The sequence below is a fragment of the Propionivibrio sp. genome (genome assembly GCF_041441355.1).
Classification (GTDB): domain Bacteria; phylum Pseudomonadota; class Gammaproteobacteria; order Burkholderiales; family Rhodocyclaceae; genus Propionivibrio.
In genome coordinates this window covers 1-110,172 of the sequence record NZ_JASDTF010000011.1, presented here as the reverse complement: position 1 = coordinate 110,172, position 110,172 = coordinate 1, and the positions used below count along the sequence as shown (strand labels likewise).

The 110,172-nt window shown below is 66.4% G+C and carries 102 protein-coding genes, 1 tRNA gene, 1 pseudogene and 1 riboswitch (1 of these 105 only partly in view); of the genes and pseudogenes, 46 read left to right on the top strand and 58 right to left on the bottom strand.

The window, feature by feature from the left end; genetic code table 11:
- The 9 genes from QMB55_RS03650 to QMB55_RS03610 form a co-directional block, all read left to right on the top strand.
- Positions 1-551 carry the end of a tyrosine phenol-lyase gene (locus tag QMB55_RS03650; protein ID WP_497587305.1) on the top strand. It extends 874 nt beyond the left edge of the window, so the window shows 551 of its 1,425 coding nt (coding positions 875-1,425); its start codon lies beyond the left edge, outside the window; its stop codon occupies positions 549-551.
- 374 nt (positions 552-925) lie between these two features.
- Entirely contained in the window at positions 926-1,366 is a 441-nt protein-coding gene (locus tag QMB55_RS03645) for a hypothetical protein (RefSeq protein ID WP_497587304.1), read from the top strand.
- A 215-nt stretch (positions 1,367-1,581) separates the two neighbouring features.
- A complete protein-coding gene (locus QMB55_RS03640; RefSeq protein ID WP_497587303.1) occupies positions 1,582-3,081 on the top strand; it encodes a M14 family zinc carboxypeptidase in 1,500 nt (499 codons plus the stop codon).
- 319 nt (positions 3,082-3,400) lie between these two features.
- Entirely contained in the window at positions 3,401-5,368 is a 1,968-nt protein-coding gene (gene acs / locus QMB55_RS03635) for an acetate--CoA ligase (RefSeq protein WP_497587302.1), read from the top strand.
- Between the two features lie 134 nt (positions 5,369-5,502).
- Entirely contained in the window at positions 5,503-7,422 is a 1,920-nt protein-coding gene (locus tag QMB55_RS03630; protein ID WP_497587301.1) for a DUF294 nucleotidyltransferase-like domain-containing protein, read from the top strand.
- A gap of 12 nt (positions 7,423-7,434) precedes the next feature.
- Positions 7,435-8,151, top strand: a complete 717-nt coding sequence (locus QMB55_RS03625; protein ID WP_497587300.1) for a 3'-5' exonuclease — start codon at positions 7,435-7,437, stop codon at positions 8,149-8,151.
- A gap of 155 nt (positions 8,152-8,306) precedes the next feature.
- A complete protein-coding gene (locus tag QMB55_RS03620) occupies positions 8,307-10,352 on the top strand; it encodes a sodium:solute symporter family protein (protein ID WP_497587299.1) in 2,046 nt (681 codons plus the stop codon).
- Between the two features lie 333 nt (positions 10,353-10,685).
- Positions 10,686-10,949 carry a DUF4212 domain-containing protein gene (locus tag QMB55_RS03615; protein WP_497587298.1) on the top strand — a complete coding sequence of 88 codons (264 nt, stop codon included), beginning with the start codon at positions 10,686-10,688 and terminating at the stop codon, positions 10,947-10,949.
- Positions 10,949-13,048: a sodium:solute symporter family protein gene (locus QMB55_RS03610; protein WP_497587297.1), complete on the top strand. Its 2,100-nt coding sequence runs from the start codon at positions 10,949-10,951 to the stop codon at positions 13,046-13,048. The genes QMB55_RS03615 and QMB55_RS03610 overlap by 1 nt, the downstream gene beginning before the upstream one ends.
- A 61-nt stretch (positions 13,049-13,109) precedes the next feature.
- On the opposite strand, the gene QMB55_RS03605 is transcribed toward QMB55_RS03610, so the two are convergent.
- Positions 13,110-13,697 (bottom strand): tetratricopeptide repeat protein, encoded by a 588-nt coding sequence (locus QMB55_RS03605; protein ID WP_497587296.1) that lies wholly within the window; start codon positions 13,695-13,697, stop codon positions 13,110-13,112.
- A gap of 169 nt (positions 13,698-13,866) precedes the next feature.
- On the opposite strand from QMB55_RS03605, the gene QMB55_RS03600 reads away from it, so the two are divergent.
- A complete protein-coding gene (locus QMB55_RS03600) occupies positions 13,867-14,163 on the top strand; it encodes a hypothetical protein (RefSeq protein WP_497587295.1) in 297 nt (98 codons plus the stop codon).
- Between the two features lie 86 nt (positions 14,164-14,249).
- Positions 14,250-14,340: transfer RNA gene (locus QMB55_RS03595), tRNA-Ser, on the top strand.
- 121 nt (positions 14,341-14,461) lie between these two features.
- Here the strand turns inward: QMB55_RS03595 and QMB55_RS03590 are convergent.
- Positions 14,462-15,535, bottom strand: a complete 1,074-nt coding sequence (locus tag QMB55_RS03590) for a tartrate dehydrogenase (protein WP_497587294.1) — start codon at positions 15,533-15,535, stop codon at positions 14,462-14,464.
- 212 nt (positions 15,536-15,747) lie between these two features.
- Between QMB55_RS03590 and QMB55_RS03585 the strand changes: the two genes are divergently transcribed.
- Genes QMB55_RS03585 through QMB55_RS03575 form a run of 3 tightly spaced genes read left to right on the top strand, consistent with a single transcriptional unit; the run spans position 15,748 to position 17,705 of the window.
- Positions 15,748-16,635: a DMT family transporter gene (locus tag QMB55_RS03585; RefSeq protein WP_497587293.1), complete on the top strand. Its 888-nt coding sequence runs from the start codon at positions 15,748-15,750 to the stop codon at positions 16,633-16,635.
- A 45-nt stretch (positions 16,636-16,680) separates the two neighbouring features.
- Positions 16,681-17,319, top strand: a complete 639-nt coding sequence (locus QMB55_RS03580; protein WP_497587292.1) for an MBL fold metallo-hydrolase — start codon at positions 16,681-16,683, stop codon at positions 17,317-17,319.
- A gap of 23 nt (positions 17,320-17,342) precedes the next feature.
- On the top strand, positions 17,343-17,705 hold the full coding sequence (locus QMB55_RS03575; RefSeq protein WP_497587291.1) for a GIY-YIG nuclease family protein: 363 nt from the start codon (positions 17,343-17,345) through the stop codon (positions 17,703-17,705).
- Between the two features lie 6 nt (positions 17,706-17,711).
- Here the strand turns inward: QMB55_RS03575 and QMB55_RS03570 are convergent, their stop codons facing one another.
- Positions 17,712-18,929: an EAL and HDOD domain-containing protein gene (locus QMB55_RS03570; protein ID WP_497587290.1), complete on the bottom strand. Its 1,218-nt coding sequence runs from the start codon at positions 18,927-18,929 to the stop codon at positions 17,712-17,714.
- 268 nt (positions 18,930-19,197) lie between these two features.
- Between QMB55_RS03570 and QMB55_RS03565 the strand changes: the two genes are divergently transcribed.
- Positions 19,198-20,412 (top strand): aminotransferase-like domain-containing protein, encoded by a 1,215-nt coding sequence (locus QMB55_RS03565; protein WP_497587289.1) that lies wholly within the window; start codon positions 19,198-19,200, stop codon positions 20,410-20,412.
- Positions 20,413-20,518: 106 nt separating this feature from the next.
- Here QMB55_RS03565 and QMB55_RS03560 read toward each other — a convergent pair whose 3' ends face one another.
- Positions 20,519-22,213 (bottom strand): AMP-binding protein, encoded by a 1,695-nt coding sequence (locus QMB55_RS03560; RefSeq protein WP_497587288.1) that lies wholly within the window; start codon positions 22,211-22,213, stop codon positions 20,519-20,521.
- 295 nt (positions 22,214-22,508) lie between these two features.
- Between QMB55_RS03560 and QMB55_RS03555 the strand changes: the two genes are divergently transcribed.
- Positions 22,509-23,126 carry a DNA-3-methyladenine glycosylase family protein gene (locus tag QMB55_RS03555; protein WP_497587287.1) on the top strand — a complete coding sequence of 206 codons (618 nt, stop codon included), beginning with the start codon at positions 22,509-22,511 and terminating at the stop codon, positions 23,124-23,126.
- Positions 23,127-23,135: 9 nt separating this feature from the next.
- On the opposite strand, the gene QMB55_RS03550 is transcribed toward QMB55_RS03555, so the two are convergent.
- Entirely contained in the window at positions 23,136-23,750 is a 615-nt protein-coding gene (locus tag QMB55_RS03550; RefSeq protein ID WP_497587286.1) for a trimeric intracellular cation channel family protein, read from the bottom strand.
- Between the two features lie 263 nt (positions 23,751-24,013).
- Here QMB55_RS03550 and accA point away from each other — a divergent pair, with 263 nt between their 5' ends.
- Positions 24,014-24,988 carry an acetyl-CoA carboxylase carboxyl transferase subunit alpha gene (gene accA, locus QMB55_RS03545; RefSeq protein ID WP_497587285.1) on the top strand — a complete coding sequence of 325 codons (975 nt, stop codon included), beginning with the start codon at positions 24,014-24,016 and terminating at the stop codon, positions 24,986-24,988.
- Positions 24,951-26,345: a tRNA lysidine(34) synthetase TilS gene (tilS, locus tag QMB55_RS03540; protein ID WP_497587284.1), complete on the top strand. Its 1,395-nt coding sequence runs from the start codon at positions 24,951-24,953 to the stop codon at positions 26,343-26,345. Before accA ends, tilS begins: the two co-directional genes overlap by 38 nt.
- Positions 26,346-26,522: 177 nt before the next feature.
- Here the strand turns inward: tilS and QMB55_RS03535 are convergent, their stop codons facing one another.
- The 8 genes from QMB55_RS03535 to QMB55_RS03500 all read right to left on the bottom strand — a co-directional run bounded on the left by QMB55_RS03535 (position 26,523) and on the right by QMB55_RS03500 (position 31,327).
- Positions 26,523-26,762 carry a hypothetical protein gene (locus QMB55_RS03535; protein WP_497587283.1) on the bottom strand — a complete coding sequence of 80 codons (240 nt, stop codon included), beginning with the start codon at positions 26,760-26,762 and terminating at the stop codon, positions 26,523-26,525.
- A 22-nt stretch (positions 26,763-26,784) separates the two neighbouring features.
- The gene (locus QMB55_RS03530; protein ID WP_497587282.1) at positions 26,785-27,108 is read right to left on the bottom strand and encodes an H-NS histone family protein; all 324 of its coding nucleotides are present in this window, start codon (positions 27,106-27,108) and stop codon (positions 26,785-26,787) included.
- A 234-nt stretch (positions 27,109-27,342) separates the two neighbouring features.
- Positions 27,343-28,437 (bottom strand): succinylglutamate desuccinylase/aspartoacylase family protein, encoded by a 1,095-nt coding sequence (locus tag QMB55_RS03525; protein ID WP_497587281.1) that lies wholly within the window; start codon positions 28,435-28,437, stop codon positions 27,343-27,345.
- 84 nt (positions 28,438-28,521) lie between these two features.
- A complete protein-coding gene (locus QMB55_RS03520) occupies positions 28,522-29,289 on the bottom strand; it encodes a pseudouridine synthase (protein WP_497587280.1) in 768 nt (255 codons plus the stop codon).
- A 3-nt stretch (positions 29,290-29,292) separates the two neighbouring features.
- The gene (locus QMB55_RS03515) at positions 29,293-29,718 is read right to left on the bottom strand and encodes a YchJ family protein (protein WP_497587279.1); all 426 of its coding nucleotides are present in this window, start codon (positions 29,716-29,718) and stop codon (positions 29,293-29,295) included.
- Entirely contained in the window at positions 29,702-30,187 is a 486-nt protein-coding gene (locus QMB55_RS03510; protein ID WP_497587278.1) for a copper chaperone PCu(A)C, read from the bottom strand. Before QMB55_RS03510 ends, QMB55_RS03515 begins: the two co-directional genes overlap by 17 nt.
- Positions 30,188-30,219: 32 nt before the next feature.
- On the bottom strand, positions 30,220-30,843 hold the full coding sequence (locus QMB55_RS03505) for an SCO family protein (RefSeq protein ID WP_497587391.1): 624 nt from the start codon (positions 30,841-30,843) through the stop codon (positions 30,220-30,222).
- Positions 30,844-30,856: 13 nt separating this feature from the next.
- Entirely contained in the window at positions 30,857-31,327 is a 471-nt protein-coding gene (locus tag QMB55_RS03500; protein ID WP_497587277.1) for a hypothetical protein, read from the bottom strand.
- Positions 31,328-31,448: 121 nt separating this feature from the next.
- On the opposite strand from QMB55_RS03500, the gene QMB55_RS03495 reads away from it, so the two are divergent.
- Entirely contained in the window at positions 31,449-32,435 is a 987-nt protein-coding gene (locus QMB55_RS03495; protein ID WP_497587276.1) for an Lrp/AsnC family transcriptional regulator, read from the top strand.
- A 354-nt stretch (positions 32,436-32,789) separates the two neighbouring features.
- Here the strand turns inward: QMB55_RS03495 and cphA are convergent, their stop codons facing one another.
- From cphA to QMB55_RS03475, 4 genes are all read right to left on the bottom strand, one after another.
- Complete coding sequence (gene cphA / locus QMB55_RS03490; RefSeq protein ID WP_497587275.1) at positions 32,790-35,372, bottom strand: cyanophycin synthetase; 2,583 nt, start codon at positions 35,370-35,372, stop codon at positions 32,790-32,792.
- 51 nt (positions 35,373-35,423) lie between these two features.
- The gene (locus QMB55_RS03485) at positions 35,424-37,595 is read right to left on the bottom strand and encodes a cyanophycin synthetase (protein ID WP_497587274.1); all 2,172 of its coding nucleotides are present in this window, start codon (positions 37,593-37,595) and stop codon (positions 35,424-35,426) included.
- Positions 37,596-37,686: 91 nt separating this feature from the next.
- Complete coding sequence (locus QMB55_RS03480) at positions 37,687-38,163, bottom strand: cyanophycin metabolism-associated DUF1854 family protein (RefSeq protein ID WP_497587273.1); 477 nt, start codon at positions 38,161-38,163, stop codon at positions 37,687-37,689.
- Entirely contained in the window at positions 38,160-40,481 is a 2,322-nt protein-coding gene (locus tag QMB55_RS03475) for a cyanophycin metabolism-associated ABC transporter (RefSeq protein WP_497587272.1), read from the bottom strand. The genes QMB55_RS03480 and QMB55_RS03475 overlap by 4 nt, the downstream gene beginning before the upstream one ends.
- A 250-nt stretch (positions 40,482-40,731) precedes the next feature.
- Between QMB55_RS03475 and QMB55_RS03470 the strand changes: the two genes are divergently transcribed.
- The 3 genes from QMB55_RS03470 to feoB are packed head-to-tail and all read left to right on the top strand — an operon-like array spanning position 40,732 to position 43,702.
- The gene (locus QMB55_RS03470) at positions 40,732-41,514 is read left to right on the top strand and encodes a transporter (RefSeq protein ID WP_497587271.1); all 783 of its coding nucleotides are present in this window, start codon (positions 40,732-40,734) and stop codon (positions 41,512-41,514) included.
- A gap of 14 nt (positions 41,515-41,528) precedes the next feature.
- The gene (locus QMB55_RS03465; protein WP_497587270.1) at positions 41,529-41,828 is read left to right on the top strand and encodes a FeoA family protein; all 300 of its coding nucleotides are present in this window, start codon (positions 41,529-41,531) and stop codon (positions 41,826-41,828) included.
- Positions 41,825-43,702 (top strand): ferrous iron transporter B, encoded by a 1,878-nt coding sequence (gene feoB / locus QMB55_RS03460; protein WP_497587269.1) that lies wholly within the window; start codon positions 41,825-41,827, stop codon positions 43,700-43,702. Before QMB55_RS03465 ends, feoB begins: the two co-directional genes overlap by 4 nt.
- Before the next feature lie 63 nt (positions 43,703-43,765).
- Here feoB and QMB55_RS03455 read toward each other — a convergent pair whose 3' ends face one another.
- From QMB55_RS03455 to QMB55_RS03425, 7 genes and pseudogenes are all read right to left on the bottom strand, one after another.
- Positions 43,766-44,410, bottom strand: coding sequence for an FMN-binding negative transcriptional regulator (locus tag QMB55_RS03455; RefSeq protein ID WP_497587268.1), 645 nt, complete (start codon positions 44,408-44,410; stop codon positions 43,766-43,768).
- Positions 44,411-44,432: 22 nt separating this feature from the next.
- Positions 44,433-45,986, bottom strand: coding sequence for a PhnE/PtxC family ABC transporter permease (locus QMB55_RS03450; protein WP_497587267.1), 1,554 nt, complete (start codon positions 45,984-45,986; stop codon positions 44,433-44,435).
- A 108-nt stretch (positions 45,987-46,094) separates the two neighbouring features.
- Positions 46,095-48,737: an ATP-binding protein gene (locus QMB55_RS03445; RefSeq protein ID WP_497587266.1), complete on the bottom strand. Its 2,643-nt coding sequence runs from the start codon at positions 48,735-48,737 to the stop codon at positions 46,095-46,097.
- Positions 48,738-48,914: 177 nt separating this feature from the next.
- Positions 48,915-49,238: a branched-chain amino acid transporter permease gene (locus QMB55_RS03440; protein ID WP_497587265.1), complete on the bottom strand. Its 324-nt coding sequence runs from the start codon at positions 49,236-49,238 to the stop codon at positions 48,915-48,917.
- Positions 49,231-49,956 carry an AzlC family ABC transporter permease gene (locus QMB55_RS03435; protein WP_497587264.1) on the bottom strand — a complete coding sequence of 242 codons (726 nt, stop codon included), beginning with the start codon at positions 49,954-49,956 and terminating at the stop codon, positions 49,231-49,233. The genes QMB55_RS03440 and QMB55_RS03435 overlap by 8 nt, the downstream gene beginning before the upstream one ends.
- A gap of 83 nt (positions 49,957-50,039) precedes the next feature.
- Positions 50,040-50,714 (bottom strand): annotated as a pseudogene (locus QMB55_RS03430) (cupin domain-containing protein); the annotation flags it as partial.
- A 5-nt stretch (positions 50,715-50,719) separates the two neighbouring features.
- Positions 50,720-50,971, bottom strand: coding sequence for a hypothetical protein (locus QMB55_RS03425; RefSeq protein ID WP_497587263.1), 252 nt, complete (start codon positions 50,969-50,971; stop codon positions 50,720-50,722).
- 102 nt (positions 50,972-51,073) lie between these two features.
- Between QMB55_RS03425 and QMB55_RS03420 the strand changes: the two genes are divergently transcribed.
- Entirely contained in the window at positions 51,074-51,622 is a 549-nt protein-coding gene (locus tag QMB55_RS03420; protein WP_497587262.1) for a peroxiredoxin-like family protein, read from the top strand.
- Between the two features lie 64 nt (positions 51,623-51,686).
- On the opposite strand, the gene QMB55_RS03415 is transcribed toward QMB55_RS03420, so the two are convergent.
- From QMB55_RS03415 to phnD (QMB55_RS03380), 8 genes are all read right to left on the bottom strand, one after another.
- Positions 51,687-52,151, bottom strand: a complete 465-nt coding sequence (locus tag QMB55_RS03415; protein ID WP_497587261.1) for a hypothetical protein — start codon at positions 52,149-52,151, stop codon at positions 51,687-51,689.
- Positions 52,152-52,186: 35 nt separating this feature from the next.
- Entirely contained in the window at positions 52,187-53,032 is an 846-nt protein-coding gene (locus tag QMB55_RS03410; RefSeq protein WP_497587260.1) for a phosphonate ABC transporter ATP-binding protein, read from the bottom strand.
- 4 nt (positions 53,033-53,036) lie between these two features.
- Positions 53,037-53,906 carry a putative selenate ABC transporter substrate-binding protein gene (locus tag QMB55_RS03405; RefSeq protein ID WP_497587259.1) on the bottom strand — a complete coding sequence of 290 codons (870 nt, stop codon included), beginning with the start codon at positions 53,904-53,906 and terminating at the stop codon, positions 53,037-53,039.
- A gap of 121 nt (positions 53,907-54,027) precedes the next feature.
- Positions 54,028-54,828, bottom strand: coding sequence for a phosphonate ABC transporter, permease protein PhnE (gene phnE / locus QMB55_RS03400; RefSeq protein ID WP_497587258.1), 801 nt, complete (start codon positions 54,826-54,828; stop codon positions 54,028-54,030).
- A 28-nt stretch (positions 54,829-54,856) separates the two neighbouring features.
- Entirely contained in the window at positions 54,857-55,663 is an 807-nt protein-coding gene (phnE, locus tag QMB55_RS03395; protein WP_497587257.1) for a phosphonate ABC transporter, permease protein PhnE, read from the bottom strand.
- Complete coding sequence (phnC, locus tag QMB55_RS03390) at positions 55,660-56,436, bottom strand: phosphonate ABC transporter ATP-binding protein (RefSeq protein WP_497587256.1); 777 nt, start codon at positions 56,434-56,436, stop codon at positions 55,660-55,662. Before phnC ends, phnE (QMB55_RS03395) begins: the two co-directional genes overlap by 4 nt.
- Positions 56,437-56,536: 100 nt before the next feature.
- Positions 56,537-57,568, bottom strand: a complete 1,032-nt coding sequence (gene phnD / locus QMB55_RS03385; protein ID WP_497587255.1) for a phosphate/phosphite/phosphonate ABC transporter substrate-binding protein — start codon at positions 57,566-57,568, stop codon at positions 56,537-56,539.
- Positions 57,569-57,703: 135 nt separating this feature from the next.
- Entirely contained in the window at positions 57,704-58,756 is a 1,053-nt protein-coding gene (gene phnD / locus QMB55_RS03380) for a phosphate/phosphite/phosphonate ABC transporter substrate-binding protein (RefSeq protein ID WP_497587254.1), read from the bottom strand.
- Positions 58,757-59,093: 337 nt separating this feature from the next.
- On the opposite strand from phnD (QMB55_RS03380), the gene QMB55_RS03375 reads away from it, so the two are divergent.
- Positions 59,094-59,822 carry a response regulator gene (locus QMB55_RS03375; RefSeq protein ID WP_497587253.1) on the top strand — a complete coding sequence of 243 codons (729 nt, stop codon included), beginning with the start codon at positions 59,094-59,096 and terminating at the stop codon, positions 59,820-59,822.
- A 3-nt stretch (positions 59,823-59,825) separates the two neighbouring features.
- Positions 59,826-61,220, top strand: a complete 1,395-nt coding sequence (locus QMB55_RS03370) for a sensor histidine kinase (protein ID WP_497587252.1) — start codon at positions 59,826-59,828, stop codon at positions 61,218-61,220.
- Between the two features lie 228 nt (positions 61,221-61,448).
- On the opposite strand, the gene QMB55_RS03365 is transcribed toward QMB55_RS03370, so the two are convergent.
- Genes QMB55_RS03365 through QMB55_RS03355 form a run of 3 tightly spaced genes read right to left on the bottom strand, consistent with a single transcriptional unit; the run spans position 61,449 to position 66,456 of the window.
- Complete coding sequence (locus tag QMB55_RS03365) at positions 61,449-63,425, bottom strand: DUF2357 domain-containing protein (protein WP_497587251.1); 1,977 nt, start codon at positions 63,423-63,425, stop codon at positions 61,449-61,451.
- Complete coding sequence (locus QMB55_RS03360) at positions 63,425-65,434, bottom strand: McrB family protein (RefSeq protein WP_497587250.1); 2,010 nt, start codon at positions 65,432-65,434, stop codon at positions 63,425-63,427. Before QMB55_RS03360 ends, QMB55_RS03365 begins: the two co-directional genes overlap by 1 nt.
- Before the next feature lie 23 nt (positions 65,435-65,457).
- Complete coding sequence (locus tag QMB55_RS03355) at positions 65,458-66,456, bottom strand: DNA-methyltransferase (RefSeq protein ID WP_497587249.1); 999 nt, start codon at positions 66,454-66,456, stop codon at positions 65,458-65,460.
- A gap of 437 nt (positions 66,457-66,893) precedes the next feature.
- Between QMB55_RS03355 and mnmC2 the strand changes: the two genes are divergently transcribed.
- Together mnmC2 and rlmD are read left to right on the top strand one after the other, a co-directional pair.
- Complete coding sequence (gene mnmC2 / locus QMB55_RS03350) at positions 66,894-67,667, top strand: tRNA (5-methylaminomethyl-2-thiouridine)(34)-methyltransferase MnmC2 (protein WP_497587248.1); 774 nt, start codon at positions 66,894-66,896, stop codon at positions 67,665-67,667.
- A 32-nt stretch (positions 67,668-67,699) separates the two neighbouring features.
- Entirely contained in the window at positions 67,700-69,001 is a 1,302-nt protein-coding gene (gene rlmD, locus QMB55_RS03345) for a 23S rRNA (uracil(1939)-C(5))-methyltransferase RlmD (RefSeq protein WP_497587247.1), read from the top strand.
- A gap of 22 nt (positions 69,002-69,023) precedes the next feature.
- Here rlmD and QMB55_RS03340 read toward each other — a convergent pair whose 3' ends face one another.
- From QMB55_RS03340 to QMB55_RS03330, 3 genes are all read right to left on the bottom strand, one after another.
- Entirely contained in the window at positions 69,024-70,190 is a 1,167-nt protein-coding gene (locus tag QMB55_RS03340; RefSeq protein WP_497587246.1) for an alpha-hydroxy acid oxidase, read from the bottom strand.
- Positions 70,191-70,281: 91 nt separating this feature from the next.
- Positions 70,282-72,303, bottom strand: a complete 2,022-nt coding sequence (locus QMB55_RS03335) for a 7TM diverse intracellular signaling domain-containing protein (protein WP_497587245.1) — start codon at positions 72,301-72,303, stop codon at positions 70,282-70,284.
- Positions 72,304-72,477: 174 nt separating this feature from the next.
- Entirely contained in the window at positions 72,478-73,110 is a 633-nt protein-coding gene (locus QMB55_RS03330; RefSeq protein WP_497587244.1) for a LysE family translocator, read from the bottom strand.
- Between the two features lie 77 nt (positions 73,111-73,187).
- On the opposite strand from QMB55_RS03330, the gene QMB55_RS03325 reads away from it, so the two are divergent.
- The 3 genes from QMB55_RS03325 to QMB55_RS03315 are packed head-to-tail and all read left to right on the top strand — an operon-like array spanning position 73,188 to position 74,243.
- A complete protein-coding gene (locus tag QMB55_RS03325; protein ID WP_497587243.1) occupies positions 73,188-73,541 on the top strand; it encodes a hypothetical protein in 354 nt (117 codons plus the stop codon).
- Positions 73,538-73,870, top strand: coding sequence for an SMR family transporter (locus tag QMB55_RS03320; RefSeq protein WP_497587242.1), 333 nt, complete (start codon positions 73,538-73,540; stop codon positions 73,868-73,870). The genes QMB55_RS03325 and QMB55_RS03320 overlap by 4 nt, the downstream gene beginning before the upstream one ends.
- A 43-nt stretch (positions 73,871-73,913) precedes the next feature.
- Positions 73,914-74,243, top strand: coding sequence for a DHCW motif cupin fold protein (locus QMB55_RS03315; protein WP_497587241.1), 330 nt, complete (start codon positions 73,914-73,916; stop codon positions 74,241-74,243).
- A gap of 9 nt (positions 74,244-74,252) precedes the next feature.
- On the opposite strand, the gene QMB55_RS03310 is transcribed toward QMB55_RS03315, so the two are convergent.
- A complete protein-coding gene (locus QMB55_RS03310) occupies positions 74,253-75,278 on the bottom strand; it encodes a DUF697 domain-containing protein (RefSeq protein ID WP_497587240.1) in 1,026 nt (341 codons plus the stop codon).
- A gap of 146 nt (positions 75,279-75,424) precedes the next feature.
- Here QMB55_RS03310 and QMB55_RS03305 point away from each other — a divergent pair, with 146 nt between their 5' ends.
- On the top strand, positions 75,425-76,183 hold the full coding sequence (locus QMB55_RS03305) for a GNAT family N-acetyltransferase (protein WP_497587238.1): 759 nt from the start codon (positions 75,425-75,427) through the stop codon (positions 76,181-76,183).
- A 55-nt stretch (positions 76,184-76,238) separates the two neighbouring features.
- Here the strand turns inward: QMB55_RS03305 and putP are convergent, their stop codons facing one another.
- Positions 76,239-77,729 carry a sodium/proline symporter PutP gene (putP, locus tag QMB55_RS03300; protein WP_497587237.1) on the bottom strand — a complete coding sequence of 497 codons (1,491 nt, stop codon included), beginning with the start codon at positions 77,727-77,729 and terminating at the stop codon, positions 76,239-76,241.
- 223 nt (positions 77,730-77,952) lie between these two features.
- On the opposite strand from putP, the gene QMB55_RS03295 reads away from it, so the two are divergent.
- The 3 genes from QMB55_RS03295 to QMB55_RS03285 all read left to right on the top strand — a co-directional run bounded on the left by QMB55_RS03295 (position 77,953) and on the right by QMB55_RS03285 (position 81,503).
- The gene (locus QMB55_RS03295; RefSeq protein WP_497587236.1) at positions 77,953-78,531 is read left to right on the top strand and encodes a hypothetical protein; all 579 of its coding nucleotides are present in this window, start codon (positions 77,953-77,955) and stop codon (positions 78,529-78,531) included.
- A gap of 7 nt (positions 78,532-78,538) precedes the next feature.
- Positions 78,539-78,874, top strand: a complete 336-nt coding sequence (locus QMB55_RS03290) for a cupin domain-containing protein (RefSeq protein WP_497587235.1) — start codon at positions 78,539-78,541, stop codon at positions 78,872-78,874.
- A gap of 61 nt (positions 78,875-78,935) precedes the next feature.
- Positions 78,936-79,026: riboswitch (glycine riboswitch) on the top strand.
- Positions 79,027-79,313: 287 nt separating this feature from the next.
- Positions 79,314-81,503: a S46 family peptidase gene (locus QMB55_RS03285; protein WP_497587234.1), complete on the top strand. Its 2,190-nt coding sequence runs from the start codon at positions 79,314-79,316 to the stop codon at positions 81,501-81,503.
- 78 nt (positions 81,504-81,581) lie between these two features.
- Here the strand turns inward: QMB55_RS03285 and bfr (QMB55_RS03280) are convergent, their stop codons facing one another.
- The 5 genes from bfr (QMB55_RS03280) to QMB55_RS03260 all read right to left on the bottom strand — a co-directional run bounded on the left by bfr (QMB55_RS03280) (position 81,582) and on the right by QMB55_RS03260 (position 85,607).
- Positions 81,582-82,064 (bottom strand): bacterioferritin, encoded by a 483-nt coding sequence (bfr, locus tag QMB55_RS03280; RefSeq protein ID WP_497587233.1) that lies wholly within the window; start codon positions 82,062-82,064, stop codon positions 81,582-81,584.
- 15 nt (positions 82,065-82,079) lie between these two features.
- Positions 82,080-82,565 (bottom strand): bacterioferritin, encoded by a 486-nt coding sequence (gene bfr, locus QMB55_RS03275; RefSeq protein ID WP_497587232.1) that lies wholly within the window; start codon positions 82,563-82,565, stop codon positions 82,080-82,082.
- Positions 82,566-82,768: 203 nt separating this feature from the next.
- Positions 82,769-84,121 carry a DUF2325 domain-containing protein gene (locus QMB55_RS03270; RefSeq protein WP_497587231.1) on the bottom strand — a complete coding sequence of 451 codons (1,353 nt, stop codon included), beginning with the start codon at positions 84,119-84,121 and terminating at the stop codon, positions 82,769-82,771.
- The gene (locus QMB55_RS03265) at positions 84,118-84,339 is read right to left on the bottom strand and encodes a hypothetical protein (protein WP_497587230.1); all 222 of its coding nucleotides are present in this window, start codon (positions 84,337-84,339) and stop codon (positions 84,118-84,120) included. Before QMB55_RS03265 ends, QMB55_RS03270 begins: the two co-directional genes overlap by 4 nt.
- Positions 84,340-84,431: 92 nt before the next feature.
- A complete protein-coding gene (locus tag QMB55_RS03260) occupies positions 84,432-85,607 on the bottom strand; it encodes an ABC transporter substrate-binding protein (protein WP_497587229.1) in 1,176 nt (391 codons plus the stop codon).
- Between the two features lie 118 nt (positions 85,608-85,725).
- On the opposite strand from QMB55_RS03260, the gene QMB55_RS03255 reads away from it, so the two are divergent.
- The 7 genes from QMB55_RS03255 (at position 85,726) to rpoS (ending at position 92,937) form a co-directional block, all read left to right on the top strand.
- Complete coding sequence (locus tag QMB55_RS03255; RefSeq protein ID WP_497587228.1) at positions 85,726-86,415, top strand: response regulator; 690 nt, start codon at positions 85,726-85,728, stop codon at positions 86,413-86,415.
- Complete coding sequence (locus QMB55_RS03250) at positions 86,399-87,811, top strand: sensor histidine kinase (RefSeq protein WP_497587227.1); 1,413 nt, start codon at positions 86,399-86,401, stop codon at positions 87,809-87,811. Before QMB55_RS03255 ends, QMB55_RS03250 begins: the two co-directional genes overlap by 17 nt.
- Positions 87,812-88,132: 321 nt before the next feature.
- Positions 88,133-89,395, top strand: a complete 1,263-nt coding sequence (gene dcuC / locus QMB55_RS03245) for a C4-dicarboxylate transporter DcuC (RefSeq protein ID WP_497587226.1) — start codon at positions 88,133-88,135, stop codon at positions 89,393-89,395.
- A gap of 203 nt (positions 89,396-89,598) precedes the next feature.
- A complete protein-coding gene (gene surE, locus QMB55_RS03240) occupies positions 89,599-90,342 on the top strand; it encodes a 5'/3'-nucleotidase SurE (RefSeq protein ID WP_497587225.1) in 744 nt (247 codons plus the stop codon).
- Positions 90,339-90,995 carry a protein-L-isoaspartate(D-aspartate) O-methyltransferase gene (locus QMB55_RS03235; RefSeq protein WP_497587224.1) on the top strand — a complete coding sequence of 219 codons (657 nt, stop codon included), beginning with the start codon at positions 90,339-90,341 and terminating at the stop codon, positions 90,993-90,995. Before surE ends, QMB55_RS03235 begins: the two co-directional genes overlap by 4 nt.
- Positions 90,992-91,918, top strand: a complete 927-nt coding sequence (locus QMB55_RS03230; RefSeq protein ID WP_497587223.1) for a peptidoglycan DD-metalloendopeptidase family protein — start codon at positions 90,992-90,994, stop codon at positions 91,916-91,918. Before QMB55_RS03235 ends, QMB55_RS03230 begins: the two co-directional genes overlap by 4 nt.
- 2 nt (positions 91,919-91,920) lie before the next feature.
- The gene (gene rpoS / locus QMB55_RS03225) at positions 91,921-92,937 is read left to right on the top strand and encodes an RNA polymerase sigma factor RpoS (protein ID WP_497587222.1); all 1,017 of its coding nucleotides are present in this window, start codon (positions 91,921-91,923) and stop codon (positions 92,935-92,937) included.
- 51 nt (positions 92,938-92,988) lie between these two features.
- On the opposite strand, the gene QMB55_RS03220 is transcribed toward rpoS, so the two are convergent.
- From QMB55_RS03220 to QMB55_RS03200, 5 genes are all read right to left on the bottom strand, one after another.
- Positions 92,989-93,132 carry a hypothetical protein gene (locus tag QMB55_RS03220; RefSeq protein WP_497587221.1) on the bottom strand — a complete coding sequence of 48 codons (144 nt, stop codon included), beginning with the start codon at positions 93,130-93,132 and terminating at the stop codon, positions 92,989-92,991.
- Positions 93,133-93,392: 260 nt separating this feature from the next.
- Positions 93,393-94,430: a lytic murein transglycosylase B gene (mltB, locus tag QMB55_RS03215; protein ID WP_497587220.1), complete on the bottom strand. Its 1,038-nt coding sequence runs from the start codon at positions 94,428-94,430 to the stop codon at positions 93,393-93,395.
- Positions 94,427-96,424, bottom strand: a complete 1,998-nt coding sequence (locus QMB55_RS03210; RefSeq protein WP_497587219.1) for a transglutaminase TgpA family protein — start codon at positions 96,422-96,424, stop codon at positions 94,427-94,429. The genes mltB and QMB55_RS03210 overlap by 4 nt, the downstream gene beginning before the upstream one ends.
- Positions 96,421-97,434, bottom strand: a complete 1,014-nt coding sequence (locus tag QMB55_RS03205) for a DUF58 domain-containing protein (protein ID WP_497587218.1) — start codon at positions 97,432-97,434, stop codon at positions 96,421-96,423. Before QMB55_RS03205 ends, QMB55_RS03210 begins: the two co-directional genes overlap by 4 nt.
- 65 nt (positions 97,435-97,499) lie before the next feature.
- The gene (locus QMB55_RS03200) at positions 97,500-98,468 is read right to left on the bottom strand and encodes an AAA family ATPase (protein WP_497587217.1); all 969 of its coding nucleotides are present in this window, start codon (positions 98,466-98,468) and stop codon (positions 97,500-97,502) included.
- Positions 98,469-98,627: 159 nt separating this feature from the next.
- On the opposite strand from QMB55_RS03200, the gene QMB55_RS03195 reads away from it, so the two are divergent.
- The 4 genes from QMB55_RS03195 to QMB55_RS03180 all read left to right on the top strand — a co-directional run bounded on the left by QMB55_RS03195 (position 98,628) and on the right by QMB55_RS03180 (position 102,586).
- Positions 98,628-99,554, top strand: coding sequence for a histone deacetylase family protein (locus QMB55_RS03195; RefSeq protein ID WP_497587216.1), 927 nt, complete (start codon positions 98,628-98,630; stop codon positions 99,552-99,554).
- Between the two features lie 107 nt (positions 99,555-99,661).
- On the top strand, positions 99,662-100,549 hold the full coding sequence (dapA, locus tag QMB55_RS03190; protein ID WP_497587215.1) for a 4-hydroxy-tetrahydrodipicolinate synthase: 888 nt from the start codon (positions 99,662-99,664) through the stop codon (positions 100,547-100,549).
- Positions 100,550-100,629: 80 nt separating this feature from the next.
- Positions 100,630-101,793: an NlpB/DapX family lipoprotein gene (bamC, locus tag QMB55_RS03185; protein WP_497587214.1), complete on the top strand. Its 1,164-nt coding sequence runs from the start codon at positions 100,630-100,632 to the stop codon at positions 101,791-101,793.
- A 7-nt stretch (positions 101,794-101,800) separates the two neighbouring features.
- Positions 101,801-102,586 carry an MBL fold metallo-hydrolase gene (locus QMB55_RS03180; RefSeq protein ID WP_497587213.1) on the top strand — a complete coding sequence of 262 codons (786 nt, stop codon included), beginning with the start codon at positions 101,801-101,803 and terminating at the stop codon, positions 102,584-102,586.
- A 272-nt stretch (positions 102,587-102,858) separates the two neighbouring features.
- Here QMB55_RS03180 and QMB55_RS03175 read toward each other — a convergent pair whose 3' ends face one another.
- The 5 genes from QMB55_RS03175 to QMB55_RS03155 form a co-directional block, all read right to left on the bottom strand.
- Positions 102,859-103,134 (bottom strand): hypothetical protein, encoded by a 276-nt coding sequence (locus QMB55_RS03175; RefSeq protein ID WP_497587212.1) that lies wholly within the window; start codon positions 103,132-103,134, stop codon positions 102,859-102,861.
- A 90-nt stretch (positions 103,135-103,224) separates the two neighbouring features.
- The gene (locus QMB55_RS03170) at positions 103,225-104,784 is read right to left on the bottom strand and encodes a DEAD/DEAH box helicase (protein WP_497587211.1); all 1,560 of its coding nucleotides are present in this window, start codon (positions 104,782-104,784) and stop codon (positions 103,225-103,227) included.
- Between the two features lie 261 nt (positions 104,785-105,045).
- Positions 105,046-105,633: a chorismate--pyruvate lyase family protein gene (locus tag QMB55_RS03165; protein ID WP_497587210.1), complete on the bottom strand. Its 588-nt coding sequence runs from the start codon at positions 105,631-105,633 to the stop codon at positions 105,046-105,048.
- A gap of 20 nt (positions 105,634-105,653) precedes the next feature.
- A complete protein-coding gene (locus QMB55_RS03160; RefSeq protein ID WP_497587209.1) occupies positions 105,654-106,136 on the bottom strand; it encodes a DUF192 domain-containing protein in 483 nt (160 codons plus the stop codon).
- 48 nt (positions 106,137-106,184) lie between these two features.
- Positions 106,185-106,463, bottom strand: coding sequence for a hypothetical protein (locus QMB55_RS03155; RefSeq protein WP_497587208.1), 279 nt, complete (start codon positions 106,461-106,463; stop codon positions 106,185-106,187).
- Positions 106,464-106,727: 264 nt separating this feature from the next.
- On the opposite strand from QMB55_RS03155, the gene QMB55_RS03150 reads away from it, so the two are divergent.
- Positions 106,728-107,291, top strand: coding sequence for a restriction endonuclease (locus QMB55_RS03150; protein WP_497587207.1), 564 nt, complete (start codon positions 106,728-106,730; stop codon positions 107,289-107,291).
- 292 nt (positions 107,292-107,583) lie between these two features.
- On the opposite strand, the gene QMB55_RS03145 is transcribed toward QMB55_RS03150, so the two are convergent.
- The 3 genes from QMB55_RS03145 to QMB55_RS03135 form a co-directional block, all read right to left on the bottom strand.
- Positions 107,584-108,396, bottom strand: a complete 813-nt coding sequence (locus QMB55_RS03145) for a DeoR/GlpR family DNA-binding transcription regulator (protein ID WP_497587206.1) — start codon at positions 108,394-108,396, stop codon at positions 107,584-107,586.
- Between the two features lie 65 nt (positions 108,397-108,461).
- Positions 108,462-109,256 carry a Cof-type HAD-IIB family hydrolase gene (locus tag QMB55_RS03140; protein ID WP_497587205.1) on the bottom strand — a complete coding sequence of 265 codons (795 nt, stop codon included), beginning with the start codon at positions 109,254-109,256 and terminating at the stop codon, positions 108,462-108,464.
- Positions 109,257-109,266: 10 nt separating this feature from the next.
- Positions 109,267-110,172: EF-Tu/IF-2/RF-3 family GTPase (locus QMB55_RS03135; RefSeq protein WP_497587204.1), on the bottom strand; the 906-nt coding region annotated here is incomplete at its 5' end.

Sequence of the window (110,172 nt, the reverse complement as noted above, 5' to 3'; positions counted from 1 at the left end):
CCTACGGCGGCCTTGCCGGGCGCGACATGGAGGCGATGGCGCGCGGCATCGTCGAGTCGGTCGATTACAACTACATCCACCATCGCATCACCCAGTGCCGCTACCTGGCCGACAAATTGGTCGCGGCGGGCGTGCCGATCGTGCGTCCGGTTGGCGGGCACGCGGTCTTCCTCGATGCCAAGGCCTTCCTCGACCATCTTCGGCAAGAGCACTTCCCAGCGCAGACGCTGGCCGCGCAGCTGTTCATCGAGAGCGGCGTGCGCAGCATGGAGCGTGGCATCGTTTCGGCCGGGCGCAACAAGGAAACCGGCGAGAACTACCGGCCCAAGCTTGAACTTGTGCGCCTCACGATCCCGCGCCGGGTCTATACCTACGCTCACCTAGACGTCGTCGCCGACGCCTGCATCGCGCTCTACGCCAAACGCCGCGAAATCGTCGGCATGGAGATGGTGTACGAACCCCGGCTGTTGCGCTTCTTCACTGCACGCTTTCGTCCCCTGCATCCGCTGACCGTACCGGTGGCCGGCGCTGCCGCCGCGTGCGCCGTCTGAGCGCGGGCGACTCGGTGGCAGGTGCTGGAGTGTTGCTTTCCGTCGCGGCGCGGCGTCCTGGCGGGGCGCCGCACCCACGCCGCGCCCCGCAAGCCCCTGCTTTGGTGTAGGCTATTTCCGTGGTCGTGCGCTGTGGCGGCCACGTTCCAGACGATCAGATAGACGACCAGGAAAGCAAGAAAGGAAAGGCGCGAAAGGGGCGCTGACCGGCCTCCCCGAGCACCTGCCATCCCGGCCGGCTGGCCTGCGGCTGGCACCGATCCCGTCTCCGCTTTGCCGTGTGGATTGGCGTTCCAACCGTTTCCTGCCGGCGCCACGCCCGCAGGCGGCGCCCTACCCGTGCCGACTGCGCCAAACCGTGTGAGGAATCGAGTATGTCGAGTATGTCGAGTGTGGGCGGAATTTCCGAGTCTCCAGACGTGCAACAGGACATCGGGCGTTTGCTGCAGGACGCGAACGCTCTGGCCGTGTCTTTGTCCATTCCCCGTTTCAAGGTCGTGCTGTGCATGCTGCAACTGGCCGAGATGCGCGCCAGCCTCAAGCTCAACGCCGGTGATGAAATCCTGGTGTTGGTGCGCAAGGAAGTCATCCCCTCGCTCAAGGCGATCAAGGACATCACCCCTTACCTGACCACCGAACGCCAGCCCGAGCGCGTCGAGGCCGGCTGCTATGGCTACCTGCGCGACACCCCGATCATCACCGACCTCCTGCTCAAGGCCCAGGGAAGCGCGCTGGCCTGTGACCTCATCTTCCTGATCCGGCGCGACGGCCAACTGGTCGACTGCGTCGCGGCCAATTTCGTCGGCGTCTCCTGAGGCCGAACATGACAACGGGCAGCCCAGGCCGCCCGTTGTCCGCCGGGCCGGCGTTCGCGCGGACGGCGCGCGCCTAGGGCGAAGAAAAATTTGTACAAAAATTGAACTTTTGGTAATTTTTGTACAAATTGATGTCGTTCTGCCGTGGGTGGGCGCATTTGAGGCCGGCGCGGGGAGGGGCATCCGCTCTTTTCTTCAACGCTTCCGGAACCGTCATGAAAACCCTGCCCAGCTCCGCCGTCCTCGCCGTGCTCCTTGCCCTGTGTGGCAACCTCAATGCCGCTCAACGTCAGGACCCGCCGGCACTGACGCAATCGCTGTTCGCGACCCCATCGGTGCAGTTTGCGACCCCCGGCGCGACCACCGGCACCTTCACCCCCTACGCGCGCCTCAAGGACTACCTCGACACCATCGCGCGGACCAGCGACGCCAAGCTCTACAGCCTGCTCACGACGGCGCAGGGGCGTGAAGTCTGGGCGCTGCGCCTGGGCAATCCGCAGGCCAAGGTGCGGGTGATGGTTTATTCCCGCGTGCATGGCGACGAGCCGGCGGCGAGCGAAGGCGCGCTGGCCTTCCTCGATGCGCTGACGCGCGGCGAACTGAACGGGCGTTACCCCGACGTGGAACTCGTGGTCGTGCCGATGGCCAATCCTGACGGCGCGGTGGCGATGAAGCGCGCGACGGCGCAGGGCGGCGACATCAACCGCGACTTCGTCAAATACGACTACCCCGAGACGCGCGCCATCCAGAGCGAAATCCTGCGCTTCGACCCGCACGTCGTCGTCGATGCGCACGAATTCACCGTCTGGGGACGCCTCGGCGAACGCACCAGCGCTTCGGACATGCAGAGCGCCGGCCCGAACGAGCCCAACCTGCCCAAGCCGCTGGTTGAAGCCCATGAGCGCCTGTTCCGCACGGCGATCAGCCGCAATTTCGCGCAGTACGGCTTGCGTCACGACCTCTACGAACTGCTCAGCATGGACAAGACGAGCGGCCAGTTGCGGGTGTCCGAGTCGGCGACGACCTTCGTCAGCGCCAAGAACTACCACGCCATGAGCGGGCGCTTCTCCTTCCTCTTCGAGACGCGAGGCATCGGCCTCGGCGACCAGCACATGCCGCGCCGGACGCTCTCGCACTATCAAGGGATGAAGGCCATCGTCGAGACGGCGCAGGCCAATGCCGAGGCCATCGTCAAGATCGTCGCCGAGGCACGGCAGGCGCTGGCCGCCAACACCGCCTGGGAACTCGACCGTAAAACGCTGCGCGTGGCGCGCCAATTCCCGCTCGCCGACGGGGCGAGCGGAAAGCTCGTGCCGCTTCCCGCTGAATTCGTGCAGCGGACCGTGGGCACGCCGGGCGCCAAGGTTGCCGTGCCGCGTTACTACCTGATTCCGCAGGCGGCCAAGGCGAGCGTCGAGATACTGACACAAATGGGTGTGGAGGTGAGCCAGTTGCGCCGGCCGCTCGCGGCTACCGTCGGCGTCCAGACCGCGGCGATCACCCACCAGGGCGAGGCGCTCAAGGTCGAGAGCCGGACGGCCTCCGCAATGCGGGAGTTTGCCGCCGGCGATTACGTGGTCGACACCCGGCAGCGGACCAACCTGCTGCTGCAGGTGCTCGAAGGCGCCAGCCCCAACGGCTTCACTCGCGCCGGACTGCTCGGCCGCAGCGGCACGGTCGAGCTGCCGTTCTACCGCTACGACGGAGGGCTGTAGTTCAAAAACTCGGCAGCCAGGCGCCAGGCGGGAGGCAGGACGGGCTCTGGCGCCGGCCTGAAGGGCGCATCCAGACGGCCTTTCCAGGCCGGCCCCCGCGCTCAGGCGCCCGGCCAGACCGCGAACGCCTATCGGGGCTGCGCGTAATCAATTTCCTGTAAGTGAAGTGTAAGCCGGCGGGCCTTTAATCCAGAGCACACCGCACGGTCGGACGGATGCCCCCGTGAGCGGGCATTGCCGACCGCAGCGGGTTTTCCGCTTGGCCGCCGACGCTCGCCGTGCGCCGTGCCAACCCCGATAACAGCACTGGAGGTAGGGTATGTCGCAGAACGATTCCGCTCATCTGTTTCAGCCGTCGGCCGAATTCATCGCCCAGGCGACGATTTCCGGGATGGACGCCTATCAGGCCCTGTGCGCCGAGGCGGCCCAGGATTACACCGGCTACTGGGCACGTTTGGCGCGCGAGCACGTGAGCTGGAAGAAGCCGTTCACCCAGGTGCTCGACGAGTCGAACGCGCCGTTCTACAAGTGGTTCGCCGACGGCACGCTCAACGTTTCCTACAACTGCCTCGACCGTAACGTTGAAGCCGGCCTCGGCGACAAGGTGGCGATCCTGTCCGAGACCGACGACGGCGCGGTGCGCAAAGTTACCTACCGCGAACTGCTGGCCATGGTCTGTCGCCTGGCCAACGGCCTGCGCGCCCAGGGCATCAAAAAGGGCGACCGGGTCATCATCTACATGGCCATGGGCATCGAAGGCGTCGTCGCCATGCAGGCCTGCGCGCGCATCGGCGCCATCCATTCGGTGGTCTTCGGCGGTTTCTCGGCGCAATCGGTGCGCGACCGGATCAACGATGCCGGCGCGGTGGCGGTGATCACCACCGACGAGCAGTGCCGCGGCGGCAAGCACCTGCCGCTCAAGCCGGCGGTCGACGAAGCCATTGCCATGGGCGGCTGCGAGACGGTGAAGACCATCGTCGTAAACCGCCGCACCGGTGGCGCCTGCCCGATGCAGGCCGGGCGCGACCTATGGTGGGACGACGTCATCGCCGGTCAGCCGGACACCTGCGAGCCCGAATGGGTTGAGGCCGAGCACCCGCTGTTCCTGCTCTACACCTCGGGCTCGACCGGCAAGCCCAAGGGCGTGCAGCACTCGACGGGCGGCTACCTGCTGCATGCCGTGCTGACGATGAAGTGGACTTTCGACCTCAAACCCTCGGACATTTTCTGGTGTACCGCCGACATCGGCTGGGTCACCGGCCACACCTACGTCGCCTATGGGCCGCTGGCCTGCGGCGGCACGCAGATGGTCTTCGAGGGCGTCCCGACCTATCCCGACGCCGGCCGTTTCTGGAAGATGATCCAGGAACACAAGATCACGATCTTCTACACCGCGCCGACGGCGATCCGTTCCCTGATCAAGGCCTCCGACACGACGCCGGCGGTGGCGCCGCCGAACTACGATCTTTCTTCGCTACGCCTGCTGGGCACGGTCGGCGAGCCGATCAACCCGGCGGCCTGGCTGTGGTACTACAACCAGGTCGGCGGCGGCCGTTGCCCGATCGTCGATACCTTCTGGCAGACCGAGACCGGTGGGCACATGATCACCCCGCTGCCGGGGGTCACGCCGCTGGTTCCGGGCTCGTGCACCTTGCCCTTCCCTGGCATTCAGGCGGCGGTGGTTGATGAGACCGGCACCGAGGTCGAGTGGGGCAAGGGCGGGCTGCTCGTCGTGAGCAAGCCGTGGCCGTCGATGATCCGCACCATCTGGGGCGATCCTGAGCGCTTCAAGCGCTCCTACTTCCCCGACGACTTCCAGGGCAAGCTCTACCTGGCCGGCGACGGCTCGGTGCGCGATGCGCACAACGGCTACTTCACGATCACCGGCCGCATCGACGACGTGCTCAACGTTTCCGGACACCGCATGGGAACGATGGAGATCGAGTCGGCGCTCGTTTCGCACCCGATGGTCGCCGAGGCCGCGGTGGTCGGTCGTCCGGACGAGCTGACCGGTGAGGCGATCTGCGCCTTCGTCGTGCTCAAGGGCGCGCGCCCGGTCGGCGAGGCCGCGCAGGCCATGGTCAAGCAGTTGCAGGAGCATGTGGCCAAGGAGATCGGCCCGATCGCCAAGCCGCGCGACATCCGCTTCGGCGAGAACCTGCCCAAGACGCGTTCGGGCAAGATCATGCGCCGCCTGTTGCGCGCCCTGGCCAAGGGCGAGACGGTGGCGCAGGACGTGTCGACGCTGGAAAATCCGGCCATCCTCGAGCAGCTCCGGGGCGCTTGAATGGCGCGGCGCCGGCCGCGTTGACCACCGAACGGGCCGGCCCGCCTTGCGCGCCGGCCCGAGCCGTTTAAGTGGTGTATGCTCCCGGTCTGGGGGCGGTGTCGTCAGTCGGCGGAACCTGACAGGGGGCGTGGATGAGCGGAAGCGCAACGCAAATGCTGGTCGCGGCGAACGCCGAGTTCCTGCGCAGTTATCCGCCTTTCGATCGCCTGGAACCGGAAGCCTTGGTCTTTCTCGCCGAGCACCTGCGCCTGGCCTACTACGCTGGCGAAACGGCGATCGTTGCGCCTGAAAGCGGCCCGGTCGACACCCTGCGCATCGTCCAGCGCGGCAAGGTGCAGGTCCGTCAGGCCGGCGAAATCAGCGTCATGGAAGCGTCGTTGCTCACCCTCGGGCCGGGCGAGTGTTTTCCGATCGGATCGGTGACCGGGCAGCGCGCCTCGACCAACCTCTACACCGCGATCGGCGACGTCTTCTGCTACGAACTTGCCGCCGAGGATTTCTTCAGCCTGATGCAGAAGAGCGCCGTCTTCCACCTTTTCTGCACCCAGTACATCGCCAGCCTGCTCGGGCAGTCGCGGCAGCAGTTGCAGAGCCAGTTTGCGCAGCGGGTGACCGAACAGCAGACGATGAACTCGCCGCTCGCCGCCCTGATCAAGCGCGAGCCGCTCACCGCGCGGCCGGAGACGCCGCTGCGCGAGGTCGTCGAAGCGATGGCGGAGCGCAGCATCGGCTCGATGATCGTGGTCGATGCCGAGCGACATCCCCTCGGCATCTTCACCCAGTCGGACGCGCTGCGCCGCGTGCTCCTGCCCGGCGTCCCGCTCGAAACGCCGATTCGCGAACTCATGTCGCCCGGCCCGCACACGCTGCCGTTGACGGCGAGCGCCTACGACGCGGCCTTGGCGATGGCCATGCACGGCGTGCGTCACGTGCTGGCGGTCGACGAGGGCGGGCACCTGAAGGGCGTCGTCTCCGAGCGCGACCTGTTCACCCTGCAGCGTGTCGGCTTGCGCCAGATTCGCCAGGCCATCGACGGGGCGACGTCGATCGAGATGCTGCGCCAGGCCGGGCAGGACGTGCGCCAACTGGCGCTCAACATGCTGGCGCAGGGCGTCGGCGCCGAACCGCTGACCCAGTTCATCTCGGCGCTCAACGACAGCCTGACGCGCCGCATCATCGCCCTCAACCTCGAGACGCACGATTTGTTCGGCATCGACTGGGCCTGGTTGTCCTTCGGTTCCGAAGGGCGCGACGAACAGACCTTCAGCACCGATCAGGACAACGGCATTGTCTTTCTGTGCACCGACCTGATGGACCGTGAACTGACCCAGTTGCGCCTGCTCGATTTTGCCCGCGACGTGAATGCCGATCTCGACCGTTGCGGATTTCCGCTCTGCGCCGGCAACATCATGGCCAGCAACCCGGCGCTGTGCCTGACGCTCGAAGAGTGGGAAGAGAAGTTCGCCGCCTGGATTCGCGTTCCCGAGCCGGAGGCCTTGCTCAATGCCACGATCTTCTTCGACTTTCGCAGCCTGTACGGGAAGTCCCACCTTGCCGAGCGTCTGCGCCTGACCCTTCTGCGCCTGGCGCGCGACAACACCATCTTCCTGCGCATGCTGGCCGAGAATGCCCTGAGCGTGCCGCCGCCGCTGGGCAAGATCCGCGATTTCGTCACCGACGCCGACCCGGCGCATCCGGGCACCATCGACCTCAAGAAATTCGGCGCCCGTCCCTTCATCGATGCGGCACGGGTGTTCGCGCTGGCGCACGGTGTAGCGGCCACCGGGACGGTGCAGCGCCTGCGCCTGGTGGCCGGGAGTGTGGGGGCTTCGGGCGCTCCGAGCGAGGAGGTGGCGGCGCTGGCCGACGGCTTCCATTTCATCCAGTTGCTGCGCCTGCGCCACCAGCACGCCGAACAGATCCACGGCCGCGCGGGGAACAACCTCATTCGGCCCGACGAGCTCAACGAGGTTGACCGCCTGATCCTCAAGGAGGCCTTCCGTCAGGCACGCAAGCTGCAACAGCGTCTCCGCCTCGACTATCAGCTCTGAACGGGATCGGGCATGGGCTGGCTGTCCTCACTTTCCGAACGCTTCCGGCCACGACCGACGGCGGTGCCGGAGCACCGGGCCGCGCTGGCCGCCTGGCAGGCCCTGCCGGAGGCGGCGCTCGAGCTGCCGCATGCGCGACAGCGTTACGTCGTTGTCGACGTCGAGACAAGCGGGCTGGACATGAAACGCGATCGGCTGATCGCCATCGGCGCGGTGGCGGTGCAGGGCGGGGGGATCGACTTCGCCGATGCCTTCCAGATCGTCCTGCAGCAGCGCGAGGCAAGCAGCACCGAGAACATCCTGATCCACGGCATCGGTGCCGGCGAACAGCGGGCCGGCGTCGAACCGGCGGCGGCGCTGCTCGCGTTTCTCGATTTCGTCGGCAAGTCGCCGCTCGTCGCCTACCACGCCTTCTTCGACGAAGCCATGCTGGCGAAAGCGATGCGCACGCACTTGGGCGTGACGCCGTCGTTCTTCTGGCTCGATCTGGCCTGGGTGTTGCCCGAGCTTTTTCCCGATTTCAGGCGCGACGGGCGGGTGGCGCTCGACGACTGGCTGGCGCACTTCGGGATCGAGAACATCCAGCGCCACAATGCGGTCTCAGACGCCTACGCCACCGCGTGCCTGCTCTTGCTTGCCCATGCACGCGGCACGGCCCGCGGGCTCGACCACGCGGCGGCGTTCGCTCGGCTCGAGAAGGCGCGACGCTGGTTGTACGAGAGCGCCTAGAGTTCTGCGGCGCCGACGAACGCATTCATTGAAGTTGAACGAGGGGAGCGGGTGCGCACAATGAAGAGACAGGGAGAGCGGGCGCGAGGCCAGGCCCGACGCCATGCGAATGCGGCGCCGGGGGCGCAGGCCGCCATTTCGCGGGCGGTCCGGCGATGATCGACACGGCCGCGCGGCTGCGCCGCTACTACGTCTTCTACATCTTCGGCTTCATTGCCTTTGTGCTCGCCTTGTGGGGGCTCGAAGGCTATGGCATGCCGCCGCGCTGGATCGGCTACGCCTTCCTGTGCATGACCATCCTGCTCTACGCGACGATCGGCATCCTGGCGCGCACCGCCAACGTTGCCGAGTACTACGTTGCCGGCCGACGCATTCCGGCGCTCTTCAATGGCATGGCGACCGGCGCCGACTGGATGAGCGCCGCGTCCTTCATCGGCTTGGCCGGGACGCTCTACCACTCCGGCTATCAGGGCCTGGCCTACGTGATGGGCTGGACGGGCGGCTACGTCCTCGTCGCCCTGCTGCTTGCACCCTATCTGCGCCGTTTCGGGCAATACACCATCGCCGAGTACCTCGGCGCGCGCTACGGCGGTAACGCCGCGCGCCTCGTCGGCGTGCTGGCCACCGTGGTCGCCTCCTTCGTCTATGTGGTGGCGCAGATTTACGGCGTCGGCGTCATCACCAGCCGTTTCGTCGGGCTGCAGTTCGAGATCGGCGTCTTCGTCGGCCTGGCCGGGATTCTGGTGTGCTCCTTCCTGGGCGGCATGCGCGCGGTGACCTGGACCCAGGTGGCGCAATACCTGATCCTGATCGTCGCCTACCTCGTTCCGGTGACCATGCTCGCCTACAAGACCACCGAGGTGCCGGTGCCGCAACTGATGTACGGATCGGTGCTCGAGCGGGTCGCCGACCTCGAGCGGCGCCTGCTCGACGATCCGCACGAGGCGGCAGTGCGCGCCGTTTACCTCGAGCGCGCGGCGGAGTTGCAGGCACGCATCGAGCGCCTGCCCGACTCGCTGCTCGAAGAGCGGCGCAGCCTGACGCAACAGATCGATGCGATGAAGGCGGGCGATGCGCGGATGCGCGACGTCGTGGCGCTGGAAAAGCAGCGCCGCGATCTGCCGCGCACCCCCGAGGCGGCACGCGAGTATTGGCAAGGGCAGAAGCAGCAGGCCGAGCGACAGGCCGAGCCGCTGATTCCACATGCCGAGCCTTTCCCGGGTGAGGACGAGGGCGCGCGTTCCCAGGCGCGGCTCAACTTCCTGTCGTTGGTGTTCTGCCTGATGCTCGGCACGGCGGCGCTGCCGCACATCCTGATGCGCTTTTACACCACGCCCTCGGTGCGCGAGGCGCGCCGTTCGGTGTTCTGGTCGCTGTTCTTCATTCTGGCGCTGTACCTGACCGCGCCGGCCTATGCGGTGTTCGCCAAGTACGAGGTTTACGCCCACCTCGTCGGCACGCCGATCGACCAGCTGCCCGGCTGGATTGGCGCCTGGGGCAAGGTCGGTCTGGTCTCGATCGAGGACGTCAATCGCGATGGCCTGTTGCAACTGGCCGAGCTTTCGCTCAATCCGGATGTCATTGTCCTCGCCACGCCCGAGATCGCCGGCCTGCCGTACGTCGTCTCCGGCCTCGTCGCCGCCGGCGCGCTGGCGGCGGCGCTGTCGACCGCCGACGGCCTGCTGCTGACCATCGCCAGCGCGCTCTCGCACGACGTCTATTACAAGATCATCCGGCCGCAGGCGACGACGCAATGGCGGCTGGTGGTCTCGAAGAGCGTGCTGCTGGTGGTCGCCGTGCTCGCGGCGATGGTGGCCTCGCAAAAACCCTCGACCATTCTCTCGATGGTCGCCTGGGCGTTCTCGCTGGCCGCTGCGTCCTTCTTTCCCGCCTTGGTGCTCGGCATCTTCTGGCAGCGGGCGAACAAGGCCGGGGCGATCAGCGGCATGCTGGTCGGCTTTCTGGTGACGGTGTACTACGTGCTCAGGCTCGAGATCGATTCGATTCCCTGGCTGGGTGTGAGCGGCATCGGCATGGCGCCCTGGTTCGGGATCCAGTCGGTGTCGGCCGGCGTCTTCGGGGTCGCGGCCGGCTTCCTGACCATCGTCGTGGTCAGCCTGCTCGGCCCGCCGCCGGACGTCGAATGCCAGCGTTTCGTGAATCGCCTGCGGGTGCCGCGCGCCCTGGAGCGGGAACGGTGAGGCCCGGGAGGGGCGCCAAATGGCGCCCCCAGGGCCGCTGCAGGGCGCATGGGGCGTGCCTTTGCCGGCGTCTGCCGTGCCCCCGGAGTTGCGAACTGAAGGCGTGGCTGAATTTTGGGTTGTAGTTACGAAAAGAAGAATAAATTTCTTTTAGGTGAATTTATGTAAGGCGGCTGTAAGCCTTGGCGGACATCCTGCGCGCATCCGGGAGAGGGCGGGGATTTGATCGCTCCCGGTGTGCGGCGGAGTCATCACGACGCCCAGGTGCGTCGGAGGTCTTCGTCCGGTGGCCACAATGAGGCCCTCACCGGAGGGTCGAATCAAGGAGGGACTATGCAGCTGACTGAGAAACATCAGGAGTACTGGCGGCGCAACCTCAGGATGACGGGCTTTCTGCTCGGCATCTGGTTCGTCGTGACCTTCGTCGTCAGTTTCTTCGCGCGCGAGTTGAGCGGAATCACCATCCTCGGTTTTCCGCTCGGGTTCTACATGGGAGCGCAGGGCGCCTTGATCGTTTACGTCGCCATCATCTGGTACTACGCGCGCTACATGAACGCGCTCGACCAGGAATACGGCGTGCATGAAGGAGACGACTGATGAGCGCACAAACCTCGAATGCCGCCTTCTTCAAACAGTTGTCGCGGTATTACACCTTCTACACCGGAGGCTTCATCGCCTTCGTCATCCTGGTCGGCCTGCTCGAATACATGGGCGTGCAGAACAAGGTGCTCGGCTACATGTTCCTCGGCGCGACGGTGCTGCTCTACGCCGGCATCGGCTTCATGTCCAAGACCGCCGACGTCAGCGAGTACTACGTTGCCGGCCGGCGCGTCCCGGCCTTGTTCAACGGCATGGCGACCGGCGCCGACTGGATGAGCGCGGCCTCCTTCATCGGCATGGCGGGCACGCTCTACCTCGCGGGCTACGACGGCCTGGCCTTCGTCATGGGCTGGACCGGCGGCTACTGCCTGGTGGCGCTGTTTCTCGCGCCTTACCTGCGCAAGTTCGGCCAGTTCACCATCCCCGACTTCCTCGGCGCCCGCTACGGCGGCCATCTGCCGCGCATGATCGGCGTTCTGGCCGCCATCCTCTGTTCCTTCACCTATGTGGTGGCGCAGATCTACGGCGTCGGCATCATCACCTCGCGCTTCACCGGGCTTGAGTTCGGCGTCGGCGTCTTCGTCGGCCTGGCCGGCATTCTCGTCTGTTCTTTCCTCGGCGGGATGAAGGCGGTGACCTGGACCCAGGTGGCGCAGTACATCATCCTGATCGTCGCTTACATGATTCCGGTGGTGTGGCTGTCGGTGCAGCAGACCGGCAACCCGGTGCCGCAGGTGGCCTACGGCTACCAGCTGCAGAAGGTGACCGAGCGCGAAAAGGTGTTCAACGACAAGACCTCGGAGCTTGGCGCCAAGGAGGAGTCCGTACGGGCGATCTTCCGCGAACGCGCGGCGGCGGCCGACGCCAACCTCAAGGGACTGGCGGCCGGCGGTGAAGCCTTCCTGGCGGCCGAGCGCGCCAAGCTGGCGGCCAAGGTGGACGAGCTCAAGGCTAACCCCGGCGCCGACGCCAAGAGCATTGCCACGGCCGAAAAGGCGTTCAAGGACTACCCGGCCGACGTCGAGGGCGCACGCAAGACCTGGACCGCGGCCAAGGCCAGCAACAGCAGCCGCGCGGCCCCGGTGAAGGCGCATGCCGAACCCTTCGATGCCAAGGACGAGAATGCGCGGACCGTGGCCAAGAAGAACTTCCTGGCGCTGGTGTTCTGCCTGATGGTCGGCACCGCCGCGTTGCCGCATATCCTGATGCGCTTCTACACCACGCCTTCGGTCAAGGAAGCGCGGCGCTCGGTGTTCTGGTCGCTGTTCTTCATCTTCCTGCTTTATTTCACCGCACCGGCGCTCGCCGTGCTGGCCAAGTACGAGGTGTATCACAGCCTCGTCGGCACCTCGTTCGCGACCCTTCCGGCCTGGGTGTCGAACTGGGCGGCGGTGGACAAGACACTGATGAACATCACCGACATCAACATGGATGGCATCGTGCAACTGGCGGAGATCGTCATCGGCGGCGACCTCATCGTCCTGGCGACGCCCGAGATTGCCGGACTGCCGTACGTGATCTCCGGTTTGGTGGCGGCGGGCGGCCTTGCCGCTGCGCTGTCGACGGCCGATGGCCTCCTGCTGACCATCGCCAACGCGCTCTCACACGACGTCTATTACAAGATGATCGACCAGAACGCGTCGACCTCGCGCCGGATTGTGGTCTCCAAGTTCCTGCTCCTCGTCGTGGCCTTCCTTGCGGCCTACGTGACCGCGCTCAAACCCGGAGACATTCTCTTCCTGGTGGGGGCGGCGTTCTCGCTCGCGGCGTCGGCCTTCTTCCCGGCGCTGGTATGCGGCATCTTCTGGAAGCGGGCGAACAAGCTCGGTGCGGTGCTCGGCATGTCGCTCGGGCTTGGGGTGTGTGCCTACTACATGTACATCACCTACCCGTTCTTCGGCGTCAATGCGCCGAAGTGGTGGGACATCAACCCGATCTCGGCCGGCATCTTCGGCATCCCGATTGGCTTCCTCGGCGTCATTGTCGGCTCGCTGCTGTCGCCGGCGCCGGCCCGGGATGTACAGGAACTGGTCGACAACGTGCGCTACCCCAACCTCGAAAGCGGCCTACAGGGGAGCCATGCGCCGGCTCATTGAGCGCCCGCAAAGCAAAAGCCCCGCTGAGGCGGGGCTTTTTACGCGCGTCGAAATGGAAGGTCTAGAAGGGCAGTTCGCTGCGCAGGTGGGCGAACTCCGCGCGGCCGCAATCAAGGATCAACTGGTTGGCGCGTTTGGGATCGAAGCGCTTGAGGCTGACGATCACCTCCTGCAGTCGCTCCGCTTGCGCGCTCAGGTGGCAGGCCATGCCCAGGTGGTACCACGCCTCGCCGTGCATGGGCTGCAGGCGCACGGTTTCTTCCAGCGCCTGTGCCGCTTCGGCGTGGTGCCCCTGGCGGGCCTGGGCCATCGCCAATCCGTACCAGGCACGATCGAGTGTGGGCTTGGCCTGCACGGCCTGCGCAAAAGCCGTACAGGCTTCGGCCGGGCGGCCGCCCTGTTCGAGGGCGTACCCAAGGTTGAAGAGGGTGTCGGCGTTGCCCGGTTCGAGGCGTTGCGCCGCCTCGAACCAGCGCACGCCTTCCTCAAAACGACGATGAGAACAGGCGATGAAGCCGAGATGGCTGGCGGCGCGAGCACTCGGTGCCCGATCGAATGCGGCGACGTATTCGTCGTACGCCCATGCATCCCGGCCGATGAAGTGGAACACCCAAGCGCGCGCCTGATGCCGCCAGAGATCGAAGTTCATGCCTGCTCCGTTGGGGGAGGTCGAACGGTTCGTCGGGCCGCCCTGCGAATGGGGCGGGTGAGAAAGCATGTTTCGGGCAATAATGCCCTGCGGGAGTTCCCCGCCGAAGCCGGAATCCGTGTTCCAGGCGGCAGGGCGACGATCAACGAGCGACAAGGATGATGGAACGATGAACATCGAGTTGCAGATACTGTCGATGCTGCGTGTGCTCTTCGAGGTGGCCGGGCTGTTCTTGATTGCGCAGGGCGCCTTGTACGTTCTCGCCGGCGCCAAACGGGAGCAAAACCCGATCTACCAGCTGTGCCGCATCATCACCCGCCCGGCCATCCGCGCCACGCGCTTCCTGACGCCGCGCCTGGTGGTCGACCGGCACATCCCCTTCGTCGCCTTTTTCCTGATTTTCTGGTTGTGGATCCTGCTCGCCTACGTTCGCCAAGGGCTGTGCCGGATCGACGGCTGTGCCTGACGTGGCGGACAGGGGGCGCTATGCGGCCGGTGGGTCCCCGGTCGGTTTGGAGAACCTTTCGCCTTCTGCTAGAATGCCGGCCTTCCGGAGAGATGGATGAGTGGTTTAAGTCGCACGCCTGGAAAGCGTGTGTAGGGTAATACCCTACCGCGGGTTCGAATCCCGCTCTCTCCGCCAGAACACCAGTAAAAAAGCGCCTTTCGGGGCGCTTTTTTCGTTTCCCCAGCAAAGCACCTCTCTGAGGTGTTTGAAGGGCTGTTTTTGAATCCTGTTAGAAAAATCGGAATCGGATGCGCTCTCAGCTGCGGGCAGAGAGCGCATCCGCGACAGCACGTCCGACGCTGGCGGTATCGCCTGTCCCGCCCATGTCCGGGGTGCGCGGGCCTTCCGCGAGCACGTGTTCGATGGCGTTCATGATGCCGTCGTGTGCGGCGCGGTGGCCAAGGAACTCAAGCATCATTGCGCCCGACCAGATCATGCCGATGGGGTTGGCGATGCCGCGTCCGGCGATGTCGGGCGCCGAGCCGTGAACGGGTTCGAAGAGCGAGGGGAAGCGGCGCTCGGGATTGAGGTTGGCCGAGGGGGCGATGCCGATCGTGCCGGTGCAGGCCGGGCCGAGGTCGGAGAGGATGTCGCCGAAGAGGTTGGAGGCGACGACGACGTCGAAACGGTCGGGGTTGAGGACGAAGTGCGCGCTGAGAATGTCGATGTGGTACTTGTCCCAGCGCACCTCCGGGTAGTGCGAAGCCAAGGCTTCGACGCGTTCGTCCCAGTAGGGCATGCTGATTGAGATGCCGTTGGACTTGGTCGCCGAGGTCAGATGTTTTTTGGGCCGACGCTGGGCGAGGTCGAAGGCGAAGCGCAGGATGCGGTCGACGCCGTGGCGCGTGAACACGGCCTCCTGGAGCACGGTTTCGCGTTCGGTACCTTCGAACAGGCGGCCGCCGACCGAGGAGTATTCGCCTTCGGTGTTTTCGCGCACGACGTAGAAGTCGATGTCGCCCACCTTGCGGCCAGCGAGCGGGCAGGGCACGCCGGGCATCAGACGCACCGGACGCAGGTTGACGTATTGGTCGAATTCGCGCCGAAACTTGATCAATGAGCCCCACAACGAGATGTGGTCGGGGACTTTGGCCGGCCAGCCGACGGCGCCGAAGTAAAGGGCGTCGAAGCCTTTCAGCTGTTCGAACCAGTCTTCGGGCATCATCCGGCCGTGGCGCAGGTAGTAGTCGCAATGCGCCCAGTCGAATTCGACGAATTCAAGCGCGAGGTCGTATTTTTTGGCTGCGGCGGCGAGGACGCGCAGGCCTTCGGGCATGACTTCCTGGCCGATGCCGTCACCGGCGAGGACGGCGATGCGATGGGGCTTCATTTCCAACTCCTGATTCGGATGGTGAGAGAGCACGGGGTAGAGCGCATCCCGTCAGGATAGGCCTTCGCCTGGCGGCTGGGAATAGCCGCAGCGCATTCGGGATGCCGCAACGGACGGCCTTGGCGGCGCGCGCGCGGGCGCGTCTTTCCTTGCTTTCAGGCGATAATGCTCTTTTGCGTGTATAACCGGCGCGCCGTTGGCAGAGGTTAAGGGTGTTCGCGAATCCGCATTGGCAGATTCACTTCTCGGTGTTTCTCTGGGGCTTCACCGCCATTCTCGGCAAGCTGATCACGCTCGCCGCCTTGCCGCTCGTGTTCTGGCGCGTGCTGATCGTGAGCGTGTGTCTGTGCGTGTGCTTGCCGGTGTGGCGCCAGCTGCGCCGCATCGAAGCGCGTGACGTCCGGCTCGCGGTCGCCAACGGCGCCCTGGTCGTCCTGCACTGGCTCTGTTTCTACGGTTCGATCAAGGCGGCCAACGCTTCGGTGGCGGCGACCTGCATGGCCTTGGCCCCGGTCTTCCTGTCGGTGGTCGAGCCGCTCTGGCGGCGGCAGCCTTTCGCGCTGCGCGATTTGGCCGTGGCCTTGGCCTGCGTTCCCGGCGTGGCGCTGGTCGTCGGCGGGATTCCCGGATCGATGTATTGGGGCATGCTGCTCGGCGTGCTCGCGGCTTTTCTGGCGGCGCTGTTCGGACTGGTCAATAAGTCGCTGGCGATGCGCATGCCGGCGCTGGCCTTGACTTCGATCCAGATGGGCACCGGCGCCTTGCTGCTGGCGGCGACGCTGCCGTTCTGGCCGATGTTCGGGCTCGCCTTGCACTGGCCGGCACCGGAGGACTGGCTGTGGCTGGCGGTGCTGGCCCTGGTCTGCACCCTGCTGCCGTTCGCGCTGAGCCTCGTCGCGCTGCGTCGCTTGAGTGCGTTCAGCGCCCAGCTGGCGGTCAATCTCGAGCCGGTGTATGCCATCGTTCTCGCGGCGATTTTGCTTGGCGAAGGCGGTGAACTGCGCTGGACGTTCTATGCCGGAGTGGCCTTGATCCTCGCCGCTGTGCTCGGCTACGCCTTCCTGCCGCGGGGCGAGCGTTCGCGACCCGCCGTGGAATAGGCCTTTGTTATACTCGTTGCGTCTTTTACCGCGAGCCTGCGCCCCATGTCCCTGCACTACGAGATCATTCCGGTTACCCCCTTCGCGCAAAACTGCACCCTGCTCTGGTGTTCGGAAACGGGACAGGCCGCGATCGTCGATCCGGGCGGCGATCTGCCGCGTATCCTCGGCGCACTGCGCGAACGCGCCCTGACGCCGACGCGTATCCTGGTCACCCACGGGCACATCGATCATGCCGGCGGCGTCGCGGCCTTGGCGGCGCAGCTCGGCGTGCCGATCGACGGCCCGCACTGCGAAGACGCTTTCTGGATCGAGGGCATGCCGCAGCAGAGCCAGATGTTTGGCTTCCCCGATGTACAGGCCTTCGTTCCCGACCGCTGGCTGGTGCAGGGCGATCGCGTGCAGATCGGCCAGGAAGCGCTTGAGGTGGTGCATTGCCCCGGGCATACGCCGGGGCATGTCGTTTTCTTCAGCGCAGCGGCGCGTCTGGCCCTGGTCGGCGACGTATTGTTCAAGGGCTCGGTTGGGCGCACCGATTTTCCGCGCGGCGATTTCGAGACCTTGCTTGCTTCGATCCGTGGGCGGCTGTGGCCGCTCGGTGACGACGTGGCCTTCATTCCCGGGCACGGCCCGATGTCGACCTTCGCCGAGGAGCGGGCAAACAACCCGTTCTGCGCCGACTAGACGGAATGGGCGGGTGGGCCGACATGGCGAGTCCGACGGCCTACCAGCTGTTCATCGAGGTGGTGGTGCCCTTGCGCTTGACCGTCGGGCGCCTCGGTTGTTTCGATTTTCCGGCCGGCGAGTACGTCTATACCGGTAGCGCGCGCCGTAACCTCGAAGCCCGCATCGCCCGCCACTTGCGCCGTGAAAAGACGCTACGCTGGCACATCGACTACCTTCTGATGGCACCCGGCGTACGCGTGCGCCGGGTGCTCCGCTCGGATGAAGACGAATGCCTGCTGGTACAGCGCAGCGGTGGTGAGGTGGCCGTCCCCGGCTTCGGGGCGAGTGACTGCCGATCCGGCTGCGTCAGTCACTTGCGACGCCTGCGCGCCAGCGCGGCGTGAGGCGGATTAATCGAGGCTGATGCGGTCGATGTGGCTGGCCCAGAGGAAGGCCGTTGCCTGCGCCTTGGTGAGTTTCTCCGGAGAGATGCCCAACTCGGCAAAACGTTCGCTCGCTTCCTGGTAGCGTCCGGCCTCGCCCGCGCAGAGGGCGGCGAGCAAGCGGCTGAGCTGTCCGCCCTGGCCGGGGGTGGCGAGGGCTTCGAGCACTTCGTCTTGCAAAGGCAGTTCCTTGACGATGTCTTGCATCGGCAGGTTGATCAGCACTTCGAGCAGGGAGAACAGGCCGGTCATGTAGGCGCTGTCGCACAGGTCGAGGATTTCCGGCTTGGGGTCGAGAGCGATGCAGAGCAGCTCCATCTGCCGACCGCGGGCCGCGGCAAGCTGCATCAGGGGGTTGGGGCCTTGCCCCTCGGCGAGGTGATTGGCGTACACCAGCAGTTGCAGCCAGCGTTGCAGTTGGCGGCGGCCGAGAATGGTGATCGCGTGGGTGAAGCTGGTGATCTGCGTGCGCGCGCCCACGGCCGCCGAATTGACGAGCCGCAGCAGGTTGTAGGCGAGCTTGGGTTCCTCACGGAAGATGGCCTCGATTTCGCGCGTGTCGCCGTCGTGGCGGACGATGTCGAGCAGGTGCAGAAGCTTGAGCCGGGTGAGGTCGGGCGAGCGTCCGAGGCGCGGGTCGGGGGCGGCCAGGAAGCGGCCGTCGAACCAGTCGAAGCCGTTGCCGTGCAGCCAGTCGTGCATGTCGTGCGAGCGGACGTCGGTGGCGATGCGCCGGAATCCGATTCGTGCCGCGTAGCGCAGGTCGCTGCCGGTGAATTCCTGGCGCACCGTGCTGCCGGTACAGCCAAGGTGGTCGAAGGCTGTGAAAGGAACCGTGCGCAGCAGTTCGGGGCTCTCGAGTTGCACCCCGATCCGGTAACCGCGGGCGCGCAGGTCCGTGCTCCGTTGGACGGTGTCGCTCAGGCTCAGGGCCTGTTCTGGCAGGAGGAAAACCGCCTGCTTGGGTGAGAAGGTCGCGCACAGGGTTTCGTCGGCCAAGGCTTCTGGGCCGACGGGAAGCAGCAGCGGAAAGGCGCTGGTCAGCATGTGTACGCCTGTACTCGCGCAGGTACTTGCAATCTCGTTGGCCGAGCGCGCCAAGGGGTCGGCGCTGCGCCAGTCGAAGGCGCACCAGGCACCGTTGGCGTCGAGATAGGGGCGGATGAAGGTGTACGCGGAAGACATGTCGGAGAAGGGTTCGGGCTGCTCGTTCGGTCGGGGCGGAAAGGCTTCTAAAAAAGGAAACGGCCGCCGGTCGCGCGTCATTCTAACCCAGAACAGGAGGCTTCCGCGGGCGCTTGTCCTACAAAAACGCCAACGGAATCGTCGGGCGGAGATGAGCCGGAAAAGCGGGGCGGCGGCGCCAGATTTCCGCGTCCGAACAAAGAAAAAAGGGCTAAACTAGCGGCTTACCGCCAAATTGACGCCATTTTTCACTGTTTTCACGATCATCATGAACGCCAAAGCACCGCATCAAGCCGCCGCGCCGGACGTCCAGCGCCTTTTTTCCGAGCGCGCGCGCGCCATTCAGAGTTCGGCCATCCGCGAGATTCTCAAAGTGACCGAGCGTCCGGAAGTCATTTCCTTTGCCGGCGGTTTGCCGGCACCGGCGACCTTCCCGGTCGATGAAATGCAGGCTGCGTTGACCCATGTATTGGCGACGCGCGGACGCGAGGCGCTGCAGTACAGCACCACCGAAGGGTTTGCACCGCTGCGGGAGTGGATTGCGGCGCGCCTGTCGACGGCTGCGGCACCGGTGTCGGCGGACGAAGTGCTGATCGTTTCCGGTTCGCAGCAGGGGCTTGATCTGCTGGCCAAGGCGATGATCGATCCGGGCGACCGGGTGCTGGTCGAGACGCCGACCTACCTCGGCGCCTTGCAGGCGTTCTCGCTGTTCGGGCCGGAGTTCGTCTCCGTGGCTTCGGACGAGGATGGTTTGATCCCCGAGGCGCTCGACCCATCGATGCGCGGCGCCAAGTTCCTCTATTGCCTGCCCAACTTCCAGAATCCGACCGGCCGCCTGCTCGCCGAGGACCGCCGTCACCGTCTGGCGCAGAAAGCGCGCGAACTCGACCTCCTGATCCTCGAAGACGACCCCTATGGCGCGCTGTCCTACGACGGCGAGACGCCGCCGTCGATTCGTTCGCTGGCGCCCGAGCGCACCGTGTACATGGGCTCCTTCTCCAAAGTGCTGGCGCCCGGCCTGCGCCTGGGCTACATCGTCGCTCCGGCGGCGCTGCGCGCCAAGCTGGTGCAGGTCAAGCAGGCCACCGACCTGCATACCGCAACGCTGTCGCAGATGGCGGTGTACGACGTGGTCAAGGACGGTTTTCTCGATCGCCACATCCCGACCATCCGCAGCCTTTACCGCGACCAGTGTGCGGCGATGCTCGACGCGCTCAAGCGCCACATGCCCGAAGGCGTGCGCTGGAATTCGCCGCGCGGCGGCATGTTCCTGTGGGCCGAGCTACCTGCCGGGATGGATGCCTCGGCGGTGCTGGCGCGTGCGGTCGAACAGAACGTGGCCTTCGTCCCCGGTGCGCCGTTCTTTGCCGAGGCGCCGGTGCGCGAGGCCTTGCGCCTTGCCTTCGTCACCGTGCCGCCGCTGCGCATCGAGGAAGGCATCGAGCGTCTGGCTGGCGTGATCCGCGCCATGCTTCCGGCCTGAGGCCCTCGCGCGCGGACTGCGCGCCGAAGCTTCCTGCGCACCGCCGATAAAACAAGGCCGCGACCCGTTGAGGGCGCGGCCTTGTGCTTTGGGCATCCGGACCGGGTTAAGGTTTGGGCACGCTCTCGTTGCGCAGTTCGCGGCGCAGGATTTTTCCGATCGGCGTTTTGGGCAGGGCGTCACGGAACTCGATGTGGTGCGGCCGCTTGTAGCCAGTGAGCTGGCCCTTGCAGAAGGCGAGCAGGTCTTCCTTGGTCAGCGACGGGTCCTTGCGTACCACGAAGAGCTTGACCGTCTCGCCCGAATGCTCGTCGGGAACACCGATGACCGCGCATTCGGCAACGCCGGGATGGGTCATGACCACGCCTTCGACTTCGTTCGGATAGACATTGAAGCCGCTGACCAGGATCATGTCCTTCTTGCGGTCGGTGATGGTGACGAAGCCGCGCGTGTCCATGTGCCCGATGTCGCCGGTCTTCAGCCAGCCGTCCTGCAGCGTGCGTGCGGTCTCGATTTCGTTGTTCCAGTAGCCGCGCATCACCTGCGGGCCGCGCACGCAGATTTCACCGGTGCACTTGGCGAGTTCTCCCGTGCCGGTCCACAGCGGCAATTCGTTGAAGTTCTCGTCGCGGATCGACACCTCGGTCGAGGAAACGGGCAGGCCGATGGTGCCGTTCCATGGCGTGCCGATCACCGTGCAACAGACGCCGGGCGAGGTTTCGGTCAGGCCGTAGGCTTCGGTCAGGTTGCTGCCGGTGATTTTCTGCCAGCGTTCGGCGACCGGCTTCAAGACCGAGGCGCCGCCGCCGACGGCGAGCTTGAGCCCGGAAAAATCGAGCTTGTCGAACCCCGGGGTGTTCATCAGCCCGTTGAACAGGGTGTTGACCCCGGTCATGACGCTGAACTTCCACTTGCGCAGTTCCTTGACGAAGCCGGGCAGGTCACGCGGATTGGTAATCAGCACGGTCAGGCTGCCCCACTTCATGAAGGCCATCGTCGAGGTCATGCAGAAGATGTGGTACATCGGCAGCGGGGCGATGGCGATCTCGCGCGCCTCCTTGAAACTCCCCGAAATCCACAGGTTGGTCTGCTCGAGGTTGGCGAGCATGTTGCCGTGGGTGAGCATGGCGCCCTTGGCGGTGCCGGTGGTTCCGCCCGTGTATTGCAGGAAGGCGATGTCCTCGCGCGTCAGCGGGACCGGGGTGAAGGTGCTGTGTGCGCCACGTTGCAGCGCGTCGCGCAAGGACATGGCTTCGGGGATGTCCCATTTGGGGACCATCTTCTTGACGTGCTTGACGAGGCTATTGATCAGCCAGCGCTTGGGCGCCGGTACGAAGTCGCCGACCTGGGTGCTGATCACGTGGCGGATGGCGGTGGTGGGCAGCACTTTTTGCAGGGTGTGGGCGAAGTTCTCCAGCACCACGATGGCGCGGGCACCCGAATCCTTCATCTGCGCCTCAAGTTCGCGCGCGGTGTAGAGCGGGTTGACGTTCACCACCGTGAGCCCGGCGCGCAGGATGCCGAACAGCGCGATCGGGTATTGCAGCAGGTTGGGCATCATGATCGCGACGCGATCACCCTTGGAGAGGCCGGAAAGGCTCTGCAGGTAAGCGGCGAAGTCGCGCGACAGGCGGTCGACCGTGGCGAAGCTGAGCGTATGCCCGAGGTTGTGAAAGGCGGGCTGGTCGCGGAAACGCTGGACGACGTCGTCGAACAGTTCGGTCAGCGAAGGAAAGGGGCTCGCCGCAATTTCGGCCGGCATTCCGGTCGGATAGCTTTGCAGCCAGACTTTTTCACCCATGGATCAATGCTTTCGTCAGTGTGGAGCCCGGGCAGACCGATCCCAGGATGTGGAATTTCGGGCGACGGGCGAAGAGAACAAAGTGTGTTCTGCAAGCGCATTTTTGAGTGCGCACGTGCAGAAAAATTCCGGCATTTAACACGGATTCGCACATTGTTTCCAGACGTCCCTAGAATAGGGCGAAAAATGCAGTCGGGTCGCGTTTGCGGCGCGCGCCCTGCGGCGGCACGGGGGCGCAGCAATGGCACGGCCTGCAGGGGAACCGGGGGTAGCCCCTTCAACCGGAGCTTAAGACATGATGCCCGATTACTGGCCGCAGGCGGTCCGCGAACTGAGTCGATGCGACGCCGCCCTGGCGCAACTCGTCGAACGCTACGCCGGCGCGACCCTGGTTTCGCGCGGGGCGCCGTTTTCGACCCTGGTGCGCTCGATCGTCGGGCAGCAGATTTCGGTCAAGGCGGCGGACAGCGTCTGGGCCCGCGTTTCGGCGGCGCTGCCCGAACTTGTGCCGGACGCCGTGCTGACGCTCAGCGTGGAAGAATTGCGCGCCTGCGGCCTGTCGGTGCGCAAGGTCGAGTACATCGTCGACCTGGCGGCGCATTTTGTCGCCGGGCGCATTCGCGTCGACGCCTGGCCGAGCATGGAGGATGCCGCAATCATCGCCGAGCTGACTGATGTGCGCGGCATCGGCGAGTGGACGGCGCAGATGTTCCTGATCTTCAACCTGTTGCGCCCCGACGTGCTGCCGCTCGACGACATCGGTTTGCAGAAGGCCGTGGCGACGCTCTATTTTGCCGATCAGCGCCCGAGTCGGCGGCAATTGGCGGAACTGGGGGAGCGCTGGCGTCCCTGGCGCTCGGTCGCAACCTGGTACCTCTGGCGCAGTCTCGATCCGGTACCGGTCGAATACTGACGCGCAGCCTCAGGGCTCGCCCTGGAAGCTCGGCAGCTTGATGCGGAAGCGGATGGCGGCGGCACGCAGCAGAAAAACCACGGCCATCGCGATCCATGCCGCCAGGGCCGGGTCGATGCCGATCGCCTGCAGGCCGATCAAGGTCAGCGCGCCGAGCCACGAGGCGGTGGCGTAGAGTTCGCTGGGCAGAAAGGTGAGCGGCACCTGGTTGCAGAACACGTCGCGCAGAACCCCGCCGAAAACGCCGGTGATTACCCCGAGCAGGCTGGCGCCAAGCCAGGACACTTCCCATTGCAGGCCGATCTGGGTGCCGATGACGGTGAACAGGGCCAGGCCGATGGCGTCGGGATAGAGGATCAGGTTGGGCGAGATTTTCCGTCGCCGTGCCCAGAAGAAGGTGGCAACGGCGGCGATGATGCCGACGGCGAGGTAGGTCTGATCGACGATCCAGAACACCGGCCGGTCGACCAGAACGTCGCGCAGCGAGCCGCCGCCGAGCGCGGTGGCCAGCGCCACCATGATCGCGCCGAGCAGGTCCATGCGTTTGTCTTCGGCTTCAAGGACGCCGGAAATGGCGTTGACGGCGACGGCGGCCAGGCCGACCCAGAACAAGAGTTGATCCATCAGGCGCGCTCCTGGCGGTTCACGGAGGGCGGAGGCGACGGATAGTGCGACACGGTAGGAGTATCCTGGCGGAAGCCGCGCGGAGCGGCGTTGAAGGGCTGTGCCGCCCGGTTCCGGCGGCGAAGCCGGGACACTACCACCCGCGAGGACGGAGTTCAAGCCGAGCGGGTGCTACGTCCGTGCGGGTCGCGTGCGGTAGAATGCCGGCGTTTGCGTGGCCCGATGGGGCCATTTCTCTTTGGAGTCCTCCTGGTACCTATGCGATGAAGACCACGTTTCTCGACTTTGAACAGCCGATCGCCGAACTCGAAGGCAAGATCGAAGCGTTGCGTTTCCAGCAGGGCGAATCCGCCGTCGACATTTCGGATGAGATTGCGCGCTTGGAAAAGAAGAGCCAGGCCCTGACCAAGGACGTCTATGCCAAGCTGACCTCGTGGCAGATTGCCCAGGTGGCGCGCCATCCGCAGCGTCCTTACACGCTCGATTATCTGCGCCTGGCGTTCACCGATTTCGAGGAACTGCACGGCGACCGCGCCTTTGCCGATGACCACGCCATCGTCGGTGGCCTTGCGCGTCTCGAAGGCCTTCCGGTGATGGTCATCGGCCATCAGAAAGGCAGCGACACCAAGGAAAAGCTCTACCGCAACTTCGGCATGCCGCGTCCCGAGGGCTATCGCAAGGCGCTTCGCCTGATGCGTCTGGCCGAAAAATTCGGCCTGCCGATCGTGACCTTCATCGATACGCCGGGCGCCTATCCCGGCATCGATGCCGAGGAGCGCGGCCAGTCGGAAGCGATCGGGCGTAACCTGATCGAAATGGCGCAGCTCAAGGTGCCGGTGATCGTCACCGTGATCGGCGAAGGCGGTTCGGGTGGCGCGCTGGCGATCGGCGTCGGCGACGTGGTGCAGATGCTGCAGTATTCGACCTACTCAGTGATCTCGCCCGAAGGTTGTGCCTCCATCCTTTGGAAGAGCGCCGAGAAAGCCAGCGATGCGGCCGAGATCATGGGCATCACCGCCGCACGCCTGAAGAGCCTGGGCCTCGTCGACAAGGTAATCAGCGAACCGCTCGGCGGCGCGCACCGCGACCCGCAGGCGATGGCCGCCAACCTCAAGAAGGCCTTGCTCGATGCACTGGCCCAAGTCGGCGGGCAGACGACCGAGGCTTTGCTCGAGACGCGCTATGCCCGGTTAATGGCTTATGGGCGCTTCAGCGAAAAGCCGGCTGCCGCCAACTGAGGCGCCAGCTGGCGCCATCGACGCGCCGCTCGTCCAAGCCCTGCGGCGCGCGCTGGCCGCCCTGCCGCCGGTTGAAGGGCGCCGCGTGCGCCTGTGCGTCGGCCTTTCCGGCGGCCTCGATTCGGTCGTTCTCCTGCATGCCTTGTGCAGCGTGCGTGATTCCGACGCGCATGCGTTCGCGCTCGCCGCGTTGCACGTCCATCATGGTCTGAGCGCGGACGCCGACGCCTGGGCGCAATTTTGCGCCGCACTGTGCCAAACGTGGCAGGTGCCTTTTGAGCTCCGCCGCGTTGAGGTGCCGCGGAAGTCGGGTGAAGGTCTGGAAGGCGCTGCGCGCCGGCTGCGCTATGCCGAATTCGCGGCCAGCGGGGCCGACTGGATAGCGCTGGCGCAGCATCGCGGCGACCAGGCCGAGACGGTGCTCCTGAACCTCCTGCGGGGGGCCGGGGTGGCCGGTGCCGCCGCCATGCCTGAGCAGCGGCCTGGCGTGGCCGGGGGGCCGGGCCGGTGGCGCCCGCTGCTTGGCGAGCCACGGGCCGTGTTGCTCGCGCATGCCCGCGCGCATGGTTTGTCCTGGATCGAAGACGAAAGCAACGCCGACACGCGCTTGCGTCGAAACTGCCTGCGGCACGAGGTTTTTCCGCGCTTGGCGGAGCGTTTCCCGGGTGGCGAGGCGGCGCTGGCACGCGCGGCACAGCAGTTCGGCGAAGCCGAGGAACTGCTCGGCGAACTGGCCCGGATCGATGCCGCCGCCCTGCGCCTTGCTTCCGGAAGGATCGACGTGACTGGGTTCGGCCGCTTGTCGCCGGCACGGGCGCGCAATCTGCTCCGCTTCCTCTGGCGTGAAGCCGGATTCCGGGCCCCGGACCACCGTTGGCTGGAAGAAGCGCTTGCTCAGTTGATGGTGTGTCGCCCGGACGCCGAAACCTGCCTGTCGACCCGCGATGGCGAATTGCGCATCTACCGCGGCGAACTCTATTGCCTCCCGCCGCGACCGCTGCCGCCCCAAAGTTTGGCCTGGGCGGGGGAGCTGGAATTGCCCTGGGCCGGAGGGCGGGTGCGCTTTTTGCCGCAGATGCCCGGCGGCATTGCACCGGAATGCCTGGCCGCGGCCTCGCCTCGGCTTTGCCCCCGGCAAGGGGGAGAGCGCCTGCAACTGAGCGAGCAGCGGCCCCGGCGCAGCGTCCGCAACCTGCTGCAGGAGAATGGTGTGCCCCCCTGGGAGCGGACGCGCTTGCCTTATCTCTGGCTGGGCGATCGTCTGGCGTGGGTCGGCGGACTGGGCGTCGATGCCAGCCTGAGCAGCGCATCCGGCTACTTGCCGGTGTGGGACGAAGGCGCTGCGGGCGCAGTGTGATCCCGGGCTGGTTTCACGAACGGGGTGCCCCGGTCCAAGGCCGTATGGTGTAAAGCTTGCCGGAAGGTCGCGACCTTCGCCGCTGCTTGCCCCTGCGCTTGTTGTCTTTAGCCGCCTGCTTGCTGCGTGTCTGGCGTTTCATTCCGCGTGCGGATTACCTCAGCCTATTTTGAATGTTCAACGCCGGGACTGATAATTCGAACGGGCCGCGCGGAGATTGCGTGTAGAAATGGTGTTGGCGCGCGATGCATTTTCGAGCTGATTTGATTTTCTGTCGATTTGCTGTGGGTTCAGTCGGCGTTTGCCTTGGAAGCCAGATCCGATGTTCGTCAATGCATCGATTTCAAAGGCGAAGATGTAAAAACGGCATTCCGTATTCGGGAATGCCGTCTTCGAATGGTCTGCCGGAATCGCCATTGCAGGCTTCCGGCCGCAGGCATTAACGCACCAGAAATTCTTCCTTGCGCCGACCTTCGTTCAGCTTTTGCTTGAGCCAGCCGGGCAACGGGCCGCGACCGCCGTAGGTGTCGCTCGGGTTGGTGTCACTGCGGTACTTGACGCCTTTGGCCGCGGACTTGCCTTTGGCTTTGCGGCCGGCTACCGGCGCGAAACCGAGGTCCTCGGCGGTGAGTTGGTATTTGGCGATGATTTCGCGCGCCTGATCGACGGCGGCCTTGATTTCATTTTGACGAATCAGTTCGGCTTCGCGCTTGAGATTCTCGATCTCGCGCAGGACAGCGTCGTAACTACGCGTGTCGCTCATTGTTATCTCTCCTTGGATGGATGATCGTTCTTGCGTTGTTGAATTTTGATTTAATTCGCTTTGAATGTTAGCACGCGAATGTGAACGGGTGAAGAAAAAATCGATTGCTGTCGAAAATGTAATCGAAATGTTGTGTTGTCGTGCAATAGGGCACACAGGCGATAAAGAATAACCCCGCCGATTGGCGGGGTTATTGGAAATGCGCTCTGAGCGTCTTTCGGAGGCAAGAGGCGCTTAACAGCCTTTCTCGCATTTCGGGTCGGGATTGACGACCAGCAGGCGGACGAGCAAGGCGCGTGGTTCGCGCACGCCGTCGGTGCCGACCGCCAGGACCTTGCCGTCTGCGGGCGCGGTGTATTCCTTGACCACGTCGCCGAAACGGTTGAGCTGGACGGCGACCTTGTCGCCTTTCTTGACCATGTCGCCGAGTTTGACCAGCACTTCGGCGTAACCCCCCTGCGCCGCGCGGATGTTCTTCATGTCGTTGCCGACGTAGGACTTGAACGCATGCGCAGTGCGGCCGAGCTTGCCGTCAACCATCCCGAGGTCGACCAGCACGTTGTGGATGCCTTCGTTGGCGCGCCCGATCATGTCTTTGTCGAAGACGCGGGCGTTGCCGAGTTCGAGCGTCACCGCCGGCGTGCCGGCTTCGACCATCGCCGTTTCGAGCGAGCCTTTTTCACCGGGATCTTTCTTGATCTGGTCGGCCGGGAACATCTCGGCCAGGCGTCGGATCGCCGGTTCGCGGTAATCGGCGTAGATGAAGAAGGGGAAGGCGCTGCCGGTGGACATGGTGTGCACGTCGAGGAGGTAGTCGACGTTGCCCTTGAAGAGCTTGTTCCACATCAGGAAAGCGTGCTGCTCGGCGGCATTACCGTCGGCTTTTCCGGGGAAGAGGCGGTTGAAGTTCGAGGTTTCCGTCCCGTCGAAGGTCATCGTCCAGTTGCGGTTCATGCGTGTGATCGCGTTCGGGTTGCTGCCGGTCACGCCGATGACCGTGCCAGTAAGCAGGCTGGGGTCGATCCGGCTCAGGGCGATCTGGACGGTACGCACGCCGGCGATCTCGTCGCCATGGTTGCCGCTGTTGAGGAAGAGCTTCTTGCCGTCCTTGACGCCCTTGGCGACGATGACCGGGACATACTGAGCCTGGCCGATGCCGTCGGTCGTGCCTTGGAAGAAGAAGCGGTGGGTCTTGCCCGGGGCGAGGTCGGCAACGTCGAGTTGCGAGATGACGGCGACGCCGTCGATCTTGTCGCCGGTGAAGATCGTGGCGGCCTGGGCCGTGCCGGCGGCGAACATCAGGCCGGCGATGAGGGGCAGCATGCGCATGGGGATGAACTCCTGATCGAAGTGGAAAGAACGCGTGTTCCGGTGGGCGGTGTGTCGATGCTCCGGATATGACACCTGCGAATCTTAACCGGGCAGGAGGGCGTGCGACCAGCCCAGGGCGGCGAGAACCCGCGCGAAATCGCCGTCCGGTGCGGCTTCGAGATGCAGCGGTGCGCCGCTGGCGGGATGGGCGAAGCGCAGGGCGGTGCAGGCGAGGAGCATGCGCTGGCAGGCGAACAGTTCCTGGAACAGGCGGTTGTGGCGGCCTTTTCCGTAGGTCGAGTCGCCGACGATGGGGTGCGCCAGGTGCTTGAGGTGGCGACGCAGTTGGTGCCGGCGCCCAGTTTCGGGACTGAGTTCGACGAGGGCATAGCGGCTCGTCGGGTAACGGTCGACGGCGTAGGGCAGCTCGGTCACCGCGAGGCGGCGAAAGCGGGTGAGCGCAGGCTGGGGTGCGAGCGGGGCAGTGGCGGGCAGATACTCGTAATCGTCGGGACGGCGGCTCAAGGGGTGGTCGATCACGCCGCTTTCCGGCGGGTGGCCGCGGACCACGGCCAGGTAGGTCTTGTCGACGGCGCGGCTTTCAAACTGGGCACCGAGCCGGCTCGCCGTCTCTCCGTCGTAGGCGAAGAGCAGCACCCCTGAGGTGCCGCGGTCGAGACGGTGCGCGGGATAGACGCGGCGGCCGATCTGGTCGCGCAAGAGTTGCACGGCAAAACGGGTTTCGCGCCGGTCGATGTCGCTGCGATGGACGAGCAGGCCCGAGGGCTTGTCGATGGCGATCAGGCTGTCGTCGCGGTAAAGGATGCGCAGGGGCGCCTCGACGGCGTCGGCTTGGGGGGCTGAATTCACGGATCAGGCGGCGAGGAAGTCGCCATCAACGTAGAGCCAGTGGCCGTTTTCGCGCACGAAGCGGCTGCGTTCATGCAGGCGGTGGGCGCGACCGCCGAGTTTGTAGCGGGCGATGAATTCGACTTGGCCCTGGTCGCCGTCGCTGTCGATCTCGTGATGCTGGATTTCGAGCCCGAGCCAACGGGTGGCGGGGTCGGCGTCGAGGTCGGCCGGGCAGGTGCTCGGGTGCCAGGTGGCGCGCAGGTAGTCGAGCTGGGCGCGAACGTAGGCCCAGTAACGCGAGCGCATCAGCGCTTCGGGCGTCGGCGCGCCTGCGCCGCCGGCCAGCCGGTCGGCGCACAGCGCGGCGCAGCAGTCGGCTTCAGCGCGCCCGCTGCCACAAGGGCAGCCGGCGTTTGAAGTTGCGGAAGCTTTAGTGGCTCTTGCCATGTCCGTGCCCAGTCGGAGCGCCGTCGTGCGGTTTGCGCACCGGGGCGTCGACGCGTTGCGTGCTGCCGTCGTCGAAACTCAGAGTCAGCGGCACCGCTTCGCCTTCCTTGAGCGGTGCCTTGAGGTCGATGAGCATGACATGGTAGCTGCCGGGCTTGAGCTCGGCCTTGCCGTGCGCGGGAACGACGATGTGCGTCACAGGGCGCATCTTCATCACGCCGTTTTCGTTGACGTGGTTGTGCAGCTCGACGGTCTTGGCGACCGGGCTTTCGGCTTTGACCAGCTTGCGCTCTGCGTCGCTGGTGTTGCGGATCTGCATGAAGGCGCCGGTGGCCTGCGCCTGCGGCGGTGCGAGGCGGACGTAGGGCGCGTCGATGCGCAGAGGGGCGGCGGTTTGCGCGGCCAGGGGCAGCGAAGTCGTCAGGGCGGTCAGCAACAGGGCGGCGGCGGGCATCGAAAAGCGCGGCATGGAATCGTCCTCGTCGGATGAAAATGGAGGGGTCATTTTCCGGCTTCGGCCGGCAAACGCGATCGGATCATAGCAACGATTTCGCTGGCGGGCGAAGCGTGCGGCAATCGGCCAGCGAGCTTGCCGTCGGGGCCGATGACGTAGGTATAGGAGGAATGGTCCACCGCATAGGGGGCGCCGTCGCGTGATTTCTGCCGCATGTAGCTGACGCCGTAACGTCCGGCAACCTCGGCGATTTCCTGCGGCGAGCCGGTGAGGCCGACAATGCTTGGGTGGAAGAAGGGGGCGTAGGCGCGCAGCACCTCGGGTGTGTCGCGTTCGGGGTCGACGCTGATGAAATAGGCGCGCACCTGGGTCGCTTCCTCGGGCGTGAGCTTGCCCAGCGCCTCGGCGACGAACACCAGCGAGGTGGGGCAGACGTCGGGGCAGAAAGTGTAGCCGAAGTAGAGAAGCACGACCTTGCCGCGCTGTTCGGCGAGCGCGACCGGGCCGTCCGGCGAGCGCAGGGTGAAGTCGCCGCCGCGCGCGGCGGCAGCCTCGAGTTGCCGATGCGGGCGGTCGCCATCGTTGCCGCCCGGATTCCAGAAGAAGGCCAGCCAGACAAGCAGCGCCGCGAGTCCGGCGATCAGGGTGAGCCACCAGGCCTGGCGTCGCATCACGCAATCTCCTTCAGTGGGCGGGAACGTTGAAATGGAAAGGCGCAGCGACGCGCCCGTTCGCGGTGGCGACGAGGACGGTGGCGGACCAGCGCATGTCGCCGCTGACGCAGACGGGCAGCATGCCCTGGCCGGCGTAGAGGCCGTCGACGCCGCTCTGGCGGGCCAGGCGGACGCGGTTGAGTCCCATGCGCATGTCGACGCCGTCGAAATCGATCTCGACCGTCTCGGCCTGGGTGCCGATCAGATGGACGTAGAGGCGCAGCGGTTGCAAGGGACGGATCGGTCGTGGCGCGGCGCTCAGCACCACGCGGCCGCCGTCGGGCAAGGCCGCCGAACAGGGCGTTTCGGCCGGGTTGCACGACGTCGGCGGCAACAGGGCGTCGGCGCGGGCGAAAAGCAGCGGAGAAAGCTTGTAGCCGAGCACGCCGAGGATGGCCAGAACCAGGGCCAGGGCGACGAAGGCGAAGGTGTGACGCGGCATGAACAATCGGATGGCGGCGAAAACGCGCATTATCCGCCGAATCGATGCCACTGTCGCGCCGGCCTGGGCGCACGCCCTTGGCGTTCGGCGGAGCTGCCACCATAATGGGGAGGTCTTCCTTATGACGAGCACCACAATGATCGACGCTGCCGCCGACGATTTCCTCGGGCGTACGCTGCTCAACGACTGCCAGCAGGATTTCCCGCTCTGCGCCATGCCTTTTGCCGAGTTGGCCGGACGCTTGGGGGTGGGCGAGCGCGATCTGCTCGACAGCCTGACGCGCCTGCGCCGCGAAGGACGCATCCTTCGCGTCGGCGCCGTTTTCGCGCCCAAGCGCATCGGCGCCAGCACCCTGGCGGCCATGACGGTGCCGCCCGAACGATTGGCTGCGGTGGTCGAGAGCATCGGTCGCTTCCCTGAAGTGAACCACGTGGTGGTGCGCGAGCACCGCGTGAACCTGTGGTTCGTCGTTACCGCCGGCGGCGAGGGGCGGCTCGAATCGGCGCTCGCCGCGATCGAGGCTGCCACCGGGCTGGAATTGCTGCGCCTGCCGTTGCTGGGCGAACTGCGCAAGACCTCGGTTCCCAGCGAGGACGCCAGCCTCGTGCCCCGTGCGAGCGGAATGCAGGCGGCGCTGGACGAGATCGGCCGGCGTCTGGTGATGGCCTTGCAGGAAGGGCTGCCCCTGCTCGTCCGCCCCTTTGCTGTGCTTGCCAGCCGGGTCGGTTGCGAGGAGCGTGAGGTCATCGAACGGATCCGGGCCTGGCAGCTCTCCGGCGACATCAAGCGTTTCGGCGTCGTCGTCCGTTCGCCGGCGGGACGCGAAGCGGCGCAGGCCTTGTGGCTGCTCGACGTTCCCGAGGCCGAGTTGGACGAAGTGGCGCAGTGTCTGGCCGAAGCGCCCGCTTTGGCGCTTTGCTATCGTCGCCCGCGCTTGGGGGCGAGTTGGCCGTACAACGTTTATTGCACGGTGGTCGGCGAATCGCGCGCCGCGGTCGACGACGCGCTGGCGGCCTTGCGGGCACGCCTCGCGGCGTATCCGCAGGCGGTGCTGCACGCGCTCGGGCACACGCCGCTGCCGTGTTCAGGAACAACGCACGCGGCGTGAAATTGTTCCTTCGTGGAGGCGGTCGCCGAGACTAGTCTCAATGCGCCCCGTTTGCCGTTTCTTCCGATCCATGACCGATCCCTTTCCTTTGCCGCGGGTGGATGCGTGCGCCGCTGCGGCCCGCGATTGCGCCGACTGCCTGCACGGCGTTGCCGTGCGCGGCCGGGTGGAGTACGTGTGCCTGGCGTTCCTGAGCGTCTGCCCGCGCAGCACGGCCCATGCGTGTCAGGAGTTCGATCCCCGACCGTCGCGGAAAGCGCCGACGCCGCCCTGATCGGCGGTGGGGGGGCACCAAAAAAACGAGGCCGCTCGCGGCGGCCTCGTGGTGATCGTGGGCTGGAAGGGGGTGCGGGATCAGCGCTCGGCGACGCGCTTGGCGATGTGTCCCAGCGCTTCCTCGACCTGGTCGATCAGGATCAGGCACAGGTCGCCGTCCTTGAGTTCGGACAGCGCGGTGTCGATGGCTGCGAATTCGCCGCGGATCTCGAGCACCTCGTGAGCGCGCGTGGCGCCTTGCAGACCGTCGCGCAGCAGTGCCAGCACTTCGCCGTCGGCGCGGCCGCGCTGGCACTGGTCCTGATAGAGCACGACGCGGTCGAAGGCGCCGCCGAGGATCTGCGTCTGTTGCCGGATGTCCTCGTCGCGGCGGTCGCCGGCGCCGCTGATGACCACGGTGCGCCGACGCTGCGCCTTGCTGGGCATGCGGTCGATGGCGTCGACCAGCGCCTGGATGGCGTCCGGATTGTGGCCGTAGTCGGCGATCAGCGTCGCGCCGCGATAGTTGAAGACGTTGAAGCGTCCCGGGGCGGTCTGCTCGTCGTTGACGAAGCCCGCGAGGCCCGCCTGGATGACCGCCCAGGGCAGCCCCAGCGCCCATCCGGCGCCGAGTGCGGCCATCGCGTTCTCGATCTGGAAGCCGATGGCACCGCCAGCGGTGACCGGAATGTCGGCCAGCGGCACGCGGTGTTCGAAGCTGCCTTCGAGGGCGACGAGCGAATCGCCGTCGAGGTAGATGACGCGCTTGCCCTGCGCGCGGTGCATGGCCATCACCGGGTGGTTGCGGTCGAAGGCGAAGAAGATGACCTTGCCCGGGCAGGTGTCGGCCATGCGCGCGACCATCGGATCGGCGGCGTTGAGCACCGCGTAGCCGGTGTCGGGTTTGACGTTCTGCACGATCACCCGCTTGACCACCGAGAGGTCCTCGACGGTGGTGATGTAGGAGAGGCCGAGGTGGTCGCCCTTGCCGATGTTGGTGACCACGGCGACGTCGCAGCGGTCGAAGCCGAGGCCTTCGCGCAGCACGCCGCCGCGCGCCGTTTCGAGCACCGCGGCATCGACGTCGGGGTGGAAGAGCACGTTGCGCGCGCTCTTCGGGCCGCTGCAGTCGCCGGTGTCGATGCGCTTGCCTTTGATATAGACACCGTCGGTGCTGGTCATGCCGACGCGCTGGCCGTTGTTTTCGAAGATGCTGGCGATCAGGCGCACGGTGGTCGTTTTGCCGTTGGTGCCGGAGACGGCGACCACCGGAATGCGCGCGTCGTCGCCATCGGCGAACATGCTGGCGACGATGGCTTCGCCCACCGCGCGGCCCTTGCCGTACGAGGGCTGCAGGTGCATGCGCAGGCCCGGCGCGGCATTGATTTCGACGATGCCGCCGCCTTGCTCTTCAAGCGGCCGCAACACGTTGTTGCAGACGATGTCGACGCCGGCGATGTCGAGTCCGACCATCTGCGCGGCGGTGATGGCGCGCGCGGCGAATTCGGGATGGACGTCGTCGGTGACGTCGGTGGCCGAGCCGCCGGTCGACAGGTTGGCGTTGTTGCGCAGCACCACGCGCTGCCCCTTGGCGGGAATCGATTCGGCCGAGAGGCCCTCGACGGCGAGGCGGGCGAGGGCGATGTCGTCGAAACGGATCTTGGTCAGCGAGGTGGCGTGGCCTTCGCCGCGGCGAGGATCGCTATTGACCTGCTCGACCAGTTGGCGAACGGTATGCACGCCGTCGCCGATCACCAGCGGCGGGTCGCGGCGGGCGGCGGCGACGAGCTTGTCGCCGATGACCAGGATGCGGTAGTCATGCCCCGGCAGGTAGCGTTCGACGATGACTTCGCGGCTGATCTTGCGTGCCACGGCGTAGGCTTTTTCGATCTCGGCCTTCTCGGAGAGATTGACCGTTACGCCCTTGCCCTGGTTGCCGTCCTGCGGTTTGACCACCACCGGGGTGCCGATGTCCTGGGCGGCCTTCCAGGCGTCCTCGGCGTCCTCGACCGGGCGACCGATGGGCACCGGCACGCCGGCGGCGTGCAACAGCGATTTGGTGAGCAGTTTGTCCTGGGCGATGGCTTCAGCGACGGCGCTTGATGCATCGGTTTCGGCAGCCTGGATGCGGCGTTGCTTGCTGCCCCAGCCGAACTGCACGAGGCTGCCCTGGGTCAGGCGGCGGTAGGGGATGTTGCGCGCCACGGCGGCGTAAACGATGGAGCCGGTGCTGGGGCCCAGGCGCACGTCCTCGTCGAGTTCGCGCAGGCTGTGCAGGGCGGCGGCGAGGTCGAAGGGCGCGTCGGCGAGCGCGGCGTCGATCAGCTCGCGCGCCAGCTTGACGGCCAGGCGGCCGACGTCTTCCTCGCTGTATTCGACGGCGACCTGATAGGTGCCGACCTCGATGGTCTGCGTCGTGCGGCTGAAAGTCACCGGGCAGCCGGCCTGGGCTTGCAGGCCCAACGCGGCGTATTCGAGGATGTGGGCAAGGCTGACGACGGCGGCGGACATTGCCGGTTGGAGCAGGTCGATTTCCGGGAAACGCTCGCGCAGGCGGGTTTCAAAACCGGGCAGCAGGTTGATGTCGCGCTCGTTCTCGGCACAGGTGACGATGGCTTCGATCGCCGTGTGCCGGCTCCACAGGTTGGGGCCGCGCAGCGCCCGGATGCGGGATACTTCCATGAATGGTGTCCTCTGGTTTCGCGTTCTATGCGGGGTGCGTCTCGGGGGCGCTCAGCGGTCGCCGTCCTGTCCGGGCACGAAGGTCTCGATGCCGGTGCGCATGATGTCCGTGGGAATGCCCAGCGCCCAGGCCGCGGCAACCGCGGCGAGCACGTTTTCGACCTGTTCGCGGTTGGCGCCGCCTTCGCAAAGCGGCACGTCGGCGAGACGCGCGAGCGCCGTCTCGCCCTGCGTGCTGGCGAGCATGATCTGGCCGTAGCGCACGATCACCGCACAGTGGCCGTTTTCGAGGTGGGCGGTGATCGCCGGGAGGTCGGCGTCGTGGGCGAAGAAAATGGTTTCGCCGTCGCACAGTTCGGCCATCTCGACGAGCTGCGGATCCTTGGCGTTGAGCACCGCGGCGCCGGTCTTGAGCACCAGGTCGACCTGGGTGCGCATCAGGTTGAAGAGCTGCTTTTCCGTCTCGATGTAGAGGCGGCCGAGGTGACGCGCCGGGTCGATGTTGGTGATGACGCCGACCTGACAGCGGTCGTAGGCGAGGCCTTCGGTGAGGATGCTGTCGCCGCCGTTTTCGAGGACCGCAGCTTCGACAGCGCGGTTGAGCAGGATGCGGTGCGCCGACTCCCAGTTGGCGCAGTCGCGCTGGCTGGAGCGGCGGCGGTCGAGGAACAGGCCGTTGCTGCTGGCCAGCCCGGTGTGCTTGCCCGAGAGCGTGAGCAGGCGGGCGATCAGGTGGCAGACGGTGGTCTTGCCGTGGCTGCCGGTGACGCCGACGAGCGGGATGCGGCCGTCGGTGCCGCTCGGAAAGAGGTGTTCGACGATGGCCTTGCCGACCGGGCGCGGCTTCCCGACGCCGGGTTTCAAGTGCATCAAGAGGCCCGGGCCGGCGTTGACTTCGACGATGGCGCCACGCTGATCGGCGAGCGGCTTGGAGATGTCTTCGCAGACGAGGTCGACGCCGGCGATGTCGAGGCCGACGATGCGCGCGGCAAGTGCGGCGACTTCGGCGGTGTCGGGATGCACTTCGTCGGTGACGTCGAATTCGTGGTTGGCGTTGCGCTGGATCAGCACTTCGCGGCCTTCGGCCGGGATCGAGTCGGCCTCGAGTTTCTGGCGCGAGAGTTCGATGCGTGCGGCCGAGTCGATGCGGATGTTGGAGAGCGGGTGGTTCTCGCTCGAACCGCGGCGCGGGTCCGAGTTGATCTGGATGTCGACGAGTTCGCGCACCGTCGATTTGCCGTCGCCGATGACCTTGACCACGTCGCCGCGGTTGGCGGCGACCATCTTGCCGCCGATGATCAGCAGGCGGTGCTCGGAGCCCGGGATCGAGCGTTCGACGATGACGCCGCTGCCTTCGTCGACCGCGACTTCATAGGCTTTCTCGATTTCCTCGCGGGTGTTGAGGTCGATGAACACGCCGCGGCCATGGTTGCCGTCGGTCGGCTTGACGCACACCGGCAGGCCGATGTCCTGCGCCGCCTCCCAGGCGTCGGAGGGGCTGTCGACCTCGCGCCCTTCGGGGATCGGCACGCCGCAGTTGGCGAGCAGCGATTTGGTGAGGTCCTTGTCGCGCGAGATGCCTTCGGCGATAGCGCTGGTGCGGTCGGTCTCGGCCGTCCAGATGCGGCGCATCGCGGCGCCGTGCCCGAGCTGCACGAGGTTGCCGGTTTCGAGCAGGCGGATGTAGGGGATGTCGCGGTCATCGGCGGCGTCGGCGATGCTGGCGGTCGAGGGGCCGAGGCAGCGTGAGTCGGCGAGGTCGGCGAGGTCTTCGATTGCCGCGGCGACATCGAAGGGCCGGTCTTCCATTGCCGCCAGGACGAGTTCGCGGGCGTGCGCGAGCGCAGCGCGGGTGACGTCTTCCTGCCAGGCGCGGACGATGACTTTATAGACGCCGCGCGGGCCGGCTTCACGTGCCTTGCCGAAACCGCCGGGCAGGCCGGCGAGGTTTTGCAGTTCGAGCGTGACGTGCTCGAGGATGTGCGCCGGCCAGGTGCCTTCTTCCAGGCGCCGCACGAAGCCGCCGCGCTCGCCGTAGCTGCAGCGGTGCTCGATCAGCGAGGGGAGCATGGCCTTCAGCCGGTCGACGAAACCGGGGATGGTGTTCGACGGGCAGTCTTCGAGCTCGCCGATGTCGACGATGGCTTCCAGAACCGGACGGTAGGTCCAGAGGTTGGGGCCGCGCAGGTGGCGGATTTCCAGAAATTTGATGTCTTTGCTCATGGCGTCGTGATGGACTGGTGTGGCCGGATTATCGCGTGAATAACGCAGTCGGTGCGGTTTGGATTACGTGGGGCGTCGATGCGGCGCGAACTTAGAGGAAGCGGTCGAGAATCTTGCGGCTCGGCGCGTCGAGGGCACCGCGGTCGCGGATCAGGTAATGAATGCCGTGCGTGTCGGCGATCAGGAGTGCCGGCGGTGCGAGGCGGCGGATGTCCTCCTCGCCCTTGAGCACGAGGTCGGTTTCGCCGTGGTCGGTGACGACGCGCCAGGTGCTCGGCGTGGCGTAGCTCGAGACGCTGATGATGCGGCTGATGACCGGCATGAACTCGCGGCCGGCGAGTTCTTCGGCGACGATCTCGGCCAAGGCGCGCGGCAACTGTTCGAGGCGAGGAATCCAGGCCAGTTCGTGGCCGTGCGGGTCGACCAGGGCGATGCCGTCGTCGGGCGCGGTGATCGGGAAGGCGCGTACCGGCACGACGCCTTCGACGCGCTGACCATCGGCGGCGGTGAAGACGAGGCGACCGTGCGTGTCGCGCGAAAGCTGGTAATCGACGGTCAGGGCGTTCATGCGCGGTCTCCTTCTTCGCGGCCGGAGAGGTCGCTGCGGTTGCCGTCGCCTTCCGCGTCAACGTTGCGTGCCTGCGCCTGGTAAAGCCGGTAGTAGTGGCCTTCCTTGGCCATCAGTTCGTCGTGGCTGCCCAGTTCGACGAGGTTGCCGCGGTCGAGGACGACCAGCCGGTTGGCGTTGCGCAAGGTCGACAAGCGGTGGGCAATGGCGATCGTGGTGCGGCCGCGCACGAGGTTATCGAGGGCTTTCTGGATTTCCTTCTCGGTCGTCGTGTCGACCGAGGACGTCGCTTCGTCGAGGATCAGGATCTTCGGATCGATCAACAAGGCGCGAGCAATGGAGATGCGCTGGCGCTCGCCGCCCGAGAGCGACTGGCCGCGTTCGCCGACCAGCGAGTCGTAACCGTGCGGCAGGCGCAGGATGAATTCGTGCGCGTGCGCGGCGCGCGCCGCGGCGACGATTTCCTCGCGCGTGGCTTCCGGTTTGCCGTAGGCGATGTTCTCGGCGATGGTGCCGAAGAAGAGGAAGGGTTCCTGCAGCACCAGGCCGATGTTGCGCCGGTATTCGGCGACCGGCAGTGAGCGGATGTCGACGCCGTCGATCAGGATCGCGCCTTCGGTGACGTCGTAGAAGCGGCAGATGAGGTTCACCATCGTGCTCTTGCCAGAGCCCGAGTGGCCGACGAGACCGACCATCTCGCCGGGTTCGATGGTCAGGCTCACGTCGCGGGTGACGCTGCGCGTGCCGTAGCGGAAGCCGACGTCGCGCAGTTCGATGCGACCTTCAACCTTGGCGAGATGCACCGGGTTGGCCGGTTCCGGCACGCTCGAGACGTGATCGAGAACGTCGAAGATGCGCTTGGCGCCAGCGGCAGCCTTCTGGGTCACCGAGACGATACGGCTCATCGAATCGAGGCGGGTGTAGAAGCGACCGATGTAGGCGAGGAAGGCGGTGAGCACGCCGACGGTGATTTCATCCTTGGAGATTTGCCAGATGCCGAAGGCCCAGATGATCAGGAGGCCGATCTCGGTGAGCAGGGTGACCGTCGGGCCGAACAGCGACCACACCTTGTTGACCTTGTCATTGACCTCGAGGTTGTGCTGATTGGCGGCGCGGAAGCGCGCGGCCTCGCGTTTTTCCTGGGCGAAGGCCTTGACCACGCGGATGCCGGGGATGGTGTCGGCGAGGACGTTGGTGACTTCGGCCCAGATGCGGTCGACACGCTCGAAGCCGGTGCGCAGGCGCTCGCGCACCGTGTGGATCAGGAAGGCGATGATCGGCAGCGGCATCAGGGTGACGAGCGCCAGCCAGGGGTTGATCGAGACCAGGATGGCGGTGGTCATCGTGATCATCAGCACGTCGCTGGCGAACTCCAGGAAGTGCAGTGAGATGAAGAGGTTGATGCGGTCGGTTTCCGAGCCGATGCGCGCCATCAGGTCACCGGTGCGTTTGCCGCCGAAATACTCCTGAGAAAGTTTGAGCAGGTGCTCGTAGGTCGTCGTGCGCAGGTCGGCGCCGATGCGTTCGGAAACCAGCGCCAGCAGGTAGGTGCGCGCCCAGCCGAGCACCCAGGCGAGCAGCGCCGCACCGAGCAGACCCGAAAGGTAGAACGCCACCTGCGCGGGATCGATCGGGGTGCCGTTCTGGTAGGGGATCAGCACCTTGTCCATCAACGGCATGGTCAGATAGGGCGGCACCAGCGTCGCGCCGGTCGAGGCCAGCGAGAGCAGGAAGCCGGCCAGCAGCCGCCAGCGGTAGGGGTGGGCGAAGCGCCACAGGCGAAGCAGCGTCCAAGTGGACGGCGGGGTGTGGATTTCCTTGCTGCAGTTGGGGCACTCCTCCTGGCCGGCGAGGAGCGGCGTGTCGCAGCTCGGGCACAGCGCCACGTCCGGCTTGGGCGGATGCTGGCCGGTGGTGACGAACGCCAGGCGGTCTTCGAACTGGTCGATCAGGCGGCCGGCGGCGATGTCGCCGCCCAGCGTATAGCGCCACAGGGCGAGCCGGCCTTGGTCGTCGGAGAGTTCCAGGCTGCCGACCCCGGCGTGGTCGCGGCGTGTCAGGCGCAGCCCGGCGCGCAGGTCGAAGGACTGCCAGTCGGCATCGTTCCCGACGTGCGCGAGCAGCCGCTGGTCGGTGAGGACGACGATCCCCGGCGCGTAATTGAGGCGAGCGTCGAGGTCGAGTTCGAAGCCCGCCAGCTGCGTTTCGCGTGGCGCGAGGTGGGCGTCGATCTGGGCTCGCCAACGGTCGGGCAGGGACGTCGCCGACAGGGCAGGCAGAGTGTTGGCGCCATCTGCGCCGTTGTTCTTGTCGTTCATCGTCAGAAGAAAGAAGGCCTTGCTTGAGCGGCAAGCCGGCAAGTATACCCGTGTTCGGTTGGGGTCTGCTTGTCCGGCTGTAACCGTATTGGGACGCGCGGTGACGGAAAGCGCCTTTCGAAGGGGCGGAGTGATACCTTGCAATAGAGATTAATTCTCATTTAAAATGAGATTGGTTCTTGTTTTCGGTGTTTAATCCGTCCCCGGTCGTCCGGCCGGAATCGAAGAAAGGTTTTTCATGAAGTTCAGGATGTCCCGTCCTCAACGCAACACCTTGTGCGCCGGTTTACTGGCCTTGTGTACGGTTTCTGCGCATGCCTTGCAACCTTTGGTGACCGACGACACCGGTACCCAGGGCCAGGGCGGCAACCAGCTCGAATTTTCCTGGACCGAAGAGCGCGCCAGGACGGCGGGCGAGACCGAGCGCGCGCGTACACTGCCCGCAGTCTATACGCGCGGCGTGAGCGAGCAGCTCGACCTCTATCTCGGGGTTGCGCACCAGCGCCTGCACGGCGGCGGTGCGACGGCGAGCGGCCTGGGCAATCCGACGCTCGGTGCCAAATGGCGTTTCTACGAAAACGAAGCCAGCGGCACGAGCTTGGCGTTCAAGCCCGAAATCCTGCTGCCGGTGAGCGAGGGGCGTGAGCAGGATGGCCTGGGCGCGGGCAAGACCTCCGGTAACCTGAGTTTCATCCTGTCGCAGGACGTGCCCTTCGGCGCCGTGCACGTGAATGCCGGCGTCGGGCGCGAGCGGTTCAAGAACCGCGAAGAAAATCCCGACGCCTCGATCTGGCGTGCCTCGGTGGCACCGGTGTGGGACGTGAATGAGCAGTGGAAGCTCGCGTTCGAAACCGGTGTCGAGTCGGCCAAGGCCGCCGGCGAGCGGGTGCGCACCAGTTTCTATCAGGTCGGCGCGATCTATTCGCCGAACTCGAACGTTGATCTGGCCCTCGGGCTGATGCGCAGCCGGGACGATGCCTCGCCCAAAACGCGCACGGATACCGTCAGCGCCGGCCTGACCTGGCGGTTCTGAGACGGGAGGAAAAGATGTCAACACACGATAGACAGGGCGCCGGGGCCGGCGTCGAAACCCTCGACCGTTGGCCGGTCGGTACGGTGGGCGTGGTCAGCGCGTTGCGTGCGCCGGGCGAGGCGCCCGAATGGGCGCGGCTGCTCGACGAGATCGGTTTTACCGTCGGCGAGCGCGTCGAAGTGATGGTGCGCGGCGTTCCGGGGGGCGATCCCCTCGCGGTGCGCATCGGCGATTCGACCTTCGCCCTGCGTCGGGCCGAGGCGGCGTGCATTGAGGTGTGTCGCGAGATGTCGTCGGAAGGCGGTGCGCAATGAGTGCGAATCAGGCGGTGATGCACTTCCACCGGCCGGGGCCCTTGCTGGCCCTGGTCGGCAACCCCAACTGCGGCAAGAGTGCGCTCTTCAATCTGCTCACCGGCAGCCGGCAGAAGGTGGCCAACTACGCCGGGGTGACCGTCGAGCGCGTCGAGGGCGAATGCCTGACGCAGTCGGGCAAGCGCTTGCGCGTGCTGGACCTGCCCGGCGCCTACAGCCTCTATCCGCGTTCGCCCGACGAGCGGGTAACCTGCGACGTGCTCTACGGCCGCGCCGCCGACGAAAAACGCCCCGACCTCGTGGTCTGCGTCGTCGATGCCACCAACCTGCGCCGCAACCTGCGCTTGGCGCTGGCCGTGCAACGCCTCGGCCTGCCTTGCGTGGTGGCGCTGAACATGGCTGACCTGGCCGAGAAGCGCGGTTTGAACATCGACCTTGAGGCGCTCTCGACCGAGTTGGGGATGCCGGTGGTGAGCACCGTGGCGATTGCCAGGGACGGTGCCGACGACCTGCGCGCCCTGCTCGAACAGCCCGAGCGCTGGGCAGCACGGAGCAACGGGGTGTCCGCCGATGCGGGCAGCGACCACACGCGGGTGCAGTCGATCCTCGAACGCTTGGGGCTGGCCGAAACCGCGCCGCATGCGCCGAGCGACCGTCTGGACCGCGTCGTGCTGCATCCGGTGTTCGGGCCGCTGCTTCTGGCGGCGATCCTGTTCTTCGTCTTCCAGGCCGTTTTCGCCTGGGCCGAGGTGCCGATGGACATGATCGAGGCGGGGGCCGGCGCCTTCGGCGAGTGGGTCGGCGAATGGCTGCCTGAAGGCTTGCTGCAGAGCCTGATCGTCGACGGCATCATCGCCGGCGCGGGTGGGGTCGTCGTCTTCCTGCCGCAGATCGTCATCCTCTTCTTCTTCATCCTGGTGCTTGAGGAATCCGGCTACCTGCCGCGCGCCGCCTTCCTGCTCGACCGCATCATGGGTGGCGTCGGCCTCTCCGGGCGTTCGTTCATCCCGCTGCTGTCGAGCTTCGCCTGCGCGATTCCGGGCATCATGGCCGCGCGCACCATCGCCAATCCGCGCGACCGTCTGGTGACCATCCTCATCGCGCCGATGATGACCTGCTCGGCGCGCCTGCCGGTCTATGCGCTGCTGATCGGCGCCTTCGTGCCGCAGCAGGAGGTGTTCGGCGTCCTCGAATTCCAGGGCATCGTGCTCTTCGCCTTGTATGTCGCAGGCATCCTCGGGGCGATGGGCGTGGCCTGGGTGCTCAAACGCTTTACCGCCGGCGGGCGTCAGGTACGGCCGCTGATGATGGAGTTGCCGATGTATCACCTGCCGCGCGCCGGCAGCATCGCCCGTGGCTTGTGGCATCGCGCCGGCATCTTCCTCAAGCGTGTCGGCGGCATCATCCTGCTGATGAGCATCGTCCTGTGGGTGCTCGCCACCTTCCCCGAGATGCCCGAAGGCGCCGTAGGCTCGGCGATCGAGTACAGCTATGCCGGGATGATCGGGCGGGCGATGGCCGTGGTCTTCGAGCCGATCGGCTTCAACTGGCAGATCTGCGTTTCATTGATCCCGGGGCTGGCGGCGCGCGAAGTCGCGGTCAGCGCGCTGGGCACCGTGTATGCGCTGTCGGGCGAGGAGGACGAGATCGCCGAAGCGCTCGGCGGCCTGATCTCCGCCGACTGGAGCCTGGCCACCGCACTCGCCATGCTCGCCTGGTATGTCTTTGCGCCGCAGTGCCTGGCGACGCTGGCCGCGATCAAGCGCGAAACGGGAGGCTGGAAGATGCCGTTGATTTCCGCCGGCTACCTGTTCGCCCTGGCTTATGTCGCGGCCTTCGTGACCTACCGCGTGGCGCTGGCCTTTGGCGCGTAAAACGACGCGCGCGTCAGACCGAGGGGCGGCCGGGGTGACCCGGCCGCCTTGTTTCCTGCGGGCTCATCGCAGAGGCGGCGAGACGCGCATCCGTTTGGCCAAGGCCGCGTTGGCGTGCGCGTCGCCGGGCGTCTCCAGGCCCGCGATGACGCCTTCGCGGTCGGCCGCGTCCTTGTTCTGGCTCAGTTTCCATTTGCCTTCGAGGCGTGTGATCGGAATTTCGATGCCGACGATCGCCTTCATCTGCGCCGCAAGGTAGTCCGCCGGCGCCTCGTCGACCGACCACGGGCGCGGACGCTGCTTTTCCTGCAGGGTGCTCAGGTCGTCCAGTTGGCGGCGGAGCCAGGCCGGGTCGTCGGTGACGCGCGCCTGTCCGTGCGCATGCACCGTGACGTAATTCCAGGTCGGGACGGCGCGCCCGGTCTGCGCCTTGCTCGGGTACCAGCTCGGGCTGACGTAACCGTCCTCGCCCTGGAAGACGAGCAGACAGTCCGGGGCCTCGGCGAGCACGGCGCCGAGCGGGTTGGCGCGCGCCAGGTGGGCGCGCAGCACCCCGTGCAGGCCTTCGTCCGCGTACAGCACGACGGGTAGCGGCGTGGCGTCGAGGCCCTCAGGGCCGTGGCTGACGAGCAGCGCCAGCGGGTGCTCGCGCATCAAGGCGTGCAGGACTTCGGGGCGGTCTTCCTTGAAACTGCGAGGGATGTACATGGGCACCTCGGGCGCGAAAGGGTCAGCCGAGCCGGCGGCGCAAGGCGGCGCTGGCTGCATCGACAGCGACCGAAAGCGCCAGCATCGCGGCGATGACCGTGGCCGCCTGGGCGTAGTGGAAGAGCGAGAGTTCGAAGTAGAGCAATTGCCCGAGGCCGCCGGCGCCGACGAAACCGAGGATGGCGGCCATGCGGACGTTCATCTCCCAGCGGTAGAGCGTGTAGGCGACGAGTTGGGGCAGCGCGGCGGGCAGCGTGCCGTAGAGAAAGGCCAGCGGCGCGCGCGCGCCGGCCAGGCGCAAGGCGGCGTGCGGCGTGGCCAGGGCGTTTTGCAGCGCTTCGGCATAAAGCCGGCCGAGGACGCCGGCGGTGTGCAGGGCCAGCGCCAGCACGCCGGCGAAGGGGCCGAGGCCGACGGCGAGGGCGGTCAGCGTGGCCCAGACGAGTTCGGGCACCGCGCGCAGGATGTTGAGCGCCAGCGTCCACGGCGCGCGCCAGCGCGGCAGGGCCAGCGCCAGGCCGGCCACCGCGGCGATGAGCGTGCCGACGGCCGAGATGGCCAGCGTTTCCCAGGCGCCGCGGGCGACGCGCGCCAGCCAGGCGGGCGAGAGGTCGGGCGGGAAGAAACCGGCGACGAAGGCGGCGACCGAAACCGCCGCGTGGACGGTGAACAGCTCGGAGAGGCGCAGTTCAAGCCACAGGAAGCTGCTCGCGATGGCCGCGCCGAGGGCGACGGCGAGGGCTGCAGCGCCCGCTCCGAAGGGCGCCGGGCGGGCCGCCGCGGGCGCATCGAGGCGGCGGCGCAGGGTGCCCGAAAGCGCGTCGGCGGCGAGCACCAGAACAACGAAGGCGGCGAGGATGCTTGCCGCTTCGCCGCCATTGAGCATCTTCATCGCCTGGTCCATCAGCTGGCCGAGGCCGCCGGCGCCGACGAAGCCCATCACCACCGAGGCACGGATCGCGCATTCCCAGCGATAGACGGTGTAGGAGACGAGTTCGCCGGCCGCCTGCGGCAGGAGGCCGTAGAGCAGCGCCAGCGGGCGCGGCGCGCCGTTCTGGCGCAAGGCGTCGGCTGGGCGGCGGTCGACCGATTCGAGGATTTCGGCATAGACCTTGCCCAGCATGCCGCCGTAGGTGAGGCCGAGGGCGAGTACGCCGGCAGCCGGCCCGAGGCCGAAGATGCGCACGAAGACGAGCGCCCAGACGAGCTCGGGCACGCCGCGCAGCACGGTGAGGACGAGGCGGGTGCCGGGGCGCAGCTTGGCGCGTTCGCGCGCCGCGTTGCTGACCCGGTAGGCGAGTGGCAGTGCCAGGAGCACGGCGAGCGCCAGCCCGGCGGTGGCGATGGCCAGCGTTTCGAGCGTGGCGCGCGCGAGCAGGGTGAGGAAAAAAGCGTCGCTCGCGGGCGGCAGGAAGCCGGCGAGAAAGCCGCCGACGACCTTCAGGTTGCCGGCGTCGAAGAGCGCGCCCGGGCGCACCCCGGCGGCCTGGGCGAGCGGCCAGAGGACGGCGATCGCTACGAGCAGGCTGGCGAGGCGAGGGAAGAGCGCGGGGTCGCGCGGGGCGGCGGAAGGCATGACGGCGGTGTTTGCGTGGCGGCGAAGGCCGTGTGTTGAGTGTGTTGACTGCGGACGCCGCGATTGTACCCAGGTGCGCTTTCCGCCGCCCAGTTTGCGCCCCTCGGTTTAGACGTCCGCGTGGTCCTCGGCGTCGAGCCAGCGCAGCAGCATGGCGTACAGCCGCTCGGGGTCGACCGGCTTGCCGATGTGGTCGTTCATGCCGGCGGCCTGGCACGTCTGGCGGTCGGTTTCGAAGACGTTGGCGGTCATCGCCAGGATGGGCGTCGCGGCGTAGCCGGGGAGACGGCGGATGGCGCGCGCGGCGCCAGGGCCGTCGAGCTCGGGCATCTGCATGTCGAGCAGGATCAGGCGGTAGGATGCTTGCGCGGCCAGGTCGACGGCTTCGCGGCCGTTGACGGCGAGGGTCGCGATCAGGCCGACATCTTCGAGCAGGGCGAGCGACACTTCCTGGTTGATCGGGTCGTCCTCCGCGAGCAGGACGCGGGTTCCCGCGTGGCGTTCGCGCAGGCGGCGTTCGACATCGTCGTGGACGGTGGGCCGCGGTGTCGGCGCCACGCCTTTGCCGAGACGGACGGTGAACCAGAAGGTGGCGCCCTTGCCCGGCGTGCTGTCGACGCCGATTTCGCCGTCCATCATTTCGACCAGGCGCTTGCTGATCGCCAGCCCCAGCCCGGTGCCGCCGTAGCGGCGCGACGTCGAGTTGTCGCCCTGTTCGAAGACGGCAAAGAGGCGCGGCAGGGTGTCTGCGGCGATGCCGATGCCGGTGTCCTCGATTTCATAACGCAGGCACACCGTATCCTGGGTTTCGTCGATGACGCCGGCACGTACCGTGACCTGGCCCGTAGCGGTGAATTTGACTGCGTTTCCGCCCAGGTTGAGGAGGATCTGCATCAGGCGCGGCGGGTCGCCGCGCAAGCTCAGCGCGGCGAGGTCGGGCGCCACCTCGAGCTTGAAGTCGATCCCTTTTTCGACCGCCCGTGGGCTGAGCATGCTGAGCAGACGCTGGTGTAGGTCGTCCGGGCTGAAGTTGATCGCATCAAGGCTCAGGCGTCCGGCCTCGATCTTGCTGATGTCGAGGACGTCGTCAATGATTTCGAGCAGGTGGTGCGAGGCCTGGTCGATCCGGCCGAGGTGACTGCGTTGCTGGGCGTCGACGGCGTTGCGCAGGGCGAGCGCGGTCATGCCCATGATGCCGTTCAGCGGTGTGCGCAGCTCGTGCGACATGTTGGCGAGGAAGGCACTCTTGGCGCGGCTGGCCGCTTCAGCCGCGTCCTTGGCTTCGTGCAGCTTGATCTCGTTGTGCTTGCGCTCGGTGATATCGACGTGCGTGCCGACGGCGCGCACGGGCTGGCCGGCGGCGTTGCGCGCGACGACCAGGCCGCGGCTGAGGACCCACTTGTAGCTGCCGTCCTTGCAGCGTTGCCGGAATTCGAGTTCGTAATGTCCCGGCGCGGCTAGCCGGGCCTCGACTTCGGCCCGGATGCACGCGCGCTCATCCGGGTGCAGGGTGTCCGTCCAGCAGGCGTCGATGCGGTCGCCGAGTTCGCCCGGAAGATAACCGAGGAGGGTGCTGTAGGCGGGGTTGAGGTGCGCCGTTCCGGCCTGAAGGTCCCAGTCCCAGATGCCGTCGCGGCTCGCCTGCATGGCATAGCCGTAGCGTTCCTCGCTGTGCCGCAGGGCTGCGTTGGCGGTGTCGAGCTGTTGCGTCCGTGTCGCCAGCAGGAGGTTGCTTTCCTCGACTTGGTGCAGGGATTCGGCAAGCCGGGCCGCCGCAGTTTTGAGACCCCGTTCGGAACGGTAGCTGTGCCGTGCGGCGAGTACGCTGATGAGTACCACGGCGGCGAAGAGACCGGAGAGCAGCATCGCGCTGCGCCGTTGGCCCGCCATGAAGTCCTCGGTGGCCTGACCGACGATGACGTAGAAAGGTTGATCTTCGAGGCGGCGGTAAGAGAAGACGCGGTGGATGTTGTCAATGGGCGAGGTGGCGCGAAAAGTGCCGGACACGGGGCGAACGGCCATTTGCGTCAGCATTTCGGGCGACACCCGGCGGGCATTGCGTTCGTCTTGGGCGACTTCGGAGCGCGGGTGGCGGGTGACCAGCGTCATCTCCGCGGTGCGCAGGCTGAGCAAGCCCCCGGGGCCGACGTCGAGATTCGAGAAAATGGCCTCCAGGCCGTTCAGCGTCAGGGTGACGTAGGCAATGCCGGCGAACGCCCCGTCGTTGTCGACCAATCGCCGCGACAGGAAGAGCAGCGGCTGATGCGTGATCCGGCCCAGCAAGGGGCCGTCGAAAACGAGGCCCGCATCGGGGTTGTCGCGGGCCCGGGTGAAGTAAGCCCGGTCGGCGAAACTGACGTCGACCAGATCGTCGTTGCCGTAGCGCAGGATGCCGTTGCGGTCGAGGATGCGCAGGTTCTGCGCCTCGGGCAGCTGCTTGAGCGCTTCGGTGAGAAAGGCATTGATGCGTGTCCGCTCGACCCGGCCGTACTGGCGGGCGTCGCGGTGGTAGTTGACGGCGGTGAGGATCAGCGCGTCGGCGCGGGCGTAGAGGTCGCTCACCTGCTCGGCGACGAGGAGGGCCAGGTTTTGCGTCGAGACTTCCGCTTCCTTTTGGCTGCGGCCGGCTTCCATCCACACCACGGCGAAAGTGAGCGCGCCCACGACGGTAACGACCAAGGCCGCCCCGAGCGCGTGCGGGAACCAGTCCGGTAAAGCGGGCGCACGATCTGCGAGGCGGGAAGGCGACATGTTTTCCTTGTGCGACGGTTGCCGAACGAAGAACTGCCGGAGCGCAGCCGGAGTGTGGCGGGAGTGTGGCCGGGTCAGGCGCGGCGTTCGGCGGTGGATGGGGTCAGCCTAATCATCATAGGAGATTTCATCCGAGGCTTCGCTCCCGGGGCCAAGGCCCCGGGGTCGGCAAGGCGTTCAGAACCCGTTGCGCAACAGCACGTAAAGGCCGGTGCCGGCGAGGATGCTCAGCAAGGCGTTCTTTCGCCAGCCCTGCAGGGCGGCGGTGAGGGCGACGCCGGCCAGTTCCGGCCAGGGCGCGCCGGCGTGGGCGCGGGCGGCGCCGAGCGCCGAATGCAGCACCAGAAGGAGCATGATCGCCAGCGGCAGGAAACGGCCGAGGCGGCGCACCACGGGGTGGTGCTCGATCCATTCGGCGGCGACGAAGGGCAGGGCGCGCAGGGCGAAGGTGACGAGGGCCATCGCGACGATGGCTTTCAGGGCGTAGGTGCTGTCAATCATGGTGGGCTTCCGCAGCGGCGTTGGCGCGCGTTGGCGGCGGCTCGCCGCGCCAGGCCCCGACCGCGACGCACAGGGCGATGGCCAACGCCAGCGCGTGCTCGGCGGCGAGCAGGCTGGCCAGGGCATAGGCGACGAGCGCGGTGAGCAGCGGCGCGAGTTCGCGCCGGCTGCGCCACTGTTCGACGGCGAGTACGGTAAAGAGGGCGACGAGGGCGAAGTCGAGGCCGACGAGGTCAAGCTGGGCGCGCGCCCCGAGCAGGGCGCCGAGCGCGCTGCCCAGCACCCACCAGGCCTGGTTGAGCGCGGCGATGGCGACGAGGCGACGGCGGTCGATGTTTTCCGGCAGGGTGGTGAGCACCGAATAGGTCTCGTCGGTCAGCGCGAAGATCGCGTACCAGCGCTGCAGCGCCGGGCGCGGCAGGCGGTCGAGCAAGGACAGGCCGTAGAAGACATGGCGCAGGTTGATGATCAGTGTCGCGGCGGCGAGCGTGCCGAGCGAGAGGCCGGCGGCGAGCATCGGAATCATCATGTATTGCGCTGCGCCGGCGTAGATCAGCAGGCTGGCGAGCACCGCCACCCAGGCCTCGGCGCCGGCCTGCACGAAAAGGAAACCGAACACCATGCCCAGCGGCACGTAGCCCATCGCCACCGGCGCGCTGAGGGCCAGCAGGGAGAGCGCCGGCGGGGGCGCAGCGGGGTCGTGGGTCGGGGATGGCATCGGCATGGCGGCGAAAAAACAGGACAGGCGGCGATTATCGGCGCAGCGCGCGGGAAAGCGCAAACCGCGGGGCGCCACGCCGTTCAGGCGGCAGCGCGTTCGGGCGAGCTTTGGGGGGCGGATGTCATTGCGCTGCGGCTGCGCGCCAGCGCGCGCGAGAGTGCGGCCGGACTGGCGTAGCCGGCGTCGCGCGCCGCGCCCTTGAGTCCCTTGCCGGCGGAGACCGCGCGCTGGGCGATGGCGAGGCGCAGGCCGGCGAGGTACTTGCCCGGCGGCTGGCACATCAGGCGGTGGAAGGTGGTGGCGAACAGGGTGCGCGACATGCCGGCAGTATCGGCTAAACGTTCGAGCGTCCAGGCGCTTTGCGGCGCCTCGTGCATGGCCACCAGGGCGCGCGCGATGCGGGCGTCGGCGAGGGCGCGGAACAACCCCTGCGGCGGCGTGGCGTGGGCAATCAGGTGGCGCAGCAGGCCGATCAGCAGGATGTCGCCGGCGCGGTCGAGCAGGGTGGGCTGGCCGCAGCGCGGCGTTTCCAGTTCGTCGGCGATGAGGGCGATGGCGTGCCGCAGCGACGGCTCGGCGTCCCGCAGCGGAACGCAGCGCGGTTCGGCCAGTTCGCGCTGGAAAAGCGGCGCCACCGGGCCGTCGAAATCGACGCTGAGGCAGAGTAGGCCGGGGAAGGCGTCCGGCGTACGGGGCGCGAGCCGGTGCGCCCGGTCGGCACGGCAGAGGACGATGGCCGGCGCGGCGACGTGCGTTTCGTCTACGGGCGGTGCCTGGAAGGCGAGGCTGCCGGCGGTGACGAGGTAGAGCTCAAGACGGGGGCAGCACTGCTATCGGCCGGACGGGTGAGTTCGGCGCCGGAGCCGACGGCCGCAGCGCGGGCGCTGCGGATGCGCGGGGCCAGGCCGGCGAGCAGGGCGGAGAGGCGGTCGAGGTTGTCGGGGATCGGCATGGCGTTGTTTTGAACGATCTGCAATGTTTTGTGAATCAATGATTGCCGATTGTACTGCATTCTCTGCTTTCCGGTGGCGATGCGATCGTGCCGGTTTCCCCCGCTCACCCCGTCGCCGGGTCCGGAAATCCCCGTCGGCGCCTGAAAGAGAAAGGAATTTCCGTGAAACCCGAAGTCCTCCTGCCGCGCTATCCCGTCCCCGCCCTCAACGTCGCGCTTCATGGCGGCGGCCGCTACGTGCTTGGGGCCGATCCTGGCGAACGTTTCGACCTCATCGTCTTCTACCGCGGCCTGCATTGCCCGCTCTGCGCCATCTACCTCAAGGAACTCGACCGCCTGCTGCCCGAGTTCGAAAAGCGCGGCGTGCGCGTGCTCGCGGTGAGCAGCGACGATGGTGAGCGTGCGGCGACGATGGCCGAGCAGATGCGCGAGGGCGCGCTCAAGTTCGGCTACGGCCTGAGCCTGAAAAGCGCCCGCCAGTGGGGGCTGTTCATCAGCACCTCGCGGGGCAAGACTTCGATCGGCATCGAAGAGCCGGCGCTGTTCTCCGAGCCGGGGCTCTTCCTCGTCCGCCCGGACGGCACGCTGTACTACGGCGCGGTGCAGACCATGCCTTTCGCGCGGCCGTCGTTCAAGGACTTGTTGATGGCGATCGACTTCGCGATCGAGAAGGACTACCCGGCGCGCGGCGAGTATACGGGCGCCGTCTGAGCCTCTTGCGCGAGGCCTTCCGTGCGGCCGCCGAAGCGGCTTTGCGGGCGCGGCCGAGCGCCGTTCAGCGGGCGGGCTCGGTGACGTCGAGCAGGCTGTCCGCCCAGGCTTCGGCGTCGGCCATGTTGGTGAAGAAGGCGCAGGGCCAGCCCGCCGCCGCGTACGCCGCGGCCAGTTGCGGACGGATGATCGCTTCGCCTTCCAGCGAGGGATCGATCACCACCGCGCTGCCCAGGGGCGATAGTCCTTTGCTCCGGAAGCGCTCGACATGCCGGGCGAAGGCTTCGAGCGCCTCGGCGGTGGCGAGCAGGTTGTGGCGGAATTCGAGAATCTCGACCCACTTGCCAGCGGCTTTCATGCGGGCGAACACCTGGGCCTCGAGTTCGGCCACGGCGGCCAGCGCTTCGGCGTTGAAGGGGCCGGTGGCAGTGGTTCGCAGCCGATGCCCATCCATCTCAAGCCGGATCGTGCCGTGCGCCCTGAAACGGGCAAAGGCCGGGGCGTCGGTGGAATAGGAAATCTTGGGCATGGACGATCGGAACGCATCTCTTCGAGAGGAGCAGCCTAGTCAAAATGGCATAGGTTCCGACGCATTTCAAACCCGTTTTCGATGACCGTCGTCGACGTCTTTTCGGCACCGGCGTAGAGCGCGTCGAGCATCTGCGGCGTGACTTCGGCCGCCGGCCGGTCGAAGGCGATGCGCCCGGCGCGGACGCCGACGATGCGCGGAAAATGTTCGAGCGCGAGGTCGACCGCGTGCAGACTGGCGACCAGCGTTGCGCCGCGGGAACGCGCTTCGTCGACAAGCAGGCCGATGGTCGCCCGGGCGAGCGCCGGGTCGAGCGCCGAGACGGGTTCGTCGGCGAGGATCAGTTCCGGCTGCTGGTAAAGCACGCGGGCGATGCCCACCCGTTGCAACTGGCCGCCCGAGAGGCGGTCGCAGCGCTGGAAGAGCTTGTCGGCGAGGTCGACGCGGGCCAGCGCCGTGCGTGCGCCGGCGATGTCCTGCGGGTAAAACAGCGAGGCCAGCGCTTTCCACGCCGGCCAGCGGCCGAGACGGCCGGCGAGCACGGCGGTGACGGCGCGTTGCCGGGCGGGAATCGGCGGCGCCTGATGCACCGTCCCCAGGCGCGTGCGCAGGCGGCGCAGGGCGCCTGGCGTCAGGCGCGCGGGCTCGCCGCCGAGCACCTCGACGCGCCCGCCGCTGGGCGCGTGCGCCGTGCCCAGCAGGCCCAGCAGGCTGGTCTTGCCGGCGCCCGAGGGGCCGATCAGCGCGAGCTGTTCGCCGGGGGCGGCGCAGAGGTCGATGCCTTCGAGCGCGACGAAGGGCTTGCCGGTGCTGCTCGCGTGTTGCAGACCTGCGCCGTCGAGGCGGAAGGCAGGCGCCGCAGCGCGCGTGGCCTCGCTCACGGCCTTATTTCAGCAGGCCGGCCGAACGTGCCGCCTGCTCGATGCCGTCGTAGTTCTCCTTCTTGCTCGGGATGAACTTCGAGGCGCGTTGCAGGGCCATGATCTCCTTGTGCTCGGGATTGTTCGGGTCGAGCTTGAGGAAGGCATCGGTCAGCTTTTTGATCAGCGTCGGGTCGAGGTCGCCGCGCACCGTCCAGTTGTAGTCGAAGTAGGGCGGGGTGGTGGCGAAGACGCGCACCTTTTCGGGATCGACCTTTTTCAGCTCGACGAGCTTGTCCCACACCGAGGCGTTGAGGACGCCGGCGTCGGCCTTGCCGGCGGCGACGAAGGCCACCGTCGCGTCGTGCGCGCCGGAGTAGGCCACGGTCTTGAAGTCCTTTTCCGGGTTGAGCCCGGCCTGCTGCAGGAAGAAGCGCGGCATCAGGCTGCCCGAGGTCGAGGACGGCGCGCCGAAGGCGAAGGTCTTGCCCTTCAAGTCAGCGAGCGTCTTGATCGCCGGGTCGGCGGTGACATACTTCGAGGTGAAACGGGCGTCTTCTTCGCGCTGGACGATGGGAATCGCCGTGCCGCCGGTGCGGATCTTGGCCTGTACGAAGGTGAAACCGCCGAGCCAGGCGAGGTCCAGCTTCTTGGTCGCCAGCGATTCGACGACGGCGGCATAGTCGGTGACGGGCACGAAGCTGACTTTCAGCCCCGTTTCCTTCTCCAGATATTTGCCGAGCGGCGCGAACTTGCGCTGCAGTTCGGTCGGCGCTTCGTCGGGAATCGCCGAGACGCGTAACACGTCGGCGGCGAAGGTGGCGGTAAAACAGGCGCTCGCCGCACAGGCAAACGCCACCTTGAGCGCCAGGCGGCGCAGGGTGGTCGAGGACATCGTTCATCTCCGGTCGGGCGGCCCCCCATGAACGAGGCCGCATTCGGCGCCGGGCGCCGGTTGGACAACAAAGGCGGTACGCAGACCGCTGGGCGCGATTATACCGGCATGTGCAGCGGGCTTAGATCAAGCGCCGGCGGAAGGCGGTGATGACGATCTCGCCGATGACCACGACGGCGAAGATGGTGAGCAGGATGACGGCGACGCGGTCCCACTGGAACATGTCGATCGCGGCGTTCATGATCATGCCCAGGCCGCCCGCGCCGACGAGGCCGAGGACCGAGGATTCGCGCACGTTGATGTCCCAGCGCAGGAGCATGATCGACCAGAAGGCGGGTTTGACCGCCGGCCAGTAGCCGTAGAGGATCTGGCTCGTTTGTGTCGCGCCGGCGGCCTTGAGCGCCTCGATGCCGCCGCGCGGGACTTCCTCGAGCGCTTCGCCGAGCAGCTTGCCGACGAAGCCGACCGAGCGGCAGGCGATGGCCACCGTGCCGGCGAGCGGGCCGGGGCCGAAGACGGCGACGAAGAGCAGCGCCCAGACGAGCGAATTGACCGAGCGGCTGGCAACCAGCAGCGCCTTGGCGCAGAGGTTGATGCCGGCGTGCGGGGTGAGGTTGTGCGCGGCGAGGACGGCGAGCGGCAGGGCGACGACCATCGAGAAGAGCGTGCCGAGCGTGGCGATGTGGAAGGTTTCCATCAGCGCGGCATGCACCGACTCGGGGTAGAAGGCGAGGTCGAGCGGCCACATGCGGCGGCCCATGTCGAGCATCTGCTCGGGCGCGTCCCAGAGGAACTCCCAGATCACGTTGATGCTGTTCATCGAAGCCAGGACGGCGAGGCCGATGGCCAGCCAGAGCGCCGTGCGGGCGAGCTTTTCGCGCAGCGTGTGGCGCTGCCAGACGCGCTGCAGTGCAGTATCCACGGGCGTTGCGGCGGCGCTGCAGGGCGCGTCAGGACTGGGCGTTGAAGAGGCGTTTGACATGGTTGGCAAGCACTTCGCCGAGCAGGACGACGGCGATGATGACGATCAGGATGGCGAGCACGGAGTCGTACTCGAAACGTTGGAAGGCGGCGAACAGCGCGCCGCCGATGCCGCCGGCGCCGACGATGCCGACCATCGTCGAGTTGCGCAGGTTGGCGTCGAGCTGATAGGTGCAGAAGCCGACCAGGCGGCCCATGACCTGCGGCAGCACGCCGAAGACGACGACGCTGGCGAACGGGGCGCCGGTGGCGCGGATGGCTTCGATCTGCTTCATCGAGATTTCCTCGATGGCTTCCATGAACAGCTTGCCGACGAAGCCGATCGAGGCGACGACGAGCGCCAGCACGCCGGCCAGCGCGCCGAAGCCGACGGCCTTGATGAAGATGATGGCGACGATGACCGGGTTGAAGGCGCGGCAGAGGGTGACGATCAGCCGCGCCGGCCAGGTGGCCCAGGCTGGCATCAGGTTGCGCGCGCCGAGGATGGCGATGGGCAGTGAGACGAGGACGCCGAGGAAAGTCGCCAGCGCGGCGATCTGCAGGCTTTCGAGGAAGCCGGTGAGGATGTTGTCCCAATGCCGGTAGCTCGGCGGGAACATGCGCTCGAAGAAGCGCGCGCCGTTGTCGAGGCCGCGCACGAAGCGTTCGGCCGAGAAATCGAGCTGCCCGAGCGCGTAGAGCGCGTAGGCGAAAACGGCGCAGAACAGCAGCTTGGCGCCGAGCGAGCTTTTGAACGGGGCGCAGGCGCGGGCCGGCGCCGGAGCAGGGGCGTTCATTGCAGCCAGCCCTCGCCGCCGTAGATCATCTTGAGGTGCTCGTCGGTGAGGCGTTCGGGCGGGCCGTCGAAGACGACGTGGCCGCCGGTCATGCCGACGATGCGGTCGGCGAAGCGGCGCGCCAGTTCGACGTCGTGGATGTTCACGAGGACCGGGATCTTGTGCATCTCGCCCTGCGCCTTGAGCAGCTCCATGATCTCGACCGAAGTCTTGGGGTCGAGCGAGGAGGTGGGTTCGTCGGCGAGCAGCATTTCCGGGCGCTGCATCAGCGCGCGGGCGATGCCGACGCGCTGGCGCTGGCCGCCGGAGAGGGCGTCGGCGCGCTGGTTGGCGAAGCTCGAAAGGCCCACGGTGTCGAGCAGTTCGAACGCGTGTTCGATGTCCGCCGGGTCAAAGCGGCGCAGCCAGGCCTTGAACGGGCTGAGGTAGCCGAGCCGGCCGGTGAGCAGGTTCTCCATCACCGTTAGCCGTTCGACGAGGTTGTATTCCTGGAAGACCATGCCGATGCGCCGGCGCGCCTCGCGCAGCGCGCGGCCTTCGACGCGGGCGAGGTCCACGCCCTTGAAGACGACGGCGCCTTCGGTCGGATCGACGAGGCGGTTGATGACCCGGACCAGTGTCGACTTGCCGGTGCCCGAGGGGCCGATGATGGCGGTCAGACCTTGCGCGTCGAAATCGAGGTCGATGCCCTTGAGGACCGGCTGGCCGGGGCGGTAGGCCTTGACCAGGCCCTGGATGCGGAGCACGGCGGAGTTTGGTGCGGCTGCGTTCATGCGTCTTTCCTGTGCGCCTCCCGAGGACGAGCAAAGTCAGTCCGGAGGTATAAAAAACCCGGCCCCATCGTGAAAGCGGCGGGGGGCCGGGAAGGAGGCATTACTTCTTGGCCTTGGCTTCTTCCTTCTTGCGTTCGGCCTCGTAGCCGGCGCGGCTCAGGTTCTGTCCGGCCGAGACGGCCACCTGGCGAACCAGCGCCCAATCCTTCTTGTACTCGGCCGGGAGGAAGCGGTCGCCGCCCAGGCCCTTGGCCATTTCCGGCGGAATGCGGTAGGTGTAGAAGCAGTCCTTGATCTTGGCCACCAGCTTGGGATCGAGGTCGTGCGCGTAGGCGTAGGCGTCGGTCGGGAAACGGTCGCTGACGTAGAGGGTGCGGAAGTCGTCGGCCTTGACCGCGCCGCGCTCGATCATGTGCTGCAGCACGTCGCTCGCCACCGGCGCCGCGTCGTAGTCGCCCGAGCGCACGCCGAACACGGACTGGTCGTGCTTGCCGGAATAGACCACCTGGTAATCCTTGTCCGGGGTGAGCCCGAGTTCGGGGAAGAGCGCGCGCGGCGCGAGGTTGCCGGAGTTGGACGACGGCGAGGTGTGCGCGACCTTCTTGCCCTTCAAGTCGGCGAGCGTTTTGTACGGGCTGTCCTTGCGCACGATCATCTGCACCGACACGCCTTCCGGGCCTTTCTCGGTGCCGCGGATGGCGAAGGGCACGGCGCCGGCGATGTTGACCGCGAAGGTCGTCGGGCCGGTGGAGAAGGCGGCGAGGTGCAGGCGGCCCGAACGCATGGCCTCGATCTCGGCCGAATTGGACTGCACGGCGAAGAAGATCGTCTTCTTGCCCACGCACTGCGTGAGGTGGCCCATGAAGGGCTGGAACAGCTTTTCGTAGATCGACGGGTCTTCAACCGGGGTGAAGGCGAAGACCAGGGTATTCGGGTTGCGCCACTTCTTGGCGTCGGTCGGGGCGTCGGCGACGAGGTCCTGGTTGGCGTCGCAGTACATCACGTCGAGGTCGCCGCGGCTGGGGCAGGCGTCCTGGGCAAAGGCGGGCGCGGCCAGCGCGCTCAGTGCGGCGGCAAGCAGGACGGCCTTTGCGGCGGGCCTGGAGGGCGCGTGGATATTGGCTTCTGGCATGTCGGTTCTCCTGGTGGCGGCACCCGCGTGGGCGCCCGGGCGGCGGGATGGCAAGGCTGCGAGGCTGGAGATTCCGGACGTTGCAGCGTCCGGTTGCGGCACAAGCCTCGCCGCCTCGCCATCCCGGAAGTCGGGTTACTTGGCTTTCTTGGCGCGTGCGGCGTCTTCCTTCGCTTTTTCCTTCTCGTAGCCGGCACGACCGTAGCTCTCGCCCGCGGCTTCGCCAACCTGGCGGACGATCTGCCAATCCTTCTGGTAGCTGATCGGCGCAAAGCGGGTGGCGCCTTCCATGCCTTTCGAGAGCGCTTCGTCGAATTTGTAGCCGAGGACGCACTTGACCACGGTGTCGCGCAGCTGCGGCTCGAGGTCGTGCGCGTAGGCGAGCGAATTGACCGGGAATTTCTCGCTCTGGTAGATGATGCGGAACTCGTCTTCCTTGATCACGCCGCGTTTGGCCATCTGGTGGAAGATGTCCGAGGCCACCGGCGCCGCATCGTAGTCGCCCGAACGCACGCCCATGATCGACTGGTCGTGCTTGCCGGAGTAGAGCACCTGGTAGTCCTTCTCCGGGGTCGCGCCGAGGGCGGGGAAGAGGGCGCGCGGCACGGCATTGCCCGAGGTCGACGACGGCGAGGTGTGGGCGACCTTCTTGCCCTTCAGGTCGGCGATCGTCTTGATGCTGCTGTCCTTGCGGACGATGAGGTAGAGGTGAAAACCGTGCGGGCCGTTGTCGTCGGCGCGGATGGCGAAGGGCACGGCGCCGGCGATGTTCACCGCGTAGTTGGTGGTGCCGGTGGAGAAGAAGGCAAGGTGCAGGCGGCCCGAGCGCATCGCCTCGATCTGCGCCGAGTTGGACTGCACCGAGAAGAACACCGTCTTCTTGCTCGTGCATTGGGCGAGGTATTTGACGAAGGGGTCGAACATCCGCTCATAGACCGACGGGTCTTCGAGCGGCGAGAACGAGAAGACCAGGGTGTTCGGGTTCTTGAATTTCTTGGCGTCGCTGGGCGGGTCGGCGACGAGGTTCTTGTCCGCGTCGCAGTACATCAGGTCGAGCTCGCCGCGATTGGCGCAGGCGTCCTGCGCCTGCGCCGGCAGTTGCAGGCCCAGCATGAGCAGGCCGAGCAGACCAAACCGGCCAAGCCGCGTCAGGCGGCCCTGGCCTTCTTGCTTCAGTGTCCGTTCCATTCCGTGTTCCCTCTCCTGGTTAGGCGACAGTGCAGGTCGGCGACGCCCTGAGTGGGCGTTCTTCTGAAGGCTGAATCGAGTGCGTCCTTTGAGTCTTGAATCTCGAATCCGGGCCCGATTCTACCGGCATCGGAGCGGCTGCCAAGGGCGGGGGGCGGGCGAGGCTTGCACTTGCCTTTCCCTTCCCTTTCAGGCGGCTTTCAGGGGCGGTCTAGGCGGCCGGGTGTTGTCGTTCGTTCGCGCCGATCATGCTGCGAGCATCGCATTTGGCGCGCCGCGCTTCCCGCCGCGCGACGCCTGCTATAAGCTGCCGTTTTTATCGGTTCGGCCTGCGGCAATGAAGATTCTGCTGGTGGAAGACGATCGCGACATGTCCAAGGCCTTGTCGCGCGCGCTGGAAAAGCGCGGTTTCGGGGTCACGCCCTGCTACGACGGGATCAATGCCTTCCAGGCCATGCGCCAGGAAGCGCACGACCTCGTCATCCTCGACCTCAATATCCCCGGCGAGGATGGGCTGCACCTCCTGCAGCGGGCGCGCAACGCCGGCATCCACACCCCGGTGCTGGTGCTCACCGCGCGTTCCTCGGTCGGCGACCGCATCGCCGGGCTCAACGCCGGCGGCGACGACTACCTCTCCAAGCCCTTCGACCTCGACGAACTCGAAGCCCGGCTGCGCGCCTTGCTGCGCCGCGCGCGCGGGCACGAAGAAACCGCTCAGCGCTGCGGCCGGCTGTGCCACGAACGCGCCTCCGGCGCCTTCTACAACGGCGACGCGCCGCTCGAACTCACGCCGCGCGAGCAGGCCATGCTGCAGGCGTTGATCGCCAAGCCCGGGCACGCGGTGACCAAGGAGCGGCTCTACCGCGTGGTCTTTGCCGACGAAGCGCAGACCCACCTTGAGGCCGTCGAGGTGGTCGCCCACCGCCTGCGCAAAAAGCTTGCCGGCACCGGCGCCGAGCTGATGACCCTGCGCGGCCTGGGCTACCTGCTGCGCGAGGAAAAGCCGGGCGAGGCGGCGGCGAGCGTCAGCCCAGCCCCAGCCCCGAACGACACGGCCGCGGGCTAGGCCATGAACGCCGGCGCGGGGACGGTCTACTCGGCGCGCAGCTACGTCCTCGCCTGGATTCTCATCCCCGTCGTCCTGATCATCGCCGTCGACACCTTCGCCCTCTACCGCAACGCCCTGCGCTCGGTGGGCGCGGCTTACGACCGCACCCTGCTCGCCACCGCGCACGCCGTCGGCGACGCGGTGCGCTACGAAAAAGGGCGCTTCCGCGTTTCGCTGCCGCTGGCGCTGTTTGAAATCTACGAGGCAGCGCAGTCCGGGCGCTATTACTACCGCATCAGCACCCACCAGGGCGAGCTGATCTCGGGCGACGAAGACCTGCCCGTCTATCAGGGCGACTTCCCGCGCCGCGCCGCCTACCCGGCCGTCGTCCAGTTCTACGAAACCGAGTTCCGCGACCAGCCGATGCGCGTTGCCGTCCTCGAACAGCCGGTCTTCTCCGGCGACGAGACGGGGCGGGTGGTGATCCAGGTGGCCGAGCCGCTCGCCATCCGCGAAGCCTCGGCGCGCGACATCCTCGAAGACACCCTGCTGCGCCAGGGGCTGCTGCTCGCGCTCGTGGCCGGCGCGCTCTTCGTCTCGCTCAAGCACGGCCTCAAATCGCTCTACGAACTGCGGCGCGAACTCGACCAGCGCTCGGTCGACGACCTCTCGGCGATCACCCTGCGCCCGACCATCCGCGAAGTGAACACCGTGATCCTCGCGCTCAACGCGCTGATGGCGCGCGTCGGCCGCCTCGTCAATTATCAGAAACGCTTTATCGCCAACGCCTCGCACCAGCTGCGCACCCCGCTCGCCGTGCTCAAGACCCAGCTCCAGTCCGGCCTGCGCGGCGACGTGCCGGCGCAGGACGTGATGCGCGAGATGGAAGCCACCGTCGACCGCGCCGTGCTGCTCGCCAACCAGATGCTGATGCTCGCCAAGATCGAACAGCAGCGCTCGCACGGGCCGTTCGAGCGCTGCCACCTCGACAAGCTGGCGCGCGCCGCGGTGCTCGAACTCTCGCCGCTGATCGCCGAGAAGAACCTCGACTTTGAAATCACCGGCGAAGAAGCGCAGTTCATGGGCAACGCCTGGCTGGTGGGCGAACTCCTGCGCAACCTGCTTTCCAACGCCATCCGCCACACCCCGGAAGGTGGGCGCCTGGGCATCGACATCGCCCGCCGCGACGGCCGCGCCACCCTCTGCCTCTGGGACAGCGGCGGCGGCATCCCCGACACCCAGCAACAATGCGTGTTCTCGCCCTTCGCCAGCTTCTCGCACCACGGCACCGGCTTAGGCCTTGCCATCTGCAAGGAAATCGTCGACACCCTCGGCGGCGAGATCACCCTCAGCAACCGCCTTGAAAATGGCTTGCCCGTGGGGCTGGAGGCGCGGGTGGGGTTTCCGGCGGTTTAGGTGGCGGTGGAGGTACAGCCAGTATGCCGTGCTGGAAGCTGCCGAAGGGGCGATGGAAGAAAGTCGGCCATTGCTGCCGTAGCCTATGCAGCCGGGAATGGCCGGTGTAGATCGGTTACCCGCCGCCAAATGCTACGACTCTGGATTCGACCCTGGCGCTCAAATCAGCGAACATTTCTGCGGACGCAGAGGCCATAATTTTTTAAAAGTTATCTATCTCGGGGCCTTTTAAGCGAAAAAACCTTTTTCCTCGCCGTATCCACGCGCCGCGTTTTCCAGCGCTGCGACGAGCAATTCTTTGATCGCCGCAGATTGAAGCGCCGACCCTTTCGGCGTCAGATCGAAAGCCCCAACGCTCGGAATTTTATATGCAGGCGTTCCGCCAAAGGCGCTTGGGTGGCGAATGAAAAGATTTTGCCCGGGCTGTTCAATCTTTCCGCCCGCCCCGTCTCCAGGAAACAGGATGTATGCGCCCCGCGAGCTGAGAATGCCGTCTCGATACGTATGCATTTTGAACAGGTCGTCTTGCTTGTGAACCCGAGTCAATTCGGTTTCATAGGCCGTTCCGTCGTCGCCGCCCTCTGCCGATTCCTCTTCGTCCGGCCCTCCGTCGAAAATATCCTCAATTTCCCGTCGTTCAAGGCGATATTTCGCATCGAAATGCAGCCAATGCGATTGCGTCCCGGCCATATTCGATTGAGCGTGAACACTGAAATCAGGGTCGAACGCGGCTGTATAGCTGCCGCTCCAACCGCTCGTCAATGACTTCGGGCGCCTAAACTTCTTGTTGTAGAAAAGGCTGACTTTTACAACCGCGCCGCTTGACGACGTGTATTCAAAGCGGCACTCGCTCCGCTTGCCCTTAGCGAGCTGGATGCGCAGACCGTCTTTCGACACGACGATGAAGTTGCCGCCGCCCGTTTCCTTGCAAAACTCTTGAAGGATCTTGCGCAGAGCGAAGAAACACCAATACTCATAGATCTGATTGACCGGGCGCACGTCGCCGGCCAACCCGTCGGCCACCTGGGCGCCTTCTTTCCAGGAAAGCGCCAGACTGGCTCGGAGGGAAACGTCGAGCTTGAAGAGATCTTTATAGCCGCGCTTGCGCTGCAAGACTTGCGAGTTTCCGGGGAATTGAGTGAATGGACCGACCTCTCTCCACAAGCTGCGCTGCAACATCTCGTCGAGCTGAGCGCTCCACGCCCGGGCCTCGCGCTGGGCCGCCTTCCGCTTGCGCGCGGCCATCTTGAATTCAAGCGTGTTGGCGATATCACGGCAATGCTCGAGGAAGCCCTTCGCGTATCGATTTTCAGGAGTATCGACCGACTCTCGGATATCCCGCTGTGGCAGCTCTTTCGGGGTGTATCCGCCGAAAAATCGGGCAAGAGGCCCGCCACTACCCAAGGCGGAAATATCAAGGCCATCGACAATCAGCTCAGTGTCCGGCTCTTCGATCTCCTCGATCGGAACAGTCTCAACGACGTCGAACATCCGGGCATGAGGTGCCGAGGCGATCTCCTCAGCAGCCGAAGGCAGATGCCCGGCTGCCATCACCCGCCGCATCAGGAAATGCAAGGCGGCATCGTTCTCAGCCAAGCGCTCCGTCGTGCCGAATGTCAGGGAAACGGGACTGTCGTAAGCGAGCAGAAGCTCCGCGAGCTCGTCGGCCAAGCAATCCAAGAGTTCTTTGAACTCTTCGAAGTAGCGCAATTTACGGCAGGCCACTTCGGCGAACAGCGTTTCGCCGAACTCCGTTCCGAGAGCCAAGATCCCGGCATGAGAGCGCAGCCGAAGCTGCCCAGTAATGACGGTGAATTCTTTCCCGCCCTTCGAAAGAGCTTTCCAGCGCCGCGCCGGATCCCGCTTGAAAGCGCTCGCGAGGCGGGCATCGAACGGCCAAGCTGCGTGGGACACGGAACGCTTTTCGGACTCCGCCTGAGCCAGCGGAAGCGTGATATCGACGAAATAATCGGTGTCTTCGCGCAGTTGGAAGCGCTCGAACAATGCGCCGGCATCACGCCAGCACATCGGCAATATCCCGCCTGACGCCAGCGCTTCCGCCTCGGTTTCTGCTTCCGCCCCGGATAAATGGGGCTGCGGAGGCAGGATTTCGAGCTTCTCGCCATGCCCGAGCGCCGACTCGATATCGATAGCCACGCCCGAGGGAAAGGCGAACACTGCCCGATGAAGGGCAAGGGGCTCCATCACTTCACGAACGAAACGTGATTGCGCGAAATCAGTCGGGTATGCATGTCGTTAAGCTTGTCGATAGAGCGCTTGAAACGGACACCAGCCGGCACGGAAATTTCGGAGCCCGGAGGAATGCCGAAGACGGCGTCGATACCCAGAGCATACTTGGCGGGCGGATCGTTCGCCTCGTTCGAACCGACGAGGAACGCTGCAAGAGCTTTCAAACTGTCGCCCAGCGCCGCCCTGTTGCCATGAATCTTCGGCAGGACTTTCTGGAACAGCGCCAAGTCCAAGCCCTCGATCCATTTATCAAGAATAGCAGCGGGGGCCAGACCAAGCGCAAGCTGGACTTTGCACCATGCCAGCATGTAATGATGAACTTCTTTGACGACGCGATAGCCGAATTCGAATCCGACCGGCGCAAGCAACTTGAAGCAGCCGTCCAACGCCTTCAACGTCAGCGCCTTTGCCCCTTCCAGTGCGGTTTCGTCGAAGCCATGCTTAGCCGCCAGCACATTTAAGACTGACGCGATGCCGCCCGCTTCGAGGATGCCCGTCTCACGGTCGTCGATCGCTTCCCGCAAGAGGTCGTTCGCGGCCCCGATCCCGATTTGGGCTTCGGTCGCCGCCCCACTCAGATACTCCGTCGGAGTTAGGGCTTTGATTTCGAGCACATGCGCCCGATCGAGTACCTTCGGCGAGAACATGTAGGTCGTCTCGTCAATATTGACCGTGCCGACGTAAAAGAGATTCGGAGGGAGCTTCAAGGGCTGATCGTTCGCCACGAGAAAACTCGCCGACTCCGCCTCCGGCGAATCCTTGTCTTCAGCGTCCAGAATTTCGCTGATAACGACGAGCGAATGGCTGTCGATGATGGGCGCGTTTTCGTCGTCGTCCAGAATCGCCGAAGCTTCCATCAGCGACAGGAACGGCGCGAAATACCTCTCCACATGAGAGAGATTCATTTCGTCGAAAATCAGGAAGTGCGGGATCTTAGTCGAATCGGGATGGCACGCGCGCAAGATAACGCGCAGCGTCTCGGTAATCTCGTAGCTCTCGTTCGTCGGCTTGCCGTCCTTCCCGAGACGCTCCCGGCCGAAGGGCGTGCGGTAGCCCAGCAGCTTCTTCGGGCTGGTCCAATCCGGCCCAATGGGAACGAGCTGGAAGATTTGCCCCTTCACGCTGGCGCCGTAGTGTTCTTGCAACTGCTCCGCCAGCTTCAACGTCGAACGCGACTTTCCGGTGCCGGAAGTGCCGGTCAGGATGACAAATGGCTTGGCCGCAAGAGCAGCCACGAGTTCCAACGAGCATAAATCAGGGTTCGAGCTAGCATCGGCAACGACAGAAGCCGACAAGCCGACAAGATAATCGGCCGGCTCCGCCGCCTTGTCGGTCAAATCCGTGTCTTCGATCCCCGGCCCCGCGTCAGAGAACAGGGCGTCGATTTCCTTTTGCGTAAGGCCGCACTCCGCCACGAAATAATCGCGCAGAGCCTTCGCGCGCCCCGCAGCTTCGGTCAGGCTCGCGAGGAGCGGCTCAACGTCCGTGCGGCGCAGGCGCCAAACCGCGGATTGGTAGAGGCTCGGCTTATCGGTTTTCGGAGCCTCCTTGAGCAGCAAGTTTGCCAGATGCCCTTCGTAGTCATCGCGCAAGCTTGCTAAGCGAGGCGAGTCCCCCGTCAGACTAACGACGGTTTGCCACGGGTTTCCACCGATCGTGCTACCCGTTCCGTTTGAAATATATTTTCCGCTGCGAAAACCGAGTTTCTTATCCAGGGAAGCGAAGACATTGAAAACCTCGCGCTCGGCCTTCAGATCGAATTTCGTCTTGCTCCAAACGGCGATCAGTTCTTGAGAAGCTTGAATGTAAGCTGGCTCGCCTTGCGTGATTGCCACCTTCGTGGCCTTCTTGATTGCGAGCGTCCGCTTCAGAATCAGAAAGTCAATTAGAGTGGCCTTGCCTTTTGTATCCGCTAGGCTATCAACCGCCGCTTTGATCCTCGCTGCCGTCAAATACTGAGCCACTTCCCACCCCCTTGTTTTCGATATTATCGGTCGGCCAAGCGCTCGACCATCAGCTCGCAGAACTCGCGTTTGATATCGATCCCGATCGCTCGGAATCCGTTCTTTTTCGCAAAAGCCAAGCTTGTCCCGCTTCCCGCGAAGGGATCCAAAACGATGCCGTTCTTCGGCGTCGTCGATAGGATTGGGATCCGCACCAACTCCTCGGAGAAACGCGCTTTGTGCTTGTGGCTGCTGCGAGCCGGGGCGATTTCCCAAGTGTCTTGCGGCGGGAGAACTGAGCCGCTGGCGGATTTCTGGCCGACGGGATCCTTGTCGAAATAATACCAGCGCGACTTTACTAGGTGAAAAACATATTCGTGCGACATCGAGCAGCGATCCCGCACTTGGTCCGGAATCGGGTTCGGCTTAACCCAGACGTTGTCGTTTCGCACGATCCAGTCCCGGTCTTGCATCGCGATTGCAAAGCGATGCGGTATCAGCAGAAGTTGCTTCGGCTTGCACAGCATGCCATCGCCCTTCTTGTCTTGCGGACGCAACCCAAAACGCCGGGCGCTTTGCTTCACTTCCCCGCTCTTATGCTCGCCCTTCCCGCTCCAGTAGGTGTCGCCGAGATTGACCCACAGGCTGCCGTTTTCCGCCAGCACGGGCTTGCAGGACTCGAAGCAATCGACGAGCTGCGCGATGAACTGAGACGGATGTTCTTCCAAGCCGATCTGGCCCTCGGCTCCATAGTCCCTCTGGCCGTAGAACGGCGGGGACGTCACCATGCAATTGACGAAGACGCCGCTCTCAGCGAGATGCCGCATCGCCTCGCGCACGTCCATGTTGAAGATGAGTGTATGCTCGTCTCTATAGAACGCAGCCTCTTGGAGAGCCGGCGTCAGGAAGATATCCGGGGGGGCGACTTGCGGGGCCAAAGCTTGGTTGGCTTTGGTCTTCGGCCGCTGCGGAGCGTCAGCGGCTTTTTTGGCTGGCTTCTTGGCTGTCTTGCGCGGCTCTGCATCGGCCGATATTTCGATCATCGTTGCTCCTGTGTTTTGAGCGCGTCCCGTGTCAGCCGAGGGGCAAGACGCGCTGTTTAGCAACCTGCTATTCTATGCGACGGAACCAGACTGACAAAGCGAGACGAGGGGCCAAAACGCCGCCCCGCCGAAACGACCAGCATGGCACCGGGGTCACATGGCACCGCGGTTTAGAGTCGTAGCATTTGGCGGCAGGTGACCAATCTACAGCGGCCATAGCCGGCGGGAAGGGCTACGACAGCAAAGGCCGATCTGCCGCCCGATTGCTCCTTGATTGATTGTCCGTTTTCCTCAGCTCACTGACCATTGAACCTCAACGTCTCGAAGGTCAGTGCGCCGCTGGCATCTCCATGCCTTAAACAGTGAGCGCGCTCGCTCCACGCTTGCAGCCCAGCGGGCCTTCCCCCACACTCGCCCCTTTTGGCCCCGCATCGCCCATGCCTTCCGCCATTTCCGCCGCGCTCCAGCCTGCCGTTCTCGAATTTGCCGCCGACGGCACGCCCGTGTCTTCGGCGTATGGCGACGTGTATCACGCGGCGCAGGGCGGGCCGGCGCAGGCGCGGCATGTCTTTCTGGCCGGCAACGGCCTGCCGGCGCGCTGGGCGGGGCGGGCGCGCTTTACCGTGCTCGAAACGGGCTTTGGCCTGGGGCTGAATTTCCTGTCCACCTGGGCGGCGTGGCGGGCCGATCCGGCGCGCTGTGCGCGGCTCGATTTCGTTTCGGTGGAGAAGCATCCTTTTGAGGCCGCCGACCTGGCGCGGGCGCACGCCGGCTGGTTTGCCGCGTGGCCCGAGGCGGCGGCGCTCTCGGCTGAGTTGTGCGCGGCCTGGCCGGCGCTGACGCCGGGGGCGCACACGCTGGCGCTGGCAGGCGGGGCGCTGCGCCTGACGCTGCTTTTCGGCGATGCCTGCGAGGTGTTGCCCGTGCTCGACCTTGCCGCCGATGCGCTTTACCTCGACGGTTTTTCGCCGGCGCGCAACCCGGAGTTGTGGTCGCCCGAAATCTGCGCCGCGCTGGCGCGCTGCGCGGCGCCGGAGGCGAGCCTCGCGACGTGGTCGGTGGCCGGCTGGCTGCGTCGGGCGCTGGCGGCGGCGGGCTTTGCGCTCGAACGCCGGCCGGGGTTTGCCGGCAAGCGTGAGATGCTGGTCGGGCGGCGAATGGGGGCTGACGAGGCGGGTGGCAACGTTCCGCCGGCGGGCGTAAGCAGCTAAAATAACGGCCTTTTTTCGTTCAGGAACGCGGCATGCCGATCGGTATCATCGAATCGCTCGACCACGAGGCACGCGGGATCACCCGCCTCGAGGGCAAAACCATTTTCGTCGAGGGCGCGTTGCCGGGCGAGAAGGTCGAATACACCAGCTTCCGCCGCAAACCGAACTACGAGGTCGCGCAGGCCGACCGCATCCTCAAGGCTTCGCCCGACCGGGTGGCGCCCAAGTGCCCGCATTACGGCAGCTGCGGCGGTTGCAGCATGCAGCACCTCGACTCGACGGCGCAGGTGGCCGCCAAGCAGCGCGTGCTTGAAAGCAGCCTCTGGCACCTCGGCCGCCTGCGCGCCGAGCAGCTCTACGCGCCGATCCACGGCCCGGCCTGGGGCTATCGCTTCCGCGCCCGCCTCGCGGCGCGCTTCGTCGCCAAGAAGGGCGGGATGCTGATCGGCTTCCACGAGCGGAAGAGCAGCTACATCGCTGACATGACGACCTGCCCGAACCTGCCGCCGCACGTCTCCAAGCTGCTCGTGCCGCTGCGCGATCTGGTCGCCGGGCTGTCGATCAGCGCCGCCATGCCGCAGGTCGAGCTGGCCGTCGGCGAACACATCACGGCGCTGGTGCTGCGCAACCTCGAAGCGCTCACCGCCGCCGACGAGGCGCGGGTCAAGGCCTTCGCCGACCGCCATGACGTCGTCTTCTACCTGCAGCCGCAAGGGCCGGCGACGGCCTACCGTTTCTACCCGCTCGAAGGCCCGCGCCTGACCTACGCGCTGCCCGAATACGCCATCGAACATGCTTTCTCGCCGACCGAGTTCACGCAGGTGAACCACGCCGTGAACCGCGTGCTCGTGCGCCGCGCCATGGCGCTGCTCGACCCGCGCCCGGGCGAGCGCATCGCCGACATGTTCTGCGGCCTCGGCAATTTCACCCTACCCATCGCCCGCTTGGGCGCGCAGGTGGTTGGCGTCGAGGGCAGCCGCGAGCTGGTGCGCCGCGCCGGCGAGAACGCCGCCGCCAACGGGCTGGCAGACAAAGTCGAATACGGCGTCGCCAATCTCTTTGAAGCCACGCCCGAATCGCTCGCCGCGCTCGGCCGTTTCGACAAGATGCTGATCGACCCGCCGCGCGAAGGCGCGCTCGAGTTGGTCAAAGCCATCGACCCGGAGCAGGCGCCGAGGCGCATCGTCTACGTCTCGTGCAACCCTTCCACGCTGGCGCGCGACGCGGCCATCCTCGTCTCGCAAAAAGGCTACCGCCTGCTCGGCGCCGGCGTGGTCAACATGTTCCCCAACACCTCGCACGTTGAGTCGATCGCGCTGTTTGAGAAAGCGTAGCGTCGGTCTCTTTGGGCGGAAATTACGCCGCGCGCAGGTGCGCGCGCGTGAGTTCGCTGACGCGCGGCACGCCCAACAATCCCAGTGTGCGCGTCAGTTCGCTGCGCAGAATGTCGAGTGCCTTGGCGACGCCGGGCTGGCCGGCGGCGGCGACGCCGTAGAGCAGCGGGCGGCCGAGCATGACGGCGCGGGCACCGAGGGCCAGCGCCTTGGCGACGTCGGTGCCGCGGCGGAAACCGCCGTCGATGTAGATCTCCAGCGCTTCGCCGCAGGCGTCGGCAATGTCGGCCAGCGTTTCCATCGGCGAGATCGCGCTGTCGAGCTGGCGACCGCCGTGGTTGGTGAGGACGATGGCGTCGGCGCCGAGCGCTTGCGCGCGGCGCGCGTCGGCGGCGTGCAGGATGCCTTTGACGACGAGCTTGCCGGGCCATTGCGCGCGCAGCGCGGCGAGGTCGTCCCAGGAGAGCGTCGGGTCGAGTTCGGAGGCGATGAAGGCGGCGCCGCGCCCGCTCTTGCGCGCTTCGGGCGAGAGGTAGGGGGCGAGGTTGCCGAAGCCCGGTACGCCGCGGCTGCCACCGATCACGTCGAGCGTCCACGCCGGGTGGCGGGCGACGTTGAGCATCGCCGGCACGGTGAGCTTCATCGGCGCGCGGAAGAAGCGGCGTTCGCTCTCGCGGTTGCCGAAGTGGGCGCAGTCGGTGGTGACGACCAGCGTTTCGCAGCCGGCGGCCTGGGCGCGGGCGAGCAGGTCGCGGGTGATGCCGCGGTCGCGCAGCACGTAGAGTTGAAACCAGAAGCGCCCGCCGGGCGCGTGTTGGGCGATGTCCTCGATCGACGCGCTGGAAACGGTGCTCAGGGTGAACGGAATGCCGGCTGCATGTGCGGCGCGGGCGATGAGGATGTCGGCCTGGTGGCGCAGCATGCCGTTGAAACCGGTCGGGGCGACGATCAGCGGTAGGGCCGAGGGCGTGCCAAGCAGCGGCGTTTCGAGTTCGGGCTGGGCTGCGCCGACCAAAGTGTCCGGCAGGAAGCGCCAGTTGTCGAAGACGTTGCGGTTCCAGGCTAGGCTGCGCTGGTCGTCGGCGCCGCCTTCGAGGTAGGCCAGGGCGAAGGCCGGCACGCGGTGGTGGGCGAGGGCTTGCAGGTCGGAAATGTTCAGAACGCGGTCGAGCGCGGAAAGGCAAGGCATGGATGATGCAATTGGAATTGAAACGGGCATTGTAGCCGGCTTTGTCCGGTGCGGCATTCGGCGGACATAAACGCGAGGGCGTGGCGGCAGGCTAAGCCGCAGGATTGGGCGCTGCGGCGTGTTCCGGCTGGGGTTGGCAGGGGATGCGACAGGTGATGCGCGTGCCGCCGCCCGGAGCGTCGTCGATGTGGAATTCGCCGCCAACCATTTGCGCGCGATGGCTCATGATGCGCAGGCCCAGCCCCGGGGCGTCCTCGTCCGTCGGAACGCGGCCCTGGGCACGCCCGCAGCCATCATCGCGGACGCAGAGCACGATCGCTTTTTCTACCCTGCCTGGGCGGCAATCGAGCGCGATGTCGATGCGCCGGGGGCGGGCGTGCTTGATGGCGTTGACGACGGCTTCGCGCGCGATGCCGTAGATCTGCGGCGCGTGCGTGGCCGAGCATTGGGCGCAGGCCGGGTTCAGGGTCAGCTCGATGGGGATGCCGCTGGCCTCGGACTGGGTCCGCGCCAGCGTCGAGAGGGCTTGGCCGATGTCGCTCGATTCCGGGCCGAGCGACCACAGACCGCGCGAGAGCCGGTAGGCATGGTCGACGGACTCGGCCAGAAGCTGCGACAGCCTGGCTTGGGCCCGTTGGCGGGAGGCCTCTTCGGGGCCGTCGTTTTCGAGGGCCGCGCTCTGCAGGCGCGCGCCGGTCAATTGCTGGCAGAGGCCGTCATGCAGTTCGTGGCTGAGGCGGCGGCGTTCGTTCTCGCTGATCGAGACGACTTCGCGCTGCAGACGGCTACGTTCGGCGATTTGCTGTTCGAGGGCGAGGTTGCGTGCCGCCAGGTCGTGCGAGAGCTTTTCCACCTGGGTGAACAGCAGGGTGAAATGGCGGGCCAGAACCAGCGCCTGCGCCAGCATGAAGAACAGCATGCCGAGGTGCATCAGGCGCGGCGTCTGGAGCACGTTGATCGAGCTGAGGATGTCGTTGAAGCTGAGCAGGCAGGAGACGATAAAGCCGGCGAGCACGATGCTGGCGCCTTCCCGACCGCGCTGCGTGGCGCGGGAGAGCCCCCAGAGGAAGATGAGCGCACGGGCGAGGACGACGAGGTGGAAGGCCGGCAGCCAGAGGGCGCTCAGGCGCGTCGGCGCGAAGAGGGTGATGGCCCCGTAGGCGGCGCCCAGCGCCCAGAAGACCTGCAGCGGCAGGCGTGGGAATTCCTGCGGGTAGAGCGAACGGAAGACGTGGTAACTGAGTGGCGCGGTGAGGGCGTAGAAGAAGAGGGTGCTGCGGAAGAGCCATTCGCCGTCGAGTTCGGGGAAGAAGACGCGAATGGCCCAGTCGCTGGTCACGTTGGAGAGGACGAACCCCGTCCAGACGAGGCAGTAGAGGCCGAAGAAGAGCGGCGCGGGGTTCTTGCGGTGGAGCGCGAACAGGGCGATGTGATAGACGCCCATCAGCAGCAGCGTGCCGACGGCGAACCAGGCCAAGCCCCAGATGCGGTGCTGCGCGGCTTCGAGCGTGTTCAGACGGCCGAGACGCAGGGTGGGGATTCCCGCCCGGTCGAAATGGAAGCACGACACTTGCAGGACGAGTTCGAGCGGGTTGCCGTCGACGGCTTGGGGCAGGGGCGCGAGGCGCAGCGAATGTTCCATCGCCTCGGTGTCGAGCGAAGTGCCCACGCGCCCGCTTTGGGCGACGAGTTGGCCGTTCGCCCACAGGCGATAGGCTGAATAGATCGCATCGATGCGCAACGCCTGGAGGGTTTGCGTGGGGTCGGCGAGGATGGTCAGGCGCAGGGTGGCGTAACCGTTGCCGGAGATGGGGGTGCCGCCGACCGGCAGGTCCTGCCAGCTTCCGGGCAGGTTCAGGAAGGCGTCGGGCGGCGGGGGCGCGGGGGCGGCGAAATCCTCGGGGCCGAGGAGCCGTTGCCAGTAGAAGGCCCATTCGCCGCCGAAGTCGACGCTCGCCTGCCGGTCGAGGTCGTGACTCCGCAGGTCGAGCACGCCTTGGCGCGCGGAAAAAGACTGCGTTTCTTCGATGCGCAGGGCGATGCAGGCCGCCAGCGCGAGCAGCGCCAGCAGGATGAACGACAGCGAAAACAGGGCGCGCGGATTGAGGCGCATGGCGTTTTCTCGCAGCGTCGAGCAAGGATGCGCGGCCTATTCACCGCGCCGGGACGGCGGCACGACCGCGCTTTGGCTGTCCTGCGACAGCCGGATCGGTTGGCCCCCACTGGGCGAGGATTGTCGCATTTTTCGCTCCGTCTCGCCGGAGTCGATGACGTCCGATTACGCCAATCAGTTACCCACCGCGAGCTTGACGCCGAGGCCGACAAAGACGGTGCCGGCGATGCGGTCGAGCCACAGCCCGGCGCGGCCGTGACGTTTGAGCCAGGCGCCGACGTGGCCGGAGAAGAGGCCCAGCAGGGCGAAGAGAACGGCGGCCTGAAGGGTGAACACGAGCCCGAACTGGGCGATCTGCACGGCGGCGTCGCCGCGCGCGGGATCGACGAACTGTGGCAGGAAGGCGAGGAAGAAAAGCACCACCTTGGGGTTGATGGCGTTGGCGAAGAGGCCGCGGGCGAAGAGTCTCACGCTCGAGTCGGGCGCGCTGGCCTCGTCCGGGGCGTCGAGGCGTCCACTACTCCTGAGCGCCTGTACGCCCAGATGGATGAGGTAGGCGCCGCCGACGAGCTTGAGCAGCCAGAAGGCAGTGGGCGAGGCGGCGATCAGGGCGCTGACGCCGAGCGCGGCGAGCAGGGTGTGGCTCAGGCAGCCCAGGCCGCAGCCGAGCCCGAAGGCGACGCCGGTGCGGCGCCCGCGGGCGATGCCGAGCGAGAGCACCAGCAAGTTGTCCGGGCCCGGCGAGAGGGTGACGAGGACGGCGGCGCCGAGAAAGGCGAACAGGGTTTCGGGGGCGATGAGCGTCATGCGGCGGGCCGGCGGCAAGAAGAACGGAGGGTGATATTGTAATGCCCGGTGGCGGGTGTCGCGGTGAATGGTGGCGGATGGCTGGCAACGGAAAGGACGTGTGGATGCGGGTCGGGCGGTGTTTTGCGTATTGTGTCGGCGCGCAGGCCTTGCTGGCCGCGCCGGCGCTGATCTGGCCGGGCTACCTCGATACCCCGGTGGGCGTCGTGTTGATGCTGCCCTTTCTTTCGATTTATGCCGCGCATGCGCTGGGCATTCCTGGCCTGCTCGAGAATCAGGGCGCGTGCGGTTGGGGCTGGTGCGCGCCGAGCGTGTTCGGTTGGCTGTTCTTCGCCGTCCTCTGGCTGGGGCTCAACTGGGGGCTGGCGCGCGCGCTGGCCGCGCTCGGCGGCACTCAGGGCGAGCCCAAAGACAAGGAGGAACGCCCATGAATGCATGGTTTTACCTGGGCGTCGCCATCGTCAGCGAGGTGGCGGCGACTTCGGCGCTCAAGGCGTCCGAAGGCTTTACGCGGCTGTGGCCGTCCTTGCTGGTCGTGGCCGGGTATGCGGCGGCGTTCTACTTCCTCTCCCTGACTTTGAAATCGATTCCGGTGGCGGTCGCCTACGCGGTCTGGTCCGGGGTCGGGATCGCCCTGATCGCGCTCATCGGCTGGCTGTTCTTCAAGCAGGCGCTCGATGCGCCGACGCTGCTGGGGCTGGCCTTGATTGTCGCCGGGGTGCTGGTGCTCAACCTGTTTTCCAAGAGTTCAGGCCACTGAGCCGGCCACTGAAACACTGAAAACGCAGACGGAGATCATCGCAATGAAGATGAGCGACATTCCTTTCGGCATTACCGACTGGTCGGCCGTCGAAGCCACCGAACACCCGGGTGACACCGGCATGGCCTACTGGCGCACGCGCCAGTTCGGCGACGTGCGCGTGCGGCGGGTCGAATACACGCCCGGCTACCTCGCCGACCATTGGTGTTCGAAGGGCCACATCCTGCTTTGCCTGGCCGGCGAACTCGAAACCGAACTCGAAGACGGGCGGTGCTTCGTGCTCACCCCCGGCATGAGCTATCAGGTGGCCGATGGCGCCGAGGCGCACCGTTCGCGCACCGCCGTCGGGGCGACGCTGTTCATCGTTGATTAACGTTGCGGCTTACTTCAGCACGCCTTTGACGCGCTTCCAGCCGTGCCCGAACTGGCGCCCGACGAGGCGCACGCCCTGGCCGGTGGCGTCGGCGGTGCGGTTGAGCGCCTGCTTGGTGCCGTGCAGTGTGGCCTCGGTGGCCTGCGTGAACGAATCCTTGAAAACGCCCCAGACGCGCTGCGCGATGCGCTGGCCGTTCGCCTTGACGATGCCGCCGACGAGAACGAGCGCCTCGGCGGAAACGGCACGGCGCACTTCGCCTGCCGGCGGCGCCGCGAGGCTGCCGCAGTAAGCCTTGGAGTGCAGGCCGACGCGCAGGGTCAGGAAAGCGTTGGCGGCGCCGTTGGCGAGGCTGTTGACCAGCAGCGAGGAAACGCCCTGCAGGCCGGGGATGCCGCCTTGCAGGGACGGGAAAACCGCGGTCACGATCGGCGTCGTTAGCTCGGCGAAGTCGATCTCCTGCACGCTGTCGGCCACCAGTACGCTGCCGCCGACCTGGGCGTAGAGCGTGAGCATTTCGCGCGGCGATGGGCGCTGGCGGTAGAGCGCGGCGACGCGCCACACCAGGCGGAGTTGGCTTAACAGCACGAGCAGGCCATCAAGGCGGCCGTTTTGCATCACCGCGGTGCTGACGAAGACCGCCCCGGCGGCCTCCTTGACGAGGCGCTCGGCTTCGGCGTCGAGCACGGCAAGCGCGGCGGGCAGGTCGGCCTCGCTTTGCGGCGGCGCGGCGGCGAGCCGCGGGTGGCCTTGCAGGCGCGCCAGCAGGGCAGCGCGGTAGGCCGCGAGCGCCGCCGGATCGCCCGCTGCGGGCGGCTGCAGCGGCGCGGGGAGGCGCCGCCAGAGGATCAGCGGTGCGGCGAGCAGGGCGGCGAAAACGGCGGTCAGCCCCCAGAAGACGGGCCGGCCGGCGCCCGGCAGGGCGAGTTCGGCGGCATTGGCGAGTTGGGCGAGCGTGGCGACGAGCGAGACGACAAAGTAGCCCACGATCGCCAGCGCGACGCAGGCCAGCAGCCTGCGGACGGGGTTCGGCATGGGACACTCCTGTCGATGCGATGGGCCGGGCCAGTATACCGCCGCTGAGGCCGGAGCCTTGTGGCGTTTGGTAACCGCGGCGCGGTACGATGCGAACAGACGCAGAATTCACCCCCCTCAAACACGCGAGCGGCATGGGAAGATAAATGACGATGGAAATTCTGGGGACTCAAGTGGTGCTGGAATCGGAACTCAATGCGCTCGGCCAGCCGGTCGGCCTGTGCGTGGGCGACTGGACGCCGCCACCGCGGCCCTCCCGCGAGCCCATGTCGGGGCGCTATTGCCGGCTCGAAGCGCTCGACCCCGCGCGCCACGCCGAGGCGCTGTACGCCGCCAATGCGCTCGATGCCGCGGGGCACCAGTGGACGTACCTGCCCTACGGCCCCTTCGCCGATTTTGCCGCCTACCGGGCCTGGGTGGCGCAGCAGGCGGCGAGCGAGGATCCGCTGTTCTACGCCATCGTCGATCGGGCCGACGAAACCCCGGTCGGGGTGGCGAGCTACCTGCGCATCGCGCCCGCGGCGGGTTCGATCGAGGTCGGCCACCTGCTTTTCTCGCCGCGCCTGCAGCGCCGCCCGGCGGCGACCGAGGCGATGTTCCTGATGATGCAGCGCGCTTTCGAGCTTGGTTATCGCCGCTACGAGTGGAAATGCAACGCGCTCAACGGGCCGTCGCGCGTCGCGGCGCAGCGCCTGGGCCTCTCCTTCGAGGGCGTCTTCCGGCAGGCGATCGTGAGCAAGGGGCGCAACCGCGACACCGCGTGGTATGCCGCCATCGACGCCGAGTGGTCGCCGCTGAAAGCCGCCTTCGAGCGCTGGCTGGCGCCCGAGAATTTCAACGCCGAAGGTCGGCAGCGCGTGGCGCTCTCGGCGCTGACCGCGCCCATCCTCAAGCTGCGCGGCTGAGTGCCAGAGACAAAAAAGCCCGCCGGAGCGGGCTTTTTTCATTGCGGGGAAAACCTCAGGCACCGAGCTGGCGCATTTCGGCGTCGACTGCCGCGTGCTTTTCGCGCATCGCGGCCGAGGGTTGGCCGAGCAGGCTGACGACGACGATGGCGATCCAGGCGAAGCCGAAGCCGGGGACGATCTCGTACAGGCCCAGCCAGCCGTACTGCTTCCACACCACGACCGTCACCGCGCCGGTGAGGATGCCGGCCAGCGCGCCGTTGCGCGTGGTGCGCGACCAGAACAGCGAGAGGATGACGACCGGGCCGAAGGCCGCGCCAAAGCCGCCCCAGGCGTAGGCGACCATGCCCAGCACCTTGCTCTCGGGGTTGCCGGCGATCCAGATGGCGACGAGCGACACGAGGAGCACCATGATCCGCCCGACCAGCACGAGTTCGCGCTGGCTGGCGTTCTTGCGCAGGAAGGTGCGGTAGACGTCTTCGGTGAGCGCGCTCGAGCAGACGAGCAGCTGGCAGGAGAGGGTGCTCATCACCGCGGCGAGGATGGCGGCGAGCAGCAGGCCGGCGATCCACGGGTTGAAGAGCTGCTTGGCGATCTCGATGAACACCGTCTCGGCGTTGGCGGTCACTGCCACCGCGCCTTCGGGGTGGGCGATGAAATAGGGGATGCCGATGAAGCCGACGGCGATCGCGCCGCCCAGGCACAGCACCATCCAGGTCATGCCGATGCGGCGCGCGGCGGGGATCGCGGCGGTCGATTCGGCGGCCATGAAGCGCACCAGGATGTGCGGCTGGCCGAAGTAGCCGAGGCCCCAGGCCATCAGCGAGACGATGCCGACGCAGGAGGCGTTCTTGAAGAGGTCGAGCTTGTCCGGCGCGATCATCGCGGCGAAGGATTCATGCGGCTGCAAACCGCCGACGACGGCGAAGTAGCCGACCACCGGCGCGAGGATCAGCGCGGTGATCATCAGCGAGGCCTGGATGGTGTCCGTCCAGCTCACGGCAAGGAAGCCGCCGATGAACACGTAGGCGATGGTGCACGCCGCGCCGACCCACAGCGAGGTGACGTAGGGCAGACCGAACATGTTCTCGAAGAGGCGCGCCCCGGCGACCACGCCGGACGCGCAGTACATGGTGAAGAAAACGAGGATGACCAGCGCGGTGAGGATGCGCAGCAGGTTGCTGCGATCCTCGAAACGGCTGGCGAAGTAGTCGGGCAGGGTCAGCGCGTTGCCGGCGCGCTCGGTGTAGAGGCGCAGGCGGGCGGCGACGAAACGCCAGTTGAGGTAGGCGCCGAGGGTGAGGCCGATGGCGATCCACGACTCGCTGATGCCGGTGAGGTAGATCGCGCCGGGCAGGCCCATCAACAGCCAGCCACTCATGTCTGAGGCGCCGGCGGAGAGCGCGGTGACGAAGCTGCCGAGGCTGCGGCCGCCGAGGATGTAGTCGGACAGGTTGGCGGTGCTGCGATAGCCCAGCCAGCCGATCAGCAACATGGCGAGCAGGTAAATGCCGAAGGTGACCACGGTCGGGTCGGTGAGGTTCATGCAGGGCTCCTCTCTTGGATCGGGCGTGTTGTTCGAGTTATGGGCTTGCCGGGTACGGCCGATGACGGCGGCAAGGCCGGCGCGCAGGCAAGCGCGCGAGTCTCGCGCGATGCGGCCTGAAATGCAAGAGGGCGGTGCTGATCTGCGGACTCGGAAACGGCAAAATGTCGCAGATGTGGCATGAATCCTGCTGCGGGCGATGACCACGCACCGGAGACCTTCCATGTACCTGAAAGCCATCTCGACTGCATTTTCGGCCCTGTCGGCGCTTGCCAGCGTCGGGCGGGCGTTGGGCGCGAGCGCCACGGCGGCGAGCGAGTCGGCGAGCAGCGCGCCGGCCGAGGCGCCGATCGCCGTCGCCCAGGCCGGGCGGCTTAATCCGTCGTCGCTGCAATTCACCCGCGAGTCCTTGTCGCGCGAGACGGCAAACTTTGCCGATACCCTGCGCCAGAAGCTTGCCGCCCGCGGCGTCGACCTGAGCGTTGCGCCGGTCGTCAGCAGCGATTTCGAGGGCAAGCTGCGGGTCGGCAACGCCCACCGCGACAAGGACAAGATCGAGGCGGCGCTGGCCGAAGACCCGGCCCTGCAACAGCAGTTCGCGGCGCTTTCAGCGCAGTACTCGCTGCAGCGCGCGGCGGACAGCCAAAGCGTTTTTGCCGCCGATTACGCCCGCGCCGGCAACGATGCCGCCGCCTACGCGGGCGTCGTCGAACGCCAGATCGCCTACAACCAGGCGAACTTCAGCCTCTCGGTCGGGGCGGCCGGGCAGACGCCGGTATTCGGTGTGACGCTGCGCGCTTGAGCCGGCGATGAGTGCCACTGCCGGCAACCTGTTGACCGGCCTGCCTTGCCCGCCGGCCGCCGAGGAGGCGTTCGCCGAGTTGATGCGCCATCCCGGCGTGCGTATCGAGCGCATCGTGTCGACCGGCCAGTGCAGCCCGCCGGATTTCTGGTACGACCAGCCCGAGGGCGAGTGGGTCGTCGTCCTGCGCGGGGCGGCGCGCCTGCGCTTTGCCGACGAAGCCGAGGCGCGGCGGCTCGGGCCGGGCGACTTTGTCGACATCGCCCCGCACCGCCGCCACCGCGTCGAGTGGACGACCCCCGACGAGGCAACGGTCTGGCTGGCGGTGTTTTACGCCGCTTGAATTGCCGCCTGGCGCAGTGTGTTGGGTGCTTGCGGCAGAAAAGCGTGTGCGCGTATAGTGCCCGCGGCAAAGGGGAGAGCGCGGCCTGAGGGGCCGCCGCCGAAGGCGCAATCCACCCGGAAACGCTCAGGCAAAAGGACCGTTTGTGCACTGAAACTCTGGAGAGCGACGCTCGCACCCGCTGCGGCGTCCACCGATGGGGCAAGGCGCGTGGCTGTGGTCGCGCCGTCAATCTCTCAGGTACCGAGGACAGAGGGGTGAGCCTGTCGCCGTTCGCTCTTTTTTGCTCTGCGCTTGCGTGGGCCACGATCCTCCCGCCCGCCGCATCGCCGCCCTCTGTGCCGGTCGCTTCGCGGGCGGTCGTCCTGGGGGGGCGACGCGGCATGTTCTCGTGTGGGATGACCGGGCCTGTCCGTTGCTCATCCACTCGAGAAAGATCATGCGCAAACACGTTCTCCCGGCCTTGTTGTTCACTCTCGCCGCTGCCGCGCCCGCCTGGGCGCTCGACGGGAAATGGACGCCCGGCCAAGTCCTCGAAATCAGCCCCAAGTGGCTCAAACAGCAGGGGCTCATGCTGCCGCCGTCGGCGCTTTGGGATGCCCAGCGCGGGACGGGGCTGCTCTCCGGCGCCGTCAAAGTAGGCGGCTGTTCCGGCGCCTTCATCGCCGAAACCGGGCTCGTCATCACCAACCACCACTGCCTGTTCGGCGTGGTGCAGGAACACAGCTCGACGCAGCGTGACCTGATCACCCAGGGCTTCCTGGCGCGTACGCCGGCTGAAGAGCTGCCGGGCAGCACGCTGCGCGTCGAGATTCCCAAGCGCTTCACCGACGTGACCGCGAAGGTGCTCGCCGCGGTGCCCGCCGGGGTGACGCCGCTGCAGCGTCTGCAGGCGATCGAGGCGGCGCAGAAGGCGCTGGTCAAGGCATGCCAGCAGCAGGCCGGCGTCAAATGCACGGTGTCGACCTTTGACGACGGGGTGAATTACACGCTGATCGAAACCACCGAGCTGCGCGATGTGCGCCTCGTCTACGCCCCGTCGCGGGCGATCGGCGAGTACGGCGGCGAGATCGACAACTGGTCGTGGCCGCGCCACACCGGCGATTTCGCCATCGCCCGGGTCTGGGCCAAGGACGACGGCACGCCGGCGGAGCGTCCGGGCAGCGGGACCAAGCCGTATAAACCCGAATTTTTCTTCCCGATTTCGACCGAGGGGCTCAAGGAAAAAGACTTCGTCATGGTGCTCGGTTATCCCGGGATCACCTGGCGCGCGCTGATCGCCGAGGAGATGCAGGAGCGGCGCGAGCGCTTTTTCGTGCGCCGCGAAGACCTCTTCGGCGAGCTGATCGGGGTGATGGAGCGCGCGAGCGCGCAGGACCCGGCGGCGAAGATCGCGCTGGCCGATAACCAGAAGGGGCTGGCCAACCGCTACAAGAACGCGCAGGGCCAGATCGCGGGGCTGGACCGCAACGGCACGGTCCAGAAGCAGACGCGGGACGATCAGGCCGTGGCCGAGTGGGTCGAAAAGCAGCTTGCCCAGCCGGCCGGCAAAGCGTCGAAGTACGCCGGGGCGCTGGCGGCACGCGAAGGCCTGCGCGCGCTGCAGGCGGAAAAGAATGCGAGCTGGGAGCGCGATTACTTGCTGGGCCTGATGACGCTGGGCAATGAGAGCGTGGCCGGCGGCATTCCGCCGCTGCCCAAGGGCTTGTACTACGCGGCAACGCTGGCGCACAACGCCGTCGAGCAGGGCAAGCCGGAAGGCGAGCGGGCCTCGGGCTTCGGTGCGGGCGACCAGACCCGGCTCAAGGACCGCATGAACCGCGAGCAGCGCAGCTATTTTGCCGCCGCCGACCGCCAGATTCTTGGCGTGATCGTCCGGCGCGCGCTGGCGCTCCCCGAGGGGCAGCGCATCGCCGCGATCGACGCCGTCTTCAAGGGGCTGTCGGCCGAACAGGTCGGCGCGCGCATCGACGCGATGTACGCGGCGAGCCCGCTCTTCGATCCGGCGGCGCGCGAACGCATGCTGGGCGAGACGCCGGAGACGCTCGCGGCGCGCCAGGACCCCTTGCTCGATCTGGGCATCGCCTGGAACCGGGAGCTGCGGGCTCTGCGCGAGCGCGAACGCGACTGGCAGGCCCGCGCCGCGCTGCATCGCCCGCTCTGGCGGCAGGCTGTGGCGGCGCATGCCGGCAAGGCCGTGGCGCCGGACGCCAACGGATCCCTGCGGGTGAGCTTTGGTCACGTCCAGGGCTATGCCCCGCGCGACGGCGCGTACTACACGCCCTTCACCCACACGCGCGGCCTGGTCGAGAAGTACACCGGCCAGGAGCCGTTCAACATGCCGGCGCCGGTGCTGGCGGCGGCCCGGCAGTCGCCCGAGGTGCGGGTGAATTTCCTCGCCGACCTCGACACCAGCGGCGGCAATTCGGGCAGCCCGGTGATCGACGCGCGCGGTCGTCTGGTGGGCGTTAACCACGATCGCGTGTGGGAAAACGTGGCCGGCGATTTTGGCTTCAACCCGGCCTTGTCGCGCAACATCAGCGTCGATATCCGCTACCTGCTCTGGACGCTCAAGGAGGTTGAACGCGCCCAGGGGCTGTTGCAGGAATTGGGCGCCGCCGGCAAGTAAGCGCGGCGACGATGGAATAAAAACGGCGCGGGGATTCTCCCCGCGCCCTGGTGTTTTTTACCGCTGCTCGGTCGCCGCTCAGTTACCCGTTTCGCCGATCTGGCTTTGCAGGTAGTTGGGCAGGGTGAGGTCTTCGATCAGGCTCTGTTGGGTTTCGAGCCAGTCGATCGCCTCCTCACAGTGTTCGAGCATCTCTTCGAGGATTTCGCGGCTGACGTAGTCCTGCTCCTGCTCGCAGAGCGCGATGCTGGCGACGAGGAGCGGGCGCTGGCGTTCGCGCTCGTTCTTGAGGTCGTTTTTCAGGCAGTCGACGACGTTCTTGCCGATCAGCGGTTTGCCCAGCTCTTGCAGGTTGGGCAGGCTGTCGAGGAAGAGGATGCGCACGATCAGTGCGTCGGCTTCCTTCATGGCCCGGATCGACTGCTTGTAGCGGTAATCGTCGAGGCGTTCGAAGCCCCATTTGCCGAACATCCGGGCATGCAGGAAATACTGGTTGATGGCCGTGAGCTCGTTCTTGAGCACTGCGTTCAGGGCCTCGATGACTTTTTGGTTGCCTTCCATGTCGGGCTCCCGCGCTTAGTCCGGCGACCCGGCGCCGATCTGGCTTTGCAGGTAGTTCTGCAGGCCGACCTGCTCGATCAGGCGCAGCTGCTTTTCGAGGAAGTAGGCGTGGTCCATCTCGGTGTCTTCGAGCTGGATCGCCAACTGGTCGCGGGTGACGTAGTCCTGGGCTTTTTCGCAGGCGGCCATGGCTTTCTTGAGGTCGCTGACGACGCGGTATTCGACCGCGAGGTCGGACTTGAGCATGTCGGTCACGTTCTTGCCGATCTTGAGCGCGTGGCGTTGGCTCAGGTCGGGCTTGCCTTCGAGGAACAGGATGCGCTGGATCAGGGCGCGCGCGTGCTGGCGTTCGTGCTCCGATTCGTGGATCGCCTTCTCGGCGAGTTTGGTCAAGCCCATGTCGGCGTACATCTCGCCGTGGATGAGGTATTGGTCGACGGCGGTGAGTTCGCCCGCCAGCAGGGCGTTGAGGGTGGAGAGGATCGCTTTGTCGCCTTTCATGGCGTGCTCCTTGATCGAGGGGTGGGGCCGGCTTGACCGGCGCGGAGGGGCTTGCCGTTCAACGTAGTGCTTGCCGGTTTCGAGGGCAAGCCGGGCGACAAGTTCCGCCGCCGGCGGTAAAGCCGGGGCCGCGGGAGGGGCCGCGAGAGGGGGGCTGGAAGGGCGTCTGGATGCGGTCTGCAGCGGCGCCGCAGGGCGCGTCCTTATTGGCGTCCAGCCTCGACGTCGACGGTATCGAGCGCGCGGCCGAAGGAGGCGGTGCCCGGCGTCTTGATGTAGACGCATTTCTTGCCGCTGCGCTTGCACTGCTCCTTGACCCGCCAGTACGCGTTGTGGCTGATGCAGCCGGCCTGGCAGATGACGAGGTCGGCGGCGGCGAGCGCCGCGTCGATGCGCTGCAGGTTGTCCTCGATGCCGCCGTCGTGGTGCAGGAAGCGGCCGCCGCGCTGCAGGACGACTTCCTTGTAGCTGTCGACGAGGCCGGTGCGGCCGCCGACGCAGAGCACACACTTGCCGTCCAGCGCCACCGGTGGCGCGTCGGCGTCGGCCGTGGCGCAACGGCCCGGGCACTCCGGGGTGAGCGTCACGGCGCGCGGTGCGGATGATTCGCGCCGGGCGAGGATGAGCGCGCGTTCGAGCTGCTCGACTCGCTCGGCGAGCGCGGCGATGCGCCCGTCGGCCATGCGCAGGCGCTCGCCCATCCGGGCCGCGCGCTGCGGGTCGGGGCGTTGCTGGCGCGCCGCGCGGTGCTCGGCTTCGAGGCGGACCAGACGCGCCTCGCGGGCGACGATGCGGGCGCGCAGCTCGGCGACCGTCTGCGCATTGAGGCGTTGCTCGGCGCTGCGCGACTGGCGCAGGCTGTCGAGCGCCTGCCGGGTTTCGTCAAGGGCGTTGCGCAGGGCGGCATTCTCCGCGCGTGCGGCGTCGAGCGCCGCCCGGTCGGCGCGCGTGGCGTTGCCGACCTGGTGCTGGATCATGTGGATGTCGCGGAAGATGTCCTGCTCGAGGCTCTCGTCGCAGGCCGGATGGGTCCAGGCGGCCCACATCGCGCCAGGAATCTCCAGCCCGCTGAGCACCGCGTCGCGCCACAGCGCGAGGACGCCGGCGCGGCCCCGCGCCTGGGCAAAGCGGCGGAGCTGCGTCGCGTAACGTTTTTCCAGGCGGCGCTGCAAGGCCTCGGCGAATGGCGTCCGGCTGGCGCAGGCGCCGACCGCGCCAACGTGGAGTTCGTAATCGCTGCTTGCCGTCGGCAAGCCCAGCATCTTGACGACCCAGGGGCGCAGTTCTTCGACCGTGAAGCAGACGCCGACGACCGGGCAGTGGAACTTGGGCGGCAACTGCCAGAGTCGGCGGCGCTGGGTGCGGGTGCCTTTTTCCTCGCGCGGCTCGGGGGCGCTGAACGCCTGGCGCAGGGCCAGCACGCTGGCCTGTCCGTGGCCGGCCAGTCCGGGCAGCGCGGTGAGCGATGACACGCCGGGCAAGGTCGGCGTGAGTGGCGCCAGCGGCCCGGCGGTGGGGCCTTGAGGCGCCAGGGGCGCCGAACGCGGCGGTTTCATCGGAGCGTCCCCGACGTGCCTGCGCTTTGCGCTTGCGCGCGCTGGCCCAGTCGGGCGCTGGCGCGTTCGCAAAGCTCGCGCGTCGCTGGGTCGAGGTCGGGGCTCTCGCTCAGCCGTTCGAGCAGTCGCGCCGCGTGGCCGGCGGCGTGGGGGCAAGCGGTTTCGTCGTGCAGAAGCAACTGGCTGAGCGCGCCGGCCCAGAGGTCGGTGGATGGCATGGGGCGTCCCTTGCGGCGACGGCGTGGTCGCTGTTGATGAGATTTGTTCTCATCCTAGCGGTTTTTTAAATCTGTGCCAATAGGAATTATTCTCATCTTTTTGTGGGGCTTCCGGTGCCGTTCGGCGCTTCGGGGCGAGGGCCGATGGCGGCATCCCAGCGGCTCAGGAAGAGCTCGCGCTTCATTTTGTCGAGGTAGGTCAGCAGGCCGGTGCTGATGACGATCGGACGGTAGGCGGTGCCCAGTTGCCGACGCACGTCGGCGGCGGAGTGGTCGCTGCTCGAGACGTCGTCGCGTACCGAGAAGAGCCCCGTTTGGTTGAGTACGGCCTGGCCGCGTCGCGACAGGAGATAGTCCATCCACAGACGGGCGGCCTGGGGGTTGGGCGCCTGCTTGTTGATGAAGGCGATGCGGCTCAGGATCAGGGTGTAGTCGCTCGGCAGGACGATGCCGATGTTGGGATTGCTCGCCGCGCGGTTGAGCGCGTAGGAGCCGAGCACGTTGTAGCCGAGCGCGGCGCGGCCGCTGGCGATGTGGTCGAGCATGTCGGTGGTCGCCGGTTCGAGAATGACGCCGGTGCGGCCGAGGACGCGGATCAGGTTCCAGAAGGCGACGGGGTTGGCCTCGAGGTCTTGGGTGTGGAGCAGGTAGCCGAGCCCGGAACCGCGCGGATCGTAGGTCGCCAGGCGGTAGCGGCGGTGTTCGCGCTGCTCGAGAAAACGGGTCAGCTCGGCATGCGTCTTGGGCACCTCGGCGGCGGCGATCAGCTGCCGGTTGTAGGCGATGACGATGGGCTCGAAGGTGGCGCCGAAGGCTTCGCCCTTCCACACCGCCCAGGCAGGCAGGGCCGCCGTCTCGGCCGATTTGTGCGGTAGCGCGTGGCCGTCGTTGACCAGCTTGAACTGGAGGTTCATGGCCGAGCTCCAGAGCACGTCGGCCTGGCGTTCGCTGCCCAGCTCGTTGAGGAAACGGGTGTAGAGCTCGCCGGAATTGAGGTCGTGGTACTCGACCTTGATGCCCGGATGGCTGGCTTCGAAGTCGTCGATCAACGGCTCGACGACTTGTCGGTCGGTCGCCGCGTACAGTACCATCGTGCCGCCCGCCGCGGCGGCGCCGGAAGGCCCGACGGCGAGGCCGGCAACGAGCAGGAGCAGGCTCGCTGCGGCCAGCGCGGCACCGCGAAAGCGGGGCTGCAGGCGGCGTCCGAGGCGTGCAAAGCGTTGGAAGCGTCCGCGAGGTGCGAAAGGGCGGATCAGAAAACTGAACATGCGTCGTCCTGTTGGGCTGCGGCGCGGGGCGCGGCCGGGGGAATTGGGGTGTGATGCCGATTCTAGGGGCGTTTGCCGGGCGCCGGATAGCCCATCTTCATTGGAGTCGTGTCGTTTTATGCGCTTGCTGCTCGTCGAAGATCACGCCGAACTGGCGGTCTGGGTCGCCAAATCGCTGCGCCAGTCGGGATTCGCGGTCGATGTGATCGAACGCGGCGACCACGCGGCGACGGCGCTGCTGACCCAGTCCTACGACCTCGCGGTACTCGACCTGTCTTTGCCCGGCCTCGACGGCCTGGAGATCCTGCGTCGCATCCGCGGGAACGAGAAGACCGCGCGCCTGCCGGTGATCATCCTCACCGCGCGCGGCGCGCCTGAAGACCGGATCAAGGGGCTCAACCTCGGCGCCGACGATTACCTGCCCAAGCCGTTCGAGCTTGCCGAACTGGAGGCGCGCATCCGCGCGCTCCTGCGTCGCAGCAGCAACGTCGTGCCGACGGTGCAGATCGGACAACTCGAATTCGATACGTCGACGCGGCTGGCGAGCGTCGCCGGTCAGCCGCTGGCGCTGACCCTGCGCGAACTGGCGGTGCTCGAAGCGCTGATCGCACGGCAGGGCAAGCCGGTGGCGCGCGAGGCGCTGTTCTCCATGGTTTTCGGCCTCGACGACGACGTGCGGCCGGAAGCCGTCGAGCTTTACGTGCATCGCCTGCGCAAGAAGCTCGAAGGCTCCGGGGTGGCGATCAGCACCTTGCGCGGCCTCGGCTACATGCTGGCCGCGCGGGGCGGAAATGCCTCCGGCGCCTGACGATCCGAGCGTCAGCCTGCGCCTGCGCATCGCCGGCTGGCTGGTGCCCTCGCTGCTGGCGATTCTGCTGCTCAGCGCGGTCTGGTCGTACAACCGCGCGATCCAGGCGGCCAACCACGCCTACGACCGTTCGTTGACCACCGCGATCAAGGGCATCGCCGAGAGCATCCACGCCACCGACGGGCGGGTCAGCGCCGACATCCCGTATTCGGCGCTCGACCTCGTCGACGAGGACGTGCAGGAACGCATCTTCTACGCCATCCTCGCCGCCGACGGGACGACGCTGACCGGCTACGAGGACATGCGCCTGCCGGCCTGGATACCGCCCGGCAAGGGCGAACCGCGCATGCTCGACACCCGTTTCCGCGACCACGCGGTGCGCCTCGCGGTGATGAAAAAACGACTCTATGACCCGGCGCTGGCCGCCGGAGACACGGTCACCATCCTCTTTGCCGAAACCACCGAAGCACGCACCCAGATGGCCCTGCGCCTCTTTTTCGACAGCCTGCGCTGGCAGATCCTGCTCATCGTTGCGGCGATGGTGGTGCTGATGGTGCTGCTTTCGAGTTCCCTGCGGCCCTTGCTCGATTTGAGCGAAGCGGTGCGCCGGCGCCGTCCCGACGACCTGACACCGGTACCGGTCAGCGACGTGCCGAGCGAAGCGCGGCCGCTGATCGACGCCATCAACAACCACCTCGCCCGCCTCGTGCATATGCTGCAAGCGCGCCGCCGCTTCCTCGCCGACGCGGCACACCAGATCCGCACCCCGCTCGCAGTGCTCGGGACGCAGGCCGACTACGGCGTTCGCCAGCTCGACCCGGAGGAAATGCGGCGTACCTTTGCCGGCATGCAGGCCAGCATCCGCGGCACCCGTCACCTGGCCAACCAGATGCTGACCCTGGCCCGCGCCGAACAGGCCGAGCATCTGCTGCAAGACCGGCAGACGCTCGACTTCGCCGAGCTGGTGCGCGAGGTTGCGGGTGATTTCGCCCTGCTGGCGGTCCACAAGGGGATCGACCTGGCGTTCGACGACGGCGGTCGGGCGGCGAGGCTGAGCGGCAACGCCACGATGCTGCGCGCCGCGGTCTCCAACCTGATCGACAACGCCCTGCGCTATACCCCGGCGGGCGGGCACGTGACGCTGGCCTTGCGCAAGGACGCGGGGCAACTGCGGCTGACGGTCTGCGACGACGGCCCGGGAATCGCGCCCGAGGAGCGTGAGGCGGTGTTCAAGCGCTTCTACCGCGTGCTCGGCAACCGCGACAGCGAGGGCAGCGGCCTCGGGCTGTGCATCGTGCGCGAGATCGTCCTCGCCCACGGCGGGGCGGTACAGCTCTCGGATGCCCCGGGCGGGCATGGCTTGTGCGTCGACCTCGCCTTGTCCGCCGACGGCTGAACCCCGGCTGCAACGAAAATTCGACGGAAGCGTGTGGCGAAGAGTGCGCCGGAAACGTGCGGTGCCCCACACACCGCGCGGCCCGGCGCGAACGCGAGCTTGGAAAGGCTGCCTTCGTGCGACGGTGCCGGACGCGGCGCCCGGTTTCGGCGTGCTTTTCGCCATCGCGTTTGAGCGTGCGTCGGCATGAAAGCGCTTCGAAAGCTTTTTTTCCTCTAATTGTGCTGTTGGACCATCCGGTCCGCTTCGCTGTGCCTGCGTTTCATGAAGCGCGGCGCCTTGCAGACCGGTTCTACATCACGACAGTGCGGAGGGCAAAAAATGTTATTGGCAATCGGGGGGCTGGTGGTTCTGGCCGTCGTCTATTTGATGGTCAAGCAGTACGAAACGCGGCTGGTGCTGTTCTGCGCCGGCTTCTTCCTGGCGCTCGTCGCCGGCGAGCCGATGGCGCCGTTCAAGGCGTTTTCGCACGCGATGCAGGAAAACAAGCTGTTCGAAGCGATCATTTCGGTGATGGGCTTCGCGTTCGTGATGAAACTCACGCAGTGCGACCAGCACCTCATCCAGTCGCTGGCCAAACCCTTGCGCAAAGCCGGGCCGCTGCTGATCCCGGGGGCGACGCTGGCGACCTTCTTCATCAACACCTCGATCACCAGCTCCGCCGGCTGTTCGGCGGCGGTCGGTTCGATCCTGATCCCGATCATGCTTTCGGCCGGGGTGCATCCGGCCGTGGCCGCGGCGGCGATCTACGCCGGCACCTACGGCGCGATCTTCAACCCTGGCTACGCACAGGTGGCGCTGGTCGCCGAGGTCGCCAAGACGACCAACATGGCCGTCGCTTCGAATCATTTCTACGCCATGCTTGCCTCGGGCATTATCGGCGCCTTCTCGCTGATGATCGTGGCCTATTTGCGCAAGGAAAACACGGGCTACGTGATTCCGCACGAGCGCAAGATCCCCGAGGACTTCAAGATCAACCCGATCATGGCACTGGTGCCGCTGATCCCGCTGGTCCTGCTGATCCTCGGCAACTTCGGCATCGTGCCGGCGTTCAAGCAACTGGCCATCTCGCACGCGATGATCATCGGTGTGATCTGTGCCTTCCTCGTCACTCGCACCAATCCGCAGAAAATCTCTAAGGAGTTCTGGCACGGCGCCGGCGATGCCTGGGGGCACGTGTTCGGGATCATCATCTGCGCCTTGGTGTTCGTCTCGGGCCTTAAATCGGTCGGCCTGATCACGGCGATGACCGAACTGATGACCACGCATCCGGAAGCGGCCAAGATCAGCTCGGCCTTCGGTCCCTTTGTCCTCGGCGTGCTGAGTGGTTCGGGCGACGCTGCGTCGGTGGCCTTCAACCGTGCCGTGACTCCGGAAGCCGCGACCTTCGGACTGTCCGCGATGGACATGGGCAGCACCGCGGCGATCGCCGGCGCGCTCGGCCGCAGCATGTCGCCGATCGCCGGCGGGATGGTGATCTGTGCCGGCCTGGCCGGCTGTTCGCCGCTCGAATCGGCCAAGCGCAATGCGCCGGGGATGATCGTCGCGTGCCTGGCGGTGATGTTCCTGCTGCTCTACAAATAAGCCGACGCGCCGTGACGATGTCGGTTGGTGGCGCCGCCTTGGCGGTGCCGCCGCTCGCCGCCCTTCGGGGCGGTTTTTTTTGCAACACCGCGGTACCCGGCGCCGGCCCATGGCGCAAGCGCCCGTGCCGGTGGGCGACCCGGCGGTTATAATCGCCCCCTCCGCCGCGGCAGGCGCGGCGGTTCGTACCTTCCGGATCGGACATGCGCATCCTGCTTTCCAACGACGACGGCTATTTCGCCCCCGGCATCGAGCATCTGGCGCGAGCCTTGGCCGAGATCGCCGACATCACCGTGGTCGCGCCCGAGCGCGACCGTAGCGGGGCCAGTAATTCGCTGACCCTTGACCGACCGCTTTCGCTCCGGCGCGCGGCCAACGGTTTTCATTACGTGAACGGAACACCGACCGACTGCGTCCACCTCGCGGTGACCGGGATGCTCGACGAACTGCCCGACCTTGTCGTTTCCGGCATCAACCTCGGTGCCAACATGGGCGACGACACGATCTACTCGGGCACCGTCGCGGCGGCGACCGAAGGCTTCCTGCTCGGCATCCCGGGCATCGCAGTGTCGCTGTGCAGCAAGGCCGGCGCCCACTTCGAGACGGCGGCACGGGTGGCGCGCGAGATCGTCGAGACGGTCGTGCGCGAGCGGCCGCAGGCGCCCTTGCTGCTCAACGTCAATGTGCCCGACGTGCCTTACGCCGAGCTGCGCGGCCGCGTCGTCACGCGCCTCGGCAAGCGGCACAAGGCCGAGCCGGTGGTGCGGACGACGACGCCGCGCCACGAGACCGTATATTGGGTCGGCGCCGCCGGCGCAGCGCAGGACGCCGGCGAGGGCACTGATTTCCATGCCGTCGGCCAAGGCCTGGTGTCGATCACGCCCTTGCAGATCGACCTCACGCACACCCAGCAGTTGCCCCTCATGCGCGACTGGTTCGGCGCATGAGCCGCGTACTCGCCGGCCAGGGGATGACCAGCGCGCGCACTCGTGCGCGCATGATCGAACGCTTGCGCGAGAAAGGCATCCGCGACGAGCGTGTGCTCGCCGCGCTGGCCGCGGTGCCGCGCCACATCTTCGTTGAGGAGGCGCTCGCCTCGCGCGCTTACGAAGACACCGCGCTGCCGCTCGGTTTTGCCCAGACCATCTCGCAGCCTTACATCGTGGCGCGCATGATTGAAGTGCTGCGCAGCGGGCGCGAGCTTGGGCGCACGCTCGAGGTCGGCGCCGGTTGCGGCTACCAGGCCGCCGTCCTGGCGCAGCTGACCGACGAGGTTTACGCGGTCGAACGCATCGGGCCGTTGCTGGCCAAGGCCAAGGCCAACATGCGCACGATCCAGCAGTTCAAGGTCCGGCTCAAGCATGCCGACGGTCAATGGGGCCTGCCCGAGGCCGCGCCGTTCGACACCATCATTCTCGCTGCGGCGGCGGCTCACGTGCCGCAGGCGCTTTTGCAGCAACTCGCGCTTGGTGGCAGAATGCTGATGCCGTTGGGCGCCGCCGAGCAGCACCTTTTGCTTGTCGAGCGCCGTGCCGAAGGATTCGTCGAAACCCGCCTCGACGGCGTGCGTTTCGTTCCCTTACTCTCAGGGGTTGAATGAATAAGAACCGAGCATCCTCCCGTCTGGGGGCGGGCTTTGCCCTTGCCCTTCTGATCCTCCTGAGCGCTTGTGCCAGCAAGACGCCGGCCCCGGTCGTCGAGCGCGGCCAGCCGACGACGGCCAGCGCGACCGCCGGGCGTGACACCTATGTCGTCAAGAGCGGCGACACCCTGATCAGCATCGCCCGCGAGCATGGCATGGACATGCGCGAACTGGTGGCGCTGAACAACATCGACAATCCCAACCGCATCGCCGTTGGCCGCGTGCTCAAGGTGCGCCCGGCGTCCGCCCAGGCTGCGCCTGCAGAAAGCGTCGCCGTCGTCGCGCCGGTGAGCAGCGAGACCGTTTCGGCCCGCCCGATCGACGGTATGCCACAGTCGTCCTCCGTAGTTTCCGCCGGCGATGAACTCAAGCGTGAACCGAAGGTCGGAAAGGTCGTATATTCGGACCAAGCGTTGGCGCAGGCCCAGAACAGCGGGGTCGCCAAGGCTACAGAGCCGGCGGGTGTGGTTGAGTCGACGAAGGATGCTCGACCCGAGACCGCGGCGAGTGACGACATCGTTTGGAGCTGGCCGGCGGCAGGTAAGGTCATTGCCACGTTCAGCGAAGGCGGCAGCAAGGGCATCGACATCGCCGGCAAGGCCGGTGACCCGGTGTTCGCCGCAGGCGACGGCAAGGTCATTCACCGGGGGAGCGGGCTGCGCGGTTACGGCGAACTCGTCATCATCAAACACAACGCCACGTATCTTTCCGCTTATGCGCACAACCAGCGCATACTCGTTGAGGAGGGACAGACCGTGAGCAAGGGACAGAAAATTGCCGAGATGGGCAGTACCGATGCCGAGCGCGTCAAGCTGCACTTCGAGATTCGCAAGCAGCACGGTAAGCCGGTCGATCCGCTCAAATATCTGCCGCAGCGCTGAACATGAACGGGCGCAACGTGGCAGGCGTGGTGTCCGGGGATGACGAAACGACGGTCGGCGAGTCCGGCGAGGAGGCCTTTCTGGCCGACGACGCCGCGCCGAACGACGACGACATCGATGAGGCCGGCGAATCAAGCGAGGCCGGCGAACAGGGTGAAGAGACTGCGGCCAGCGCGCCGGAGTACGATCTGCTCAATGACGTCACCCAGCATTACCTGAACGAGATCGGTGCCAAACCGTTGTTCACCGCGCAGGAGGAGTATTCCTGGGCGTGCCGCGCGCGCGCGGGCGAGTTCGAGGCGCGGCAACGGATGATCGAGCACAACCTGCGCCTCGTGGTGAACATCGCCAAGCATTACCTCAATCGCGGCATTCCACTGCTCGATCTGGTCGAAGAGGGCAACCTCGGCTTGATCCACGCGATCGAGAAGTTCGACCCCGAGCGCGGTTTCCGCTTCTCGACCTACGCGACCTGGTGGATCCGGCAGAGCATCGAACGCGCGATCATGAACCAGTCGCGCACCATCCGTTTGCCGGTGCATGTGGTCAAGGAAATCAACCTCATCCTGCGCGCCTTCCGCCATCTCGAATCCTCGAACGGACGGGAAATCCGGCTCGAACAGATCGCCGATCTGATCGAGCGTCCGGTCGACGACGTGCGGCGGGCGATCGCGCTCAACGAGCATATCGCCTCGCTCGATGCGCCGCTGGAGATCGATCCCAACCACACCATCGCCGATGCGATCCCCGATGACAATGCCGTCGATCCCGAGAACCTGCTGCACGCCCATGAAGTCGGCGGGCTGGTTTTCCAATGGGTCAGGCAGTTGCCCGAGAAACAGCGGCGCGTGCTCGAACGCCGTTACGGCCTGGGTGGCGCGGAAGTGAGCACGCTCGAGGAAGTTGCCGAGGAACTCAACCTGACGCGCGAACGCGTGCGCCAGATCCAGATCGAGGCCCTCGACCAGCTGCGCCGGATGATCAAGCGCGGCGGCGTGACGCGCGAGAGCTTGCTTTGAGTGGCGGCGGGGCAGGGGCGGATGCCCCTTGCTCCGCTGTGCGATAACGACTCAGAAGTCGCCGCTGCTACTGCCGTGGTAGTACTGGTAGTTCGGGTCGGAAGTGAAGGACGAGGCGCGTCCGGGCATCGAGCCGGAGCAACCCGCCATCAGCCCGACGACGATCAGGGTAAGCATGACCAAAGTCTTGCGCATGATGAGCCCTTTCCAGAAGGTGTTGCGAACGATCGCCGGCGAAAGCCGGCTACAGCAGGAGACGATCGCTCTCTACCCCTCTTTCTTGGCCTGCGGCGAATGGTCGCATGACCTTTTTGAAAGAGCTTTACTCCTGATTCTTTGATCGGCTTGCTCCACTTTAGTTGCGGCTCAAGGCTGATCGCACTGAACCATAGGACAGGCGGTGCGGGTTTTTCAAGGCGGACTTAAAGGCGCACCGCGCTATTTTTTTACCGTCCTTACTGTGCCTGTCCTGCGCGCAGCGCTTCGGCAAGCTGGAAGACCGACATCGCGTAAAAGGTCGAGCGGTTGTAGCGCGTGATGACATAGAAATTGTCGTAGCCGACCCAGTACTCGGTCGGCTGCACCGGGTCGACGAGGTCGATCAGCGCCGTCGGGCGTTCGGCGTCGCCGGCCGCCTCGGGGCCGGTGACGACGCCTTCAGCCTGCAGTTCGCGCAAAGGCCGCGACGGCTTGATCCCGGCGGCGAGCAGGCGCGCGGCGTCGCCCTCGATGTGGGCCGGGGCGGTGATCGGTGCGCCGGTCTGCCAGCCGTGGTGGGCGAGGAAGCTGGCAACGCTGCCGATGGCGTCGCTTTCGCTGGCGCGCAGGTCGATGCGTCCGTCGCCGTCGAAATCGACCGCATAACGCCGCTGGCTGCTGGGCATGAACTGCGGGATGCCCATCGCTCCGGCGTAGGAGCCGCGGACTTCGAAGGCATCCATGCCGTTCTCGCGTGCGAGCAGAAGGAAGTGTTCGAGCTCGCTGCGGAAGAAGGGGGCGCGCGGCGGGTATTTGAAGGCCAGTGAGGCCAGGGCTTCGAGCACGCGGAAGCGCCCGGTATTGCGCCCGTACTCGGTTTCGACGCCGATGATGGCGACGATGATTTCGCGCGGTACGCCGTAGATGGCTTCGGCACGTACCAGCTCGGCGCCGTGTTCCTCCCAAAACGCGAGGCCGCGCTCGATGCGGCGGGCGTTGAGGAAGCGCTCGCGGTAGCGCGTCCAGGAGCGTTGCTGTTCGGGCACTGCGGCCGGCACGATGGCGCGCAGAACGGTGGCATTGGGCCGGGCGACGCTGAAGGTGCGTGTCAGCTCGTCGGCGTCGAAACCGTGCCGCTCGGCCATCTCGGCGATGAATTCCCGTGTTTCGGCCAGCTCGATGAAGGGCGGTGGCGGCGGCGCTTTCTTGTCTTTGGCGGCGTGCGCGGCAGGGGCGAGCAGCAGGCTGGCGGCCAGGGCGAGCAGCAGGCGGGAAAAACATTGGTTCAAGATCATCTCCGGTTGAGGGCGCGCCAGCGGGTCAGCACGCGGGTACAGTCTTCGAGTTCATGCAAGGCCTTCGTCGCAGCCGTTTCGGGGGTCGTATCGTAACGCAGGCGCACGTAGGCCGCCGCGGCACGCGCGGCCAGCGCGGCGAGTTCCGGCCGGGTGGTGGCGACGCGTGCGGCCAAGGCCTGCGGTCCCTCCCAAGGGAGGCGCTCGATGCCGTGCCGGGCGAGCGCGGCGCAGAAACGCTGCCAGGCTTGTTCGGCGGGCGCGCGGCGTGGACGCGCGTAGAGCATCGTCGCGGCCAGGAGCAGCAGTACCGTGCCGCAGACGACGGCCAGCGCGACCGCCAGCGTGCGCCAGTCGGGGTCGCCGAAGCCGAGCCGGGCGAGGGCTTCGCGTTGCCGCTCGGGATTGTACCCGAGCACCCACTGGTGCCAGGCATGGTTCATCGCTTCCCAGCGGAAACGCAGGTTGCGCAGCCAGTCGATGTCGATGCGCGCCAGCGCCGGCAGCGTCTCGCCGGCGGGCAGCGCGGCCTCGATGCCCTGTTCGACGCGCGCCGGGGCGACTGCGGCGGTCGGGTCGACGCGCTGCCAACCCATGCCCGGCAGCCAGATTTCCGCCCAGGCGTGGGCGTCCGATTGGCGGACGGTGAGGACGCCGTCGACCGGGTTGATTTCGCCGCCTTGATAGCCGGTGACGACGCGTGCCGGGACGCCGGCGGCCCGCATCAGCACTACGTAGGCGCCGGCGTAGTGCTCGCAGAAGCCGCGTCGGGTCGAGAAGAGGAAGTCGTCGACCGCGTCGGCGCCGGTGCGCGGCGGATTGAGCGTGTAATAGAAGGCTTCGCGGTTGAAGAAGCGCAAGGCGGTGGCGGAAATCGCCCGCGCATCGCCGCTGTTTTGCGCGCGCCACGCTTCGCCGAGCGCGCGGCTCCTGGGGTTGCGTTGTGCCGGCAGGGCGAGAGCCCTGGCCAGGAGAGGGGCGGCTTCGTCACGGTTGGCGTGCGTCGCGCTCGCCGAAGCGAAGGTAAAGCGCGCACGGCTGCGCACCGGCTCGCGGCTCAGCGTTTCGAGACGCGAGGAAAACAGGCTGTCGGCGGGGCGGGCAAAGGGCAGGTCGAGCGCCAGCAGCCAGCGCTGGTTGTGCGCTTCGAGCGTCGTGGTGTAGCGGTAGGTCGGGCCGTCGGGTTCGAGGCGCGGCGTGGGTGCGGCGTTGCGGAGCGCTGCCGGGGCGCGGGTCCAGGTCAATCCGTCGTAGTCTTCGAGCACCGGCCCGCGCCAGTAGCGCTCGAGCGGGGGCGGTGGCGGGCCGTCGAAGCGGGTGCGAAAGGCGATGGCGCCGGAACGGATCAAGGTGTCGAGCGAGCCCGGTGCCATGCTGTCGGAGAGGCCGGTCATTCCGGCGTAGGCATCGCGCGGTAAGCCCCACAGCGGCCCCTGGACGCGCGGAAAAAGGACAAAGAGGGCGAGCATCAGCGGCAACGCCTGCAGAAGCATGACCGCCGCCTGCCGGGCGGCCGGACGCCACGCGCCCTCACCATGCAAGCGAATCAAGGTGGTTGTGAGCAGGGTCAGCGCAGCAAGCAACCAGAGGCCGGTGGCGATGCTCTGGGAATAAAAGTAATGGGTGAGCAGAAGGAAGTAGCCGAGCATGACGACAACCAGCGCATCGCGCCGGCTGCGCGCCTCGAGCGGTTTTCCGGCCATCAGCAGGACGAGCAGCGCGACGCCGGCGTCGCGGCCAAAGAGCGTGCGGTAGTGCAGGGCGATGCCGATGACACCGGCGAGCATCACCGTGAGCAGCAGCCAGCGCGCTGGCAGTGCGCCTTGGCGCCACCACAGGAGCGCGCGCCAGAGCAGCGCGGCGCCCGCCAGCAGGACCAGCCAGAGCGGCTGGTGCGGCGCGTGCGGGCCGGCGGTGGCGAGTGCTGCGGCGAGCAGCCAGGGCACGCAGGCGGCGTCGAGCGGCGGAGAGGACGGGGGCGCGCAGTGCATCATCGAGCCTGGGCCTCCACTCCCGCGGCGTGGCTGTCGTCACGGCCGTAATCGGCTAGGGCTTCGAGGCAGGCGGCGCGCTGCGTCGGACCGTGCCCGCCGGCGATGTGTCGTCCGGGCAGGTGCAGGGCGTAGGTGAGCTGTTGGCGGTCGGCGGTCAGCACCCAGCCGGCGAGGACGGACAGGCGCCGCTCGCGGTCGTCGGCCGGAACCGCTCCGGCAGTGGCAGCCCAGTCCAGCGTCAGTTCGCCGGCTGTGCCGCCGGCGAATTGCTTGACCTGCAGCGGTCGTTGCGCTCCGTCGCGCGCGGCGACCTTCCAGGCGATGTGACGCGTCGCGTCGTTCGGGCGGTGCGGGCGCAGGCCGGCGAAATCTTCCTCGCCTGCGTCGCCTTGCTGCCATCCCAGGCGCTGTGAGACCGCGGGGCGCGGCAGAGGGTGGAATTCGGGGCGTGGGTAAACAAGCAATTCGATGACGGGACGCGGCGTGCTCCAGGCTGTGAAGAGGCCGAGCGGGTAGCGCGTGGCGACGACCAGGCGGGCGATGCGCTGACGCCCGCGCTGCGGTGCCGGACAGGGGATGAGGGTGCGGATGCTGGCACGCGTGTCCACGTCGACGACAGTACAAGGCGTTTGCCCGGCGACGGAAAGCTCGAGTGCTCGGCGCGGGGTGTCTTCGGGGTTGTCGATCAAGCAGGGCAGGTGTGCGGTTTCGCCGGCGAAGACGGGCTCCGGGCGGCCGGGGATGAGGCGCAGGCGCAGCAGGTTACGCCAGGTATGCACCATGCCCACCAGGCCGAGCGCGGCGAGCAGGAAAACGAGCGCGTGGCCGAGGCCTAGGTCATAGTTGATCGCGCCGAGCAGCATCACCACCAGTGCGACGGCGAAGAGCAGTCCGCCGCCGGAGGGCAGGATGTAAATGCGGCGGGCGTCAAGGACGATGGGGCGGGCTGTGTCGGGCGGTCGAGCCTGCCAGCGCTCGATCAGCGCACCCAGTCGCAGACGCCAGGCCAAGGGCGGCTGGGGCGGGCGCGGCGTGGCTCGCGGGACAGACGACGAGTCGGACGGCATCGTGCCGTTCAGGACAAGGGCGTGGCGCGGATCAGCGCGATCACGTCTTCGCTGCGCGCGTGTCCGTCGCCCTGCGCGAGGCGCAGGCGGTGGGCGGCGACGCTGGGCAAGACGGCCTGGACATCCTCGGGCAGCACCATCGTCCGCCCGGCGATGCAGGCCCAGGCGCGCGCTGCGGCGAGCAGGCCGAGCCCGGCGCGCGGGCTCAGGCCGTGCTCGAAGCGCGGGTCATTGCGGGTGGCTTCGAGCAGCGCCTGCAGGTAGTCGAGCAGGGCGGGGGCAGCATGTACTGCGGAGGCCTGAGCTTGCAGCCGGGTGATGGCGTCCGGGGCAAGGCAGGCGGTGAGCGCAGGCAACTGCTGGCGGCGTCCGCCGCCTTCGAGCAGCGCGCGCTCGGCGGTACGGTCGGGGTAGCCGAGTTCGATGCGCATCAGGAAGCGGTCGAGCTGCGATTCGGGGAGCGCGAAGGTGCCGATCTGCGACGAGGGGTTTTGCGTGGCGATGACGAAGAAAGGATGCGGCAACGGCCGGGTTTCGCCTTCGACCGTGACCTGGCGTTCTTCCATCGCCTCGAGCAGGGCGCTTTGCGTTTTGGGCGTGGCGCGGTTGATCTCGTCGGCGAGCAGGACGTTGGCGAAAACCGGGCCGGGCAGGAAACGGAAGGCACTTTTCTCTCGCTCGAAGATCGACAGGCCGATGACGTCGGCCGGGAGCATGTCGCTGGTGAACTGGACGCGCGAGAAGTCCAGTCCGAGCAGGCGCGCCAGGGTTTGCGCCAGCGTCGTCTTGCCGACACCGGGCAGGTCTTCGATCAGGAGGTGGCCGCGCGCGAGGAGGCAGGCGAGGGCAAGACGGATCTGGGTATCCTTGCCGAGGACGATGCGCCGGGCGGCGGCGATTACGGCGGCGAGTTGGGCCGACGGAGCGGTCGGCGGCGTGTCGGGCGCGGTGGAGGCAGTGGGGGCAGTGTCGGGCATGGTTGTCGGAAATGGACGCTTCGGTCGATAATCGACCACGAGCAGGAGATTGAGTTTCGGCAGAGAATCGGGCGCTCCCGCCCGATTCTAGCGCATCCATCGAATCGGCATCGGCGCCGCCTAAGCGGCCATTTGCTCGGCGTTTGAGAGGAGAACCGCGTGACCAGTACCGCTTTCATCTCGCATCGCGATTGCGCCCTGCATGACATGGGGGAAATGCACCCGGAAACGCCGGCTCGCCTGGCGGCGATCAGCGACCATCTGATCGCGCAGGGGCTCGACCACTACTTTGCCTTTCACGATGCGCCGCTGGCGAGCTTTGAGCAACTGCTGCGCGTCCACAGTGCGGCGCACCTCGAGCACCTCAAACGGCTCTCGCCGCAGCACGGCATCGCCCACATCGATCCAGACACGGCGATGAATCCGCACACTTGGCAGGCCGCGCTGCGCTCGGCCGGTGCGGGGGTGCTGGCTGTCGATCTGGTGATGAGCGGCGCGGCCGAGAATGCCTTTTGCTGCGTGCGCCCGCCCGGCCACCATGCCGGCCACGATTACGCCATGGGCTTCTGCTTCTTCAATAATGTCGCGGTTGCGGTGGCCCACGCGCTCAAGGCGCATGGCCTCTCGCGCGTGGCCATCATTGATTTTGACGTGCACCACGGCAACGGCACCGAGGACTGTTTCGCCCATGACGGACGGGTCTTGATGGTCGGGATGTTCCAGCACCCCTTCTTTCCCTACTGCGGAACCGAGGTCGATGCCTTCAACATGGTCAACGTGCCGATGCCGGGCGGCACCGACAGTGCAGCCTTCCGGCAGATGGTCGATGATGCCTGGCTGCCGCGCCTGCATGAGTTTGCGCCGCAGATGGTGTTCGTCTCGGCCGGTTTTGATGCTCACTACGAGGACGACCTGGGCGGCATGCGCCTGTTCGAGAAGGACTATGCCTGGGTCACCGAGCAGATCATGAAGGTCGCCGCCGAGTCCGCCGAGCGGCGGGTGGTTTCCGTTCTCGAAGGCGGCTACGTGCTTTCGTCGCTGGCGCGCAGCGTCACGGCGCACCTCAAGGTGCTGGCCGGGATCTGAAGCGAAGGACCGGCGGTCAGCGGAATCGATTCTGCCGCGTTTTTCATGGTCGTGCCGTCCGCCTTCGGTTAGAATCTTTTCCTGAATTTTTTTACTGGTGCATTGCCATGACCCCCATTACTGGTTCGATTGTCGCCATTGTTTCCCCCATGCATGAGGATGGACGCCTGGATCTTCCGGCGTTGCGCAAACTCGTCGATTTTCACGTCCAAGAAGGCACGGATGCCATCGTCGTCGTCGGGACGACCGGCGAGTCGCCGACCGTGGATGTCGAGGAACACCATCTGTTGATCGAGACGGTTGTCGCCCAGGCCGCCGGACGCATTCCGGTGATCGCCGGTACCGGCGCCAATTCGACCGCCGAAGCCGTCGAAATGACCCGTTTTGCCAAGGCGGCTGGCGCCGACGCCGCGCTGTCGGTCGTGCCCTACTACAACAAGCCGACCCAGGAAGGTCTCTACCGCCACTTCAAGACGATTGCCGAAGCGGTCGATATTCCGGTCATCCTCTACAACGTTCCAGGGCGCACGGTGGCCGATCTTTCGAATGAGACGGCGCTGCGTCTGGCGCAGATTCCGAACATCGTCGGCATCAAGGATGCGACCGGCAACTTCGACCGCGGCTGCGAACTGATCGCCCGCGCGCCGGAAGGCTTCTCGGTCTACAGCGGCGACGATCCCACCGCTTGCGCACTGATCCTGATGGGCGCTCAAGGTAACATCTCGGTGGTGGCCAACGTTGCGCCGCGCCTGATGCACGAAATGTGCGTCGCGGCCCTTGCAGGCGACCTCGCCAAGGCACGCGAACTGCATTTCCGCCTGCAAGGCCTGCATCGCCAGCTGTTCTGCGAAGCCAACCCGATTCCGGTCAAGTGGGCTTGCCAGCAGCTCGGTCTGATCCCCGAAGGTGGGATCCGCCTGCCGCTGACGCCGCTTTCCGCGGATTGCCACGAGCGGGTGCGTGCGGCGTTGCGTCAGGCCGGGGTGCTTGCCTAGTCCGGAGTGTCGGGATAGTCTTGCCGCTCCGCCGGACTGCGGTCCTTTATTGTTCTTGCATGGTTGTTCGGGATACCCAGATGAATCGTTTTGTCCTGCGCGCATCGTTGTGTTCGATGGCGCTCGTTCTGGCCGGATGCTCGGGCGGTTTCAGCCTGAGCGACATCGGCATTGAATCGAAGAAGATCGACTACAAGACGGCCGGAAAGGCCAAGGCACCATCGCTCGAAGTGCCGCCCGATCTGACTTCGCCGACGCGCGACGACCGTTATGCGGTGCCCGACACCGTCGGCAAGGGCACGGCCACCTTCTCGGCCTACAACCAGGAACGTTCGCCGCAAGCGCTGGCGCAGGCCCAGCAACAGAGCAACGTCCTGCCGCAGGTCGACAAGACGCGCATCGAGCGCGCCGGCAGTCAACGCTGGCTGGTCGTGGCCGGACGGCCGAACGAGATCTGGGATCAGGTCAAGGAGTTCTGGCAGGAGACGGGCTTCATTGTCAAACTGGAGATTCCCGAGGCCGGGGTGATGGAAACCGACTGGGCTGAAAACCGGGCGCAGATCCAACAGGATTTCATCCGCAACATGCTTGGCAAGGCGATCGACTCCCTCTATTCAACGGCCGAGCGCGACAAGTTCCGGACCCGCCTTGAGCCGGGCACGGAGCCGGGGACGACCGACATCTTCATCAGCCATCGTGGGATGTATGAAGTCTTCATTACCGAGCGCAAGGATCAGACGCGCTGGCAGCCGCGTGAGCCGGACCCCGAACTCGAAGCCGAGATGTTGCGGCGCCTGATGGTGCGTTTCGGTGCCGATCAGAAGAAGGCCGAGGCGCAGCTCGCGGCGGCCAAGACCAAACCGGCAGATCGCGCCAAACTGACGCGCGGCGGCGGCGGTGTCGGAACGCTGGAGGTTCAGGAATCCTTTGATCGCGCCTGGCGGCGTGTGGGTCTGGCGCTCGACCGCGTCGGTTTCACCGTCGAGGACCGCGACCGTTCGAAGGGGCTTTATTTCGTTCGCTACGTCGATCCTGAGACCGATGGCGCCAACAAGGATCCTGGCCTGCTGTCCAAGCTTGCGTTCTGGAAGGATGCGCCGCCAGATCCTAAGACACGCTACCGCATCTTCGTCAAGGACAGTGGTGGCACGTCGTCGATCCAGGTGCTTTCGACCGAAGGCGGCATCGATCAGTCCGAAACTGCCAAGCGGATTCTCAATCTGCTCTTCGAACAGCTGAAGTAATTCCGCAGTGATCCGTTTTGCTTCGCTGGGCAGCGGCAGCCAGGGGAATGGCCTGGTTGTCGCCGCCGGCGAAGGTGCGGTCCTCGTCGACTGCGGCTTCTCACTGCGCGGCACGGAGGCACGCCTGGCGCGTCTGGGCATGAGCCCCGCCGACCTGTGCGCGATCCTCGTCACTCACGAACACAGCGACCACCTTGCCGGCGTTTTTACCCTGGCGCGGCGTTACGGTTTGCCGGTTCATCTGACGCATGGGACCTGGAGCGCGGCTGAATCGCGCTTGGCCGGACGCGCCGATGCGGCGCGCAGGCTCTGTCGTCCGATGCGCGCCGATGCAGACTTCACCGTGGGCGCTCTGACGGTGCGCCCTTTTGCCGTTCCGCATGATGCCCGCGAGCCGGTGCAGTTCGTTTTCTCTGCCGCCGGGCGGCGTCTGGGCATGCTCACCGATTGCGGCCGGATCACGCCGCACGTCGTCGACGTCCTGAGCCCGTGCGACGCCCTGGTGCTTGAATTCAATCATGACCGCGAACGGCTGGCGGTTTCCTCGTATCCGCCGTCGCTCAGGGCGCGCATTGCCGGTGGCTACGGGCACCTGGAAAACGCCCAGGCCCTGAGTCTGCTGCAAACCCTCGATGTCGGGCGTCTGCAGCATCTCGTTGCGGCGCACTTGAGCGAAGAAAACAATTGCCCGCGTGCGGTCGAGGCGCTGTTGGCGCCGCTCTTTGCGGGCGACAGGCGGCGCTTCGACATTGCCGACCAGGCGGATGGCCACGGCTGGCGAACGCTTACGTGAGCGGGTGTTTGCGTGCGGATTTACGCGCGGCGCATTGAAAAGCGAATTGAAAGACCTGAGTCGCTGCGAATACGGTGGGTGTGACGAAAACCGGGATTTAGATTTGTCGGCTGAGGTTTGCTTTTGGCACGCCAGGCGCCAAGCGGGATGGGCTCTGGCGCCGGCCTGCAGGCCGCATCCAGACGCCCTTTCCCGGGCCGCGATTTTGGCGGGCAAAGGCCGTCAACGAAAAAGCCGGCCCAGGGGCCGGCTTTTCGCTGGGCGCTTGCGCCTTACTTCTTGGCTTCGCCAGCAGGTGCAGCTTCGGCCGGCTTGGCTTCGGCAGCAGCCGGGGTGGCCGGTGCGGCTTCAGCCGGCTTGGCTTCGGTCGTCGCTGCGGCGGGCGCGGCTTCGGCGGGCTTGGTTTCAGCGGCCGGTGCCGGAGCTGCTGCCGGTGCGGCGGGCGCGGCGGCGGGGGCCGGAGCGGGCGCCGGGGCTTCTTCCTTCTTGCTGCAAGCGGCGACGGTCAGGGTGGCGAGCAATGCGGCAACGAGGAGCGACTTCTTCATTTTCTGCTTTCCTTTACGGTGTAATCGACGGTGATCCGATCCTCGGCCGGCGCGTTCAGGCACGGCGGATGAACCGGATCGACGAAAATTTTACCGTTGGCGATACGTCTCGTTTTTGCGAGTTTTGTAACGGTCTGTGCCGTTGTGCGTATCGTGTGTGCGGGTTGTGTTTTTGTCGTTTGCGCTGCGGTGCGACGAGGCACTGTTCTTGCTGTCCTGCCAGCGCGGGGTGCGCTGTTCGTCGTTGTGGCGATGTGCAGGGCGCGCTCCGCCGTAGGCGTTGCCGCTTTCGGCGCCGTGAGCGCCATGGCGAGGTTTGTTCTGGTACGGGCGGTCGCTCTTGGCGCTGCCGTTGCGCTGGCCGCCTTCGTTACGCCACGGGCGTCCTTGCTGCGGGCGCGACGAGGGGCGGCGGGGTGACGGCGGCTGGCGCTTGGGTTCGTGCCCTTCGACGGTCTCGACCGGGATGTTCTGCTGGGTGAAGCGTTCGATGCGGCGCACGTGGAAGTGGGCGTCGTGCCCGACCAAGGAGATGGCGATGCCGTTCCGGCCGGCGCGGCCGGTGCGCCCGATGCGGTGCACGTAATCCTCGGCGCACTTGGGCAGGTCGTAGTTGAAGACGTGGGTGATCGTCGGTACGTCGATGCCGCGGGCGGCGACGTCGGTGGCGACGAGGATGCGCACGTGGCCGCGGCGCAGCGCGCCGAGCGTGCGGTTGCGCGCGCCCTGCGGCATGTCGCCGTGCAGCGCGGCGGCGTTGAGGCCTGCGATGTTGAGGCGGTCGGCAAGAACGTCAGCTTCGCGCTTGGTGGCGGTGAACACGACGGCCTGGTCGATGGCGGCGTCGCGCAGCAGGTGGTCGAGCAGGCGGTTCTTGTGCGCCAGGTCATCGACGTAGTGCAGGCGCTGTTCGATGTTCTCGTTTCGGGTCTGGGCGCTGGCGACCTCGATGGTCAGCGCGTCGCGCGTCATCCGGCGCGACATCTGGCCGACGTTGCCGTCGAGCGTCGCGGAGAAGAGCATGGTCTGGCGCGACTCCGGGGTGGCGGCGACGATGGTCTCGATGTCGTCGATGAAGCCCATGTCCAGCATGCGATCGGCCTCGTCGAGGACCAGCATCTGCACTTCGGAGAAATCGATCTTGCCCGACTGCAGGTGGTCGATCAGGCGGCCGGGCGTGGCGACCAGAATCTCCGGGTTGAGCGCCAGGCGCTCGAGCTGCTTCGGGTAGGGCATGCCGCCGAGAATGGCGGCGGCCTTGAGGTGGCGGATGTCACTGGCGTATTTTTCGGTGGCGGCAGTTACCTGCAGTGCCAGTTCACGCGTCGGCGCAAGGACCAGGAGGCGCGGCTTGGCGGGGGCGAAGCGCGGGCGCTCGAAACCGCGGGCACGGGCCGACTGGCGCTCTTGATTGGGCGTGCGGCGCTTGAGCGGAACGAAGGGGCGGCGTTGCTGCTCGGCCAGGCTGTGCAGGGCGGGCAGCATGAAGGCGGCGGTTTTGCCCGAGCCGGTCTGCGAGGAGACGATCAGGTCGCGGCCTTCGAGGGCGGCGGGGATGGCCTGGGCCTGGACCGGGGTCGGCGCGGTGTAGCCGGCTGCCGAAAGTGCGTTGAGGAGGGTCGGGTGAAGGCCGATGTCAGCAAAGGTCATGCGTGTCTTTCAGTCGATGAAGCGAACTCCGCCAGGCGGCGGAAGTGCGGAAATGCTGCGCCGAACCACGGTGAGTGTTCGGACTTCCGCCTGAAGGGCAGGGAATCGGTACTTCTCGGCACGGAAAAAGCTCGGTGCCGGAGCGGCGCACACGGGACGGCGCCTGAGGGCAGTGAGGCTTTGATGATGCGGCGAGGTTCGCGCAGCGCGGGAGAGGCGTGCTCGGCGTATTGAGGGTGCCGAACAGGCAAGAGCGCAATTCTAAAGGGTTTTTTTCTTGCTGTCCAGTGCCGGGGCGAGATTGGCGATGGCGGGATGGAAAACTTCGGTGACCAGAACCCGTTGTGCATCGTAGGTGAAGCACGAGCGACGCGCCCAAAGCGGAGGCGCAGTGGGGGGCGTAGCGTCCAGCCCGAGGGCGGCCATGGCCCGGGCGTATAGAGGGTGACGGGCGTCGAGGCGGCGGCAGTGCAACGGACCGCGGGCGAAGCCGGGATGGGCGAATAGCAGGGCGCCGAGCGAGCGTTCGCCGAGGCGGCCCAGCCAACGGCAGAAGGGGCCGCGCGGCGCACGCGGCAAGACCGTGTGCGCGAAGACGAGGACGCGACCGTCGCAAGACAGCGTCACTTCACGGATGCGCGCCCGTTGTCCGGCCGGTTGCCCGAGCACTGCGGTTTCGTCGCGGTTGGGGCGGCCCTGGCCTTGGCGCAGGAGGCGCAGGGCGAAGGCGCCGTGTTGCTGCAGGCGGGCGGTAAGCGAGCCGGGGTCGGTGAGCCAGTCGCGCAGCCCGGCGTTGTCCGGTCGGCGCAAGGGGTGAGGGCGCCAGTGCGCGGCGCTGCGTTCGGTCATCGTGCCAATGTGCTCTGGACCTAGCGCGGCGACGGAGCTTTTTCGGTGCCGCCGATCTTCTGTCCGGGACGGAGGCCGCGGCTGGCGAACCAGCCCTGGTTCATCTCCAGGGCGAAGCGCGCCGGTGCCGCAGCGCAATGGTTCGCTTCCGAATGGGGCTGCATGTCGGCGATGTTGATGATGCGTCCTGCCTCGTCGAGAAAGGCGACCGAGAGCGGGATGAGCGTGTTGCGCATCCACATGCAGTGTCGCTCGGCCTGGAGGAAGACGAAGAGCATGCCTTGGTTGGTTCCCAGGCTCTTGCGATGCATCAGTCCCTGCATGCGGTTGGGCATGTCAGCCGCGACTTCCGCTTCGATGCGGTGCATGCCGGCGTTCAATTCCATGCGCGGCATCTGGGCCTGGGCCGAAGACGCGAAGAGGGCGGCAAGGCTGGCGAGAACTGCGCTCAGGGCGGTGCTGGTCGGGCGGGCCCGGTGGGCGGGAATCGGGGAAGAAGTCATGTGGCGTCGGCGCGGATTGATAATGGGCCTGGAAAAGTTATTTCCCGGTTATTTTCCGGCGCTGCGCGCCGGTTTCTTGCTCGCATTTTGCTTGCCACTCGCGTTGGTCTTGTTTGAGGCCTTGTCGGACGCTTTGCTTTTGGTTTTGGCGACGGGTGGCTTCTGGGCTTTGGCAGGTTTGGGGCGGGCAGTGTCCGCACCGTAAGTGACGGGCGCGTCGGCGTGTTCGGCGGCTTTCGGGATGGCTTGGGCCGGCGCGGCAAGGGCGGTGGCGAAGCAAAGCGCGGCAAGGCGGGCGAAGGACGGTGCGGAAAAACGGGCGGTCATGGGCGAGCGGTGGCTGGCGAGGTCTCAGGGCCGGCGCCGTCAGGCGTCCGGGCGTTGCCTATTGTATGCCAGCCGAGCCATCCCGAGTAGGGCGCGGGGGGATGACGGAGGCGTTACGGGCGAAGATGAAACGTGCGGCGGTCGTTTTGGATCGATACTTTCGATGGATAATGCCGTCTTTTCGCTGCGCGGCCCTCCGGCAACGCGGTTTTGTCATTCCTGCGGCCGATGGCCGAGAAAGAGCGTTGCGTCGTGCGTCTGAAGATGTCCCAGAATTCGCTGTTCGCCATCCTGTTGCGTTCGCACTGGTGGATCAGCTTGGTCGTGGCCTTGTTCATCGTCCTCCTGGCTCGGCTCGTGGTTCCCGAGGCGTACGCCAGTTACGCGCTGTCCTTTGCCGTCCCCTTCGTGGTGATCGCCGCGATCGCCGCCTGGAAGCAACGCCATGTTCCGGGCGAAGCGCAGGTACGGGCCCTCGTTGAACGCGTGTCGCCGATGGGCTGGGCCGAATTTTCCGCTTTGCTAGAAGACGCGTATCGTCGCCAGGGCGGGACGGTGACGCGCGTGGAGGGCGGTGCAGACCTGCTGGTCGAGCGCTCGCGCCGGCTGAGCGTCGTTGCGGCGCGACGCTGGAAAGCGGCCAGCCACGGCTTGCCGGCGCTGCGTGAGCTGGTGGCGGAGCGTGAACGGCGCGGTGCGCACGAAGCGCTTTATGTGGCGCTCAATCCTTTGAGCGACAAGGGGCTGCTCTACGCCCGCGAACATGGCGTGGTGGTAGTCGATGCGGCGGCCTTGGCGAGCCTCTTTCAGCGCGGTTGGTTGAGCTAAACGCGCACTTGGGCCCGGGGCGGAACGTCCCGGGCGACGTGGACAGGGTAGATTTCTGGGCAATACACGCTTTATCGCTGGGTGGCGCTCATCCTGGTGGCCAGAGGCGTCCTGCGCGGTTTCGTTTCTCCGCACAAGTGCTTGAGCTACCGCCTCTTCGCCTCGCCGACTTCCGGCCAGTGCGATCCTGGTGTTTGCCTTTCTCGATCTGACAACCGGTTTTTGCGCTGCGTGCTGGGCTTACGCGGCGCGGTATCGCCTGCGTGTCAGCCACGACTGAGGCAAACGGCGTTCAGCCTTCGTTGGGTTCTACGGCGCGGTTGTCGTCCGCGACGAAGAGTTTGACCTGGGCGCTGTCGAGCGCGGCGCAAATGCCCTCGGGCGGCGTCCGGTCGGTGAACAGTGCATCGATTTCCGAGATGTGGCACAGGCGTACCATCGGCGTTTGCCCGAACTTGGTGTGGTCGGTGGCGAGAAAGACCTGGCGCGCGTTCTCGATGATCGACTGGGCGACCCGGACTTCGCGGTAATCGAAGTCGAGCAGGGTGCCGTCATTGTCGATGCCTGAGATGCCGATGATGCCGTAATCGACCTTGAACTGGCGAAAGAAGTCGACCGTCGATTCGCCGATCACGCCGCGGTCCGGGCGGACCACACCGCCCGAGACGATGACCTCGAAACTCGGGTTGGCGCAGAGCAGGGTGGCGACGTTGAGGTTGTTGGTGATGACCCGCAGGTTCTTGTGTCCGGCCAGCGCCTTGGCCACTTCCTCGGTCGTGGTGCCGATGTTGATGAACAGCGAGGCGTTATCCGGAATCTGCTCAGCGACGAGGCGGGCGATGCGCGCCTTTTCCTCGTGCAGCAGGGTCTGCCGCTCGGTGTAGCCGACGTTCTCGACACTTGACGAAAGCCCGGCGCCGCCGTGGTAACGGCGCAGCAGGCCGCGCTCGGCGAGTTCGTTGATGTCGCGGCGAATCGTCTGAGACGTGACGTTGAAGGTGCGCGCCAGTTCCTCCGTGGTCAGGAAGCCCTTGAGGCGCGCCAGTTCGATGATTTCCCTGTGGCGCGGATTGGTCAGGGTGGCTTGGGCGAGACGCTTCTTCATGCGATTCTCCAACGGTCCAGGCGCAGCGATTCTAACCGAGGCGTGCGCCAGGAACTAGCGTTTTGTCATGACGCGGCCGGTGGCGCGTAACCGAGCTCGGCCAGCATGCGGGCGACGCCGTGATCGGCGAGGGCCGGCGCGACGCGGTCGGCGATCGCCTTGAGTTCGGGGTGTCCGTTGCCCATGGCGATGCCCAGGCCGACGCCTTGCAGCATTTCGCGGTCGTTGAGACCGTCGCCAAAGGCGACCGCCTCGGCGGCGGCGAATCCGGTTTGGGCGAGCACCCACTGGCAGCCCGTCCACTTGTTGGTGGCCTTGGGCATCACGTCGACGGCGGTGCGGTGCCAGCGGACGAAGTCGAATTGCGGGAAGCGTTCGGCCATGCGCGGCATCAGTTCGGCGTCGAGGGCTTCGTCGAAGAACAGCCAGCCCTGGCAGACGTCTTCCCGCAGGTAGAAGGCGTCTTCGCTCTGGGTCGGCATGCGCACACCCTGTAGCGGTACCATCGAAGCCGGGGTTTCGGCGCTGATGTAGCACGATTCGCCGCGGTTGACGCCGAAGGGGTGGCCAAGTTCGCGCATCCATTCGAAGAGTTCGACGAGCGCCGGGCGTGCCAGCGGCGTGCTGGCGACGACCACCCCGTCCTTAAGGATGCAGGCGCCGTTGAGAGTGATCGTGTAGTTGGCCGGGATGTCCTCGATGTGCGGCCGGGCGTGGCCGTAGCTGCGCCCGGTGGCAATGACGATGGTGTGGCCGGCGGCCTTGAGTTCGGCGATCGCGTCGAGCGCCGATTGCGGCACTTCGTGGTCACGGTGGTCGAGCAGGGTGTTGTCGACGTCGAAGAAAAAAATGCGTTTCATGGCGCGTGCCCTAGATCATTTTCTGGCCGTGCTCGCGCGAAGCATGGAAGCCGACCTTGGTCCATTTTTCCTGCGTCACGTCGAGGTTGTAGCGCGTGCTGGCGAGATAGACGGTGTTGCCGTCGACATCCTTGGCCATGCGGTGCTGCTGCTCGCGCTCGAAGTTGCGGCGCGTGACCTCGTCCGGGAAGGTTAGCCAGCGCGCGGTGTAGATGTCGGCTGGCTCGAAGATCGCGTCGACCTTGTATTCGGTTTGCAGGCGTTGGGCGACGACCTCGAACTGCAGCACGCCGACCGCGCCGAGCAGCAGCGCGCCGGTGGCGAGGTTTTCGAAGACCTGGATTGCGCCTTCTTCGCCCAGTTCCTGCAAGCCCTTCTGCAGTTGCTTGCTCTTGAGCGGGTCGCGCAGGCGGGCGGCGCGGAAAAGTTCGGGCGAGAAGTAGGGAATGCCCTTGAAGTTGAGCGCCTCGCCTTCGCTCAGTGTGTCGCCGATGTGCAGCTGGCCGTGGTTGTGGATGCCGATGATGTCGCCGGCCACCGCGTCTTCCATCAGCACGCGCTCGTTGGCCATGAAGGTCAGCGCGTTGGCGAGCTTCATCTCGCGGTCCATGCGCACATGCTTCACTTTCATCCCGGACGAATAGCGGCCGGAACAGATGCGGAAGAAGGCGATGCGGTCGCGGTGCTTCGGGTCCATGTTCGCCTGAATCTTGAACACGAAGCCGGAGAACGGGGCTTCCGCCGGCTGCACCATGCGGCTGCCGCCGTCGCGCTCTTGTGGCGCCGGCGCCCAGTCGAGCAGGGCCTGGAGGATTTCCTGCACCCCGAAGTTGTTGATCCCGGAACCGAAGAACACCGGCGTCTGCTGGCCGGCGAGGAAGTCGACGAGGTCGAAGGGGCTGCTGGCGCTGCGGAT

What these genes read in the sequence shown, in the direction of transcription:
- QMB55_RS03145 (WP_497587206.1), bottom strand. Translation starts at nt 108,396, where the DNA reads ATGAAGAAGCGTCTCGCCCAAGCCACCCTGACCAATCCGCGCCACAGG.
- QMB55_RS03320 (WP_497587242.1), top strand. Translation starts at nt 73,538, where the DNA reads ATGAATGCATGGTTTTACCTGGGCGTCGCCATCGTCAGCGAGGTGGCG.
- QMB55_RS03625 (WP_497587300.1), top strand. Translation starts at nt 7,435, where the DNA reads ATGGGCTGGCTGTCCTCACTTTCCGAACGCTTCCGGCCACGACCGACG.
- QMB55_RS03425 (WP_497587263.1), bottom strand. Translation starts at nt 50,971, where the DNA reads ATGCAGTACAATCGGCAATCATTGATTCACAAAACATTGCAGATCGTT.
- QMB55_RS03165 (WP_497587210.1), bottom strand. Translation starts at nt 105,633, where the DNA reads ATGACCGAACGCAGCGCCGCGCACTGGCGCCCTCACCCCTTGCGCCGA.
- QMB55_RS03250 (WP_497587227.1), top strand. Translation starts at nt 86,399, where the DNA reads ATGCCTCCGGCGCCTGACGATCCGAGCGTCAGCCTGCGCCTGCGCATC.
- QMB55_RS03155 (WP_497587208.1), bottom strand. Translation starts at nt 106,463, where the DNA reads ATGACCGCCCGTTTTTCCGCACCGTCCTTCGCCCGCCTTGCCGCGCTT.
- QMB55_RS03235 (WP_497587224.1), top strand. Translation starts at nt 90,339, where the DNA reads ATGAGCCGCGTACTCGCCGGCCAGGGGATGACCAGCGCGCGCACTCGT.
- QMB55_RS03620 (WP_497587299.1), top strand. Translation starts at nt 8,307, where the DNA reads ATGATCGACACGGCCGCGCGGCTGCGCCGCTACTACGTCTTCTACATC.
- QMB55_RS03315 (WP_497587241.1), top strand. Translation starts at nt 73,914, where the DNA reads ATGAAGATGAGCGACATTCCTTTCGGCATTACCGACTGGTCGGCCGTC.
- dcuC (WP_497587226.1), top strand. Translation starts at nt 88,133, where the DNA reads ATGTTATTGGCAATCGGGGGGCTGGTGGTTCTGGCCGTCGTCTATTTG.
- QMB55_RS03415 (WP_497587261.1), bottom strand. Translation starts at nt 52,151, where the DNA reads ATGCCCAAGATTTCCTATTCCACCGACGCCCCGGCCTTTGCCCGTTTC.
- mltB (WP_497587220.1), bottom strand. Translation starts at nt 94,430, where the DNA reads ATGATCTTGAACCAATGTTTTTCCCGCCTGCTGCTCGCCCTGGCCGCC.
- QMB55_RS03405 (WP_497587259.1), bottom strand. Translation starts at nt 53,906, where the DNA reads ATGTCCTCGACCACCCTGCGCCGCCTGGCGCTCAAGGTGGCGTTTGCC.
- phnD (WP_497587254.1), bottom strand. Translation starts at nt 58,756, where the DNA reads ATGGAACGGACACTGAAGCAAGAAGGCCAGGGCCGCCTGACGCGGCTT.
- QMB55_RS03305 (WP_497587238.1), top strand. Translation starts at nt 75,425, where the DNA reads ATGACGATGGAAATTCTGGGGACTCAAGTGGTGCTGGAATCGGAACTC.
- QMB55_RS03480 (WP_497587273.1), bottom strand. Translation starts at nt 38,163, where the DNA reads ATGAACGCCCTGACCGTCGATTACCAGCTTTCGCGCGACACGCACGGT.
- cphA (WP_497587275.1), bottom strand. Translation starts at nt 35,372, where the DNA reads ATGGAAGTATCCCGCATCCGGGCGCTGCGCGGCCCCAACCTGTGGAGC.
- QMB55_RS03455 (WP_497587268.1), bottom strand. Translation starts at nt 44,410, where the DNA reads ATGTACATCCCTCGCAGTTTCAAGGAAGACCGCCCCGAAGTCCTGCAC.
- mnmC2 (WP_497587248.1), top strand. Translation starts at nt 66,894, where the DNA reads ATGCCTTCCGCCATTTCCGCCGCGCTCCAGCCTGCCGTTCTCGAATTT.
- QMB55_RS03515 (WP_497587279.1), bottom strand. Translation starts at nt 29,718, where the DNA reads ATGGCAAGAGCCACTAAAGCTTCCGCAACTTCAAACGCCGGCTGCCCT.
- phnD (WP_497587255.1), bottom strand. Translation starts at nt 57,568, where the DNA reads ATGCCAGAAGCCAATATCCACGCGCCCTCCAGGCCCGCCGCAAAGGCC.
- bamC (WP_497587214.1), top strand. Translation starts at nt 100,630, where the DNA reads ATGAATCGTTTTGTCCTGCGCGCATCGTTGTGTTCGATGGCGCTCGTT.
- QMB55_RS03375 (WP_497587253.1), top strand. Translation starts at nt 59,094, where the DNA reads ATGAAGATTCTGCTGGTGGAAGACGATCGCGACATGTCCAAGGCCTTG.
- QMB55_RS03555 (WP_497587287.1), top strand. Translation starts at nt 22,509, where the DNA reads ATGATGCCCGATTACTGGCCGCAGGCGGTCCGCGAACTGAGTCGATGC.
- QMB55_RS03565 (WP_497587289.1), top strand. Translation starts at nt 19,198, where the DNA reads ATGAACGCCAAAGCACCGCATCAAGCCGCCGCGCCGGACGTCCAGCGC.
- QMB55_RS03500 (WP_497587277.1), bottom strand. Translation starts at nt 31,327, where the DNA reads ATGCCGCGTCACACCTTCGCCTTCGTCGCCCTGGCCCTGGTTCTGGCC.
- QMB55_RS03255 (WP_497587228.1), top strand. Translation starts at nt 85,726, where the DNA reads ATGCGCTTGCTGCTCGTCGAAGATCACGCCGAACTGGCGGTCTGGGTC.
- QMB55_RS03335 (WP_497587245.1), bottom strand. Translation starts at nt 72,303, where the DNA reads ATGCGCCTCAATCCGCGCGCCCTGTTTTCGCTGTCGTTCATCCTGCTG.
- QMB55_RS03150 (WP_497587207.1), top strand. Translation starts at nt 106,728, where the DNA reads ATGTCCCAGAATTCGCTGTTCGCCATCCTGTTGCGTTCGCACTGGTGG.
- feoB (WP_497587269.1), top strand. Translation starts at nt 41,825, where the DNA reads ATGAGTGCGAATCAGGCGGTGATGCACTTCCACCGGCCGGGGCCCTTG.
- QMB55_RS03210 (WP_497587219.1), bottom strand. Translation starts at nt 96,424, where the DNA reads ATGATGCACTGCGCGCCCCCGTCCTCTCCGCCGCTCGACGCCGCCTGC.
- QMB55_RS03260 (WP_497587229.1), bottom strand. Translation starts at nt 85,607, where the DNA reads ATGTTCAGTTTTCTGATCCGCCCTTTCGCACCTCGCGGACGCTTCCAA.
- QMB55_RS03220 (WP_497587221.1), bottom strand. Translation starts at nt 93,132, where the DNA reads ATGCGCAAGACTTTGGTCATGCTTACCCTGATCGTCGTCGGGCTGATG.
- QMB55_RS03575 (WP_497587291.1), top strand. Translation starts at nt 17,343, where the DNA reads ATGGCGAGTCCGACGGCCTACCAGCTGTTCATCGAGGTGGTGGTGCCC.
- QMB55_RS03615 (WP_497587298.1), top strand. Translation starts at nt 10,686, where the DNA reads ATGCAGCTGACTGAGAAACATCAGGAGTACTGGCGGCGCAACCTCAGG.
- QMB55_RS03465 (WP_497587270.1), top strand. Translation starts at nt 41,529, where the DNA reads ATGTCAACACACGATAGACAGGGCGCCGGGGCCGGCGTCGAAACCCTC.
- QMB55_RS03610 (WP_497587297.1), top strand. Translation starts at nt 10,949, where the DNA reads ATGAGCGCACAAACCTCGAATGCCGCCTTCTTCAAACAGTTGTCGCGG.
- QMB55_RS03355 (WP_497587249.1), bottom strand. Translation starts at nt 66,456, where the DNA reads ATGATCGAAATATCGGCCGATGCAGAGCCGCGCAAGACAGCCAAGAAG.
- surE (WP_497587225.1), top strand. Translation starts at nt 89,599, where the DNA reads ATGCGCATCCTGCTTTCCAACGACGACGGCTATTTCGCCCCCGGCATC.
- QMB55_RS03590 (WP_497587294.1), bottom strand. Translation starts at nt 15,535, where the DNA reads ATGAAGCCCCATCGCATCGCCGTCCTCGCCGGTGACGGCATCGGCCAG.
- QMB55_RS03645 (WP_497587304.1), top strand. Translation starts at nt 926, where the DNA reads ATGTCGAGTATGTCGAGTGTGGGCGGAATTTCCGAGTCTCCAGACGTG.
- QMB55_RS03325 (WP_497587243.1), top strand. Translation starts at nt 73,188, where the DNA reads ATGGCTGGCAACGGAAAGGACGTGTGGATGCGGGTCGGGCGGTGTTTT.
- bfr (WP_497587232.1), bottom strand. Translation starts at nt 82,565, where the DNA reads ATGAAAGGCGACAAAGCGATCCTCTCCACCCTCAACGCCCTGCTGGCG.
- QMB55_RS03295 (WP_497587236.1), top strand. Translation starts at nt 77,953, where the DNA reads ATGTACCTGAAAGCCATCTCGACTGCATTTTCGGCCCTGTCGGCGCTT.
- dapA (WP_497587215.1), top strand. Translation starts at nt 99,662, where the DNA reads ATGACCCCCATTACTGGTTCGATTGTCGCCATTGTTTCCCCCATGCAT.
- QMB55_RS03365 (WP_497587251.1), bottom strand. Translation starts at nt 63,425, where the DNA reads ATGGAGCCCCTTGCCCTTCATCGGGCAGTGTTCGCCTTTCCCTCGGGC.
- QMB55_RS03285 (WP_497587234.1), top strand. Translation starts at nt 79,314, where the DNA reads ATGCGCAAACACGTTCTCCCGGCCTTGTTGTTCACTCTCGCCGCTGCC.
- QMB55_RS03640 (WP_497587303.1), top strand. Translation starts at nt 1,582, where the DNA reads ATGAAAACCCTGCCCAGCTCCGCCGTCCTCGCCGTGCTCCTTGCCCTG.
- acs (WP_497587302.1), top strand. Translation starts at nt 3,401, where the DNA reads ATGTCGCAGAACGATTCCGCTCATCTGTTTCAGCCGTCGGCCGAATTC.
- QMB55_RS03580 (WP_497587292.1), top strand. Translation starts at nt 16,681, where the DNA reads ATGTCCCTGCACTACGAGATCATTCCGGTTACCCCCTTCGCGCAAAAC.
- putP (WP_497587237.1), bottom strand. Translation starts at nt 77,729, where the DNA reads ATGAACCTCACCGACCCGACCGTGGTCACCTTCGGCATTTACCTGCTC.
- accA (WP_497587285.1), top strand. Translation starts at nt 24,014, where the DNA reads ATGAAGACCACGTTTCTCGACTTTGAACAGCCGATCGCCGAACTCGAA.
- QMB55_RS03265 (WP_497587230.1), bottom strand. Translation starts at nt 84,339, where the DNA reads ATGCCATCCACCGACCTCTGGGCCGGCGCGCTCAGCCAGTTGCTTCTG.
- QMB55_RS03605 (WP_497587296.1), bottom strand. Translation starts at nt 13,697, where the DNA reads ATGAACTTCGATCTCTGGCGGCATCAGGCGCGCGCTTGGGTGTTCCAC.
- QMB55_RS03200 (WP_497587217.1), bottom strand. Translation starts at nt 98,468, where the DNA reads ATGCCCGACACTGCCCCCACTGCCTCCACCGCGCCCGACACGCCGCCG.
- QMB55_RS03290 (WP_497587235.1), top strand. Translation starts at nt 78,539, where the DNA reads ATGAGTGCCACTGCCGGCAACCTGTTGACCGGCCTGCCTTGCCCGCCG.
- QMB55_RS03560 (WP_497587288.1), bottom strand. Translation starts at nt 22,213, where the DNA reads ATGGGTGAAAAAGTCTGGCTGCAAAGCTATCCGACCGGAATGCCGGCC.
- QMB55_RS03630 (WP_497587301.1), top strand. Translation starts at nt 5,503, where the DNA reads ATGAGCGGAAGCGCAACGCAAATGCTGGTCGCGGCGAACGCCGAGTTC.
- QMB55_RS03505 (WP_497587391.1), bottom strand. Translation starts at nt 30,843, where the DNA reads ATGCGACGCCAGGCCTGGTGGCTCACCCTGATCGCCGGACTCGCGGCG.
- QMB55_RS03550 (WP_497587286.1), bottom strand. Translation starts at nt 23,750, where the DNA reads ATGGATCAACTCTTGTTCTGGGTCGGCCTGGCCGCCGTCGCCGTCAAC.
- QMB55_RS03230 (WP_497587223.1), top strand. Translation starts at nt 90,992, where the DNA reads ATGAATAAGAACCGAGCATCCTCCCGTCTGGGGGCGGGCTTTGCCCTT.
- phnE (WP_497587257.1), bottom strand. Translation starts at nt 55,663, where the DNA reads ATGAACGCCCCTGCTCCGGCGCCGGCCCGCGCCTGCGCCCCGTTCAAA.
- QMB55_RS03440 (WP_497587265.1), bottom strand. Translation starts at nt 49,238, where the DNA reads ATGATTGACAGCACCTACGCCCTGAAAGCCATCGTCGCGATGGCCCTC.
- QMB55_RS03470 (WP_497587271.1), top strand. Translation starts at nt 40,732, where the DNA reads ATGTCCCGTCCTCAACGCAACACCTTGTGCGCCGGTTTACTGGCCTTG.
- QMB55_RS03370 (WP_497587252.1), top strand. Translation starts at nt 59,826, where the DNA reads ATGAACGCCGGCGCGGGGACGGTCTACTCGGCGCGCAGCTACGTCCTC.
- QMB55_RS03435 (WP_497587264.1), bottom strand. Translation starts at nt 49,956, where the DNA reads ATGCCATCCCCGACCCACGACCCCGCTGCGCCCCCGCCGGCGCTCTCC.
- QMB55_RS03140 (WP_497587205.1), bottom strand. Translation starts at nt 109,256, where the DNA reads ATGAAACGCATTTTTTTCTTCGACGTCGACAACACCCTGCTCGACCAC.
- QMB55_RS03160 (WP_497587209.1), bottom strand. Translation starts at nt 106,136, where the DNA reads ATGACTTCTTCCCCGATTCCCGCCCACCGGGCCCGCCCGACCAGCACC.
- QMB55_RS03510 (WP_497587278.1), bottom strand. Translation starts at nt 30,187, where the DNA reads ATGCCGCGCTTTTCGATGCCCGCCGCCGCCCTGTTGCTGACCGCCCTG.
- QMB55_RS03450 (WP_497587267.1), bottom strand. Translation starts at nt 45,986, where the DNA reads ATGCCTTCCGCCGCCCCGCGCGACCCCGCGCTCTTCCCTCGCCTCGCC.
- tilS (WP_497587284.1), top strand. Translation starts at nt 24,951, where the DNA reads ATGGGCGCTTCAGCGAAAAGCCGGCTGCCGCCAACTGAGGCGCCAGCT.
- QMB55_RS03525 (WP_497587281.1), bottom strand. Translation starts at nt 28,437, where the DNA reads ATGCGCATGCTGCCCCTCATCGCCGGCCTGATGTTCGCCGCCGGCACG.
- phnC (WP_497587256.1), bottom strand. Translation starts at nt 56,436, where the DNA reads ATGAACGCAGCCGCACCAAACTCCGCCGTGCTCCGCATCCAGGGCCTG.
- QMB55_RS03495 (WP_497587276.1), top strand. Translation starts at nt 31,449, where the DNA reads ATGACGAGCACCACAATGATCGACGCTGCCGCCGACGATTTCCTCGGG.
- QMB55_RS03445 (WP_497587266.1), bottom strand. Translation starts at nt 48,737, where the DNA reads ATGTCGCCTTCCCGCCTCGCAGATCGTGCGCCCGCTTTACCGGACTGG.
- QMB55_RS03530 (WP_497587282.1), bottom strand. Translation starts at nt 27,108, where the DNA reads ATGAGCGACACGCGTAGTTACGACGCTGTCCTGCGCGAGATCGAGAAT.
- QMB55_RS03570 (WP_497587290.1), bottom strand. Translation starts at nt 18,929, where the DNA reads ATGTCTTCCGCGTACACCTTCATCCGCCCCTATCTCGACGCCAACGGT.
- rlmD (WP_497587247.1), top strand. Translation starts at nt 67,700, where the DNA reads ATGCCGATCGGTATCATCGAATCGCTCGACCACGAGGCACGCGGGATC.
- QMB55_RS03310 (WP_497587240.1), bottom strand. Translation starts at nt 75,278, where the DNA reads ATGCCGAACCCCGTCCGCAGGCTGCTGGCCTGCGTCGCGCTGGCGATC.
- QMB55_RS03485 (WP_497587274.1), bottom strand. Translation starts at nt 37,595, where the DNA reads ATGAGCAAAGACATCAAATTTCTGGAAATCCGCCACCTGCGCGGCCCC.
- QMB55_RS03175 (WP_497587212.1), bottom strand. Translation starts at nt 103,134, where the DNA reads ATGAAGAAGTCGCTCCTCGTTGCCGCATTGCTCGCCACCCTGACCGTC.
- QMB55_RS03330 (WP_497587244.1), bottom strand. Translation starts at nt 73,110, where the DNA reads ATGACGCTCATCGCCCCCGAAACCCTGTTCGCCTTTCTCGGCGCCGCC.
- QMB55_RS03535 (WP_497587283.1), bottom strand. Translation starts at nt 26,762, where the DNA reads ATGGCGATTCCGGCAGACCATTCGAAGACGGCATTCCCGAATACGGAA.
- QMB55_RS03270 (WP_497587231.1), bottom strand. Translation starts at nt 84,121, where the DNA reads ATGAAACCGCCGCGTTCGGCGCCCCTGGCGCCTCAAGGCCCCACCGCC.
- QMB55_RS03170 (WP_497587211.1), bottom strand. Translation starts at nt 104,784, where the DNA reads ATGACCTTTGCTGACATCGGCCTTCACCCGACCCTCCTCAACGCACTT.
- bfr (WP_497587233.1), bottom strand. Translation starts at nt 82,064, where the DNA reads ATGGAAGGCAACCAAAAAGTCATCGAGGCCCTGAACGCAGTGCTCAAG.
- QMB55_RS03340 (WP_497587246.1), bottom strand. Translation starts at nt 70,190, where the DNA reads ATGCCTTGCCTTTCCGCGCTCGACCGCGTTCTGAACATTTCCGACCTG.
- QMB55_RS03475 (WP_497587272.1), bottom strand. Translation starts at nt 40,481, where the DNA reads ATGAACGACAAGAACAACGGCGCAGATGGCGCCAACACTCTGCCTGCC.
- rpoS (WP_497587222.1), top strand. Translation starts at nt 91,921, where the DNA reads ATGAACGGGCGCAACGTGGCAGGCGTGGTGTCCGGGGATGACGAAACG.
- QMB55_RS03600 (WP_497587295.1), top strand. Translation starts at nt 13,867, where the DNA reads ATGAACATCGAGTTGCAGATACTGTCGATGCTGCGTGTGCTCTTCGAG.